Annotated in this window: 111 protein-coding genes, 4 tRNA genes and 1 pseudogene (1 of these 116 only partly in view); 59 read left to right on the top strand and 57 right to left on the bottom strand. The window is 71.0% G+C overall.

Annotation, left to right across the window (positions count from 1 at the left end; genetic code table 11):
* The first annotated feature begins 538 nt into the window (after nt 1-538).
* From AC1DE0_RS18250 to AC1DE0_RS18240, 3 genes are all read left to right on the top strand, one after another.
* Nucleotides 539-613: transfer RNA gene (locus tag AC1DE0_RS18250), tRNA-Lys, on the top strand.
* 369 nt (nt 614-982) lie between these two features.
* Complete coding sequence (locus AC1DE0_RS18245) at nt 983-1966, top strand: plastocyanin/azurin family copper-binding protein (protein ID WP_478103546.1); 984 nt, start codon at nt 983-985, stop codon at nt 1964-1966.
* 159 nt (nt 1967-2125) lie between these two features.
* The gene (locus AC1DE0_RS18240; RefSeq protein ID WP_478103542.1) at nt 2126-2443 is read left to right on the top strand and encodes a hypothetical protein; all 318 of its coding nucleotides are present in this window, start codon (nt 2126-2128) and stop codon (nt 2441-2443) included.
* Here AC1DE0_RS18240 and AC1DE0_RS18235 read toward each other — a convergent pair.
* From AC1DE0_RS18235 to AC1DE0_RS18195, 9 genes are read right to left on the bottom strand one after another with little or no spacing between them, the layout of a single operon-like run.
* Nucleotides 2404-3147 (bottom strand): SDR family NAD(P)-dependent oxidoreductase, encoded by a 744-nt coding sequence (locus AC1DE0_RS18235; protein WP_478103539.1) that lies wholly within the window; start codon nt 3145-3147, stop codon nt 2404-2406. The genes AC1DE0_RS18240 and AC1DE0_RS18235 overlap by 40 nt on opposite strands.
* Nucleotides 3144-4376 carry a sialidase family protein gene (locus AC1DE0_RS18230; protein ID WP_478103535.1) on the bottom strand — a complete coding sequence of 411 codons (1233 nt, stop codon included), beginning with the start codon at nt 4374-4376 and terminating at the stop codon, nt 3144-3146. The genes AC1DE0_RS18235 and AC1DE0_RS18230 overlap by 4 nt, the downstream gene beginning before the upstream one ends.
* Nucleotides 4373-5188 carry an HpcH/HpaI aldolase family protein gene (locus tag AC1DE0_RS18225; RefSeq protein ID WP_478103531.1) on the bottom strand — a complete coding sequence of 272 codons (816 nt, stop codon included), beginning with the start codon at nt 5186-5188 and terminating at the stop codon, nt 4373-4375. The genes AC1DE0_RS18230 and AC1DE0_RS18225 overlap by 4 nt, the downstream gene beginning before the upstream one ends.
* Complete coding sequence (locus AC1DE0_RS18220; RefSeq protein WP_478103529.1) at nt 5185-6177, bottom strand: aldo/keto reductase; 993 nt, start codon at nt 6175-6177, stop codon at nt 5185-5187. Before AC1DE0_RS18220 ends, AC1DE0_RS18225 begins: the two co-directional genes overlap by 4 nt.
* A complete protein-coding gene (locus tag AC1DE0_RS18215) occupies nt 6174-7022 on the bottom strand; it encodes an ATP-binding cassette domain-containing protein (RefSeq protein ID WP_478103525.1) in 849 nt (282 codons plus the stop codon). The genes AC1DE0_RS18220 and AC1DE0_RS18215 overlap by 4 nt, the downstream gene beginning before the upstream one ends.
* The gene (locus AC1DE0_RS18210; protein WP_478103522.1) at nt 7015-7857 is read right to left on the bottom strand and encodes an ABC transporter ATP-binding protein; all 843 of its coding nucleotides are present in this window, start codon (nt 7855-7857) and stop codon (nt 7015-7017) included. Before AC1DE0_RS18210 ends, AC1DE0_RS18215 begins: the two co-directional genes overlap by 8 nt.
* Nucleotides 7854-8810, bottom strand: coding sequence for an ABC transporter permease (locus AC1DE0_RS18205; RefSeq protein ID WP_478103519.1), 957 nt, complete (start codon nt 8808-8810; stop codon nt 7854-7856). Before AC1DE0_RS18205 ends, AC1DE0_RS18210 begins: the two co-directional genes overlap by 4 nt.
* Nucleotides 8807-9739: an ABC transporter permease gene (locus tag AC1DE0_RS18200; protein WP_478103516.1), complete on the bottom strand. Its 933-nt coding sequence runs from the start codon at nt 9737-9739 to the stop codon at nt 8807-8809. Before AC1DE0_RS18200 ends, AC1DE0_RS18205 begins: the two co-directional genes overlap by 4 nt.
* Nucleotides 9740-9777: 38 nt before the next feature.
* A complete protein-coding gene (locus tag AC1DE0_RS18195; protein WP_478103512.1) occupies nt 9778-11406 on the bottom strand; it encodes an ABC transporter substrate-binding protein in 1629 nt (542 codons plus the stop codon).
* Between the two features lie 249 nt (nt 11407-11655).
* Here AC1DE0_RS18195 and AC1DE0_RS18190 point away from each other — a divergent pair, with 249 nt between their 5' ends.
* Genes AC1DE0_RS18190 through AC1DE0_RS18180 form a run of 3 tightly spaced genes read left to right on the top strand, consistent with a single transcriptional unit; the run spans nt 11656 to nt 14820 of the window.
* Nucleotides 11656-13017, top strand: a complete 1362-nt coding sequence (locus tag AC1DE0_RS18190; RefSeq protein WP_478103508.1) for a four-carbon acid sugar kinase family protein — start codon at nt 11656-11658, stop codon at nt 13015-13017.
* Entirely contained in the window at nt 13014-14021 is a 1008-nt protein-coding gene (gene pdxA / locus AC1DE0_RS18185; RefSeq protein ID WP_478103504.1) for a 4-hydroxythreonine-4-phosphate dehydrogenase PdxA, read from the top strand. Before AC1DE0_RS18190 ends, pdxA begins: the two co-directional genes overlap by 4 nt.
* Before the next feature lie 10 nt (nt 14022-14031).
* Nucleotides 14032-14820, top strand: coding sequence for a DeoR/GlpR family DNA-binding transcription regulator (locus tag AC1DE0_RS18180; RefSeq protein ID WP_478103502.1), 789 nt, complete (start codon nt 14032-14034; stop codon nt 14818-14820).
* Nucleotides 14821-14876: 56 nt separating this feature from the next.
* Here AC1DE0_RS18180 and AC1DE0_RS18175 read toward each other — a convergent pair whose 3' ends face one another.
* Entirely contained in the window at nt 14877-17282 is a 2406-nt protein-coding gene (locus AC1DE0_RS18175; RefSeq protein ID WP_478103499.1) for a phosphoketolase family protein, read from the bottom strand.
* A gap of 196 nt (nt 17283-17478) precedes the next feature.
* Nucleotides 17479-17673, bottom strand: a complete 195-nt coding sequence (locus tag AC1DE0_RS18170) for a CsbD family protein (protein WP_386052260.1) — start codon at nt 17671-17673, stop codon at nt 17479-17481.
* A gap of 138 nt (nt 17674-17811) precedes the next feature.
* On the opposite strand from AC1DE0_RS18170, the gene AC1DE0_RS18165 reads away from it, so the two are divergent.
* The 11 genes from AC1DE0_RS18165 (at nt 17812) to AC1DE0_RS18115 (ending at nt 24994) form a co-directional block, all read left to right on the top strand.
* The gene (locus AC1DE0_RS18165) at nt 17812-18807 is read left to right on the top strand and encodes a cation diffusion facilitator family transporter (protein ID WP_478103551.1); all 996 of its coding nucleotides are present in this window, start codon (nt 17812-17814) and stop codon (nt 18805-18807) included.
* The gene (locus AC1DE0_RS18160) at nt 18804-19316 is read left to right on the top strand and encodes a methylated-DNA--[protein]-cysteine S-methyltransferase (protein ID WP_478103493.1); all 513 of its coding nucleotides are present in this window, start codon (nt 18804-18806) and stop codon (nt 19314-19316) included. The genes AC1DE0_RS18165 and AC1DE0_RS18160 overlap by 4 nt, the downstream gene beginning before the upstream one ends.
* A gap of 64 nt (nt 19317-19380) precedes the next feature.
* Entirely contained in the window at nt 19381-19881 is a 501-nt protein-coding gene (locus AC1DE0_RS18155) for an RNA polymerase sigma factor (protein WP_478103490.1), read from the top strand.
* Nucleotides 19874-20482, top strand: coding sequence for a methylated-DNA--[protein]-cysteine S-methyltransferase (locus AC1DE0_RS18150; RefSeq protein WP_478103486.1), 609 nt, complete (start codon nt 19874-19876; stop codon nt 20480-20482). Before AC1DE0_RS18155 ends, AC1DE0_RS18150 begins: the two co-directional genes overlap by 8 nt.
* 32 nt (nt 20483-20514) lie before the next feature.
* Nucleotides 20515-21078, top strand: coding sequence for an NUDIX domain-containing protein (locus AC1DE0_RS18145; RefSeq protein WP_478103481.1), 564 nt, complete (start codon nt 20515-20517; stop codon nt 21076-21078).
* Between the two features lie 120 nt (nt 21079-21198).
* On the top strand, nt 21199-21702 hold the full coding sequence (locus AC1DE0_RS18140) for a SigE family RNA polymerase sigma factor (RefSeq protein ID WP_478103477.1): 504 nt from the start codon (nt 21199-21201) through the stop codon (nt 21700-21702).
* Nucleotides 21699-22577, top strand: coding sequence for a hypothetical protein (locus AC1DE0_RS18135; RefSeq protein ID WP_478103473.1), 879 nt, complete (start codon nt 21699-21701; stop codon nt 22575-22577). Before AC1DE0_RS18140 ends, AC1DE0_RS18135 begins: the two co-directional genes overlap by 4 nt.
* A 48-nt stretch (nt 22578-22625) precedes the next feature.
* Complete coding sequence (locus AC1DE0_RS18130; protein ID WP_478103469.1) at nt 22626-23672, top strand: PHP domain-containing protein; 1047 nt, start codon at nt 22626-22628, stop codon at nt 23670-23672.
* Between the two features lie 92 nt (nt 23673-23764).
* A tRNA-Glu gene (locus AC1DE0_RS18125) sits at nt 23765-23837 on the top strand.
* Between the two features lie 32 nt (nt 23838-23869).
* Nucleotides 23870-23943: transfer RNA gene (locus AC1DE0_RS18120), tRNA-Asp, on the top strand.
* A 94-nt stretch (nt 23944-24037) separates the two neighbouring features.
* Nucleotides 24038-24994, top strand: a complete 957-nt coding sequence (locus tag AC1DE0_RS18115) for a D-2-hydroxyacid dehydrogenase family protein (RefSeq protein WP_478103465.1) — start codon at nt 24038-24040, stop codon at nt 24992-24994.
* 15 nt (nt 24995-25009) lie between these two features.
* Here the strand turns inward: AC1DE0_RS18115 and AC1DE0_RS18110 are convergent, their stop codons facing one another.
* Nucleotides 25010-26200 (bottom strand): PucR family transcriptional regulator, encoded by a 1191-nt coding sequence (locus tag AC1DE0_RS18110; RefSeq protein WP_478103461.1) that lies wholly within the window; start codon nt 26198-26200, stop codon nt 25010-25012.
* Between the two features lie 99 nt (nt 26201-26299).
* On the opposite strand from AC1DE0_RS18110, the gene AC1DE0_RS18105 reads away from it, so the two are divergent.
* From AC1DE0_RS18105 to AC1DE0_RS18095, 3 genes are read left to right on the top strand one after another with little or no spacing between them, the layout of a single operon-like run.
* Nucleotides 26300-27370 carry a ferredoxin reductase gene (locus tag AC1DE0_RS18105; RefSeq protein WP_478103456.1) on the top strand — a complete coding sequence of 357 codons (1071 nt, stop codon included), beginning with the start codon at nt 26300-26302 and terminating at the stop codon, nt 27368-27370.
* A 12-nt stretch (nt 27371-27382) separates the two neighbouring features.
* Entirely contained in the window at nt 27383-28648 is a 1266-nt protein-coding gene (locus AC1DE0_RS18100; protein ID WP_478103453.1) for a fatty acid desaturase family protein, read from the top strand.
* A complete protein-coding gene (locus AC1DE0_RS18095) occupies nt 28638-29339 on the top strand; it encodes an HAD family hydrolase (protein WP_478103448.1) in 702 nt (233 codons plus the stop codon). Before AC1DE0_RS18100 ends, AC1DE0_RS18095 begins: the two co-directional genes overlap by 11 nt.
* A 518-nt stretch (nt 29340-29857) precedes the next feature.
* Here the strand turns inward: AC1DE0_RS18095 and AC1DE0_RS18090 are convergent.
* Nucleotides 29858-31294, bottom strand: a complete 1437-nt coding sequence (locus AC1DE0_RS18090; RefSeq protein WP_478103443.1) for a GuaB1 family IMP dehydrogenase-related protein — start codon at nt 31292-31294, stop codon at nt 29858-29860.
* A gap of 184 nt (nt 31295-31478) precedes the next feature.
* Between AC1DE0_RS18090 and AC1DE0_RS18085 the strand changes: the two genes are divergently transcribed.
* Both AC1DE0_RS18085 and AC1DE0_RS18080 read left to right on the top strand, forming a co-directional pair.
* Nucleotides 31479-33629, top strand: coding sequence for an MMPL family transporter (locus tag AC1DE0_RS18085; protein WP_478103439.1), 2151 nt, complete (start codon nt 31479-31481; stop codon nt 33627-33629).
* 125 nt (nt 33630-33754) lie between these two features.
* Nucleotides 33755-34276: a hypothetical protein gene (locus AC1DE0_RS18080; RefSeq protein ID WP_478103434.1), complete on the top strand. Its 522-nt coding sequence runs from the start codon at nt 33755-33757 to the stop codon at nt 34274-34276.
* A gap of 74 nt (nt 34277-34350) precedes the next feature.
* On the opposite strand, the gene AC1DE0_RS18075 is transcribed toward AC1DE0_RS18080, so the two are convergent.
* Nucleotides 34351-34917, bottom strand: a complete 567-nt coding sequence (locus AC1DE0_RS18075) for a YceI family protein (protein WP_478103430.1) — start codon at nt 34915-34917, stop codon at nt 34351-34353.
* A gap of 257 nt (nt 34918-35174) precedes the next feature.
* Here AC1DE0_RS18075 and AC1DE0_RS18070 point away from each other — a divergent pair.
* Both AC1DE0_RS18070 and AC1DE0_RS18065 read left to right on the top strand, forming a co-directional pair.
* Nucleotides 35175-35248 (top strand) — tRNA-Phe (locus AC1DE0_RS18070).
* Between the two features lie 220 nt (nt 35249-35468).
* The gene (locus tag AC1DE0_RS18065) at nt 35469-35837 is read left to right on the top strand and encodes a DUF1622 domain-containing protein (protein ID WP_478103427.1); all 369 of its coding nucleotides are present in this window, start codon (nt 35469-35471) and stop codon (nt 35835-35837) included.
* A gap of 178 nt (nt 35838-36015) precedes the next feature.
* Here the strand turns inward: AC1DE0_RS18065 and AC1DE0_RS18060 are convergent, their stop codons facing one another.
* Nucleotides 36016-36381: a dihydrofolate reductase family protein gene (locus AC1DE0_RS18060; protein WP_478103423.1), complete on the bottom strand. Its 366-nt coding sequence runs from the start codon at nt 36379-36381 to the stop codon at nt 36016-36018.
* Nucleotides 36382-37233: 852 nt separating this feature from the next.
* Between AC1DE0_RS18060 and AC1DE0_RS18055 the strand changes: the two genes are divergently transcribed.
* Nucleotides 37234-37422, top strand: a complete 189-nt coding sequence (locus tag AC1DE0_RS18055; RefSeq protein ID WP_478103419.1) for a hypothetical protein — start codon at nt 37234-37236, stop codon at nt 37420-37422.
* An 886-nt stretch (nt 37423-38308) separates the two neighbouring features.
* On the opposite strand, the gene AC1DE0_RS18050 is transcribed toward AC1DE0_RS18055, so the two are convergent.
* Nucleotides 38309-38683 (bottom strand): hypothetical protein, encoded by a 375-nt coding sequence (locus AC1DE0_RS18050; RefSeq protein WP_478103557.1) that lies wholly within the window; start codon nt 38681-38683, stop codon nt 38309-38311.
* On the opposite strand from AC1DE0_RS18050, the gene AC1DE0_RS18045 reads away from it, so the two are divergent.
* Nucleotides 38570-39073: a tyrosine-type recombinase/integrase gene (locus AC1DE0_RS18045; RefSeq protein ID WP_478103548.1), complete on the top strand. Its 504-nt coding sequence runs from the start codon at nt 38570-38572 to the stop codon at nt 39071-39073. The two genes, AC1DE0_RS18050 and AC1DE0_RS18045, sit on opposite strands and share 114 nt — an antisense overlap.
* An 804-nt stretch (nt 39074-39877) precedes the next feature.
* Here AC1DE0_RS18045 and AC1DE0_RS18040 read toward each other — a convergent pair.
* Nucleotides 39878-40120 (bottom strand): hypothetical protein, encoded by a 243-nt coding sequence (locus AC1DE0_RS18040; RefSeq protein ID WP_478103418.1) that lies wholly within the window; start codon nt 40118-40120, stop codon nt 39878-39880.
* 38 nt (nt 40121-40158) lie between these two features.
* Here AC1DE0_RS18040 and AC1DE0_RS18035 point away from each other — a divergent pair.
* The 6 genes and pseudogenes from AC1DE0_RS18035 to AC1DE0_RS18010 form a co-directional block, all read left to right on the top strand.
* Nucleotides 40159-40260: pseudogene (locus AC1DE0_RS18035) on the top strand (hypothetical protein); the annotation flags it as partial.
* A 603-nt stretch (nt 40261-40863) separates the two neighbouring features.
* Nucleotides 40864-42450 carry a ribonuclease J gene (locus AC1DE0_RS18030; protein ID WP_478103417.1) on the top strand — a complete coding sequence of 529 codons (1587 nt, stop codon included), beginning with the start codon at nt 40864-40866 and terminating at the stop codon, nt 42448-42450.
* 311 nt (nt 42451-42761) lie between these two features.
* Nucleotides 42762-43118 carry a hypothetical protein gene (locus AC1DE0_RS18025; RefSeq protein WP_478103413.1) on the top strand — a complete coding sequence of 119 codons (357 nt, stop codon included), beginning with the start codon at nt 42762-42764 and terminating at the stop codon, nt 43116-43118.
* Entirely contained in the window at nt 43115-43543 is a 429-nt protein-coding gene (locus AC1DE0_RS18020) for a MerR family transcriptional regulator (RefSeq protein WP_478103409.1), read from the top strand. The genes AC1DE0_RS18025 and AC1DE0_RS18020 overlap by 4 nt, the downstream gene beginning before the upstream one ends.
* Nucleotides 43540-43809: a hypothetical protein gene (locus tag AC1DE0_RS18015; protein WP_478103405.1), complete on the top strand. Its 270-nt coding sequence runs from the start codon at nt 43540-43542 to the stop codon at nt 43807-43809. Before AC1DE0_RS18020 ends, AC1DE0_RS18015 begins: the two co-directional genes overlap by 4 nt.
* A gap of 97 nt (nt 43810-43906) precedes the next feature.
* A complete protein-coding gene (locus AC1DE0_RS18010) occupies nt 43907-44188 on the top strand; it encodes a hypothetical protein (protein WP_478103401.1) in 282 nt (93 codons plus the stop codon).
* Between the two features lie 334 nt (nt 44189-44522).
* Here the strand turns inward: AC1DE0_RS18010 and AC1DE0_RS18005 are convergent, their stop codons facing one another.
* The 4 genes from AC1DE0_RS18005 to AC1DE0_RS17990 all read right to left on the bottom strand — a co-directional run bounded on the left by AC1DE0_RS18005 (nt 44523) and on the right by AC1DE0_RS17990 (nt 49934).
* Nucleotides 44523-45926 carry an NTP transferase domain-containing protein gene (locus AC1DE0_RS18005; RefSeq protein ID WP_478103397.1) on the bottom strand — a complete coding sequence of 468 codons (1404 nt, stop codon included), beginning with the start codon at nt 45924-45926 and terminating at the stop codon, nt 44523-44525.
* Between the two features lie 455 nt (nt 45927-46381).
* Nucleotides 46382-46825: a hypothetical protein gene (locus AC1DE0_RS18000; protein ID WP_478103393.1), complete on the bottom strand. Its 444-nt coding sequence runs from the start codon at nt 46823-46825 to the stop codon at nt 46382-46384.
* 952 nt (nt 46826-47777) lie between these two features.
* Nucleotides 47778-49181 (bottom strand): 2-oxoadipate dioxygenase/decarboxylase, encoded by a 1404-nt coding sequence (hglS, locus tag AC1DE0_RS17995; protein WP_478103390.1) that lies wholly within the window; start codon nt 49179-49181, stop codon nt 47778-47780.
* Nucleotides 49182-49301: 120 nt separating this feature from the next.
* Nucleotides 49302-49934 carry a nucleotidyltransferase family protein gene (locus AC1DE0_RS17990; RefSeq protein WP_478103388.1) on the bottom strand — a complete coding sequence of 211 codons (633 nt, stop codon included), beginning with the start codon at nt 49932-49934 and terminating at the stop codon, nt 49302-49304.
* 129 nt (nt 49935-50063) lie between these two features.
* Between AC1DE0_RS17990 and AC1DE0_RS17985 the strand changes: the two genes are divergently transcribed.
* A complete protein-coding gene (locus AC1DE0_RS17985) occupies nt 50064-50840 on the top strand; it encodes an endonuclease/exonuclease/phosphatase family protein (RefSeq protein ID WP_478103385.1) in 777 nt (258 codons plus the stop codon).
* Between the two features lie 33 nt (nt 50841-50873).
* Here AC1DE0_RS17985 and AC1DE0_RS17980 read toward each other — a convergent pair whose 3' ends face one another.
* The 6 genes from AC1DE0_RS17980 to AC1DE0_RS17955 all read right to left on the bottom strand — a co-directional run bounded on the left by AC1DE0_RS17980 (nt 50874) and on the right by AC1DE0_RS17955 (nt 55835).
* Nucleotides 50874-51569 (bottom strand): GTP cyclohydrolase II, encoded by a 696-nt coding sequence (locus tag AC1DE0_RS17980; protein WP_478103381.1) that lies wholly within the window; start codon nt 51567-51569, stop codon nt 50874-50876.
* On the bottom strand, nt 51562-52281 hold the full coding sequence (locus AC1DE0_RS17975; protein WP_478103378.1) for a RibD family protein: 720 nt from the start codon (nt 52279-52281) through the stop codon (nt 51562-51564). Before AC1DE0_RS17975 ends, AC1DE0_RS17980 begins: the two co-directional genes overlap by 8 nt.
* Nucleotides 52274-53293, bottom strand: a complete 1020-nt coding sequence (locus AC1DE0_RS17970; RefSeq protein ID WP_478103375.1) for a lysylphosphatidylglycerol synthase transmembrane domain-containing protein — start codon at nt 53291-53293, stop codon at nt 52274-52276. The genes AC1DE0_RS17975 and AC1DE0_RS17970 overlap by 8 nt, the downstream gene beginning before the upstream one ends.
* A gap of 73 nt (nt 53294-53366) precedes the next feature.
* A complete protein-coding gene (locus AC1DE0_RS17965) occupies nt 53367-54419 on the bottom strand; it encodes a glycosyltransferase family 4 protein (RefSeq protein ID WP_478103371.1) in 1053 nt (350 codons plus the stop codon).
* On the bottom strand, nt 54416-54814 hold the full coding sequence (locus tag AC1DE0_RS17960) for a 6-pyruvoyl trahydropterin synthase family protein (protein WP_478103367.1): 399 nt from the start codon (nt 54812-54814) through the stop codon (nt 54416-54418). The genes AC1DE0_RS17965 and AC1DE0_RS17960 overlap by 4 nt, the downstream gene beginning before the upstream one ends.
* A 28-nt stretch (nt 54815-54842) precedes the next feature.
* Nucleotides 54843-55835, bottom strand: a complete 993-nt coding sequence (locus AC1DE0_RS17955) for a zinc-dependent alcohol dehydrogenase (RefSeq protein ID WP_478103363.1) — start codon at nt 55833-55835, stop codon at nt 54843-54845.
* A gap of 83 nt (nt 55836-55918) precedes the next feature.
* Between AC1DE0_RS17955 and AC1DE0_RS17950 the strand changes: the two genes are divergently transcribed.
* The 3 genes from AC1DE0_RS17950 (at nt 55919) to AC1DE0_RS17940 (ending at nt 58897) form a co-directional block, all read left to right on the top strand.
* Nucleotides 55919-56695: a CDP-alcohol phosphatidyltransferase family protein gene (locus tag AC1DE0_RS17950; RefSeq protein ID WP_478103360.1), complete on the top strand. Its 777-nt coding sequence runs from the start codon at nt 55919-55921 to the stop codon at nt 56693-56695.
* Complete coding sequence (locus AC1DE0_RS17945; protein ID WP_478103358.1) at nt 56692-58338, top strand: LTA synthase family protein; 1647 nt, start codon at nt 56692-56694, stop codon at nt 58336-58338. Before AC1DE0_RS17950 ends, AC1DE0_RS17945 begins: the two co-directional genes overlap by 4 nt.
* A gap of 148 nt (nt 58339-58486) precedes the next feature.
* Nucleotides 58487-58897, top strand: a complete 411-nt coding sequence (locus AC1DE0_RS17940) for a hypothetical protein (protein ID WP_478103353.1) — start codon at nt 58487-58489, stop codon at nt 58895-58897.
* 30 nt (nt 58898-58927) lie between these two features.
* On the opposite strand, the gene AC1DE0_RS17935 is transcribed toward AC1DE0_RS17940, so the two are convergent.
* The 9 genes from AC1DE0_RS17935 to AC1DE0_RS17895 form a co-directional block, all read right to left on the bottom strand.
* Nucleotides 58928-60733: an ATP-binding protein gene (locus AC1DE0_RS17935; protein WP_478103350.1), complete on the bottom strand. Its 1806-nt coding sequence runs from the start codon at nt 60731-60733 to the stop codon at nt 58928-58930.
* A 46-nt stretch (nt 60734-60779) separates the two neighbouring features.
* Nucleotides 60780-63266 carry a sensor histidine kinase gene (locus AC1DE0_RS17930; RefSeq protein ID WP_478103346.1) on the bottom strand — a complete coding sequence of 829 codons (2487 nt, stop codon included), beginning with the start codon at nt 63264-63266 and terminating at the stop codon, nt 60780-60782.
* Nucleotides 63267-63407: 141 nt separating this feature from the next.
* A complete protein-coding gene (locus AC1DE0_RS17925; protein ID WP_478103341.1) occupies nt 63408-63821 on the bottom strand; it encodes a nitroreductase family deazaflavin-dependent oxidoreductase in 414 nt (137 codons plus the stop codon).
* A gap of 37 nt (nt 63822-63858) precedes the next feature.
* A complete protein-coding gene (locus tag AC1DE0_RS17920) occupies nt 63859-65028 on the bottom strand; it encodes an acyl-CoA dehydrogenase family protein (protein WP_478103337.1) in 1170 nt (389 codons plus the stop codon).
* Nucleotides 65028-66242, bottom strand: a complete 1215-nt coding sequence (locus AC1DE0_RS17915; RefSeq protein ID WP_478103333.1) for an acyl-CoA dehydrogenase family protein — start codon at nt 66240-66242, stop codon at nt 65028-65030. The genes AC1DE0_RS17920 and AC1DE0_RS17915 overlap by 1 nt, the downstream gene beginning before the upstream one ends.
* A gap of 6 nt (nt 66243-66248) precedes the next feature.
* Nucleotides 66249-67322 (bottom strand): phosphotransferase family protein, encoded by a 1074-nt coding sequence (locus AC1DE0_RS17910; RefSeq protein WP_478103329.1) that lies wholly within the window; start codon nt 67320-67322, stop codon nt 66249-66251.
* Nucleotide 67323: 1 nt separating this feature from the next.
* The gene (gene fabG / locus AC1DE0_RS17905; protein WP_478103325.1) at nt 67324-68106 is read right to left on the bottom strand and encodes a 3-oxoacyl-ACP reductase FabG; all 783 of its coding nucleotides are present in this window, start codon (nt 68104-68106) and stop codon (nt 67324-67326) included.
* Nucleotides 68103-68912, bottom strand: a complete 810-nt coding sequence (locus AC1DE0_RS17900) for an SDR family NAD(P)-dependent oxidoreductase (RefSeq protein WP_478103322.1) — start codon at nt 68910-68912, stop codon at nt 68103-68105. The genes fabG and AC1DE0_RS17900 overlap by 4 nt, the downstream gene beginning before the upstream one ends.
* Nucleotides 68913-69110: 198 nt before the next feature.
* The gene (locus AC1DE0_RS17895; protein WP_478103318.1) at nt 69111-70118 is read right to left on the bottom strand and encodes an alpha/beta hydrolase; all 1008 of its coding nucleotides are present in this window, start codon (nt 70116-70118) and stop codon (nt 69111-69113) included.
* Nucleotides 70119-70302: 184 nt separating this feature from the next.
* Between AC1DE0_RS17895 and AC1DE0_RS17890 the strand changes: the two genes are divergently transcribed.
* The 10 genes from AC1DE0_RS17890 (at nt 70303) to AC1DE0_RS17845 (ending at nt 83284) form a co-directional block, all read left to right on the top strand.
* Nucleotides 70303-71880 carry an ATP-dependent DNA ligase gene (locus AC1DE0_RS17890; protein WP_478103315.1) on the top strand — a complete coding sequence of 526 codons (1578 nt, stop codon included), beginning with the start codon at nt 70303-70305 and terminating at the stop codon, nt 71878-71880.
* A 125-nt stretch (nt 71881-72005) separates the two neighbouring features.
* On the top strand, nt 72006-73832 hold the full coding sequence (locus AC1DE0_RS17885; protein ID WP_478103312.1) for a glycoside hydrolase family 3 protein: 1827 nt from the start codon (nt 72006-72008) through the stop codon (nt 73830-73832).
* 54 nt (nt 73833-73886) lie between these two features.
* Nucleotides 73887-75209 (top strand): exo-beta-N-acetylmuramidase NamZ family protein, encoded by a 1323-nt coding sequence (locus tag AC1DE0_RS17880; protein WP_478103307.1) that lies wholly within the window; start codon nt 73887-73889, stop codon nt 75207-75209.
* A gap of 37 nt (nt 75210-75246) precedes the next feature.
* Nucleotides 75247-76989, top strand: coding sequence for a serine hydrolase domain-containing protein (locus AC1DE0_RS17875; RefSeq protein WP_478103303.1), 1743 nt, complete (start codon nt 75247-75249; stop codon nt 76987-76989).
* Between the two features lie 4 nt (nt 76990-76993).
* The gene (locus AC1DE0_RS17870; protein WP_478103298.1) at nt 76994-77893 is read left to right on the top strand and encodes a MurR/RpiR family transcriptional regulator; all 900 of its coding nucleotides are present in this window, start codon (nt 76994-76996) and stop codon (nt 77891-77893) included.
* 275 nt (nt 77894-78168) lie between these two features.
* Nucleotides 78169-79110 carry an N-acetylmuramic acid 6-phosphate etherase gene (locus AC1DE0_RS17865; RefSeq protein WP_478103293.1) on the top strand — a complete coding sequence of 314 codons (942 nt, stop codon included), beginning with the start codon at nt 78169-78171 and terminating at the stop codon, nt 79108-79110.
* A gap of 83 nt (nt 79111-79193) precedes the next feature.
* Entirely contained in the window at nt 79194-80519 is a 1326-nt protein-coding gene (locus AC1DE0_RS17860; RefSeq protein ID WP_478103291.1) for an ABC transporter substrate-binding protein, read from the top strand.
* A gap of 22 nt (nt 80520-80541) precedes the next feature.
* A complete protein-coding gene (locus AC1DE0_RS17855; RefSeq protein WP_478103287.1) occupies nt 80542-81441 on the top strand; it encodes a carbohydrate ABC transporter permease in 900 nt (299 codons plus the stop codon).
* On the top strand, nt 81438-82346 hold the full coding sequence (locus AC1DE0_RS17850) for a carbohydrate ABC transporter permease (RefSeq protein WP_478103283.1): 909 nt from the start codon (nt 81438-81440) through the stop codon (nt 82344-82346). The genes AC1DE0_RS17855 and AC1DE0_RS17850 overlap by 4 nt, the downstream gene beginning before the upstream one ends.
* Nucleotides 82343-83284, top strand: coding sequence for an N-acetylglucosamine kinase (locus AC1DE0_RS17845; RefSeq protein WP_478103279.1), 942 nt, complete (start codon nt 82343-82345; stop codon nt 83282-83284). Before AC1DE0_RS17850 ends, AC1DE0_RS17845 begins: the two co-directional genes overlap by 4 nt.
* A gap of 70 nt (nt 83285-83354) precedes the next feature.
* Here AC1DE0_RS17845 and AC1DE0_RS17840 read toward each other — a convergent pair whose 3' ends face one another.
* Nucleotides 83355-83807: a hypothetical protein gene (locus tag AC1DE0_RS17840; protein WP_478103555.1), complete on the bottom strand. Its 453-nt coding sequence runs from the start codon at nt 83805-83807 to the stop codon at nt 83355-83357.
* On the opposite strand from AC1DE0_RS17840, the gene AC1DE0_RS17835 reads away from it, so the two are divergent.
* Together AC1DE0_RS17835 and AC1DE0_RS17830 are read left to right on the top strand one after the other, a co-directional pair.
* Nucleotides 83749-84492 (top strand): sigma-70 family RNA polymerase sigma factor, encoded by a 744-nt coding sequence (locus AC1DE0_RS17835; protein WP_478103275.1) that lies wholly within the window; start codon nt 83749-83751, stop codon nt 84490-84492. The two genes, AC1DE0_RS17840 and AC1DE0_RS17835, sit on opposite strands and share 59 nt — an antisense overlap.
* A complete protein-coding gene (locus tag AC1DE0_RS17830; RefSeq protein WP_478103270.1) occupies nt 84489-85253 on the top strand; it encodes a hypothetical protein in 765 nt (254 codons plus the stop codon). Before AC1DE0_RS17835 ends, AC1DE0_RS17830 begins: the two co-directional genes overlap by 4 nt.
* 218 nt (nt 85254-85471) lie before the next feature.
* Here the strand turns inward: AC1DE0_RS17830 and AC1DE0_RS17825 are convergent, their stop codons facing one another.
* On the bottom strand, nt 85472-86740 hold the full coding sequence (locus AC1DE0_RS17825; protein ID WP_478103268.1) for an NAD(P)/FAD-dependent oxidoreductase: 1269 nt from the start codon (nt 86738-86740) through the stop codon (nt 85472-85474).
* 137 nt (nt 86741-86877) lie between these two features.
* Between AC1DE0_RS17825 and AC1DE0_RS17820 the strand changes: the two genes are divergently transcribed.
* On the top strand, nt 86878-88560 hold the full coding sequence (locus AC1DE0_RS17820; RefSeq protein ID WP_478103265.1) for a PucR family transcriptional regulator: 1683 nt from the start codon (nt 86878-86880) through the stop codon (nt 88558-88560).
* A gap of 48 nt (nt 88561-88608) precedes the next feature.
* Nucleotides 88609-89277 carry a nucleotidyltransferase domain-containing protein gene (locus tag AC1DE0_RS17815; protein WP_478103260.1) on the top strand — a complete coding sequence of 223 codons (669 nt, stop codon included), beginning with the start codon at nt 88609-88611 and terminating at the stop codon, nt 89275-89277.
* Nucleotides 89278-89312: 35 nt separating this feature from the next.
* Here the strand turns inward: AC1DE0_RS17815 and AC1DE0_RS17810 are convergent, their stop codons facing one another.
* Nucleotides 89313-89753 (bottom strand): VOC family protein, encoded by a 441-nt coding sequence (locus AC1DE0_RS17810; protein ID WP_478103256.1) that lies wholly within the window; start codon nt 89751-89753, stop codon nt 89313-89315.
* Nucleotides 89754-89848: 95 nt separating this feature from the next.
* On the bottom strand, nt 89849-90040 hold the full coding sequence (locus tag AC1DE0_RS17805; RefSeq protein WP_045191048.1) for a BldC family transcriptional regulator: 192 nt from the start codon (nt 90038-90040) through the stop codon (nt 89849-89851).
* A 418-nt stretch (nt 90041-90458) separates the two neighbouring features.
* On the opposite strand from AC1DE0_RS17805, the gene AC1DE0_RS17800 reads away from it, so the two are divergent.
* A complete protein-coding gene (locus AC1DE0_RS17800; RefSeq protein ID WP_442277260.1) occupies nt 90459-90653 on the top strand; it encodes a DUF3073 domain-containing protein in 195 nt (64 codons plus the stop codon).
* Between the two features lie 231 nt (nt 90654-90884).
* Here AC1DE0_RS17800 and purM read toward each other — a convergent pair whose 3' ends face one another.
* From purM to AC1DE0_RS17760, 8 genes are all read right to left on the bottom strand, one after another.
* Nucleotides 90885-92015 (bottom strand): phosphoribosylformylglycinamidine cyclo-ligase, encoded by a 1131-nt coding sequence (purM, locus tag AC1DE0_RS17795; RefSeq protein WP_478103248.1) that lies wholly within the window; start codon nt 92013-92015, stop codon nt 90885-90887.
* Between the two features lie 204 nt (nt 92016-92219).
* On the bottom strand, nt 92220-93128 hold the full coding sequence (locus AC1DE0_RS17790) for a hypothetical protein (protein ID WP_478103244.1): 909 nt from the start codon (nt 93126-93128) through the stop codon (nt 92220-92222).
* 222 nt (nt 93129-93350) lie between these two features.
* Nucleotides 93351-94913, bottom strand: a complete 1563-nt coding sequence (purF, locus tag AC1DE0_RS17785) for an amidophosphoribosyltransferase (protein WP_478103241.1) — start codon at nt 94911-94913, stop codon at nt 93351-93353.
* Nucleotides 94914-94939: 26 nt separating this feature from the next.
* Nucleotides 94940-95527 carry an RNA 2',3'-cyclic phosphodiesterase gene (gene thpR, locus AC1DE0_RS17780; RefSeq protein WP_478103238.1) on the bottom strand — a complete coding sequence of 196 codons (588 nt, stop codon included), beginning with the start codon at nt 95525-95527 and terminating at the stop codon, nt 94940-94942.
* A complete protein-coding gene (locus AC1DE0_RS17775; protein ID WP_478103234.1) occupies nt 95524-96708 on the bottom strand; it encodes a CaiB/BaiF CoA transferase family protein in 1185 nt (394 codons plus the stop codon). Before AC1DE0_RS17775 ends, thpR begins: the two co-directional genes overlap by 4 nt.
* Complete coding sequence (locus AC1DE0_RS17770) at nt 96705-96953, bottom strand: hypothetical protein (RefSeq protein ID WP_478103229.1); 249 nt, start codon at nt 96951-96953, stop codon at nt 96705-96707. The genes AC1DE0_RS17775 and AC1DE0_RS17770 overlap by 4 nt, the downstream gene beginning before the upstream one ends.
* Complete coding sequence (locus tag AC1DE0_RS17765; protein WP_478103225.1) at nt 96950-97330, bottom strand: sterol carrier family protein; 381 nt, start codon at nt 97328-97330, stop codon at nt 96950-96952. Before AC1DE0_RS17765 ends, AC1DE0_RS17770 begins: the two co-directional genes overlap by 4 nt.
* A gap of 50 nt (nt 97331-97380) precedes the next feature.
* On the bottom strand, nt 97381-98262 hold the full coding sequence (locus tag AC1DE0_RS17760; RefSeq protein WP_478103220.1) for an LLM class flavin-dependent oxidoreductase: 882 nt from the start codon (nt 98260-98262) through the stop codon (nt 97381-97383).
* A 103-nt stretch (nt 98263-98365) separates the two neighbouring features.
* Here AC1DE0_RS17760 and AC1DE0_RS17755 point away from each other — a divergent pair, with 103 nt between their 5' ends.
* From AC1DE0_RS17755 to AC1DE0_RS17745, 3 genes are read left to right on the top strand one after another with little or no spacing between them, the layout of a single operon-like run.
* On the top strand, nt 98366-98791 hold the full coding sequence (locus AC1DE0_RS17755; protein WP_478103216.1) for a VOC family protein: 426 nt from the start codon (nt 98366-98368) through the stop codon (nt 98789-98791).
* A gap of 4 nt (nt 98792-98795) precedes the next feature.
* Nucleotides 98796-99605, top strand: a complete 810-nt coding sequence (locus AC1DE0_RS17750) for a GNAT family N-acetyltransferase (protein ID WP_478103213.1) — start codon at nt 98796-98798, stop codon at nt 99603-99605.
* A gap of 14 nt (nt 99606-99619) precedes the next feature.
* Nucleotides 99620-100420, top strand: coding sequence for a spermidine synthase (locus AC1DE0_RS17745; RefSeq protein ID WP_478103210.1), 801 nt, complete (start codon nt 99620-99622; stop codon nt 100418-100420).
* Nucleotides 100421-100429: 9 nt separating this feature from the next.
* On the opposite strand, the gene AC1DE0_RS17740 is transcribed toward AC1DE0_RS17745, so the two are convergent.
* The gene (locus tag AC1DE0_RS17740) at nt 100430-100807 is read right to left on the bottom strand and encodes a MarR family winged helix-turn-helix transcriptional regulator (protein ID WP_478103206.1); all 378 of its coding nucleotides are present in this window, start codon (nt 100805-100807) and stop codon (nt 100430-100432) included.
* A 116-nt stretch (nt 100808-100923) separates the two neighbouring features.
* On the opposite strand from AC1DE0_RS17740, the gene AC1DE0_RS17735 reads away from it, so the two are divergent.
* From AC1DE0_RS17735 to AC1DE0_RS17725, 3 genes are read left to right on the top strand one after another with little or no spacing between them, the layout of a single operon-like run.
* Nucleotides 100924-101091, top strand: a complete 168-nt coding sequence (locus tag AC1DE0_RS17735) for a hypothetical protein (RefSeq protein ID WP_478103202.1) — start codon at nt 100924-100926, stop codon at nt 101089-101091.
* 12 nt (nt 101092-101103) lie between these two features.
* The gene (locus AC1DE0_RS17730) at nt 101104-102156 is read left to right on the top strand and encodes a phosphotransferase (protein WP_478103200.1); all 1053 of its coding nucleotides are present in this window, start codon (nt 101104-101106) and stop codon (nt 102154-102156) included.
* A gap of 35 nt (nt 102157-102191) precedes the next feature.
* Nucleotides 102192-103208 carry an LLM class flavin-dependent oxidoreductase gene (locus tag AC1DE0_RS17725; protein ID WP_478103196.1) on the top strand — a complete coding sequence of 339 codons (1017 nt, stop codon included), beginning with the start codon at nt 102192-102194 and terminating at the stop codon, nt 103206-103208.
* Between the two features lie 59 nt (nt 103209-103267).
* On the opposite strand, the gene purL is transcribed toward AC1DE0_RS17725, so the two are convergent.
* The 4 genes from purL to AC1DE0_RS17705 form a co-directional block, all read right to left on the bottom strand.
* A complete protein-coding gene (purL, locus tag AC1DE0_RS17720) occupies nt 103268-105586 on the bottom strand; it encodes a phosphoribosylformylglycinamidine synthase subunit PurL (protein WP_478103193.1) in 2319 nt (772 codons plus the stop codon).
* On the bottom strand, nt 105583-106278 hold the full coding sequence (gene purQ / locus AC1DE0_RS17715; protein ID WP_478103189.1) for a phosphoribosylformylglycinamidine synthase subunit PurQ: 696 nt from the start codon (nt 106276-106278) through the stop codon (nt 105583-105585). Before purQ ends, purL begins: the two co-directional genes overlap by 4 nt.
* Nucleotides 106275-106562, bottom strand: a complete 288-nt coding sequence (gene purS, locus AC1DE0_RS17710; protein ID WP_478103186.1) for a phosphoribosylformylglycinamidine synthase subunit PurS — start codon at nt 106560-106562, stop codon at nt 106275-106277. Before purS ends, purQ begins: the two co-directional genes overlap by 4 nt.
* A 103-nt stretch (nt 106563-106665) precedes the next feature.
* A complete protein-coding gene (locus tag AC1DE0_RS17705) occupies nt 106666-107292 on the bottom strand; it encodes an LURP-one-related family protein (RefSeq protein ID WP_478103183.1) in 627 nt (208 codons plus the stop codon).
* Nucleotides 107293-107327: 35 nt separating this feature from the next.
* Here AC1DE0_RS17705 and AC1DE0_RS17700 point away from each other — a divergent pair, with 35 nt between their 5' ends.
* A complete protein-coding gene (locus tag AC1DE0_RS17700) occupies nt 107328-107876 on the top strand; it encodes a GNAT family N-acetyltransferase (protein ID WP_478103180.1) in 549 nt (182 codons plus the stop codon).
* A 23-nt stretch (nt 107877-107899) separates the two neighbouring features.
* On the opposite strand, the gene AC1DE0_RS17695 is transcribed toward AC1DE0_RS17700, so the two are convergent.
* Nucleotides 107900-108478 carry a GNAT family N-acetyltransferase gene (locus AC1DE0_RS17695; RefSeq protein WP_478103176.1) on the bottom strand — a complete coding sequence of 193 codons (579 nt, stop codon included), beginning with the start codon at nt 108476-108478 and terminating at the stop codon, nt 107900-107902.
* A gap of 121 nt (nt 108479-108599) precedes the next feature.
* On the opposite strand from AC1DE0_RS17695, the gene AC1DE0_RS17690 reads away from it, so the two are divergent.
* Nucleotides 108600-108896 carry a hypothetical protein gene (locus AC1DE0_RS17690; protein WP_478103172.1) on the top strand — a complete coding sequence of 99 codons (297 nt, stop codon included), beginning with the start codon at nt 108600-108602 and terminating at the stop codon, nt 108894-108896.
* Here the strand turns inward: AC1DE0_RS17690 and AC1DE0_RS17685 are convergent.
* The 3 genes in view from AC1DE0_RS17685 to purD are tightly spaced (at most 56 nt apart) and all read right to left on the bottom strand, a layout consistent with a single transcriptional unit that may run on beyond the window.
* Nucleotides 108866-109771: a phosphoribosylaminoimidazolesuccinocarboxamide synthase gene (locus AC1DE0_RS17685; protein WP_478103168.1), complete on the bottom strand. Its 906-nt coding sequence runs from the start codon at nt 109769-109771 to the stop codon at nt 108866-108868. The two genes, AC1DE0_RS17690 and AC1DE0_RS17685, sit on opposite strands and share 31 nt — an antisense overlap.
* Before the next feature lie 56 nt (nt 109772-109827).
* Nucleotides 109828-110463: an RNA polymerase sigma factor gene (locus tag AC1DE0_RS17680; RefSeq protein ID WP_478103165.1), complete on the bottom strand. Its 636-nt coding sequence runs from the start codon at nt 110461-110463 to the stop codon at nt 109828-109830.
* A 36-nt stretch (nt 110464-110499) separates the two neighbouring features.
* On the bottom strand, nt 110500-111167 hold the 3' portion of the coding sequence (gene purD / locus AC1DE0_RS17675) for a phosphoribosylamine--glycine ligase (protein WP_478103162.1). Its footprint extends 610 nt past the window's final position; only the last 668 of its 1278 coding nucleotides appear in the window; the start codon falls outside the window, past its right edge; the stop codon is at nt 110500-110502.

Here is a 111167-nt window from a genome sequence, read left to right as displayed (position 1 = left end):
CGGCGCTGGCGCGCCGTCCTCGCGCACCCCGCCGCCCCCACGCTTCCACGAGACTCATGGCGGAGCCCGACCAGCTGACGCCACTCGCAGTCGCCGGCTCGCCGACCCGCTCGGACTCAGGCGCCCGGACGAGGGAGGCCCCAGCCGTCGTGCTCCGCGTCGGCTCCCATGGAGGACCACTGCCCACCTCGAGAGACCGGCGGTGTCAAAGGCCCGCGCGGCCGGCTCCCGCAAGCGCCTTCTGCGCGGCACCACCCAGCCCAGCTCGTCCAAGTCACTGCGCAGACCCGCGCGGTGCATTCCTGGGGCATGCCTCCGGAAGGGTCGCCCTTGATACCGGAACTACAGCAGGCGATCACCCACGCGAGCACCCACGCCAGGACCGCGGACGCGATGGCGCATTCGGCGGCAAACGCTGATGCAATGCGCGTGCTCACGTCGCGCAGTTGCCTGGGGGCGCAAAAGGGGCACGTCGGCTCGAGATGCCACGGCAGCCGGCGGCAACCAACCGTCACCACCCATGCTCGGAAGTCCTCACGGGCCCAAGGCAATACACCCGCCGGACCGACTTTTAATCCGCCGGTCGTCGGTTCGAGCCCGACGGGGCCCACCACCACGGTGTGCATGACGTCGCCCGATTCTGGTCGTCTGGGCATCGGCTGATCCTGACGCTCTCCTGATGAGGCAGCTGGGCCTCGCGGAGCAGCGGTCCGAGGAGGGCTGGCGTCGACCTTCCGTGAGGCGACCATCGGGACATGTCGCACTTGGCGGGCTGTACTGCGACACAGAGGATTTCGGCAGATCGGATGGCTAAAGGCCGACATCCGATGATGTTCCGCCGCTCCCCGTTGGACGCCCGGTGGGGGGTCACTGGGATGTTCCTGTTCCGACGTGGCGACGGCTGGAACTCCCTAGCGTGGACACGCCCTTCGGGCGCCGGAGGGCAAGTTTCGTGCCTTTGGAGGACCCAATGAAGATCCACGTGCCCAAGAGAATGCGGATGCTGGTGGCGGCCGCCGGGGCGGTGCTGCTGGGGACGCTCTTCCTGTCCCCCGCCGCGACAGCGGGAACGGAGAGGGCTGCGGGACCGACCACCTGGAGAGTCCACGTCGGCGACCAGTCGAGGAACGGCGCGATCCAGGGCATGCAGTTCCTGCCGGGCGACATCTGGATCGACGTGGGCGACACCGTCCGCTGGACCGCCGCCTCGATGGAGCCGCACACCGTGACCTTCCTGCCGGTCGGGCAGCTGCCTGCCCCGTTCGACCCGAGCAACCCGGCCCAGACCACCCAGTCGGCGAACCACCGGATCAACACGCCGGGTGACGTGCGCAACTCCGGAATTCTCTCGACGATGCAGTTCTCCGAGCTGCCACCGACGATCACCTCCTACCGCCTGACCTTCACCGGACGGGGTGACTTCGTCTACTACTGCCTCATCCACGGCCAGGCGATGAAGGGCACGGTCCACGTGGCCGCTGCCGGCACCCCGTACCCGCACTCGCAGCCCTTCTACGACAACCAGTACCGGGCGGGCCGGGCATCCACCGTCCGCCACGGCTTCCACCTGGTCTCGGAGATCAGGGAGAAGGCGAGCAACCACCACGTCTACGTCGGAGCGGTCGACGAGAAGCACATGCTCATGGTGATGCGCTTCATCCGGCAGAGAGTGACCGTGCACGTCGGTGACACCGTCGACTTCGACTGGTCGCTCAACAACGGCGATCCGGTGCCGCACACGGTGACGTTCGGCAGCGAGCCCCCGGCGCCGATCCCGGTCGGTGACCCGAGGCACTTCACCGGCGGCTCACTCAGCTCGGGCGTCCTGCCGACCGCAGGGCCGGGCACGCACTTCCGCGTGACGTTCGAGAAGGCGGGGACCTACCACTACATCTGCCAGTTCCACGACGGGATGGGGATGGTCGGCACGGTCGTCGTCAAGAGCCACAAGACCGACGACGACTGACGCGTCCGCCCGCCGATCGAAGGGTGCGGTGGACGGGGCGCCGACATCGTCCACCGCACCCCGGGTCGGTCCTCGGGATATCTACTGCTGGGCACGTCCCGCAGCGGGCCGACTCCGTTGCCGCGGAGGGCTGTCGGTGCCGGTGGTCACCATGGGGAGATGACCGCCACCCGCTCCATCTCCACCCGCGGGCCCTTCTCGCTCGAGGAGCTCGCCCTCTTCGGTTTCGGCTACCGCAGCGAGACGTCGTTCGACGGTGTCATGCGGCTCGGGTTCGGGGTCGACGACGACCTCGAGACGGCCGCGGGGGTCGAGGTACGCCAGCGGGGCGAGCATCAGGGGCCGGATGATCGGCCGCGTCGCCGGGCTCTCCATCGTGACCTTCGCGGTCGACGCCGTCGACGCTGTCGACTGAGCGACGCTCCACGTCTGGAGACTCAGGGGAGGGACGCGCCGCCGCAGATGACGATGGTCTGACCGGTCACCATCGCGCCAGACGGCTCCAACAGGAAACGCGTCAGAGCCGCGACCTCCGAAGGCTCGACGAGCCGCCCGAGGGGTGGCACGACCGGAGGCACCGACGACCTGTTGGGGTCATCGAGCATCGCCGTACGCGTGGGGCCGGGGGCGACGACGTTGACGGTGATGCTCCGGGGTGCGAGCTCACTGGCCCACGAGCGCGCCATCGCCGCCAGCGCGGCCTTCGTCGCGGCGTACTGGCTCTTGCCCGGAACGCCAGTCATGGTGCGGCTGCCGACGAGCACGATGCGACCGCCGTCGACGAGCGAGCCGAGAAGGCCGCTGACGACAAGCTCGGCACCGCGCACGTGCACCGCCCACATCCGCTCGCCCTGCTCGGGCTCGAGGTCGCCGACCCGGGCGGAGTACTGCAGGCCGGCGGCGTGGACGATCGCGTCAACGCCGCCGGCCGTGGCTTCGCGAACCGCACTCACGGCCTCGTCGGCCGACGTCACGTCGGCCAGGTCGCACGGCACCCACGCGGCGGCGTCCGACAGCCCACCGCGCGAGCGGCTGAGGCCGAGCACGCGCCACCCGGCGCCGAGGAGGTCCTGCGCGATCGCGAGGCCGATGCCCGAGCTGGCTCCCGTGATGACCGCGCTGCGTGTTGCGCGGTCGCCGGTTGCAGTGGGAGCCGGCCCGGTCATCGTCGACGCGGTCACCGGGACAGGGACCGGCGGTACGCGTCGACGAGCTCGGCGGGCAGGTGCACGTGCTTGATGGCGCGACGGTGGTAGGTGTACGCGACGTGCAGGTCGCCGTCCGGGCCGGGCAGGACCGAGGGGTAGGACAGCTCGCGGTTGAGCCCGTCGCGGGAGTTGTTCGACATGCAGTAGCCGTCACCGGTCTCGAGGTCGACGAGCACCGGCCAGGAGCGGCCGTCGTCGGGACTGAGCCCGAGGGTCATCGGCGCACGCGGCGCCCCCCAGAAGGCGGTCCGGCGCCCGGCAGCCTCGGGGGACGGCTCGGCAACGACAGGGCCGTCGAGACCGTCGACCACACCCTCGTCGTCGATCTCGTCGTAGAGCGACACGCGCCGCTCGGTGGCGTCGAGGGCCGAGCTGCGGTTGAGCACGAGCGCGACCTCTCCCCCACCCGTGGCAACGGCCTGGATCGACGAGTTGTTGTTGGGCAGCTCGGTCGGCACGGGGTCGGCCCACGTGAGGCCGTCGTCGGTGGACGTCGTCTCCCAGACGTGGTCGGCCCACCGGCTGCGAAAGCATGCCCAGAGCGAACCATCTTGTCGCACAACGATGTTCATGTGCACACACCCGAGCGATCCCGGCACTGACGTCTCGGTCCAGGTGGTGCCACCGTCGTCGCTCCACCACACGCTCGACGTGTCCTCGTTGCCGACCCACTTCTCACCCGGCACGGTCACGCAGTTGAAGACCGGGAGCAGGATGCGTCCACTCGCGAGCACCACCGGCGGCTGGCGCACGAAGACGCCCCCGGCATCGGTTGCGGGCAGCAGCACCGTCGGCGCCTCCCACGTCTCGCCCCCGTCGCGCGACACCCGGCGTCGCACCTCGGACGTGTCCTGGTTGCCGGCGAGCTGGGCCGTGTAGAGCAGCCACACGTCGCCGTCAGGGGCGGTGAAGAGGACCGGGTTCTGCTCCGACCGCGTCGGGTCGTCGCTGAGCGGCACCGGGTCGAGCCACGTATCGGTGCCCGACGGCATACGGGAGAGGTAGGCGGTGATGTCGCTGACGCCCTCCTGCGTGCCACCGAACCACACGCAGGCGAGGTCGCCGTTCGGCAGCCACGCGAGGTTGGCGGCGTGGCACTGCACGGTCGGGGTCGGGAGGTATGCCGTGCCGCCGCCCCCATCGCGCGGACGCAGTACGCCGTCGGTGGGGAGCGTCTCGGCCGCGGCGTCCGCGACGCTCACGACTCGCTCCGGGCCGCCTTGAGGTGAGCCGTGGAGGCCTGCTCGAGGTGGATGAGGTCGGAGCTGACGGTGGCGAGCGTGAAGCCCTGGCCCAGGCGCTTGGCCGCGACCTCTCCGCTCGGGGTGTGGAAGCCCGCCGCGATTCCGGCGTCCTGCGCTGCCTTGAGGATGCGGTCGACGGCGGCCTCGAAGACGTCGTCGACTGCTGGGTCGACCGAGGTCGCACCGCCGACGGCGAGGCGCAGGTCGGAGGGCCCGATGTAGAGGCCGTCGATTCCCGGCGTCGCCGCGATCTCCTCGACGTTCGCCAGGCCCTGCGGGGTCTCGATCATCGCGAGCACCACGGTCGCCGCGTTGCTGTCGGCCGGGTTGGGCCCGATCCGCAGCTGCGAGCGCATCGGACCGTACGACCGGATGCCCTCGGGGCCGTACTTCGCGTAGGACACGGCGCGCGCGGCGTCCTCGGGGGTGTTGACCAGGGGCACGATGACGCCCGCGGCCCCGGCGTCGAGTGCCTGGCCGATGAGGAAGGGGTCGTTGGCGCCGACCCGGACCATGCCGACGGACTCGCCGCCGGCGTCGACGGCCTGCATGCCGGCCAGGATGCCCTTGTAGTCGAGCAGTCCGTGCTGGGCGTCGAAGCAGACGTAGTCCCAACCGAGCCGGGCGAGCCGCTCGGTCGACACGGGCGAGTCGATGATGACCCAGTAGCCGATGATCTGCTCACGAGACCGCACGCGCCGCGCGTAGTCGAGCACCCGGGCGCGGCTGCGCTCCACGGCCGTCTGGCCGGCGCCCCCCTGCGCGCTCATCGGTTGTACCCCGGCATCGACCCGGCGAGTGCGAGACCCGCCTCGTCGCATGCGGCGATGATCTCGTCGGGGAGCGGACCGGCTTGTGCAGCAGTGATGTTGGCCTCCAGCTGGTGTGGTTTGGATCCCCCGAGGAGCACCGCCGAGACGACCGGCTTGCTCAGCAGCCAGCGCAGTGACAGCTCGGGGAGGGTGATGCCGGCCTGCGACGCGATGGCGGCGAGGGCCTCGATGACCGCGAACGTCTCGGCGTTCCAGTAGCGGTCCTTGTACATGGTGGCGAGCGCCGACGAGCCGAAGCGGCCCTCGCCGGGCGACTCGGTGAACGAGTGACGGCCGGTGAGGAGTCCGCCTCCGAGCGGGTTGTAGACGATAGTCGCCAGGCCCTTGGTCGTCGCGAACTCGGCGTACTCGGCCTCGATGCGCCGGGCGACCAGGTTGTAGAGCTGTTGGGCGAGGATCGGGCGCGGCGTTCCGAGGGCGTCACAGGCGGCGAAGACGTCGCCGATCTGCCACGCCGAGAAGTTCGAGACGCCGATGGCGCGAACCTTGCCCTCCTCGACCAGCTCGCCCAGTGCGGCGACGGTCTCCTCGACCGGGACCGACCGGTCGGGCTGGTGGAGGTAGTAGACGTCGACGTGGTCGGTGCGCAGGCGGCGCAGGCTCGCCTCGAGGGACGAGCGCAGCCCAGCGGCGGACAGCAGCGGCGCACCCCCCGCGTCGCCGGGGAAGATGCCCGCCTTGGTCGCGATCGTCGCGGCATCCCGGCGGCCCTCGAGGATCTCGGCGAGCATCTCCTCGCTGCGCCCGGCGGCATACCCGTTGGCGGTGTCGATGGAGGTGATGCCGGCGTCGAGCGCCGTGTCGACCATCGTGCGCGCCGTGTCGAGGTCGACGGTGTCGCCAAAGGTCATCGTGCCGAGCACGAGCCGCGGCAGGGGCTTGTCGAGTCCCGGCAGCTCGAGGGTGGGCAGGGTGGAGGTGGTCATGAGGCCTTCTCGGTCTCGGCCGCGCGGGAGGCGGCGATGTGGCGGATGAGGTGGCGTGGCTTGATGCCCGTCATGAGGCCGGGCTCCAGGGCCGAGCGGCGCAGGCGCTGGGTGTAGTCCTCCTGCGGTCGCGAGAGCAGGTCGTCGGTGCGCCCGCTCTCGACGATCTGGCCCGCGCGCATGACGATCGTGTCCTGCGAGATGGCGCGCACGACGCCGAGGTTGTGCGAGATGAAGAGGTAGGTCAGGCCCGTGTCGGCCTGCAGGTCGCGCAGCAGCTCGAGCACCTGCGCCTGGACCGAGACGTCGAGCGCGCTCGTCGCCTCGTCGCAGACGAGCAGCTCTGGACCGGAGGCGAGCGCCCGGGCGATACCGATGCGCTGACGCTGCCCACCCGAGAACTCCGGGGGCTTGCGCTCGAGCGCCGTCTTCGGCAGGCCGACCCGGTCGATCAGCTCGGCTGCCTTGTCGCGCTGGACCTTCCGCGACTTCTCACCGCGCACCCGCAGCGGCTCTGCCACAATGTCCTGCGCCGTGAGATGTGGGTCGAGCGAGCCGTACGGGTCCTGGAAGACCATCTGCACGCGGTGCCGCAGGGGCCGCAGCTGCTTCTCGGACAGCTGGGCCAGGTCGGTGCCGTCGAGGTCGATGACGCCCGACGTCGGCTTGAGCAGCCTGACGAGCGCCTTCGCGATGGTGGACTTGCCGCAGCCGGACTCGCCGACGATGGCCAGCGTGCCGCCGCGAGGGACCGAGAACGACACGTCGTCGACGGCGCGGAAGACCTCTTTGCCGGTGCGGTACTCGACGACGAGGTTGCTGACGGTGAGCAGGTCGTCAGCCATGGCTGACCTCCTTGACGAGCGTGGGGGCGTCGAGCGCCGGGTCCTGCCACGGCCCGAGCTCGGGGATCGCGCCGAGCAGCTTCTGGGTGTACGGGTGCTGCGGGTGGTCGACGACGTCGGTGACCGAACCGCCCTCGACGAACGTGCCCGACTTCATCACGTGGATGCGGTCGCTCATGAGGCGCGCGACGCCGAGGTCGTGCGTGATGAGCAGCAACGCGATGCCGGTCTGCTCCTGCAGCTCGAGGAGCAGGTCGAGGATGCCGGCCTGCACCGTCACGTCGAGGGCGCTCGTCGGCTCGTCGGCGACGATGAGGTCGGCGTCGGTCGAGACCGCCATGGCGATGAGGACGCGCTGGAGCATGCCGCCGGAGAGCTGGTGCGGGTAGGCGTCGAACTGCTTGGCGGGGTTGCGGATGTGCACCTGCTCCATGAGCGAGAGCGCCCGCTGCTTCGCCTCCGCCTTGCTCAGCTTGGGGTACTTCACCCGCACGGCCTCGGTCATCTGGCGACCCACGGTGCGGATCGGGTTCAGGGCCGTCATCGGGTCCTGCGGGATGAGCGCCACGGCGCGACCGCGCAGACGGTCGATGGCGTCCCGGCTGCCCGTGACGTCCTGGCCGCCGATGCGCGCCTCGCCCGAGATGACGGCGAGGTCGTCGGGCAGCAGGCGCAGGATCGCCATGGCCGTGGTCGACTTGCCCGAGCCGGACTCGCCGATGATGGTGACGGTCTCGCCCTCGTCGATGTGGAAGCTGACGCCGTCGACTGCCACCACGACAGAGGAGCCGGTCATCAGCTCGACCCGGAGGTCCTTGACCTCGAGAACGCTCATGACTGGTCTCCCTTCGCACGGCGGACCCTGTCGCGCAGACCGTCTCCGACGAGGTTGACCCCGACGACGAGCATGGCGATGACCATGCCGGGGATGGTGACGAGCCACCACTTGCCGGTCACGAACAGCTCGCGCCCGTCGGAGATGATGCCGCCCCACGTCGGGTAGGGGCGCTGCACGCCGGCCCCGAGGAAGCTGAGCGCGCTCTCGAGCAGCACGGCCTGGGCCAGCAACAGCAGGACGACGACGAGCACCTGCTGCAGGACGTTCGGGATGACGTGCCGCGCGATGATCGACACGCGGTGCAGGCCGAGCACGCGGGCCGCTGCGACATAGGGCTTCTCGCGCTCCACCAGCACGAGGGCGCGGGTGATGCGCGCCGGTTCGGGCCACTGGGCGAAGGCGATGACCAGCGTGATGACCGGGATCGATGGGCCGAAGAGGGCGACGACCAGCAGGAGCATGAGCAGCAGCGGCAGCGACATCTGCGCCTCGAGCAGACGCGAGACGATCGTGTCGACCCAGCCGCCGAAGTAGCCGGCCGCCGCACCCGCCACGATGCCGACGAGGCCCGAGACGAAGATCGCGAGCACGCCGATGACGAGTGAGGTCTGGCCGCCGTGCAGGATGCGGCTCAGCAGGTCACGGCCGTTGGGGTCGGTGCCGAAGAGGTGGCCCGCGCTGAAGGGCGGCAGCGACGACTCGGAGAGTGCACCGACGATCGGGTCGGGCAGGGGAAGCACCTGTGCGAGCGCGACCGGCACCACCACGAGCCCGGCGCAGATCGCACCGACCCAGATCTTGATGGTGCTGTAGCGGGCGCGGCGGGCGGCCGCCGAGCGGCGCAGCAGCACCTTGGTGACCGCGGAGTCGCGGCCGAGGATCGAGCCGGGCACCTCGCTGAGGTCGGGCGCGAGCCGCGGGTTGGGCAGGTTCGGCGTGGAGGTGGTCATGCGCTGGCCTCGCCGAGTCGGACGCGCGGGTCCATGAGCGGGTAGAGCAGGTCGACGAGCAGCTGGACGACGAGCGCCAGCACGACCGTGACGAGCACCGTGGCCTGGATGAGCGGGAAGTCGCGCTGCTTGAGGGCGTTGACGACGAGCTCGCCCACCCCGGGCCACTTGAAGACGACCTCGACGATGACCACACCGTTGAGCATCGCGGCGAAACGCGTGCCGAGCGCGGTGACCACGGGGATCGCCGAGTTGCCGAACGCGTACCTCCAGGTCAGGGCCCGCTGCGAGATGCCGCGGGAGCGGGCGACGGTGAGGTAGGGCGCCGCCAGGTTGACGACCATCTCGCGGCGCACGAGCCGCGAGATGAGGGCGATCTGGAGGATGGCGATCGTCACGGTCGGCAGCACGATCGAGCTCGCCGAGTTGAAGCCGGCAGGTGAGAACCAGCCGAGGTTGACGGCGAAGAGGATGAGCAGGACGAAGCCGATCCAGAAGTCCGGCATCGACTGGCCCGCGATCGTGGCGATGTTGGCGCCGAGCTCCTTGGCGGTGTTGGCCCGACGGGCCATCCACACACCGAGCGGGATCGCGACCACCGCCGTGACGACGATCGCGGCCACCGCCAGGGTGACCGTGTAGGGGATGCGTTCCATGATGACCTCGAGCGCCGGGCGCTTGAAGAAGAACGAGGTGCCGACGTCTCCCTGGAAGAGGTGCTGCAGGAAGGTCACGAACTGCACCGGGATCGACTGGTCGAGCCCGAACTGCTCACGGATGGCGGCGAGCTGCTCCGAGGTCGGGTTCGGCGGCGCGTAGTTCGCCGCCGGGTCGCCCGGGGCCATCCGCAGCAGGACGAAGACCGTGGCTGTTGCGAGGAACGCGGTGAGCACGGTCTGCCCGATGCGCTTGAGGACGTAGGTCAACATGGGATCACCTTGGTGCCGTGGAGAGCGCGGCGGGCGGGTCAGGCCGAGACCGTGACCGCGCCGAGGTCGTAGGAGTTGATGGCCCGAAGCTTGAGCGTCGTGACGCGCTTGCGCTTGGCGAGGACGTTGTTCGGCGTCCAGGCCCACAGGGCCGGCCAGGTGGCCCAGATCTTCTCCTGGGCCTGCTTGAGCAGGTCGTTGCGCTTGGCCTCGTCGGCCTCGGCGCCGGCCTTGTCGAGGAGCGCGACGATGTCAGGGAACACGTACCCCTGGTAGGTGTCCTTGGTCTTCTCCTTGGCGGGCGTGCCGCCGTACTGGCCCACGAGGTTGGTCAGCGCGAGGCCGGTCTGGTTGCCGTAGCCGTTTGCGAGCACGTCCCAGTCACCCGCCTCGCCGCGGCGCCAGGCGTTGATCTCGCCGCCCTTGGGGATCATCTTCAGGGTGGCGGTGACGCCGACGGCGGCCAGCATCTGCGAGATGGCCTCGAGGACGCGTGAGGCGCCCGCGAACTCGGAGTCCTCCCAGATGAAGGTCAGCTTGAGGTCGGAGACACCGGCGGCGGCGAGCAGCTGCTTGGCCTTCGCCTGGTCGTAGACGTAGTCGCCCGTCTTGACGTAGCCCGCGAGGGTCTTGGGCACGACGCCCTCGGCCGAGGAGACCTGGTTGTTCATGAGGGCCTTGATGAGCGAGTCGTGGTCGATCGCGTACGTCAGGGCCTCGCGCACCTTCGGGTCGGCGAGCGGGTGGTCGGCCGGCTTGCGGAAGTTGTAGAAGAGGTGGATGAGGCGCGTGCCGGGGGTCTCGATGACATCGACGTCGGCGTTCGTCTTGAGCGACGCGGCGGACTCGGGCGTGATCGTGTCGATGACGTCGGCCTGGCCGGAGGTGATCGCGATGACGCGCGCGCCCTCCTCCTCCTGGTAGGAGACGTTGACCTCCTGGAGCTTGGCCTTCTCGCCCCAGTAGTTGTCGTTGCGGGTCAGCTTGTAGGTGCCGGTGCCGGTGTCGGCCGTCGTGATGACGAACGGGCCGGTGCCGAGGCCGGTGCTCAGCTCCTCGGCCTTGTTGTCCTTGGCCGGCGTGATGAGGATGTTGGACATCAACGAGTCGAGGGTGACGACGGGGACCTTCGTGGTGAGCGTGAACGTCTTGTCGTCGACCTTGGTGAAGCTCGGCTGCTCCGAGAACTGCGAGGCGACGTAGCCCGCCTTGACCTGGAAGTACAGCTTGAGCGCGGTCTCGACGTCCTCGACGGTGACCGGCGACTTGTCGGAGTAGTGGATGTCGCTGCGGAGCTTGACGGTCCACTCGGTCGGCTTGGTCTGCTCGAACGACTCGGCGAGCACGAGCTCGGGCTTGAGGTCGTCGCCGATCTTGGTGAGGGCCTCTCGCACGGCGCGCTGGACGGTGACGGCGGCGTCGTACTGGTTCAGCTTGTTGTCGAGGCTGACCAGGTTGCGGTTGAGCACGATGCTCAGGCTGCCGCCTGCGGCGCCGGCTCCGGCGGTGCTCGCGCTGTTGGCGGACTTGGGCCCGGCGCAGGCGGCGAGCGCGGGAGCGAAGAGCGCTCCGGCACCGGCCAGCGAGGCGAGCTTGAGGATCGAGCGACGCGAGACCTCACGCGTCGGCTGGTCTGACGTGGGAAGCAGGGCGGGCTGCTGGGGCATCGAAACTCCTCGTTGAGCGGTGGCCTCCCCGTCGGTGGCGCACGCTGCGCCCCTCGGGTCCACCAACCTTGACACCATTGCGTGATTCGCGCAATACCTGTAGCGTTTTTTGTGAAGGAACAGTTCGATACCCGCTGCCGGGACCCATCCGGAACGGCGGAGCAGCTGCCCTTCAGCCCATCGGCAAGGTCGCCAATTCCCTTGCCTTACAAGCACGAAATGCTGTGAGACCGCGGTGAGGAGGTAGAGATGGCAACGCTGGCCCTGGCGGTCGTGGCAGACGACCTGAGCGGTGCTGCCGAGTGCGCAGCACACGCACTCTTGCGCGTTTCGCGCAGTAGTGTCCTGCTGGCCGACTCGTTGCCGCGGGCTGACTCCCCGGCATCACCCGGCCACCACGGCCCCGACGACGCCGCCTCGGCAGCCACCACGGTCGTCGCGATCGACACCGACTCACGGCGCCTGCCGGTCGAGGACGCCGTCCGCGCGGTCCGCGCAGCGGCGCTCCTCGTCGCGCCGGCCGCGGTCGTGGTCAAGAAGGTCGACTCCCTCCTGCGGGGCCACATCGGCACCGAGGTCGCCGCGCTCGCAGACGCGCTGCGACGCGTGCCGGTCGTGGCCGTGGCCAACCCCGCCCTCGGTCGCATCGTGCGCGACGGCGTCCTCCTCGTGGCGGGCACTCCCCTGCACGAGACGGACCTGTGGGCCGTCGAGCCGGGCCCCGCACCGACGACGGTCGCCGACGCCTTCCGGCCGCTGCGCACCATCCTCATCCCACAGGCGACGGTCAGCAGCGGCGTCGACGCCGTCGCCGAGGCCCTGGCCGATGCCCGCGCAGCCGGGCTCGTCGCCGTGTGCGACGCAGAGACCGAAGCCGACCTCGAGGTCGTGCACGCCGCCGCTGCCCGCGCCTCGACGTCGCTGCTGGTGGGTGCGGGCGCCCTCGCGGCCGTCGCCGCGCGCGCCCTCCCCGACGAGCACGCCGACGCGTACGCCGACGGCACGAAACCGGGCCACGGCGCGACCCCAGCGGGTCCCGTCGGGTCGCTGCTGTTCGTGCTCGGCACGCGCGCGCCCGGCATCGACGACCAGGTCGCGCACCTCCGCGCTGCGCGCGATGCGCACATCGTGCTCGTCCAGCCCGACGACCTGCTCACCGACCCCGATGCCGTACGCCGTCACCTCGTGGCCGCGCAGCCGAGCCGTGTCGTCGCGGTGGGCCTCGACCCCGTCGCCCCGGCCGACCCGACCCGCGCCCGCGTCCTCACCGAGCACCTCGCCGACGTGGTCGCCACGGTCGCCGACGCGTACGACGCCCTGTTCCTCTCGGGCGGCGAGACCGCCCGAGCCGTCCTCAACCGTCTCGGCGTCGATGCCCTCGAGGTCGTCGCCGAGATCGAGACGGGAACGGTCGTCAGCACCCGACCCGGCGGCCAGGCCGTCGTCACCCGGCCGGGCAGCTTCGGTCGACCCCGTTCGCTCGCCCGCGTGGTCGACCACCTGTTCGGCGACGACCCGGCCACCGGCCCCCAGACCGCTAGTCCAGCACTCACCGTCAGCCCCCAGAGCGCCAGCGCCCCCAGCAGCGCCACCACCAAGGAGAACCCATGACCGCCGCCCTTCCCCGCATCGCCGTGACCATGGGAGACGGCGCCGGCATCGGCCCCGAGATCATCGTCAAGGCCCTCGCCGACCCCCACGTGGCCACGATGGCGCGCGTCGTCGTCGTCGGTGACGCGCTGCGCCTCAAGCAAGCCGCGGCCGTGGCGGGCGTCCCGGTCGACATCGTCACCATCGACGACGTCGAGGAGGCGCGCGAGATCCCGGGCCGCATCAACGTCATCGACCTGGCCCTGCTGCCGGAGGACCTCCCCTTCGGCGAGCTGTCGGCCGTCGCCGGCGATGCGGCCTTCCACTACATCCGCGTCGCGTCCGAGCTCGCGATGGCGGGCAAGGTGCAGGCCATCTGCACGGCCCCGCTCAACAAGGAGGCGCTGCACGCCGGTGGTCACGTGTTCCCCGGCCACACCGAGCTGCTCGCCCACCTGACCGGCACGCCCGAGGTCTCGATGATGCTCTCCACCGAGAGGGTCAAGGTCATCCACGTGACCACGCACATCGGCCTGATCGACGCCGTCAACCGGATCGAGCCCGGACTCGTCGAGCGGGTCATCCGCCGTGGCCACAGGGCCCTCGTCGACGCCGGCACCCCGAACCCGAAGATCGGCGTCTGCGGCATCAACCCGCACGCGGGCGAGAACGGCCTGTTCGGCTACGGCGAGGAGGAGTCGAAGATCAACCCGGCCATCGAGGTCTGCCGCGCCGACGGCATCGACGTGCACGGCGCCCTGCCGGCCGACACGCTCTTCTTCCTCGCCGGCCGCGGCGACTACGACCTCGTCGTGGCCATGTACCACGACCAGGGCCACGGCCCGGTCAAGGTGCTCGGCCTCGAGGCTGGCGTCAACGTCACCATCGGGCTGCCCGTCATCCGCACATCGGTCGACCACGGCACGGCCTTCGACATCGCCGGCACCGGCATCGCCGACCACCGCTCGATGATCGAGGCACTGCGCCTCGGGGCGGAGATGGCGCCGAAGCCCGTGGACGCCTAGGGTGCCCAGCGTGGCGAAGCACACCGCACAGACGCGTCGGGGCGAGATCGTCCGCCTCGCCACCACCAGTGGGCTCGCGAGCGTGGAGGAGCTCTCCGACCAGCTCGGTGTCACGGCGTCGACGATCCGGCGCGACCTCGCCAAGCTGACCGCCCAGGGCAAGCTGGCCCGCACGTACGGCGGCGTCATGAGCCTGGCCCACCACCCCGAGGCCTCGCTCCGGCAGCGTCTGGGTGAGGCTCACGCTGCCAAGCGCGACATCGCCCGGTGGGCCGCCGACCAGATCGAGCCCGGCGAGACGGTGCTGCTCGATGCCGGCTCGACGATGGGTGCGCTGGCCGACGCTATCAGCAAGACGCCCGAGCTGACCGAGCTGACCGTCGTCACCGCCGGGATCAGCGCGATGGGCACCCTCGCCGACAGCGTCGGCATCGACGTCATCGCCCTCGGGGGTCGACTGCGACCGCTGAGCCAGGCGTTCGTCGGCCCGCTCGCCGAGGCGGCCGTGCAGCGACTCAGCTTCGACCGTGCGTTCATGGGCGCCGACAGCGTGCACGCCGAGCGCGGCATCTGCGAGGCCGACCTCGAGCAGACCCGGCTCAAGGAGCTGATGATGAGCCGGGCCGAGCACACGTACGTGCTGGCGCACGCCGACAAGCTCGGCCAGTCACCCTTCCACGCGTGGGCGGTCATGCCGCGCGCGTGGACGCTCGTCACCGACGCCTCCGCCGATCCCGTTGCGCTGCAGGCGTTCCGCGACAGCGGGGTCGAGGTGGTCGTCGCCCCGCGACGCGACTGACGAGAGCACATATGCCGCCCGGCCGGGCCGGACGGCATACGTCCGCCGGTGCGCGCTCAGTCCTCGGTGACGGTCGTCATCACCCAGTCGCGCACCTCGGGCATGTCCTCGAGGTGGTCGACGATGTAGGCCGCATGCGCGTCGAGCTGGGACTCGCACCACTGCTTGAGCTCGCTCGACCCTCGCACCTGGCGGCCGGCGTTGTTGATGGCGTCCATGACGAGGTGGTAGCGGTCGACCCCGTTGCGCACCACCATGTCGAACGGCGTCGTCGTCGTGCCCTCCTCGCTGAAACCGCGAACGTGGAAGCGGTCGGCGTCGGGACGGCCGTGCACGAGCTGGTGGATCGCGCCGTGGTAGCCGTGGAACGCGAAGACGACGTCGACGTGGTCGGTGAACAGCTCGCCGAACCGGACGTCGTCCATGCCGTGCGGGTGGCTGCGTGGGCGGGAGAGGCTCATCAGGTCGACGACGTTGACGACGCGAACCCTCAGCTGCGGCAGGCGTTCTCGCAGGATCTGCGCGGCCGCGACGACCTCCATCGTCACGACGTCGCCGGCGCAGGCGAGCACGATGTCGGGGTCGCGGTCGCCGTCGTCGTTGCCCGCCCAGTCCCACACTCCGGCGCCCCGGGCGCAGTGCTCGACCGCCTGGTCGATGGTGAGCCACTGCGGCTGTGGCTGCTTGTCGATGACGATGAGGTTGACGTAGTTCTTCGACCTGAAGCAATGATCTGCCACGGAGAGCAGGCAGTTCGCGTCCGGCGGGAGATAGATGCGTGACACGTCGCCCTTGGCGTTGAGCACGGTCTGGATGAGACCGGGACCCTGGTGGGAGAAGCCGTTGTGGTCGTTGCGCCAGGCCGTCGAGGTCAGCAGGATGTTGAGGCTGGGCACCTTCGCCCGCCAGTCGAGCCGGTTGGCCTCCTGGAGCCACTTGCAGTGTTGCACCGTCATCGAGGCGCTCACCATCGCGAACGCCTCGTACGTCGCGAAGAGCCCGTGCCGGCCGGTCAGGTTGTAGCCCTCGAGCCAGCCGTGGCAGTTGTGCTCGGACAGCACCTCCATGACCCGGCCCTCGTGCGAGAGCTTGACGTCGTCGTCGGTGACGCGTTCGGCAGTCATGCGCTCGGAGACGTCGAAGACCGCGCCGACCCGGTTGCTGTTCGTCTCGTCTGGACTGAAGAGGCGGAAGGTCGTCGGGTTGCGCACGTACAGCTCGCGCATGAGCTCGCCGACGGCCCGCGTCGACTCCTCGCGCACCGTCGCCGGCGCCGGCACGTCGCGCGCGAAGTCGCGGAAGTCAGGCAGGTCGAGGTCCTTCGTCAGCACCCCGCCGTTCGCGTGAGGTGATGCGCTCATGCGCAGGTCACCCTCTGGGTTCGCCTGCAGCACAACGTCGTTCGGGGCACCCGATTCGTCGAAGAGCTCCTCGGGCTTGTAGGACCGCATCCACGACTCGAGCTGGGCCAGGTGCTCCGGGTTGTCCTTGACGCCCGACAGGGGCACCTGGTGCGAACGCCAGGTGCCGGTCACCTTGACGCCGTCGACCTCGGCCGGGCCCGTCCACCCCTTCGGGGTGCGCAGGACGATGAGCGGCCACCGCGGTCGCTGCGCCATCACCCACCCGTCGGCCCTCGCCCCGGCCTGGATGTCCGCGATCCGGCCGTATGCCGTCGCCAGCGTCTCCGCGAAGCGCTCGTGCATGCCGGGCAGGTCGTCACCCTCGACCTCGAACACCTCGTAGCCATGGCCCTCGAGGAGGCTGCGCACCTCGGCCGGGTCCTTGCGTCCGAGCACGGTGGGCCCGGCGATCTTGGCGCCGTTGAGGTGCAGCACCGGGAGCACGGCTCCGTCACGGCGGGGGTTGAGGAACGAGATGCCCTTCCACGAGCCCTCGAGCGGGCCCGTCTCGGCCTCGCCGTCGCCGACGACGGCGAGCGCGAGCAGGTCGGGGTTGTCCATGACGGCACCGAACGCGTGCATGAGGACGTAGCCCAGCTCGCCGCCCTCGTGGATCGAGCCGGGAGTGGTCACCGAGACGTGGCTCGGGATGCCTCCGGGCGCGGAGAACTGGCGGAACAGGCGCCCCACCCCGGCCGCGTCGCACGTCACCTTCGGGTAGGTCTCGGAGTAGGTGCCCTCGAGGTAGCCGGCCGCGACGAGCGCCGGACCGCCGTGGCCGGGGCCGGTGAGGTAGATCGTCTGCTGCCCGGTGTGCCGGATGACCCGCGACATGTGCGTGTAGACGAAAGACAGGCCGGGGCTCGTGCCCCAGTGGCCGAGCAGCCGAGGCTTGATGTGCTCGGGTTTCAGGGGCTCGCGCAGCAGGGCGTTGTCCTGCAGGTAGATCTGGCCGATCGTCAGGTAGTTGTTGGCCCGCCACCAGGCGTCCATGGACGCGATCTCGTCGGCGGTGGGAGCAGGGACGGTCGTGTGGCTCTTCTGGCTCGTCTGGGTCACGGGTGGCGCCTCTCGGAGGGAGCGGAACGTTCGTCCCGTCGAGCCTCACGGAACCGACGCCACGCTGGCAAGGGGACGAACGTCCCCTACCCAGCACGGCGGCATACGCCCCCGGAAGAGGCAGGAACCCGCCGACGTCCGACGGGACGGCAGTGGGCCGGTCCCCGTCGGGACCGGCCCACCCCACTCCGGAAGATCAGCGGTCGAAGGCGTCCTTGACGTCCTCGCCCGCGTCCTTGAGCTGCTCGCCCCGCTGCTTGAGGTCCGCCGAGGCCTGGTCACGCTCGCCCTCGGCCTCGAGTCGCTCGTTGTCGGTGACCTTTCCGGCGGCTTCCTTGGCCTTGCCCTTGAGGTCTTCGCCCATGTTCCTGGCCTTGTCCTCGGTTCCCATGTCGGGCTCCTTTCGCCAACGATCGGATACCTGTGCCCCTACCCGGTCCGGCGGCATCGTCACCAGCCGTCCACGAACGGGTCCGCGCCGGTCGCCGTCGGTGCGCTTTGCGACACTGGAGTCGTGTCGACTTCCCCCATGCCCGTGACCGAGGGCGGCAACCGCATGCAGCAGACGCGCGACCTGAGCCGCTTCGCCTACCTCTCGATCGCGGCCGCGGTCGTGACGATCACCCTGAAGTTCGTCGCCTGGCGCATCACGGGCTCTGTGGGCCTTCTCTCCGACGCCGCCGAGTCGGTGGTCAACCTCGTCGCGGCGGTCGCGGTCCTCATCGCACTCAAGGTCGCCGCCATGCCGGCGGACAAGAACCACCACTTCGGCCACACCAAGGCCGAGTACTTCTCGGCGGCCGTCGAGGGGATGATGATCTTCGTCGCCGCCGTGGTCATCGTCGTCACCGCCGTCGAGCGCTTCATGAGGCCACAGCCCATCGAGAACATCGGCCTGGGCCTTGCCATCTCGGTGGTCGCGTCGCTGGTCAACGGCGGTGTGGCGGTGGTCCTGCTGCGTGCCGGGCGGCAGCACCGCTCCCTCACGCTCACGGCCGACGGCAAGCACCTCATGACCGACGTCTGGACGTCGGCGGGCGTCGTCGTGGGCGTTCTCGTCGTCGCCCTCACCGGCATCGAGCGCCTCGACCCCGTCGTCGCCTTCCTCGTCGGCCTCAACATCATCTGGACCGGGTGGAAGCTCATCCGCGAATCCACCGAGGGCCTGATGGACATCGCGATGCCGAAGGAGGACAACGCGGCCATCGCCGAGATCCTCGCGCGCTTCGTCACCCGCGAGGTGCACTTCCACGGCCTGCGCACCCGGCTCTCCGGCCACCACAGGTTCGCCGAGGTGCACGTGCTCGTGCCGGGGGCCTGGACCGTCCAGCGGGGCCACGACCTCATGGAGGAGGTCGAGGACGCCGTGCACCGCGAGTTCGGCGAGGTCGCCCTGACCTGCCACCTCGAGCCCTCCGAGGACCCCCGTGCCTACGGCGACTACGCCGCCGAGTTCCCCGTGCCGACGCACGCCGACATCCTGGCGGCGCACGGCGGGCCCGAGAAGGGCGACGACGACGCATGAGCCGCGCGCACGTCGTGCTGCCCTCGCCGATCGGTGACCTCACCGTCGTCGCCGAGGACGGGGCGATCACGCACGTGCTCATGGATGCCGCCAAGTACCGCCCCGACGACCCCGAGGTGTTCGGCGAGCCCGGCGACGTCAGCGACGCCCCGTTCGCCCAGGCGTCGGTGCAGCTGGCCGCCTACTTCACCGGCGCCCTGACCGACTTCGAGCTGCCATTGGCACCCCGCGGTGACGACTTCCACCAGAGGGTCTGGGCGCTGCTGCGCGAGATCCCCTACGGCGAGACCCGCAGCTACGGCGACCTCGCCCGGGCGCTCGGCGACCGCAACCTCGCGCAGGCCGTGGGCACCGCCAACGGGCGCAACCCGATCGCCGTCGTCGTCCCGTGCCACCGCGTCGTCGGGGCCGACGGCTCCCTGGTCGGGTATGCCGGTGGGCTCGACCGCAAGCGCTTCCTCCTCGCGCTCGAGGAGCCTGCTGCCGCCGACGTCGGCCGGCTCTTCTGAGGGCCCGTCGCCCGTCCGCCACACTGGAACCTCACACTTCCGCGGGCCGGAGCGTCTACAGGGTATGAAGCGACCGTTCGAGCAGGCCGTCACCGAGCACGGGGCCGTGGTGCTGCGCGTGTGCCGCGCCGTGCTGGGCCCCGACGAGGCCGACGACGCGTGGTCCGAGACCTTCCTCTCGGCCCTGCGGGCCTGGCCCGACCTGCCCGACGACGCGAACGTCCGGGCGTGGCTCGTCACCGTCGCGCACCGCAAGGCCGTCGACGTCGCCCGTGCGGGCGCACGCCACGCCGTGCCCGTGGCTGCGGTTCCCGATGCCGCCGCCCCACACCGCGACCAGCCCGAGCAGGCCCTGCCCGACGGCGACCTCTGGTCCGCACTGGCCGCCCTCCCCGAGAAACAGCGCCTCTGCGTGGCCTACCACCACGTGGCCGGCCTGCCCCACCCCGAGGTCGCCCGAATCCTCGGCGGCACGCCCGCGGCTGCACGCCGCGCAGCCGCCGACGGCATCGCACGGCTCCGATCCACCTACGCATCCGACGGAAGGGTGACCACCCATGTCTGACCACACGATCCAGCTCCTCACGACCACGACCAGCGGTGACGACAAGCACCTCGCCGCACTTCACGCAGCACTCGTCGAGCGCGCCACGACGGAGTCGGCCGTCGACGCGACCTACCGCGTCGTCGACTCCCCCGTCGGCGCCCTCCTGCTCGCCGCCACCGAGGCCGGGGTCGTCCGGGTGGCCTTCGACGTCGAGGACCACGACCGGGTGCTCGAGTCGCTCGGCACCTCGGTCGGCTCGCGGATCCTGCGCGGCGGCAACCGGCTCGACCCGTTGGCCCGTGAGCTCGACGACTACTTCGCCGGTGGTCGGCGCAGCTTCGACGTGCCGATCGACCTCCGGCTGGCTCGCGGCTTCCGGCTCTCGGTGCTCCACCACCTGCAGGAGATCCCCTACGGCTCCACCGAGAGCTACGGCCAGGTGGCGGTGGCGACCGGCAGCCCCCGCGCTGTCCGCGCCGTCGGGTCGGCGTGCGCCACGAACCCGCTGCCGATCGTCGTGCCCTGTCACCGGGTCGTCCGCTCGGACGGCTCGCTCGGCGGCTACCTCGGCGGCCTCGAGGCCAAGGAGCGCCTCCTCGCCCTCGAGCACGCCGCCTGACACGATCGAGCGGTGGCGACGGACGAGAGAACATGACCTGGCCGGTGCGGGCCTCACGCGTCGTCTACGAGAACCCGTGGATCCGGGTGAGCGAGGACGCCGTGACCCGTCCCGACGGCACGGACGGCATCTACGGCGTCGTCGAGCTGCAGCAGCCCGCTGTCTTCGTCGTCGCCCTCACCGACGCCGACGAGGTCGTCCTCCTCACCGTCGACCGGCACACCGTCGGCAGCTCGGTCGAGGTGCCGGCCGGCGGCACGGACGGCGAGGACCCGCTCGTCGCGGCCCGGCGTGAGCTGGCCGAGGAGACGGGGCTCGCTGCGCGCGAATGGACGCAGGTCGGCGCGATGAACGCGCTCAACGGGGTCTGTCGTGCGCCCGAGGTCGTCTTCCTCGCGACCGGACTCGAGCCGGCCCCTGGCTATCACGGCGACGGCGGTCACAGCGTGCGGGAGCGCGCCGCCGAGGGCATCGGTGGCGTACGCCTGGTGCCCGTCCCCGAGGTCCTCGACCTCGTGCGCGACGGCACGATCACCGACGGGGAGACCATCGCCGCCCTCATGCTGGCGCTCCTCGACCTCGGCCGGGTGTCCTGACCCAGGGCCCGAAACCTCGCATGCAACGGTTCGAGGGGCCGGTGTGTCCAAGGGGGTGTACGAAACCAGTGACGACCTGACGGGCCGACCGGACCGACCGATCCGAACGAGCGGGAGCACATGAGACGGAGGGACGAGGCGGCATTTCGCGCCTTCGTGGAGGAGCGGCAGACGATGCTGCGCCGGCGCGCCTACCTGCTCTGCGGCAACTGGGCCGACGGCGACGAGCTCGTCCAGGAGGCGCTGGCCCGGGTCTACGTCGCGTGGCCCCGCATCACCTCCGGCGCCGAGACCGCCTACACGAGACGCACCATGATGAACCTCTACCTCAACGACCAGCGCAAACGGCGTCGCGAGGTGCTCACCGACGAAGCACCCGAGCCGACCACGACCGACCACGACCGCGAGCTCGCCATGACCCTGACCGACCTGCTGCGCGACCTGCCCGAGAAACAGCGCGCCGTCCTCGTCCTCCGCTTCTGGGAGGACCTCACGGTGCCCCAGATCGCCGAGTGCACCGGCGTCGCCGAGGGCACCATCAAGAGCCAGATCTCGCGCGGGCTCGCCGCCCTGCGCGACCGGCTCGCCGAACCACCACTGACCGGGGCAGGAGCCGTCTCATGAGCGCCACCGACGACGAGTTCGGCCCCGACACCCCGGAGCAGCACTCCGCCCCCGAGGCGGGCGAGCTGCAGCTGCGAAAGGCGCTGTCGATGATGAACGACCTCGAGCCTCCGCGCGACGACCTCTTCGTGCAGCGCGCCGTCATCCGCGGGCGGGCCCGCACGTCCCGGCGCCGCTCCGCGGTGTTCGGCGCCGCGGCCGCGCTCCTCGTCGTCGGCGGGGTCGGCACCGCCTGGGTGGCCGGCCACTCCGCCTCACAGACCACCGCGAGCGCCGGCTCCGCGGCCGAGGCGCCCAAGGCGGTCTCGGGCGCCGACGGCGGCTCCGGCGACAGCCCCCAGTCACTGCGTGGCACCGACAGTGCGGGCGGGTCCGAGGTGGCTCCCGCCCGTGAGGCGTCGACGTGGTTCGGCACCGTCACGAGCCCCCAGACCGCCGCGTTCGAGACCGTGGCCGAGACTCTCGTCACGCGCTGGCCCGACACCTTCTCCGGGGCGTATGCCGCCGATGCCGCTGGGTCGCACATCGTGGTCACCGTGACCCGGCACGATCCCACACTGGAGGCCCTCGTCAAGGGCGCCATGCCCTCAGCGGGCGACGTCGAGTTCGCGGTCGTGAAGCACTCCTACGCCGAGAAGTCCCGCGTGCTGCAGGAGATCGGCAACGAGCGAGAGACCTGGCGCACCAAGGGAGTCCAGATAGTCGGCCTCTCGATGGACGCGCGCACCGACACCGTGACCGTCCTCGCCGACGAGGGCGCCTCGCACGGACTGGTGGCACAGCGCTACGGCGACCTCGTCCGGGTCGTCCCGTCCACGCCGGTCCCGGCCGGCAAGCTGCCCGACGGGTCCACGCTGCCGACGCTGCAGCGCTAGCGGTCCGACCCGCTGCCGGCGTCCCCGCGCCCGGTTAGGCTGCACGCCATGGAGCAGCCGACCCCTCCGCAGGCACCCGTCAGCCCGCTCGACGCCCTGCGGCGCATCTGCTTCCTGCTCGAGCGGGGGCGCGAGAGCAGCTACCGCGTCGATGCGTTCCGCAAGACCATCGAGGCCATCACCCTCATCTCCGACGACGAGCTGCGCGAGCGCGTCGAGGCGGGAACCCTCAAGCAGATCAAGGGAATCGGCGACTCGAGCGCCGCCATCATCGGGCAGGCGGTGCGTGGTGTGCTGCCGGCATACCTCGTCTCGGCCGAGGAGAAGCACGGCGAGCCGCTGACCACCGGCGGGGCCGAGCTGTATGCCGCCCTGCGCGGTGACCTGCACGCCCACTCCAACTGGAGCGACGGCGGCAGCCCGATCGAGGAGATGGTGCTGGCCGCGGTGCAGCTCGGGCAGGAGTGGATGGCCCTGACCGACCACTCCCCACGGCTGACCGTCGCCAACGGCCTGAGCCGCGAGCGGCTGGCCGACCAGCTGAAGCGCGTCGAGGCGATCAACGCGAGCCTCGGCGACGCCTTCACCCTGCTCAAGGGCATCGAGGTCGACATCCACCTCGACGGCACGCTCGACCAGGACGACGACATGCTCGACCAGCTCGACGTCGTCACGGCCTCGATCCACTCCAAGCTGCGCCAGCCGTCGTTCGAGATGACGCCGCGCATGGTCGCCGCCGTGCGCAACCCCCGCACCAACGTCCTCGCCCACTGCACCGGGCAGCTCGTCACCGGCAACCGCGGCAAGCGACCTCCGTCGGCCTTCGACGCCGAGAAGGTCTTCCGGGCCTGCCTCGAGCACGACGTCGCCGTGGAGATCAACTCCCGTCCCGAGCGGTGCGACCCGCCCGACGAGCTCATCGAGCTGGCGCGCGACCTCGGCTGCCTCTTCACCATCGACTCCGACGCCCACGCGCCGGGCCAGCTCGACATGAAGTCGCTCGGTTGCGAGCGCGCCGAGCGCCTCGGCATCCCGGCCGAGCGCATCGTGACCACGTGGCCGGTCGACGACGTTCGCGCGTGGGCGAAGGGCTGATTCACCGGCCTTCCGGCGGGGGCTCCGGGCGGATTTGGCGGGTGCCGGAAACTCCCATATAGTTTCGACGTCCCAACGGATAGGTCGGGCAGGTCCCCATCGTCTAGCGGCCTAGGACTCCGCCCTTTCACGGCGGCAGCACGGGTTCGAATCCCGTTGGGGATACGCAGTAGAGTTCCACCCGCACTACCCAGTAAGGCCCCGTAGCGCAGTTGGTTAGCGCGCCGCCCTGTCACGGCGGAGGTCGCCGGTTCGAGCCCGGTCGGGGTCGCAGCACACGAAGCGCCGCTCTCATCAGAGAGCGGCGCTTCGCGCATTCCGGGCCGACTCCCGACCACCCGACACGTCGCACCTAGGCTGGCCGCGTGCGCATCGCGGTGCTCGACGACTACCAGGGCGTGGCCCTGACCAGCGCGGACTGGTCGCCGGTCATAGACCACCCGACCCACCCGTGCACGGTCGACGTGTTCCGCGACCACGTGAGCGAGGCCGCGGGCCTCGTCTCCCGGCTCGAGCCGTTCGACGCCGTCGTCGTCATGCGCGAGCGGACGCGGCTCCCCCGTGAGGTGCTGACCGCCTTGCCACGGCTCCGCCTCGTCGTCACCACCGGCCGCCGCAACCCGAGCATCGACACGGCGGCCGCCGAGGCCGCCGGCATCACCGTCTGCGGCACGGAGAGCCTCGCCGCCGCACCCGCCGAGCTGACCTGGGCGCTCGTGCTGGGCCTCGCCCGCAACCTCGTCCCCGAGGCGACCGCGATGCGCGACGGTGGCTGGCAGACGACCGTGGGCCGCGACCTGGCCGGTCACACGCTGGGCCTGCTCGGCCTGGGGCGCATCGGGAGCCAGGTGGCCGCCGTCGGGCGCGCCTTCCGCATGGAGGTCGTCGGCTGGAGCCGCAACCTGACCGCCGAGCGCGCGAGCGCGGCGGGAGCACGGGCGGCCGCCCTGGACGAGGTGCTCGCCGTCTCCGACGTCGTCTCGGTGCACCTCCCGCTGGCCGCCGAGACCCGTGGCCTCGTCGCCGACCGCGAGCTGGCCCTGATGCGTCCCGACGCGCTGCTCGTCAACACCTCCCGCGGCCCGATCGTCGACGAAGCCGCGCTTCTCGCCGCTCTCGACCGCGGCCACCTCGGCGGCGTCGGCCTCGACGTCTTCGACGAGKAGCCGCTGCCGACGGCCCATCCGCTCCGAACCGCACCGCGCACCCTCCTCACGCCCCACCTCGGCTACGTCACGGGTGACGTCTACGCGACGTTCTTTGCGGGCGTCGTCGAGGACGTGACGGCATACCTCGATGGGAACCCCATCCGCCTGCTCTGACCTCTGGTCCTGCCGTCAGCGGTGGCCGGCGCGCAGCACGAGCTCGAGCTCGAACCGCACCTCGGGGTCATCGAGCGCATGGCCGAAGAGCTCCTTGAGCTGCGCGACGCGGTAGCCGACGGTCTGCTGGTGCACGAACAGCTCCTCGGCGATGGGGGCGCGCTGTCCCTGGTGCCGCAGCCACGACAGCAGGGTCTCGGTGAGGCGTTCGCGCACCGCCGGCCGCAGCTCGTCGAGCGGAGCGAGGCGGGTGCGGGCGAGGTCGGCCGTCGCGAGGGGCTCGGCCTGAACGACGAGCTCGGCGAGGTGGTCCTCCACCCAGACCGGGGCGGTGTCGCGGTGCGGCTGGTCGGGGCCGGGCGCGACGCCGTGGGCTCCGGCGGCCGTGGCGAGGTGGAGCGACTCGCTCGCCTGCTGCCACGGACGAGCGGGTCCGACGATCGCTCGGCGACCCCGCAGGGCCCGCTCGAGGTCGCGCCGACGTGGCTTGCGGCTGACGAACGGGAAGACGATGACCACGTCGGTGCCACGCTCGGCCGCCAGCCCGTCCGGGCCGAGCGAGGCCCGCAGCCCGTCGACGTGCGGGAAGGGCACGAGCGCCACGACGACGACCTCGGGGAGGGTCCACCCGACGGCCGCCGCGAGACGGGCCACGCCGCCGTCGCTGGAGTCGCCGCGCAGGATCATCTCGAGCAGCTCGCCGCGCAGCCGCAGCTGCTCGCCGGCACGCTCGGACTGCTCCTGCGCGTAGCCCTGCGCGCTCGCGGCCGACAGCTCGTCGATGTAGGCGAAGAGCGACTCGCCGAGGGCGAGCAGCGTCTCGGGCGGCAGCTGCGAGACGTCGATCGTGCGCGAGATCGCGCGGAACGTGACGCGCGCGCCGTAGCGGTAGGCCGCGAGGAGCGACTCGAGGCTGCGGCCCGACCGCACCTCGCCGCGGCCGAGGCTCTCGTAGACCCACTTGCCGTCATCGGAGAGGGCCTGCAGACGGGTGCCGGGCAGGTCGAGGAAGCGGTTCAGCGCCACCGTGACGCCCTGCCGAACGCCCTGGCCGAAGCGGCCCTCCATCGGCATCGCGTACACCGGGACGTCACGGGGTATGCCATCGATGATCGCCTCGACGATGTCCCCGACAACCGGCCGAAGGACCGTGCTCACTTCGGCTGGGAGAAACAACCACGGTGGGTCAGACGTGTTCTGCGCCACTCCAGCCACCTGCCTTTTGTCGCGAGACGACAGTTTCTTCCCGCAAACCCTACGCGCAGCCCCAAGATCCCGACACCCTCGGGAGGGCAGGATTGGTACATGGCCCAGATCAGAGCTCTCCGGCGTATGGCGTCGATCCTGACGACCCCGCTCGCGCCCGAGGACATCATCGGCCTGGTCAACCCGCTCTCGTCCTCGCGGCAGCTGCGCGGAGTCGTCACCAAGGTGACCCGTGAGACCCCCGAGTCGACCACGATCCACTTCCGCCCCGGCCGCGGCTGGAACCCCCACGCCGCCGGCCAGTGGGCCCGCATCGGCGTCGAGATCGACGGGGTGCGCCAGTGGCGCAGCTACTCGCTGTCTGCCGCCGTCGGTCACGACCCGGCCATCACCGTCACCGCGATCGGCTTCGTCTCGACCGCCCTGGCCCGCGACACCCGGGTCGGCGACATCCTCTTCCTCGACACCCCGCAGGGCGACTTCGTGCTCCCCGAGCACCCGCGCCCGCTGCTCATGCTGACCGCGGGCAGCGGCCTCACGCCGGTGATGTCGATGATCCGCACGCTCGTGCCCCGCCGCCCCGACGCCGACGTCGTGCTCGTGCACTCGGCGCGCACGCGCGAGGACGCCCTCTTCCACGACGAGCTGCTCGAGCTCGCCGACCAGTTTCCCGGCCTCACGGTCCGCCACTGGTACACCCGCGAGGGGGGCGGCCGCCGCCTCGACCTCAGCGACGTCACCGACCTCGAGACGCTGTGTCCCGACTGGCGCGAGCGGGCGGCATACGCCTGCGGCCCCGCCGACTTCCTCGACGCGGCCACCGAGCTGTGGCTGCGCGACGGCGACGACGAGACCCACAAGAACCTGACCATCGAGCGATTCGCACCGGTGCTCCTCGAGGGCGCCGGCGGCGAAGGCGGCCTCGTCACGTTCGAGAAGTCCGACAAGGAGCTCGAGGTGGGCGGCGACGTCCCCCTGCTCGAAGCAGGTGAGGAGTGCGGCGTCGTCATGCCCAGCGGCTGCCGCATGGGCATCTGCCGCAGCTGCCTCACGCCGCTCGTTGCCGGCAAGGTGCGCGACCTGCGCACCGGCGAGGTGCACGGCGAAGAGGGCGAGCTCATCCAGACCTGCGTCAACGCGGCCGCCGGACCCGTCCACCTGGACATCTGAGAAGGGAACACCATGACCGCCACCACGAACCGACCGACGACGACGCTCACCAGCGCCGCCTCGGGCACCGCCTCGACCGTCCGGCCCAAGAAGCCGGTCCTCGCAGCGTCCGGCGGGCCCGTCAAGCGCCCGAGCGCAGCGGCGCACCTCTCCGAGGCCGACGTCGAGCGCCTCGGCCAGGAGCTCGACGCCGTGCGCGACCGCATCATCGCCTCGCGCGGCGCCAAGGACGCGGCCTACATCCGCCGTGTCATCCGCATCCAGCGCACCCTCGAGGTCGCCGGCCGCGCAACGCTGCTCCTCTCGAAGAAGAAGTCGGCCTTCGTCGCCGGCACCGCGATGCTCTCGGTCGCGAAGATCCTCGAGAACATGGAGATCGGCCACAACGTCCTCCACGGCCAGTGGGACTGGATGCGCGACCCCGACATCCACTCGACCACGTGGGAGTGGGACTTCGTGACGCCTGCCGCCGCGTGGAAGCACACCCACAACGACCTGCACCACACCTGGACCAACGTCCTGGGCAAGGACAAGGACGTGGGCTACTCCACCCTCCGCATGGCCGATGACCAGCCATGGCGCCCGTTCAACATCCTCAACCCGGCCATCAACGCGGTGCTCGCGCCGTTCTTCGAGTGGGGTATCGCCATCTACGACCTCGAGCTCGAGGCCGTGCAGAACGGCGAGAAGTCGAAGGATGACCTCCAGAAGGACCTCAAGGCCCTGGGCCGCAAGGTGGCCCGCCAGTTCACCAAGGACTACGCCGCGACACCGCTCGCCGCCGTCCCCTTCGGTTCGGGCAAGCAGGCCCTCCTCGGCACCTTCACCGCAAACGCCATCCGCAACGTCTGGGCCCACTCGGTCATCTTCTGCGGCCACTTCCCCGACGGCGTCGACACCTTCAGCGAGGAGGAGATCGAGGGCGAGACCCGCGGCGACTGGTACATCCGCCAGATGCTCGGCTCGGCCAACATCTCCGGGTCGAAGCTCATGCACCTCATGACCGGCAACCTCAGCCACCAGATCGAGCACCACTGCTTCCCCGACCTGCCGAGCAACCGCTACCACGAGGTCGCCGTCGAGGTGCGCGAGATCTGCCAGCGCTACGGCCTGCCCTACACCACTGGCCCGATCCACCGTCAGGTCGGTCAGGCGTGGGCCAAGGTCTTCCGTCTGGCGCTGCCGCCTCGCACGCCTCGCGCGCTGCCCAAGAACGTCGTCAACGCACCGGTGCCGCCGAGCCGGGCGAGTCTCCCCATGGTGGCGCATGTCGGGTGACGCCGCGGCGCTCCCCGTGCCGACGGCCGCGTTCTTCGACCTCGACCGCACGCTGATCCGCGGGTCGGCGAACTACCCGCTCGCCATCGCCGCCTTCCGTGGCGGCCACGTGCCGTGGCGCGACCTCGTCACGGACACCGTCAACGCGGTCTCCTTCCACCGCAAGGGATCCACCGACGCCGGCTCGGAGGCGCTGCGCGAGCGCATCCTCCGGGCCGTCGCCGGCATCCGGCAGTCCGACATCATCCACCTCACCGACGCGATCGTCCCCGGCATCGTGCGCAAGGCGATCCCGGCGTCGATGACGCTGCTGTCCGACGCGAAGGCTCTCGGCCAGGACCGCATCGTCGTGTCGGCCTCACCCATCGAGCTCGTGAGCCGCATCGCCACGGCGCTCGGGCTCGAGGGCGCTGTCGCCACGCGCAGCGAGCTCGACGACGAAGGCCGCTACACCGGCCACCTCACGGGCGAGTTCTGTTACGGCGCAGGCAAGGTCATCGAGATCGAGAAGCTCGCGGCCGAGCGCGGCTACGACCTCTCGCGCTGCACCGCCTACAGCGACTCGATCAGTGACCTGCCGATGATGGAGCGCGTCGGTGAGGCCGTGGCCGTCAACCCCGACCGTGAGCTGCGCGAGCTCGCCCACGAGCGCGGCTGGCGCGTCGTCGAGGTCGGCCGCAAGCGTCACTGACCCACAGAGCCCCTGTCGGGAAGTGAGCACTCGACAAGACGGGAACGACCTACCACCAGGCGGGCGTCGCCATACAGTCGAGTGCGCACTTCCCGACGCCCTGACCCAGTCGAGTGCGCACTTCCCGACGCCCTGACCCAGTCGAGTGCGCACTTCCCGACACGAACCGGCGTCGGAAGTTGGGCACTCGACGCGATGCCCCGGTCGAGTGCTCAGTTCCCGACCAAGCCCTTGCGTCGGGGAACGCGCGATGGTCCGGCACCCGGTGGGGTGATCACCCAACGACCGTCGGACCATCAGCTGGTCGGCTCGCCTGACCGGCCGACGAGCTGCTCGCGGCGCAGGTGGAGCGAGACGAGGGTGTCCTCGACCCTCGTGATGGTTCCGCGGACGTCTCGCAGTGCCTTCTTGATGGTGTCGCGGACGGCGAGGTCGCGTCCACAAGCGTCGGAAACTGAGCACTCGACCGGGCGTTGGAGTCGGCGCCCGACCGTCGAGCACTCAGTTCTCGACGGTCGTCACCAGGAGGTGTGGAGGGGGCGGCCCTCGGCGAAGCCTGCCGTGCTCTGGAGGCCGACGACCGCCCGCTCGTGGAACTCCTCGAGACTGCGCGCCCCGGCATACGTGCAGCTGCTTCGCAGTCCGGCGACGATCTGGTCGATGACGTCCTCGACGGACGGGCGGGCCGGGTCGATGTACATCCGCGCGGTGCTGATGCCCTCCTCGAAGAGGGACTTGCGGGCGCGGTCGTAGTCGGAGTCAGTGGCGGTGCGGTTGCGGACGGCGCGTGAGCTGGCCATGCCGAACGACTCCTTGTACTGCCGGCCGTCGTTGTCGGTGTAGAGGTCACCGGGCGACTCGAGCGTGCCGGCGAACCACGAGCCGATCATCACGTTAGAGGCACCGGCCGCGAGCGCGAGGGCGACGTCACGCGGATGGCGCACTCCACCGTCTGCCCACACGTGCTTGCCGAGATCCCTTGCGGCCGTGGCACATTCGAGCACTGCGGAGAACTGCGGACGACCCACAGCCGTCATCATGCGGGTGGTGCACATGGCACCCGGACCCACACCGACCTTGACGATGTCGGCCCCCGCCTCGATGAGCTCACGGGTGCCGGCAGCCGAAACGACGTTGCCTGCGACGACGGGCACACCGGGGTCGAGCGCCCGGACGGCCCGGAGCGCCTCGATCATCTTGTCCTGGTGGCCGTGCGCCGTGTCGATGACGAGGACGTCCGCGCCGGCAGCGAGCACCTCGGACGCCTTGGCGGCGACGTCGCCGTTGATGCCTACGGCAGCAGCGACCCGGAGGCGCCCCTGCGCGTCGACGGCCGGCTGGTAGAGACCGGCGCGCACCGCCCCGCCTCGGGTGAGGATGCCGACGAGCTCACCGTGCTCGGAGACGACGGGCGCGACCTTGCGGCGGGCCACGGAGAGCCGTTCGAACGCCTCCTGCGGGTCGATGCTGTCGGGCAGCACGACCATGTCCTCGTGCATGACGTCGTGCACCTGCGTGTAGCGGTCGACGCCGGTGAGGTCCTTCTCGGTGACGATGCCGACCGGCTTGGGTCCGTCGACGACGACCGCAGCGCCGTGCGCGCGCTTGCCGATCAGGACGAGCGCCTCACCTGCCGTCATGTGCCGTTCGAGCGTGATCGCGGTGTCGTGCACAAGGTCTCGCTGCTTGACCCAGCCCACGACCTCGCGCACGACGTCGACCGGGATGTCCTGCGGGATGACCGCGATCGCGCCGCGACGGGCCACGGTCTCGGCCATGCGACGCCCGGCGATGGCGGTCATGTTGGCCACGACGAGCGGCACCGTCGTGCCCGACCCGTCGACGGACGACAGTTCGACGTCGAGGCGGCTCGTCACCGACGAGCGGCTCGGCACCATGAAGACGTCGTCGTAGGTGAGGTCGAGCTGGGGCTGGAGGCCGTTGAGGAACTGCACGAGCAACCATGCTAGGCGGCGCGCAACACCGGCGGGCCCTCGGCCGCCTGTCAGGGTCTACCCCGAGTCGCCCCTGAGGCTGACCCCCATTCCGCGCGCAACCGCTGTGCGTGTCCGCAGAACCGTCCTAGCGTGGATGCGGGCCGCTGGCGTGCGACCCCACTGCGGCAGAGGGGCAATCACCATGCAAGAGAACAAAACCGGCGAGATCGGACGCTTCGCCAGGATCCCGTCGACGCGGGTGACGAAGTGGCTCGTGGTCGGCTTCTGGATCCTCGTCCTCGGTCTCATGTTCGGCCCGGCCTCGAAGCTCCCCGACGTCCTCAACAACGAGGCCGCGTCATGGCTGCCGCAGGACGCCCAGTCGACCCAGGTGGTCGCACAGATCGCCGACTTCCAGAGCAAGAACGAGTTCCCCGCGGTCGCCGTCTACGAACGCTCCTCGGGCATCACCCAGGCAGACTTCGCGGCGGTGACCGCGCAGGTGGCGAAGTTCAACGTGATCGACACGGTCCGGCGGGACGCCATCGGCCCGATCCCGTCCGCAGACAAGCAGGCGTTGCAGGTCATCGTGCCCGTCGACGCCGGCGACGCCGGGTGGGACTCCCTCGGCGTCACCGTGACGAAGATGCGTGACGCCGCGAAGGACACCCCGGCCGGCCTCTCGATGCACATCACCGGCCCGGTCGGCTACGCAGCGGACTCGTCGGAGGCCTTCTCCGGCATCGACGGCAAGTTGCTCTACAGCGCAATGGCGGTCGTCATCCTCATCCTGCTCGTCACCTACCGCAGCCCCGTCCTGTGGCTCGTCCCCGTCCTGTCGGCAGGCACGGCCCTCTTCGTCGCCCAGGGCGTCATCTACTTCCTCGCCGACGGCGACACCCTCACGGTCAACGCGCAGAGCTCGGGCATCCTCACGGTCATCGTCTTCGGCGCCGGCACCGACTACGCGTTGCTCCTCGTCGCGCGCTACCGCGAGGAGCTGCGGCGTCACGAGGACCGCCACGAGGCCATGGCCGTCGCGCTCCACCGGGCCGGTCCCGCGATCCTCGCCTCCGGGGCCACCGTCATCGCCGGCATGCTGTGCCTGCTCTTCGCGACGATGAGCTCGACGAAGGGGCTCGGGCCGGTCGCGGCCATCGGCATCGCCGTGGCCCTGCTCGTGATGGTCACCCTGCTGCCGGCCCTGCTCGTCGTGCTCGGCCGCTGGGTCTTCTGGCCGGTGCGTCCCACCTTCGGCTCCGACGACCACACCCGCGACGGTGTCTGGGCCCGCATCGGCGCCCGCATCGCCCGCGCCCCGCGACGCACCTGGGTCGTCACGTCCCTGCTCCTCGCCATCGCCTCGCTCGGCGTCCTTCAGCTGAACGCATCCGGCCTGTCCAACAAGGACTCGTACTACACGGCGCCGCCCTCGGTGATCGGCGAGCAGATCGCAGCGAGGCACTTCCCTGCCGGAGCGGGTTCCCCGGTGCTCGTGCTCGCCGACGAGGCGAAGGCGGGTGCCGTCGAGACCGCAGTCAAGGGCGTCGCGGGTGTCGACACCGTCACTCCGCCGATCGCGAAGAACGGCCGATCGCTGATCCAGGCGACGCTGACCGCTGCGCCCGACTCCGACGCGGCGACGGCCACCCTGGACCGCATCCGGGCCGCGATCGGGGCCGTGCCCGGTGCGAACGCCATCGCTGGCGGCGACACAGCCACCCGGGCCGACACGCTGCGGGCGAGCGCCGACGACAACGTGCGGATCATCCCCGTGATCCTCGGCGTCGTGCTGCTCATCCTCATCCTGCTGCTGCGGGCAGTCACGGCACCACTGGTGCTCATCGGAACGGTCGTGCTGTCGTTCGGGGCCGCAATCGGCTTGTCCGCGTTGGTGTTCCGGCGCATCCTGGGCTTCGCCGGAGCCGACTCGTCGCTGCCGCTCTTCGTCTTCGTCTTCCTCGTCGCACTGGGCATCGACTACAACATCTTCCTGATGACCAGGGTCCACGAGGAGGCGAAGCGGGTCGGGACGAGGCGCGGCGCGCTCATCGGCCTGGCCGCCACCGGAGGCGTCATCACGTCTGCGGGACTCGTGCTCGCAGGCACGTTCGCCGTGCTCGCGACGATGCCGATCGTCGCCTTCGCCGAGATCGGTTTCGCGGTCGCGCTCGGCGTGCTGCTCGACACCTTGGTCGTCCGGTCGGTGCTCGTGACCGCACTCAACCTCGACATCGGCGGCCGCATGTGGTGGCCCAGCAAGCTCGCCCACGACGACCGCGCCCTCAGCGAACGGGCCGGCTCCGCGGAGCGTTCGGCCGAGTCCGAGCCCGAGCTGGCCCGCACCCCCTGACGGCTGGGCAACCCACCGACAGAGGGCGTATGCCGCCGGGCCGAGCCGGGCGGCATACGTCCTCGGCGCTCTGCCGAAGGCGTATACCCGTTGACCTGCCTTCGTAATGGAGTAATTCTGATTACATGATTACGAACGAAGCACAGGAACGAGTGCGCGGCTGGTTCGTCGGCCGCCTGCCCGAGGAGTGGCGCTCGACGCCACCGGAGATCACCGTCGACCGCGAGGAGATCACGGTCGTCCTCACCATCGACGACGTCGACCTGCCCGACGGGTCGAGCGACGCGGAGCGCGGCGAGGCGCGCGCCGGTCGCACCAAGGCCTTCCGCGAGGACACCCGGGGTCGTCGCATCGAGATCGCCCGCGAGGCCGAGCACCGCTTCGAGCGCAAGGTGTCGTGGGCGGTGCGCGTCGGCGACCGCACCGAGCTGTTCACGCATGTCGCCGCGCCCGCGATGACGCGCCTGCGCCAGCCCGAGCGGCTCGTGCTCGACACGCTCGTCGACGCCGGCGTCGCCCGGTCACGCGCCGAGGCCCTGGCCTGGTGCGTCAAGCTCGTCGCCCAGCACGAGAGCGACTGGCTCGGAGAGCTGCGCGAGGCGATGTCGCACGTCGCGGACGTGCGCACGAAGGGCCCCGCCGCGTAGGCGAGACCCTTCGGAGGTTCCTGGTCCGAGGTGGACCGTCGCGCACGAGCGCGACGCTTCACCTCGAAGCAGCGTCAGCCTTGGTCGCCGTTGGTGCGCTTGACCGCGGAGATCTCGAACTCGAGCGAGATCTTCTCGGAGACGAGCACGCCGCCGGCATCCAGTGGCATGTTCCACTCGAGGCCGAAGTCGCGGCGGTTGATGCGCCGCGAGCCCTCGAAGCCGGCACGCAGCGCGCCGGCCGGGTCGGTCTGCACACCCATCAGCTCGAGCGGGATCGAGACCGGCTTGGTGATGTCGCGGATCGTGAGGTGACCGGCCACCAGATAGGCGTTCTCCTCGATCTCCTCGATCTGCGTGCTCTCGAAGCGGATGTCGGGCCACTTCTCGACGTCGAAGAAGTCGCCGCTGCGCAGGTGGTCGTCGCGCTGCTGGTTGCGGGTGTCGACGCTGGCGGCCTTGAGCGTCACCTCGGCGTAGGACTTCGACATGTCGTCGAGGTCGGCGTAGAAGCGGCCGGTCACGTCGTTGAACGAGCCACGGACCGTCGTCACCATGGCGTGGCGCGCGGAGAACCCGATGCGGGTGTGGGCCGGGTCGAAGTCCCAGTCCCCGCTCAGCGCGGCTGCGTTGTCGGTCATGGTCTCTCCCCAGGGGACGAAGGGCGGGTCGCGAGATGCTCTCACGGCCCCGGGTCATTGAATAGTTCACGATCGCCGCAGTCGACGGCAAACCGTCTCGCCGTCGACCCCCGTGACGGCGTCGGATCCCCGACCTGACGACCTACCGATACCCTCCCCCACGGCCCTGTCTACGCACGGACCGGCGACCACGGTGCCCACCGCGGGCGGTTTGCGAGATGGGGTGAGGGGTCGGCTATAGTTCGTCACGTTGTCCCGGCCAGGTAGCTCAGTTGGTACGAGCGTCCGACTGAAAATCGGAAGGTCGGCGGTTCGACCCCGCCCCTGGCCACACCACCGAAACCGCAGGTTAGTATGCCGCTGACCTGCGGTTTCGTCGTTCCGAGCGGGCAGTTGCCCCGTCAGTTCAGCTGGCAGTTCGCCCCCGTCGGGATCGATTGATAGCAAACGCTGATAGCAACACGCATCAGACGAGGCGTGCGCCTTGCACTACGTCCCGGTGAGCCTCTCCCTGAGCAGGAAGGAAACACCGATGAGCGGAAAGGGACGACGTGGACTTCAGCGAAGCCGTCGAGCTGGCCGGGAAGGGCATGGACACGGCCGGGGTGCTCGTTCTCGTAACGGGCGCGCTTGTCGCGGCCGTGCGAGCGGCCCAGAGCGCCCACCGGCAGCAGCCAGGCACCTACCGCCAGTTCCGCCAGCAACTGGGACGCACGATTCTGCTCGGTCTCGAGCTGCTCGTGGCCGCCGACATCATCCGCACCGTTGCGGTGACCCCGACACTGTCCAGCGTTCTCGTCCTGGCGCTCATCGTGCTGATCCGCACCTTTCTCAGCTTCTCCCTCGAGCTCGAGATCACCGGCCGCTGGCCCTGGCAGAAGGGCCCCACAGGCCCCCCAACCGGTACGACTGCCTCTTGACCGCGTGAACGCCGACCTCGAACAGTTCGTCCGCGCTTATGCCAGGGGTATCCCGCGGCGTGCTGCACTGCCCACGCGCGCGAACCTGGAGGCGCAGACCTCGTACCCGAGGCTCGTGTAAAAGAAGAGCGAACGCTCGAGCTCGGCGACCCTCAGCCCGACTTGCAGGGCCTCATCCTCATCCTCCTCGGGCCGGCTGCTTCGGCACAGGGAACAGGAGGCGCGTGACGCGATCCCCCTGGATGCATTTGATCGGATCGCCCACGGCAGCGTCTTCTGTTGCCAGCCCGCTGAAGAAGGCCCGCCCTTGGCCCATGACCACGGGCACGAGGTCAACGGCGACCGCGTCAAGCAGGCCCACCTCAAGGCACTGACCCGCGATGACGCCGGCTATCACCGCCACGGTTCGTTCCCCGGCTATCTCCTGCGCCTTCGCCACGGCTGGTGCTACCCCGTCGGTGACGAAGTAGAAGGGGGCCTCCGAGTGGGCTTCGACCCACTCAGTCGGGATCTGGTGGGTGACACGACGGACCGGCACGCACATCGTGTGCATCCCGCCTCACCCGTCGGTGACGTCGAACAACGTGCGTCCACACACCAGGGCACCCAGCCCATCCACCCACGCGTGCCAGTACTCGGCGCTGAGCGGGCTCAAGTGGAAGGTGATGCGGTCATCGACAGTGGGAAGCTCGACCTCTCCGTTCTGGAGACAGTCGAAGAGGCTGCCGATCGTGTTGTCATGCTTGGGGATGAGCCGTCCAGCGACATCGACGCCGCGGCGATGGCCTGTCGGGCGTCCTATCGCGTCCGCCGACCTGGTACTTCAGCCTGTGAGTGGCCTCGACGTGAACCGTAGCGGGAACGATCAGGGGAATCAGTTGCGCTCGGTTGACTTCGCCGCTTGGGGCGACTCGCTCCAAGGGTGTGGTGGCGCTGGGTCTCCAGTCTCAACGCGAGTGCGGCGGCTGCGAACCCTTTCGGAGCCCACGGAGGTCCCGCTCCAAGCGCAGGTCGTCACGAAGCCTCCGTGGCAAAGGGTGCCCGCGACTGACCAGCTCCGCGGCATAGCTCTCCATGGCATCGAGCAACACCCCATGGGCAGCCAGCAGCCGGGTCGGATCAACTGGGCTCGCCCGCAAAGTGTCGACGCGGCGCCGAGCGGCGCTGACCAGTGAGACCCAACGCGCCAGCGGCTCCAACGGGGGTCGCGGCGACATCGGTGGACCGCTCGGCACAGTCAACTCCGATCTGGGCGGCATGATGCGGCCAACCCCTGGCCCGAGGCTACCCCGGGCCCTGGCGAAGTAGCTGCGAACGAGCCGCCCAGTTCCCCTCCGCCAAGTCACAATGGTCCGGTGCGATACCCCCGCCCACCGCACAACGGAGCGTGAGAGACATGGAGACGAACTCAAGCCCGGACCCCAGCCAGATTCCTCCTCCGGACTGGGCTCTGGGGCAGGCGATGAACGACCGGGACGACAACGACACGGCAGGCTCGGACCAGCGGGCGTGGGAGCTCGTGCGGGACTTCGAGGACGAACGGCACGACGAGGATGACGACCCTGAGCAGGGTGGCGAAGGTTGATCCCACCGCTTTGTTCGTGGGCGAGATGAGGTGTCTGCCATGGGTCATCGAAGGACCAGCTGACCGTATCGGGCGCCCTTCGTTGCCCGGCTCCGCTTGATGACAGCCGACTGTGGCAGTGAGATGACGGCGGGCAGCGGTGGCATCTTTGCTGGGCTGAGGACCTTGGAGACTTCTGGGGAGCGCTGTCCGCACGCGTCAAGGACGAGAACGACCCGGATGGACGACGTGTGCGTTGCGGCAGAGAAAGAAAGGGATCACGGCCTCCGTCCTGCGGGAGCACCATGGACTGGTGGAGGACTACCGATCCCGGAACGAAGTGGCACGACAACGGGGCCACGATGCCCATATCCGTGGCGCCGCCCTCGCTGCCCGGATCGGGAGCTGATAGACCTTCTGGCGCGGCTAGCCGCTGGTGGACGCCTCACGCACGCAGACTTGGAGCTGGCAAGAGCCGCGGCGACGATGTCGGCTGCTGCCGCAGCGGCAGCTCGAGTGCATGACCGCGAGGGCCACCTGCGGGTTGCTCACGCGCATCGTGCAGCGGCACAGCTCGTTGCCCGGACCGGGGATGCCGTGTGCGCTGAAGCGCACATCAGAGCCGCCGTCGTGGATGAGCGCCAAGCGGCAGCGGTCGTTTTGTGAGTTGATCCCTGTGCCCCGACCGTGCCGGTGTTGCGTGCGAGGACGGCCACACGTGCGACGCCGTTGCGGCGGCTACGTCGTCTGAAGGCCGGGATGGGGGCGACGGCTTGACGCATGGGGGCACGGCACGACGCGCCCGGGTGAACCGCGGTGTGGTGGTCGAGGCGGCTGAGAGTCGCCTCTTGGGTCATCGCCATCCTTCGAGACCGATCGGAGAGAGCTGTGCAAGGGAAACACCCGTTCAGTGGCGTTGCAGATAACCAAGCTGGGTGAGTTCAACGACCCGATGACCGGCCACCGGATCGGCTACAGCGGGAGCGTGAAGATCAACCGCAAGGACTTCGGCCTGACCTTCAACCCCGTCCTCGACGGACGGATTCGTCGTCGGCGACGAGATCAAAATCCGGCTCGAAGGCGAACTGGTCGAAGAATCCAAACAAGCCGAAGAGACCACAGCCGGCTGACGCTCCGGTATCAACCGCAGCACCCGGAACGTGCGTTCATCCACCAGAACCCAACGCAGCCACATGCCGCGATCCGGGGCCCTTCGGAGACGCGCGCCGCCGAAGCGGCCGCGGCGCGCATCGAGCACTACGCCGATACCCTCCGTGGACACCGCGTCCTGCACCTGGTCGGCAAAGGCAACAAGCCCGCGACCATGCCGGTCACCGTCCCCGTGCTTCGAGCGCTCGAGGCCTGCCGCGGCCAACGAACGTCCGGGCCGCTCGTCCTACGGCCGGTCTCCGGCAACCCGATCGACCGACGCGACCTCTACCGGATGGTCGCCCGCATCGCGAAGGCCGCCGGCATCCCGCGGCACATCAGCCCGCACTCGCTACGGCACGCTGCCATCACCAACGCTCTCGATGCCGGCGTCCCTCTGCGCGACGCGCAGATCCTGACCCGGCACGCCGACCCGCGCACCACCGAGCACTACGACCGCGCCCGCGGGAACCTCGACCGACACGGCGTCCACTTCCTCCCCGCCTACGTCGCTGGCGTCTGAACGGCCGCGCAGGCGCTAGCGTCAACAAGCTGTGGCGAAGGCATCCCTGAGACATGCACGCATGGATCTGCTGCGGTGATCCGAGCACTGCTGCCCGCTGTCCGGGCTGAGCAGACAGACTTGGCTCCCAACGCTCAAGGACGGTGCCTCAGCTAGAACAGCGTTTCGGTTCGCACCACCTCGAGGGTGCTTGGACAGGGCCATGGGCGGTCAGATGGGCGGCGTCTGGCAAGCGCACGGGCAGTTGTCGACAGCAGGAGCGCGGGGCGCTTCCGCACTTGGGACGACCGTGCAGTCCCGTGAGCAAGCACACCGTGGCGAACGAGCGCTCCACGCGCGGTTTCGGCAGTGTAGGCAGGAGCACGACCGGACCCATGGTCGCCACCGCCAGGACAGGGACCCCGGAAGCGGCGGCCAAAGGAGTGGGCGTGTGCGAGACTGCCATGGTGTTTGGCCCCGAATCGAGGGTGCCTTGAGTTGGTGCTGCGTCAAACAGAGTGGGCTGCACCGCTGATGGAAGAATCGCCGGTGGAGCCCCGAACGCCATGAGCCCCGCTCACCCTCAGTGGGTGAGCGGGGTCCTCTGGTTCCCGTCTGTGGAGCTCAAGTCGCTCGCCGTGGACCCGGAGCACGGGCGACTTGTCGTTTCTCCAAGCATGCCTGAGACGCCTCGGCGTGAGAACGCAAAACCTCTCGCCGGGCACGTCCTAGAACGTCATCGCGTGCCGCCAAGCAGTCGCGCAGATGGCCGGACAGCGTGTCTCTCGTTCTAGCGCCGGGAGATGGAGGTGCGGACTCGGTAACTCAACCGGCTGGGCAGACACACATGCCAGGTACGTCGACGAACGCCTCGTCGCGGTAGTAAACGATTACGCTGCTCCCATTGGCAGGGATCAGCCGGACGCCAACGCTGACGTTCAGGACCAGATAGACAATCTGCGTGCGCGCGCCGACACGGCCGACCTGCGCGCTTCCGAGAGTGAGGCCCGTGCCGACAAAGCCGAGTTGCGCGCTGATGACAGCGCCGCCCGAGCCGATGTGGCCCAAGGCCGGTCGGACGCGGAAGACGTGCGTGCAAGGCGTTCGAGCTCCTGCAAAAGGCGAGCCAGCACACCAACCGCAAACTGCGGGTCGTGGCCGACGACGTCGTCCGGACGGGCGACGTATCGGTACTTTCCCGGATCTAGTACAGACACGGCGGCGCCCCGAAGGCCTCTGTTCGTGAGCGATTGACGGCCTCGGCGAACTACCTCCCTGCAGGTGCACTAAATCTGGCTCGAAAGTGATCCCAGCCAGACAGGAGGCCGCTCCGGGGGCGCCCGTCCGACGAACGGTGTTCTGCTGTGCACGGCGCGAGCGGGCCCGGAAGCAACCAGCGCCTGGTCGCGGGGTCGGCCTTTGAGGAGAGGAATCGGAGCAGCGAGCCTCATGCAATCATTCTCGCTGCGACATATCTGCCCTGACGGCGGCGGCCCTTAGAGGGTGACCACACGACACCTCGCTTCGTCGCCGCCCAGCCGCTGCCAAAGCACGAGGAGGATGACGATGACATTCCATTTGCACACCCCACCCGGCCGGTCAGCGCCCGAGCGGGCCCCGGGCCGCAGGGAGCACGAGGCCCTCGTCTCCTGTCCCGTAGGAGGTCGCCTGTGAGCGTGGTTACCGGGCGCGGGCAGCGGGCTCGTGGAGGCCGGGGGGGCGGCGCTCGACGGTCTCCGGACCTACCCGCGCTGCCACGTGACGGGCTGCGGATCGTTCCCCTGGGTGGCCTGGGTGAGATCGGCCGCAACATGACGGTCTTCGAGCACGCGGGACGGTTGCTCGTCGTCGACTGCGGCGTCCTGTTCCCCGAGGAGCACCAGCCAGGGGTCGATGTCATCCTGCCCGACTTCTCCTGGATCCGGGACCGCCTCGACACTGTCGAGGCCATCGTGCTCACACACGGCCACGAGGACCACATCGGAGGCGTGCCCTACCTGCTGCGCGAACGACCGGACATCCCGGTCGTCGGCTCCCGCCTCACACTCGCCTTCCTCGAGGCGAAGCTTCAGGAGCACCGCATCACCCCCGTCACCATGCAGGTGAGCGAGGACGACCGCCGCACCTTCGGGCCCTTCGACTGCGAGTTCATCGCCGTCAACCACTCGATCCCCGACGGGCTCGCCGTCGCCGTCCGTACTGCCGCGGGCCTCGTGCTGCACACCGGCGACTTCAAGATGGACCAGTTCCCGCTCGATGGCCGGGTGACCGACCTGCGCGCCTTCGCCCGCCTCGGCGAGGAAGGTGTCGACCTCTTCCTGGTCGACTCGACCAACGCGGAGGTGCCCGGCTTCACCGTGTCCGAGGGCGAGCTGACCCCGGCGATCGACGCCGTGTTCCGGACGACACCCGGCCGGGTCATCGTCTCGAGCTTCGCCAGCCACGTCCACCGCATCCAGCAGGTCCTCGACGCGGCCCGTGACCACGGGCGAAAGGTGGCCTTCGTCGGTCGCTCGATGGTGCGCAACATGGGTATCGCGGCCGAGCTCGGCTACCTGAACATGCCCAAGGGTCTGGTCGTCGACCTGAAGCAGCTCGAGCGCCTGCCCGCCGAACAGATCGCCTTGATCTGCACGGGGTCGCAGGGAGAGCCGCTCGCCGCCCTGTCCCGGATGGCCAACCGAGACCACCCAATCCGTGTCACCGAGGGCGACACGGTGCTGCTCGCCAGCTCCCTGATCCCCGGCAACGAGAACGCCATCTATCGAGTGATCAACGAACTCACCCGCTGGGGTGCCAAGGTCGTGCACAAGGGAAACGCCAAAGTGCACGTCTCCGGCCACGCCAGTGCAGGCGAGCTCGCCTACTGCTACAACATCGTCCAGCCGTCGAACGTCCTGCCGGTCCACGGGGAGTGGCGCCACCTGCGGGCCAACGCCGACATCGCGATCCGCACCGGTGTCGACGCGAAGCGCGCCCTGATCGCCCATGACGGCGCCGTCATCGACCTCGTCGACGGCTCGGCGAGCATCTCCGGCGCCGTCCCCGCCGGGCTCGTCTACGTCGATGCCATGACCGTCGGCGGCGCCACCGAGGCCTCCCTGCACGTACGCCGCACCCTCGCCGAGGAAGGGGTCATCACCATCGTCTGCATCGTCGACCCCGACACCGGCAAGCTCACCGAGGAGCCCGACTACCTAGTCCACGGGTTCGAACACGCACGCGGCGACTTCGCCAAGGCCACCCCCGCCATCCAAAAGGCCCTCACCACCGCCAGCAAAGAGGGCATCGAGGACCTCGAGCAGGTCGAGGAGCTCGTCCGGCAGGCAATGTCCAGGTGGGTGCACCGACAGGCCCGCCGGAGTCCCCTGATCATCCCAGTCATCGTTGACGCGTGAGCGGCCCTCAGGCTCAGACACCCGCAGCGATCATTCCCTGGCCCCGCCGCTGACTAAAGAGGCTCCTCACCGCTGAGTGTGGGGTCATAGGGCCAGTCCGCCAGCACTGCGACCGGGCCGAGGCAACCTAGACCGTCACGGCGTCCACTTCCTCACCGCGTACGTCGCGGGCGTCTATGGGGAAGAGACACAATTCCGCCGCGACGCGGCCGCTACCAGCAGGTCGTCCATTACGGCGCCTGGCTATGGGCGAATACATGGTTGCCCAAGGGGTTGCATCCCGTACCGAGGTGCGGGTTTACCGTCGTCCTATGAGCCGCAACATGATCGATGACAACGTCTGGGTCCCCTCGGCGTGCACGATACCGACCGAGAACCAACCACTTCGCGTCGCCGAGTTCGACGACTTCTTCAGCCATAACGCGCTCGCGCTGAGCCGTCCGACGCCGAACCAGCTGCGCATCGAAATCCAACCTGAGCCGGATGCCGCAAGCCGTGCGGCGGCCCTGGCTGTCAAGGAGACCGGCTGCTGCTCGTTCTTCACGTTCGAGATGACGATCTCCGTGGGCAGTGTCGAGCTGACGGTCAGCACGGCGGAGACCCACGCAGCCGTCCTCGCTGCGCTCGGCGAGCGCGCCGAGCGACTGATCGCGGGAGCCACGACATGAGCGGCCTCCGAGCAGGACAGGTGGCAGGTCTGGTGGGCATCAACGTCGAGACTCTCCGCTACTACGAGCGCCGCGGCATCATCGCCGAACCCGACCGATCCCTCGGCGGGCACAGGATGTACACCGAGGAGAGCGTCACCACGCTCCGCGTGATCAAGGCGGCGCAAAATCTAGGCTTCACCCTCGACGAGGTCGCCGACCTCCTCGAGGCTGGAAGGCACCAGCACGGACAGGGACTCCAGGCCAAGACCGAGGCAAAGCTCGCAGAGGTGGATCGAAAGATCGCAGATCTCGAAGTCATCCGGGACAGCCTGATTGCGGCCCGGGACGCCGGCTGCGACGACCTCGTCGCCTGCGCCGACTCCACATGCTGCCCGATCCCATTCGTGCAGATCGCCTCGCGGCCCGACACGAGGCACCGATGAGACGCTCGGTCAAGGACCGCCACCTCTACGGCGTGGGCGCAGCTGCCTGCGCCGTCTGCTGCACCACACCGCTGGTCGCCGTACTCGGCCTGACCGGGGCAGCCGCCACCGCGGCCACCTTTGCTCTAGCTGGCGTCACCTTCGCGGTCGTCGTGGGAGGCGCTGCCCTGACCCTGACGCTCATACGCCGACGCGCCGAAGGCGCCCAGCACTGCTCCCCCACCCAGAGCGGCCCGATCGACGTGACCATCGGGCCGCCGGGATAGCCGATCCTCACCACCATGCACTCCAGGCTGTACCGGAGGTCACATCGACGCGGCGGCGAAGCCAACACCGCTCTCAACGACGTACTAGCCTCGCTGCGTGTCGACGAAGCCCGAGCGGCGCGCTGCCGCCGAGGCCGTGGCGACATTTCACGCGGCCCAGCTCGCCCAGCTGGTGGGCCACGTCGGCCGGGCGATCGACCGCTACCGCGCCGGCGAACTCGACGCGTTCGAGTTCGATCGCGTCATGTTCCAGTACTCGCGAGCGGCGAAGGAACTGTGGAAGTTCTGCAACCTTGTGAATGTCGAGATCGTGGCCCAGGCTGTGCGGGAGCATCGGCCGACGGACTGGTGGGAGCGTGGCGCTCCACGGGAACGGTGAAGCTCTTGGCGGACCCATGCAGGCGCGGCGCGGCGCCGTGAGCCGCTCGCTCGCAGAGGACCCCGGACGCGTCACATCGCTATTCGCCCGGAGCCTGCAAGGGTGCGTCACATCGGACCGAGTCTGGCCGGATGCCGGCCCTAAGGGAATCGTCTGGTAGCCGCGTCGGGGCGTGCGCTTCACCTACATCTCGATGTTGATTCGTCTCGGCGAGTCACCGGCTTTGGTGGCACGGACGTTTCCGCGACCCCGTCGGACGGGCGGGCGGGGCTGGCGCCCAAACGCGAGGTGCACTCCTGTGGCGGGAGCTGCACATCCGTGAGGCCGCTCTCCATCACTCGGACGCGACCGGAGCTCCCGGTGCCGGTTCGTCCACACCGTTCGCGGACCTGTTCGCTGGCTTGCGGCGGAGGAAAGCGACCCGCAGGCCCAGTGCCAGCGCGGATGTCGCCGTGACCGCAGCCAGAGCGGCGATGGGTGCGCCCACGAGCGCTCCGACGGCCACGAGCAGCAGCCGACCATCCCGGCCACCCAGCAGCCAACCAAGCGCTCGCTCGGGTGCCGGTGGCAGGCCCAGGGCGGCGGCCCGGTCCTTGGTTGCCATTGACAGCAGCGCGCCGGTCGTCGCGGCAACGGTTAGCGCCAGCACCGATCCGGGGTCATGTCCCTCGAGCGCCCACAGGCCCAGGCCGGTCAGGATCGCGGCGTCCCCAACCCGATCGAGCACACCGTCGAGCAGCGCACCCTGGGGTCTGCCGCGCAGCTGAAGCCGGGCGACCTCTCCATCGACACCGTCGACGACGGAGCTGGCATGGACCAAGAGGGCGCCGGCGATACCCTGCCCGACGGCAAGCAACACCGCGCCGGCCAGGCCGAGCACGAAGGCGGCCACGGACACGAGATCGGGATCGGGTCGCAGCGGGACCAGCACCATGGACAGCCGGGTCGACAGCGGCCGATTAAGCCAGCGGCTGGCCGGCCCGTCGGCGTCTTTACCGAGCGAGCCGCGCAGGCCGGCGGCGGCGGCCCGCGCGTCCGCGGGACTGTCCACGTCCTGCCACCAGCAGCCGACGGGCAGCCCGACGGCCCGTAGCGGCCGTTCCTGAGCGAGCCGGGTCACGGCCCCGGCCAGAGTGTGGTCGCCCTCGCCGGCGGCCTGTGCTTGGTAACGGAAGATGTCCCGGGGGAGCAGGAACGCGCCGCAGTCGATGGCCGGCTGGTCCAGGTGCTTACCGAACGCAACCACGGCGCCGTCCACGACCTGCACCCTCGTGCCTTCGTCCCAGGCGGCGCGAACCGGACTCGGGTCGACCAGCACGGCAGGAGCACCGGTCGCCAGCAGCAGGTCGATCGCTCCGTCGCCGAACACGTGGTCGGCGGTGACCAGCACGAACAGCGCCTCGCCGGCCACCGCGTCCTCGACCGCGGCCAGCGACGCGCCGTTACCGTCCTGCCACCGGTCGGCGTAGACGGCCCTGACCCGGCCAGGGCACAACCGGTCGACAACGGCCGCCACCGACTCCGCGTCGTGGCCGACCACCACGACGACGGATTCCACCCCGGCGGCGAGCAAGGTCTTCACCGCCCGCTCGACCAGGCTCAGGCCACCCAGCCGCAGCAGCGCCTTGGAGCCACCTCGGGTGATGGAACTGATCCGCTCTGAGCGGCCCGCGGCCAGCACCACACCCACCCGCGGCAGCGACGTCGGCCGCGAAGTCGGCTCCGGGACCTCAGTCACACGCCACCTCCCATGTGGGCACCACTGGACACTGCGAGCCGCTCACCCTGGGTGAGGTTTCTTGAAAGATAGCCCATGGCATGACCACGTCGCCGATGTCCTACGCCGGCCGCGGCGGTGGACAGCCTGCCGACGGTGGCTCCAAGGCCTCTTCAGCTGGTGCCGCCCCGCGGGGCAGCCGGGGAGAAAGCTCAGCAGGAACGCGCCTTACGGCATAGCTCGGGCACCGTCACGGCAAGCGGCCCCGTGCAGCGTCGCCCTTGGCAGACGGTCGGCTACGCGATCCGGCCATGCCGCTGCCGGCGCGGTGCGACGTCCGGAAAGCCCGCGTCTCTCGCCGCGTACCGGGCGCCTCGCCCTAGCCGTCGCCCTCGCCGCGTACACGGCGGACCGCGGTCGATGCGAGTACACCGCCACCGTCATCCCGGCTGTGGTCCTGTTCGGGGCGCTGGCTGTCACTGCGCCGGTAATGGGATGCGCAGGATGACAGGTTTGTGCGAGCTGACCCAGAGAGATCCGAATGCGATGACGACGCTGCCGGAGGTGAATCCGTCTCCGAGCTTGTAGCGGTTGAGGTAGGAGCCGTCGTCACCGACCTGGACAAGATATCCGGGAGCGTTGGGGGAATAGTCTGGATCGCCGCCGGTGACGAACCACACGGAGTCGCGGTCGCCTGCCATCCAGACGACCCGCCCCCCGGTGTTCATGACTTTTGTTACGGTGTTTGTTCGCGGATCGATGCGTCCGACGTGATTGCCGTCCAAGCACTCGGAGACCCAGATCGCGCGGTCGCTTGCCGCGACCCCGCCGCAAGGCACCATCTGGTCGTGGAATGGGATCGTTGCGAGAACCCTGTTCGATCGGGGCTCGACGCGGACGACGGAGTCGTTGTTGCCCACCCCGACCCAGACGCTGCCGAATCCGGTTGCGGCAAAACTGGGCGCCGTCGCTGCCTGGACTCGTAACGCGGACCCCGGCTCACGACCTTGTTCGTCGCCGGGTCGATCCGGTCAAGGTTGCCGCCATGGTGCGAGGCAACCCAGACCGCCGTGTCGGTGATGGCGATCCCTTCTGGCGTGACATCGGGCAGATGGACCGTCGCGACGAGCTTTCCGGTGTTCGCGTCGTAGCGCCGGACCACTCCATTGCCGTAGTCCGATACCCACAGGTTGCTTCCGGCGGCGCCCATATCGGTCGCGGGCTGAACGGACAACGCCTTGCCAATCGTGTGGTGGCGAGGATCGATCCGGAACGGGCCATCCCCCAACCACACGGCGTCGGGCCCAACGGCCAGCTCTCCGAGTCCTGCGTAGCCCGGCGCGTGGATGGTGATCGTTGCGGGGGGTAGCGGTGAAGCGGCGGGGCCGGGCGGCGTCACCCCGTTGGCTTCGGGGGAGGTGGCGGCCGACGATGAGGCGTTCGGCGACGAGGTATCTGTCGAGGAGGTCTTCGGTGACGAATCCGAAGCCGCGCTGGTGCAAGAGACCACAGTCAGCATGAACCCCGTCAGGGCCGTGAGCGCGACCGCTAGCCGGAATGCTGACCGCACGACGCGCCCCCCTCGATCCAGGTGACGGTTCCAACAACCACGTACGTCAGGCCGGTGGGTTACGACACGAGTCTGATCAGTCATCAACCTGTCGTCAACCTCGCACATCGACCACAAAAAGGACCCGCGAGACGACGTCGTTCGCTCATGAACGGAATGCCCGCGCGGCCTCCGAGTCGGGAGCCACGGTCTAGGCTCAGACCCAACCGAGCAGCGGCAGTCGCGGCAGCTCCAGGGTCACTCCGGCCGCGTTCCGGGCGCCACCGACCTTGGCCTGCTCGGGCGAATGCGGCCCGGTCCACTCACAGGTGCGCCACGACGTCGATGTGGTCGAGGCCCAGGACGTCCCCGACGGTCCGGAGCGACTCGTCCCGCTGGTGCGCATACAGCTCGTCCGGGTCGGTGACCGGCCGCCCGATGGCCTCCGCCAACCAGGCACGGTCGCGTGGCGCGCTGGTGCGCGAGGAGTCGGCAGAGCCCTCGCCGCTGAGGTTCGAGGCGAAGATCCCGGCCGCAGACCGGGGCAGGAAGTCCTCGTAGACGATCGGCGTGGCCTCGACCCAACCCTCGTCAATGAGTGTCACCAGATCACCGGGCGCGGCCCCCTCGGGCCGATCCGGCCGGACGGCGAACGTGTAGTAGGCGAGGTCGCGCCGGGCCAGGTCGAGGTCGGTGCGCGGAAGGTGTTCCTCCCAGACCGCGCGGAGCACCTGGTCGCGGGGCAGGTCGGGTTCGTCGCGGCCGCGAGCGTCTGCCTCGACGAGCATCCGGTCGTAGAGCTGCCGAGCCGCGGGAGTCGGGGCGACGCCTCGGGCCTCGACCTCGCCGAACCTGACGCGCAGGTCACCGCTGACGACCCGGCCGTCCATCTCCCGGAAGAGCCGCGGCTCGGCCAGGGCCCGGAACGAGGTCTGGCGGAGCAGGATGTCGGGCCCCTCCCAGCGCGGTGGGCCCTGGATCTGGTCGATCATCACGATGCCGTGTGCGCCCATGCGGCGGTAGAGCTCGTCGATGTCGAGGACGCGCGGGGTGAGGTGGTTGATGTGCGTGCTCGTGACCCCGCCGATGTCGGCCGCGACGCTGGAGACGCGCTCGAGCTCGTCATACCAGTCGCGGTCGACCGGGTCGGGTGAGAGAGCGAACGCCGCCGTCGCGAGCTCGAGAAACCGGTCGGCCGACGCGGGCTCCAGACCGCCCTGTCGCTCGGCCGTGTCGGCGAGGGAGAGCAGCTCGTCGGGAAAGAGGGTGCGCGAACCGAGGAAGTCGAGCAGCCGGCCGCGGAGGTCTGCGTCGAAGAAGCGCTCGTCCTCGGGCACCAGCATGGAGACGAACACCCGGAACGGGTTGTGCGCCAACTGATCCGGGTCGTGCGGCCGGAACGCGGTGGAGACCACCGGGATCGGCGCAGGGGCTGCGTCGCGCAGGTCGTAGAACCCGGTCGGGTGCATGCCGAAGGCGCCGAAGATGCGTGCCACCTGCGCCAGCTCGCGCGGAGTGCCGACACGGATGGCGCCGTGGCGCTCCGCGGTGACGCGCTCGATGCTGCCGAGCCGTTCGGCGCCGTCACCGAGCCGCGCGAGCACCTCGTCGTTGACCGCCTCGGCCACCTCGAGGAGCGTCGTGTAGGCGGGCACCTCGGTGCCGTAGAGGTCAGACAGGCTGCGGGCGAAGCGGGCCCGAAGCTCCAGCGTCTCCACCAGGGACATCGCCACGGCTCCTCTCGACGAGTGGGTGCGCCCTCGGACGCGCGGTCGCCCGTCCATGATGCCGCGGCCATCCGAGGGAGACACCACCCGGGGGAGACGCCTCCCGTGAAGCACTGCCCTCTAGACGCGGGGCCGTCGCTCGCCGGCCGACGAACGAGCCGCCGTCAAGCCGGCGTCGCTCGCAACCGAACGCTCGCGCCCCGGCGCAGCGATGCCGAGGCGGTCGAGCAGGAAGAGCACCATGGCAGCGAAGTCGTTGTCAGCCGTCTCGCGCCCGACTCGCTCCCAGTCGACCTGCTCGCGCAGCGCCCGGAGCACGGGGAGCACCTTCGCGACGTCGCAGGAATGCTCGTCGAGGGCGTTCAGCTTGTGCACGACGAGCGGGGTCGCCTCGAGCACCGGCATCTCGACGGAGAGGACGTCCATGACGGAGGCTCGCTCGACCTCCGGCCGGTGCACCGCCCCGCCGACCGGCCCGTGGATGATGTCGACCATCGCGCCGTTGCAGTAGACCTTGAAGAGCCAGTCCTCCGGCGGCTGCACAACATCGAGGTCCTGGCCCGCGAGGTACTCCGCGACCTGGTCGGCGTCCTCGTCGGCGACGAGGAAGTCGACATCGTGCTCCGGCTCCGGGCCGCCGCGCGCCCACGCGGCATAGCCGCCCATCAGCGCGAACGGCACGCCGGAACCCTTGAGCGCCACCGCGACCGTCTTGAGCGCCTCACGCAGGTCCGGCTCGTCGTCGACTCCCATGCCCAAGGCATACCCGCCCTGCGCCTCTCCTTGCGTATGCCGTGTGCCCGGCTCCCGGGGAACCCGTGGCCAGCCCCCGCTCGGCCCCACGGACGTGTGCGCGGGCGTCTTCCCGGGTAGGCCCTCGGCATGAGAGTGGCGACGTTCAACATCCTCAACGGACGCGTGCCGACCGACCAGCACGTCGACCTCGACGGGTTCCGATCGGCGATCCGCCACCTCGACGTCGACGTCCTCGCGCTCCAGGAGGTCGACCACAACCAGCACCGCTCCGACAACGCCGACCTCACCGCGATCGCGGCCAAGGCGATGGGCGCCCCGGAGCACCGGTTCGTCGCGGCCTTGTCGGGCAGTCCGGGCGCCACCTGGATCGCGGCCACGGGCGAGGAGCAGCCCGACGCGGCGGCCTACGGAATCGCCCTCCTCTCGCGCTTCCCGGTGCGCGGCTGGCGGGTGGTGCGCCTGGCCCCGGTGCCGGTGCGCGTGCCGATGAAGTTCCGGGGACGCCTGCGACCCGAGCTGGTGCGCGATGAGCCCCGGGTGGCCGTCGTCGCCGAGGTCGAGACTCCCACCGGAGGCGTGACGGTGGTGAACACGCACCTGTCGTTCATCGACTGGTGGAACGGTCACCAGCTGCGCCGCCTGATGGCCGACCTCTCTGACGACAGCCAGCCGCTCGTGCTCATGGGCGACCTCAACATGGGCCCGGCCCGCGCCACGCGCATCACCGGGCTCCGGCCCGCCGCCTCGGAGCCGACCTTCCCGGTCGACGACCCACGGCAGCAGATCGACCACGTGCTCGTGCGCGGTGCCCTGCAGGCCGCAGGTGCGGCGGCGGTGCGGCTGCCCGTCTCGGACCACCGGGCGCTCACCGTCGACCTCAGCGTCGTGGCCGAGTCCCCCTGACACCGTGGGATGCCCGCGGCCGCGTGGCGTGGGTCAGGCCGTGCCACGCCGCCTGTCGCGTCGCAGCTCGAGCTCGGTCTCGAGGTCGGCGCCCAGGTCGATGGTGTGCGCCCCCAGCCTCGCCTTCGTGGACAGGTAGTGCGCATTGGCGTCGGAGAGGTGCACGCCGGTGCGCACCCGACGTGCGACCGTGATCCCGAGGCTGCGCAGCTGGTCGGCCTTGTCGGGGTTGTTGCTCAACAGCGCGACGCGGCTCACACCGAGCGCGCCCAGCATCTGCGCAGCAGCGGTGTAGTCGCGCTCGTCGGCTCCATAGCCGAGGGCCTCGTTGGCCTCGTAGGTGTCGAGGCCGCGGTCCTGGAGGACGTACGCGTCGAGCTTGGCGTAGAGGCCGATGCCGCGGCCCTCCTGGCGCAGGTAGAGCAGGAAGCCCCCCGTGGCCGCGAGGCGCTCCACCGACTCGCGGAGCTGTGGGCCGCAGTCGCAGCGCCGGCTGCCGAACACATCGCCGGTGAGGCACTCGCTGTGCAGGCGGGTCAGGGTGGGGCCGGCGATGACCGTGCCGGCCTCCACGGGGGCGGCGCGGTCGCCGAGCCCCAGCGCGACGTGCTCGAGACCGTCGACGAGGCCGTCGAAGGTGAAGACCCGGGCCGTCGTGGCGTAGCCGTCGCCGAAGGTGAGCGGGACGACCACCTGGGTGCGGATCGAGGCCGCGGCCGGCTCACGCATCACGCCCCCCGACGGCAGCGCCCTCCGCCTCGAAACGCGGCGACAACGCATACCTGAGGAGCACGACGTCGCCGATCTGGCGCACCTCGGCAAGCGTCGCCCGCCGGTCGGGGTTCCACGGGAAGCGGCCGTCGCCGACGAAGCGGCAGGCCGACGAGTCGCCGACGAAGAACGGCGCGACGACGAGCTGGAGCTCGTCGGCCAGGCCGGCGGTGAGCAGCTGGGTGTGCAGGGTGCCGCCACCCTCGACCATCAGGCGGCGCACGCCACGCTCGCCGAGGTCATCGCAGACCCGGCTCATCGTCACGGGTCGTCCGGCGTCGACGACGGACGCGGCCGAACCGATGCGGCCGCGGGCCTCGTCGACCGTGTCGCTCGGGCAGTAGACGAGCTTCTCCGCGCCGTCGGCAGCGAAGAAGCTGGCCTCGCGGTCGAGCTCGGCACGGCGGGTCACGGTCACCTTCGTGGGTGACGGGGCCAGGCCCTTGGCGACGCGGCCGGCGCGCCGGTCGGCCGAGCGCACGAGCAGGCGCGGGTTGTCCTTGCGGATCGTGCCCGCTCCCACGAGGATGGCGTCGCTCGCGGCGCGCTCGCCGTCGACGCGGTCGAAGTCGGCGTCGTTGGACAGCACGAGCCGGGTCGTGGTCCCCGAGCCGAGGTAGCCGTCGATCGACATGCCGCAGCTGAGAAGGGTGTAGGGCCGGTCAGCCACGGGCGGCTCCTTCGACATCCACGTCGACGCGCAGGTCGGCGTCAACAACCGGTTCATCGGGTGCGACCCGTTGCTCACGATGCCCCTCGCCCTGACCGCTGCGGTGGGACACGAGCAGCAACGCCGCCCCCGGGAGGCTGGCCACGAGCACCAGCACCCCGTACACCACTGCCGTACCCATTCCGGCGGCCGTCCCCAGCCCGGCGGCACCGAAGAGCCACGCCGCGGCCCCCTCCCGCGGGCCCCAGCCGGCGACGTTGAGCGGCACGCCCATGGCGACGAGCACGAGCAGCGCGAGCGGCAGCAGGCTCGCCGAGGACGCCGTGACGCCGGCGCTGCGGGCGGCCACGACGAAGGTCCCCACGTGACCCACGACGACGAGCACCGAGGCAGCGACGACACCCGGCCACGTGCGGCGGCCCAGCACCCCGGCGCGGAGGTCGGCGACGACCGCTCCGACCACCCGGGCAAAACGCCCTCGGCCACGGGTGACGACCCATCCGCTGACGCCGACGAACGAGAGGGCCACGAGGACGTCGACGACGACGGTGCCGCCACCCACGGACGCCTGGCCCGCAGACCGGAAAGGCCACGGCAGCAACAGGATCGCCCCGAGGCCGAGCGTCCCGAGGACCACTTGCCCTGCGGTGCGCTCCCACACGACGGCACGCAGCCCACGACCGACGTCACCGGCGGCGCGGCCGTGGCGCACGCCGCGCCGCACGTCTCCGACGACGCCACCGGGGAGGGTCACGTTGAGGAACTGCGACCGGTAGGACTCGGCCACGGCGGAGCGCAGCGACAGGTCGGCGCCCAGGCCCCTGGCCACCAGCACCCACCGCCACGCCCCGCACAGCGTCGTCAGCGCCGCGAGCGCCGTGGCCGCGAGCAGCGCCGACCCGTCGATGCCACGGAGGGCGTCGACGACCGCGCCCGCGCCGAAGCGCCAGAGGGCGATCCCGAGGATCACCACGCCCCCGACGGGCCGCAGCCAGCGCGGGCTCTTCCGCATGGTCCACCGGCCTTTCCGTGACGAGTCCCGCTGCGGGCCTCCCTTCGGACGACGTCGACGGGAGAGAGCGGGTTCAGTCACGGCCCACCCCCTCCAGCACGCGAGCGACGTCGGCGACCGTGCTCGACCACGGGCTCAGCGTGGCACGCCGCCGTGCCGCGCGAGCCCGCAATCGGGATCGGAGGTCGCCCACGCCGATCCACGCACGCAACGCCACGGCCAGAGGCCCGGGCGCCTGCGGCGGCACGAGCAGTCCCGGACGGTCGGACTCAGTTCCGCCCAGGGCCTCAGGCACCCCTCCGACGCGAGTCGCGAGGACGGGCAGTCCGCGCGCCAGCGCCTCGGCCACGACCATTCCGTAGGTCTCCGCGCGGGAAGGGACGACGACGAGGTCGGCGGCGGCATACGCCCGCTCGAGCGACTCCGCCCCCAGCGCCCCGACGAGGGTCACGCGCTCGGCGACCCCGCCTGCGACCAGCGTGCGCCGCACCCCGGCGACGTAGTCGGGGGCGATGTCGAGCGAGCCCGCCAGGACGCAGCGCCACGGCAGGTCGGCCACCCGACCGAGCGCGTCGGCGAGGTCGGCCTGGCCCTTGTGCGGCGCCACCGCAGCGACGCACAGCAGCGAGCCGCCGGTCGGCGTGCCGGGCGCGAGCGGCGCCTCCTCCACTCCCGGGTGGGCGACGTGCACCCTGTCCTCACCGAGCGCGTACGCGTCGACGAGCAGGCGGCGCGTCCAGTCGCTCGTCACCACCACAGCCACGGCCGCCGTCAGGACGTGACCTTCGGGAACCGCGGCTTCAGCGTCGGCGGTCACGAGAGGCATGTGCACGAGGACGACCAGACGCACTCGCGTCGACTCCCTGACGAGAACGTCCGCAGCGCAGGACGCGATGAGCCCGTCGACGAGCAGGACTGCGCCCGTGGGGATTCCGGCAACCACGGCAGCCAGGCCCGCGAGCGCGGACGCGTCCGGATGTGGCCACGCCCCGGCGACAGGGTGCTCGTGCACCGTCCACCCGGCGGCCCGCAGACCGTCCAGCACGCGCCGGTCGTACGCGTTGCCTCCGCTCGGGCGCGCGGCATCGTCGATGCCGGCGGGCACGACGGCGTGGACGTGCGTCACACGTCGCGCTCGTAGGTGGCCCATGCGACGTGCGACTCGTGCAGCGTGACGGCGAGACCCGTCACCTGCTCGGCCGCCGCCCCGAGGCCACCCGAGCGCACCCGCTCGCACACACGGTCGGCGACGGTGCGCGCCAGCACCTCGGTCGACGTGTTGACACCCTCGAAGGCCGGGTCGTCGTCGAGGTTGCGGTAGGTGAGCTCACCGACGACCTCGTGGACGTGCTGCGTGGCAAGCCCGATGTCGACGAGGATGTCGTCGTCGTCGAGGGCCGGCCCCCGGAAGGTCACGTCGACCACGAAGGTCGCACCGTGGAGCTGCTGCGCCGGCCCGAAGACCTCGCCGCGGAAGCTGTGCGCGACCATCATGTGGTCCCGGACGGTGACACTGAACAACGGGCTCCCCGATCAGTAGGTGGCTGGGTCAGTGGGCGGAGTCGTACGCGATGGTGTGGCAGATGGCGGGAAGGCTGCCGTCCGCGAGGCGGGGCAGCACGTCGGGCAGCTCTGTGAACGGCGACTCCCCGGTGAGCAGCACGTCGAAGGCTGGGTCGCGCAGGAGGTCGAGCGCGAGAGCCAGCCGCTGCGCGTACGTGTAGCGCGAGCGCCGCACTGCCGCCACGGAACCCACCTGGCTCGCGCGGATGCCGAGGCGCGACGAGTGGAACGACCCACCGAGGGCGAGCTCGACCCGCGAGTCGCCGTACCAGCTGAGCTCGAGCACCGTGGCCTCTGGCGCGAGCAGGTCGAGCGAGAGCTGGAGGCCGGCGCTGGTCGCGCTCGTGTGGACGACGAGGTCGTGACCGCGGCCGCCCTTCTCGACGTCGTCGGGTCGCGCGAAGGCGACGCCCAGACCCGCCGCGACCTCGGCCCGCGAGCCGTCGACGTCGACGAGCGAGACGTCCGTGCCCGGGATCCGCGCGAGCAGCCGGGCGACGCAGCACCCCACCATGCCGGCCCCCACGACGGCGACTCGGTCACCGACGAGCGGTGCCGCGTCCCAGAGGGCGTTGACCGCGGTCTCGAGGGTGCCCGCGAGCACCGCGCGCCGCGGCGGCACGTCGTCGGGGACGACGACCACCGCCTCCGCGGGCACGACGTATGCCGTCTGGTGCGGGTGCAGGCAGAAGACGGTGCGCCCGAGCAGCGCCGGCGGGCCTTCCTCGACGACGCCGACGTTGAGGTAGCCGTACTTGACCGGCCCGGGGAACTCGCCCTCCTGGTGCGGGGCGCGCATCGCGGCGTACTGGTCGACCGGGACCGCGCCGCGGAAGACGAGCGTCTCGGTGCCGCGGCTGACCCCGGAGTGCAGGGAGCGCACCCGCACCTCGCCGGGCCCGACCGGGGGCAGCCTCACGGGCCGGAGCTCGCCCCGGCCTGGCTCGGCGACCCAAAAGGCCTGCGCGTCGCTGGACACGCGACCAGACTAGAGCCGACCCTGAACTCCATGGGCGGCCACGTCGTCCTTGTGCAAAACCCCTTTCGATGAGGTGGAGGCGCGTGCGTCAGCTGATCCCCCCCGGCCCGGTCATCGGGTTCGTCGGCGTGCTGGGACTGCTCACCACGCTGCACGACGCCGCTGACCTGGGCCGCCGGGGATGGATGGCCGGCCTGGCGAGCGGTGTCGTCCTCGCGACAGCGCTCGCGTACGCCCTCGTGCGCCGCGCGCGACGCTCGCTGCTGCCGGCCGACCGCGTGACCCTCACCAGGGCCGTGCTCGCCTGCGGCGTAGCGGCTCTGGTCGCGGACGCTGACGGCAGTCCGGCGGCAGTCGACCTCCTGGTCGCCGTCTCCGCGGGGGCGCTGCTGCTCGACGCGGTCGACGGCTGGGTGGCGCGCCGCACCGGCACGGCCAGCCCGATGGGTGCCCGGTTCGACATGGAGACCGACGCCTTCCTCATCCTCGTGCTCAGCGTGCAGGTCGCGCGCGACCTCGGCTGGTGGGTGCTCGGCATCGGCGCCGCCCGGTACGTGCTCCTCGCGGTCGGCGTGGCGGGTCGATGGGCCCCGTGGCTGAGGGGCCAGGTGCCGTCGCGTCGCTGGCGCAAGCTCGTGGCGGCATACCAGGGGATCGCGCTGACGGTGGCCGCGGCGCACGTCCTGGCCGGGCCGCTCGTGACGGCGGTCGTCGCAGCGGGACTCGTGCTGCTGCTCATCTCGTTCGGCACGGAGGTGGCCGCACTCCGCCGGCAGTCCGTGCACCCCCCCGACGTGGCGGCCTCGCACTCGGTCGCGTTCGACGCGACCGCGCCCCGGACGGCCCGAGCGGTCCAGTGACCGCCACCGTGCAGAGCTCCCGTACGCGTCGGGTCGCCGGGCACGCGGCGAGCGTCTTCGCGCTCGCCCTGGTGTGGGTCGCCCTCCTCGCACCCGTCCCGGTCCGGTTCTGGTCCCCCACGCACGTCGCGCTGCTCCGCGTGCCGCTCGAGGGGATCGCCCTCGTCCTGGCGCTCCTCATCCTCCGCGGTGCCGTACGCCGGTGGTTCGCTGTCGTCGTCGGCGTCCTCCTCGGGGCCGGACTCGCACTCCGGGCGCTCGACGCCGTCTTCATCGCCGCGCTCTACCGCCCGTTCAACGCCCTGACCGACTGGCGCTACGTCGGGTCCGCCCACGACCTGCTCAGCGACGCTGCCGGTCCGACGGCGGCACTGCTCGCCGTCCTAGGTGCCGCGCTCTTCCTGCTCGGTCTGCTCGTCCTCGTGCCGTGGGCCGTCGTGCGCGTCGGACGGCTCGTGTCCAGACACCGCCCGGCTGCCTGGCGAGTCGCCCTCGCCGGCGCTGTCCTGTGGCTCGTCTGCGCGCCCCTCGGGGTCACCGTCGGCCCCGACCTCCCGGTGGCCTCCACGACCACAGCCACCCTCGCCCGGGACGAGGTGACGACCCTGGCGGCCGGGATTCGTGACCGGGACGCGTTCGCCGCCCAGATCACCATCGACGCCTTCGCCGACGCGCAGCCGGACCAACTGCTCACGGCGTTGCGAGGCAAGGACGTCGTCGTCGTCTTCGTCGAGAGCTACGGCCGGGTCGCCGTCGAGCGGAGTCCCGACGTCGCGAGGGCACTCGCCGCGGGGACGGCGGGCCTGCACGCGGCCGGCTGGTCGACCCGCAGCGGGTGGCTCACCTCCCCCACCTTCGGTGGCATCAGCTGGCTTGCGCACTCGACGCTGCAGTCCGGCCTGTGGATCAACAGCGAGCAGCGTTACGACCAGCTGCTCGACACCCGCCGCCTCACCCTCGCCGAGGCGTTCTCTCGAGCCGGCTGGCGCACCGTCGACGTGGTGCCCGCGAACTCGCGCGACTGGCCCCAGGGTCGGGCGTTCTACGGCTACGACCGCATATACGACGCGCGCACCCTCGGGTATGCCGGCCCCGGCTACGGCTACGCGCCCATGCCCGACCAGTTCACGCTGTCGGCCTTCGACCGACTCGAGCTCGGCCGCGCCGACCGGCCGCGGGTCATGGCCGAGATCGACCTCGTCACGAGCCACGTGCCGTTCGCTCCCCTTCCGCGCCTCGTCGACTGGTCGGCGCTGGGCGACGGCTCGGTATTCCTCGCGGACGCGGGGAAGGCGGCCACGGGCGACGAGGTGTGGCGCAGCACCGACAGCATCCGGACGGCATACGGCCGGACCGTCGCCTACTCCCTCGACAGCGTCGTGTCGTTCGTGAAGGGCGCGAAGGACGACAACCTCGTCGTGCTCGTGCTCGGAGACCACCAGCCCGTCAGCGTCGTCTCCGGTGAGAACGCGAGCCACGACGTGCCCGTCAGTCTCGTCACGCGCGACAAGGTGGTGCTCGAGCGCATCCACACCTGGGGCTGGCAGGACGGGCTGCGACCGGCGACGGACGCGCCCGTCTGGCCGATGGACCGCTTCCGCGACCGGTTCCTCACCGCCTACAGCCCCGGGCACGACCGCTGACCGACGGTCGTCGTGGGGCCCGCCCCGGGCATCTCGCGGCGGTCCCGGGTGAACCGCGGTCCGCGCCCGTTCGTCTTCGGGGGCAAGAGTCCAACACCACGACGCCAACCGGACGCCGCGGCGCGACACCGGCGACAGGAGTGACCTGATGAGACTCCGGATCTTGGGTGCGGTGGCGTTGATCGTCTCCGCCGCGGTGCACGGCTACCTGTGGTTCGACGGCGTGCGCAACCAGTCGGTGGGGCCGATGTTCCTCGTCAACGTCGTGGCGGGGGTGGTCATCGCGGTCATGCTGCTGCGCTGGGAGCACTGGGTGCCGGCGTTCCTCACCCTCGGCTTCGGCGGTGCGACGCTCGGCGCGTTCATCATCTCCACCACCGTGGGCCTGCTCGGCATCAAGAGCCAGTGGTCGGGGCTCGCCGTCTTCCTGGCGGCCGCAGCCGAGATCGTCTGCATCGTCGTGGGCGCCACCCTGCTGCTGCGGGCCCGGTCGTTGTCGACCAGCATGGCGCCGACCCAGGCGCAGCAGGCGACGACACGCGGTCGCCACGCGTCCTGACGGGCGGACTCCCGACGGCTGCTGACCGGGTCAGAGAGCGGGCAGCAGCAGCCGGACGCTCGTGCCGCGACCCAGCTCGGAGTCGACGTGGATGCGGCCACCGTGCCGTGTCACCACCCGCTGGGCGATGCTGAGGCCGAGGCCGGTGCCCGGGACCTTGAGGCTGGCGGGGTTGGTGCCGCGGAAGAACTCGGTGAACAGGCCCGCCTGGTCCTCCGGCGAGATGCCGAGCCCGTCATCGGCGCACTCGAGCACCACGCGGTCGCGGCGGCTGGCGACCGACACGGCCACCGAGCCACCCGCCGGCGTGAACTTCACGGCGTTGCTCACGAGGTTCTGAACCACCCGTTCGAGGTCGCCGGCGCTGCCGCGCACGAGGGGCAGCTCGGGCTCGAGGTCGAAGGTGAGCGTCACGTCCTGGTGGTCGGCCCGCGGGCGGAACATGTCGACGACCTCGCGCGACACGGTGCCCAGGTCGACGTCGGCCTCGGGCATCGCCCGGTCGGGGTCGCTGACCCGCGACAGGGTCAGCAGGTCGTCGACGAGGCTCTGCAGCCTCTCGGTGTTGCGCTCGATGACCCCCAGCGACCAGTCCGGGTTGCTGTCGGGCTCGTGCCGCAACAGCTCGACGTGCCCCACGATCGAGGCGAGGGGGTTCTTCAGCTCGTGCGACACGGTCGAGAAGAGCTGGGTCTTGCTGCGGTCGGACTCGCGCAGCTCGGCAGCGACCCGTCGCTCGGCGGCATACAGGCGGGCATTGCGGATGGCGCGACCGAGGTCACGGCCGATCTCGAGCGCGGCGGCTGCCTCGGCCTCGGTCCACACGGGGTCGGCGGGGCCGCGCGTGCAGGCGATGTAGCCGAAGCAGGCCGACCCCGACCCGATCGGCGCGACGAGGATCGAGCGCGCCCGGGCGTCGCCGAGGAACTGCTGCACCTCGGCGAGCTCCTCGGCCCGCCACGTCAGGTCGGCGTCGCCGCCGCGCTCCTGGTCGACGACGGCAACCCCACCCGTACGCCAGCGGCGCGTCGCGATGTCACGGGCGATCGCGACGAGCGAGACGGGCGTGCGCACGGGGCCGCCGCTGCGGGCCGCCACGCTCTCGCGCTCGTCGTCGTCCTCACCCGCGAAGGCGCGCATCCACAGGCCCGAGGTGGCCAGTCCGGCCGCGATCGGCTCGGAGGCGACGTCGAGCACCTTCGCCGGGTCGAGGTCCTCCTGCGCGATGCGCGCGACGGTCTGCACCGCCTCGACGAGGCGGACCCGCTCGGAGAGCGCCTTGCGCTGGCGCGCCGCGGAGATCGCGATGCCGGTCTGGTGGGCGAAGAGCTCGAGCACGGCGCGCTGGGTGAGGTCGGGGCGGCGGCCGGTCAGCGGCAGGTCGACCGACAGGATGCCCAGCAGGTTGCCGACGGCGTCGAAGAACGGCGCGATGAGGGTGTCCTCAGGGTTCCACGCGTCGGGGTCGTCGGCCGGGGCCGTCCAGTCGGAGGCCACCCAGCCGTCCTCGGAACCGGCGGGCAGCTGACCCGCCGGCACGAAGCGCAGACTGCCCCATCGCTCGGCCACGGCGAACTCGGCTTCGAGGCTGATCCGGGGAGTGTGCCGCCCCATCAGCTCGCTGCGCGCGTCGTCGTCGCCCGCGACGGCGACGACCTCCACGTCGCCCGACGGGATGACGAGGCTGATGGCGGCGACCTTGAAGCCCACGACGTCGGCCGCACCGTCGACGACCATCTCGAAGAGGCTCTCGAGGTCGTCCTGTGCGCTGACCCGGTTCATCAGCTCGGTGAGGCGCCCGAGCGCCCGCACCTCCCACGTCACGCCGTCGCGCACCCCTGCTCCCCTGACCTCTCGCTCGTGTCGGCGCTCCCGCACCGAGCTACGAATCGTCCTTCTGGTCACGATATGTCCGACCAGCGCGCAAGAGGGCCGGTCCGTCGGAATTGGCCTCCGCGAGCGCCCGGGGCAGTGACACCGTGAACGTCGCACCGCGCTCGGGCTCGGAGTCGACCGAGACGGTGCCGCCGTGGCCCTCGGCGATGGCCCGCACGATCGACAGGCCGAGCCCCGAGCCCTGGATCGCCCTCTCGTTGGCCGCGTGGGACCGGAAGAACCGCGCGAAGACCCGCTCGTGGTCGGCGGCCGGGATGCCCATGCCGGAGTCGGCGACGACGAGGTGCACCGTGCTCGGCTCCTGCTCGTCGGCCCGCAGGTCGAGGCTGACCCAGCCCCCGTCGGGTGTGAACTTCACGGCGTTGGTCAGCAGGTTGGTCACCATCCGCTCGAGCGCCACGGGGTCGCCCTCGACCCACAGGGGACGCTCCGCGACCTCCACCCGGCGGTCGAGGTCGCGCTGGGCCGTCACGGTGTTCACCGACGACCACGCGCTCGCGACGACATCGGTCAGGTCGCACCGCCGCAGGTCGAGCTGGAGGCGGCCGGCCTCGATGCGCGAGTTGAGCAGCAGGTCCTCGATGAGCGAGAGCAGCCGCCGCCCGTTGCGGTCGACGCGTGAGACGAGCTCGAGCTGACGGTCGGTCAGCGGACCGGCGGCGCCGTCCTCGAGCATCTCGGCATAGCCGAGGACGCTGGCCAGCGGCGTACGCAGCTCGTGGCTGACGGCCGAGACGAAGTCGGACTTCGTGCGGTCGAGCGCGGTGAGCTCCTCGACGGCCTGCCGCTCACGGTCGAGGGCGACCTGGAGCGCGACCTCGGCCTGCCGGCGCCGGGTCACGTCCTCGGCGACGGCGAGGTAGCCGGTGAGGCTTCCGGCCTGGTCGCGAATGCCGCTCATCGTCAGCGACACGGTGCGCCGCGTGCCGTCCTTGCGCACACACGTCCAGTCGCGCGTCTCGGCGGGCGCGCCTTGCCTGACCGGGTGGACGAGCACGTCGAAGCCCGGCTCGACCCCGAGCTCGGCAGCCCGGGTGGCGATCTCGGCGGGGTCGTGGAGTAGCGGCCAGTCGTGCCGTCCCACGACGTCGGACGCGCGCCACCCGAGGACGTTCTCGGCCCCGCGGTTGAAGAGGGTGACGACGCCCTCGAGGTCCATGCCGATGATGGCCGTGGCGGTCGCCGCCTCGAGCACCGCCTCGACGAAGGTGCGGGCGGCGCGTTCGTCGGTCACGTCGACACCGGTCTTGACGAGGTGCGTGCGGCGCCCCGTGTCGTCGGTGAGGTAGGCGTTGGTCCACACCAGCCGGCGCACGCCCAGACCCGTCACGTGCCAGTCGTGCTCCTCGGTGAGCGGGGAGGTTCCCGAGGTGATCCCGGCCATCGTCGCGACCACGCGCTCGCGGTCGGCTACAGGGAAGGCGTCGGCGGCGAGCCGTCCGACGATGGCCGCCTCCGTGTCGCCGATGAGCCGGGCGGCGGTGGCGTTGATCCGTGCGATCGTGCCGTTGCGGTCGACCACGACGATGGCGCTGGCGGCGGTGTCGAGCACGACACCGCTCAGTTCCACCTCGTCGCGCAACTCGGCCAGCGCGTTCCGGCGCTGGGTCGAGGCCACGGCGAGCGACAGGGCGGTGACAGCCGCCGTGGCGAGGAAGGCCTGCGTCAGGGCTCCGACGGTCTCGGGCCGGATGCCACCGGTGAGGGCCGCCGACGCGAACGGGCCACCGCCGAGGCTCGTCATCACGACGGCGGTGACGCCGACCACGAGCAACTGGACGGCGACGGTGCGCTGGCCGAGGCGGAGCGCTCCCCAGACGAGCACCGGGATGGGCAGGAAGGCGAGGGGTAGCGGCTGGCCGGCGTGGAAGACCCAGACCGTCACCCCCACCACTGCGACCCACTGGACGAGGTCCTCGAACCCGAGCGGCTGGGCGCGCCGCGCCCTCGCGGCGAGGCCCATCGGGGCAAGGACCAGCACCGCGGCGGCGTGCGACGCGGTCACGGCTGACATCGTCGCGAGGAACGGCCCGTCCAGTCCGAAGCGCACGGTGATCCCGGCGAGCACTCCGAACACGAGAGCCCCGGCGAGGGTGGCCGCGAGCAGTCGCCAGAGGTCCTCCATCGTCGCCAGGGTGGGGCGGCGGACGCCGCGCGTGAGCAGGCCGTGGACGACGGCCGCCTCCGCCGCGTTCGCGACCCCGAAGCACAGGGCGACGACAGGCGGTCGTCCCCCGTAGTAGTTGGCGGCCCCGCTGAAGAGGAGCACCCCGACGAGGAAGACGTAGGCACGCCGGTCACGGCCGGTGGCGAGCAGGAAAGAGACGGCGAGCCCGGCAGCCGGCCACCAGACCGCCACCGTCGACCCGGGCGGGGCGAACCGCACCGCGGTGACGCCGAGCACGAAGACGCCGGCCAGGGCGAGCAGGGCCCAGACCCACCAGTTCCAGCGGGCGAACACCCGCCGCGTCACTCGGCGGCCCCTGACGGGGCCAGCCGCGGCGTGGAGCCGGCCGCGGCTCTCTGCGCGCACGTCATCGACCCATGATGTCGCAGACGGGCTGCCAATCCGACAAAAGGGACGTATGCCGTACCGTGTCGTCAGGGCGCGGCGTCACCAGCCCGACTGCATCGCGGAGCGCTGCGGCGCCGGTTCACGGGTCAGCTGCAGGAAGCCGTGCGGCAGGTCCTGCCGCTGGATGCCGCGTCGGAGCAGGCCGGTGGCCGCCTCGAGGGCGACCTCCTTGCCGACGAAGGTCGGCTCGGTGCAGACGAACTCCCGGCCCTTCCAGCGGATGGTGCAGCCGCCGGCGTGCCGCACGTTGCGAGCCCAGTCGGTGCCCCGCCCCCACGGCAGCGCGATGAGGAACGTCGTGGGCGTCGGCACGACGGCGACCGGGGTCGCATAGGGCCGCCCGCTCGTGCGCCCGGTGTGTCGGAGCACGGCCCACAGCGGGAGGAACCGGTGCCCCGCGAGGCGCACCGCGACCTTGTTGAACTGCTTGGCACTTGCGGGAGGGCCTGCCATGCGTCCAGCATGCCTCGGCCCGCAGCAGGGTGGAAGGTCAGCCCAGGTGCCCGCGCACCGAGGCGTGGCCACGCAGCAGGTTGCGGGCGATGGTTCGTCGCTGGATCTCGTCGGTGCCCTCGTAGATCCGCAGCAGGCGCAGCTCGCGGTACCAGCGCTCGACGGGCAGCTCGCGGGTGTAGCCCATGCCGCCGTGCATCTGGAGCACGCGGTCGACGATCTCGTTGGCTTTCACCCCGCCGAAGAGCTTGGCGATCGACTGCGACTGGCGCGAGTCGATGCCACGGTCGACCTGCCAGGCGGCCGTGAGCACGAGCCAACGCAGCGCCTCGATCTCGACGGCCGAGTCGGCGACCATCCACTGGATGGCCTGCCGGCTGGCGATCGGCTCGCCGAACGTCACGCGGTTGCGGGCGTGCTCCATCCCCATCTCGACGAGCCGCTCGCAGGCACCGAGCGCGCGGGCCGGCAGCATGTAGCGGCCCTTGCCGATCCACCGCATGGCGAGCTCGAAACCCTTGCCCTCCTCGCCGAGGATGGCCGAGTGCGGCACCCGGACGTCCTCGAAGACGAGGGCGGCCGGGCCCCACTCACCCATCGTGTCGATGGGCTCGCTGCGCCAGCCGAGCTCGCGGTCGACGAGGAAGCACGTGACGCCACCGTCGGCGCCCTTCTCCTTGTCGGTGACGGCGAAGACCATGACGAAGTCGGCCTCGTTGCCGCCGGTGATGAACGTCTTCTCGCCGTTGATGACCCACTCGTCGCCGTCGCGGCGGGCGCTCGTGCGGATGGCGCGGGCGTCGGAGCCGGCGCCGGGCTCGGTGATCGCGAAGCACGACTTGCGGGTGCCCTCGATCGTCGGCACGAGGTAGCGCTCCTGCTGCTCCTCGGTGGCGCTGAAGAGGATGTTGTCGGCCTCACCGGCGAACGTGAACTGGACGAACGAGCGGCCGAGCTCGATCTCGATGAGCGCGGCGACCACCGCGCCCTGCCCCATGCCGCCGTGGCTCTCGGGCGTCTGCACGCCGAAGAACCCTGACGCCTTCGCCTTGTCCTGCAACGCTTTCAGCTCGTCGGCCGTGATGCCGCGCTCGTACCTCCGCTCGCGCTCGAGCACCTGCGGCTCGAGCGGCATGATCTCCTTGCGCACGAAGGTGCGCACCCAGTCGCGGATCTCGCGCTCCTCGGCGCTGAGGTCGAAGTCCATCAGGTGTGCCTCCTCAGCTCGGCCTTGGCGAGGGCGTTCTTGTGCACCTCGTCGGGTCCGTCGGCGAAGCGCAGTGTACGGATGCCGGCGAACGCGGCGGCGAGCTCGGTGTCCTGGCTCAGGCCGGCCGCGCCGTGGGCCTGGATGGCCTTGTCGAGGATCCACTCGACCGTCCTGGGTGTGGCGATCTTGATCGCCTGGATCTCGGTGTGGGCGCCCTTGTTGCCGACCGTGTCCATGAGCCACGCGGTCTTGAGCACGAGGAGGCGCAGCTGCTCGATGCGCACCCGCGACTCGGCGATCCAGTCGCGGACCACGCCCTGCTCGGCGATCGGCCGGCCGAACGCGACGCGCTCGGACGCGCGCCGGCACATCGCCTCGATGGCGACCTCGGCGAGGCCGATCGAGCGCATGCAGTGGTGGATGCGGCCCGGACCGAGCCGGGCCTGGGCGATGGCGAAACCGGTGCCCTCGTCACCGATGAGGTTGGAGGCGGGAACGCGGACGTCGGTGAAGCGCAGCTCGGCGTGGCCACCGTGGTCGTGGTCGTCGTAGCCGAAGACCTCCATGCCGCGCACGACCTCGAGCCCGGGGGTGTCGCGCGGGACGAGGACCATCGACTGCTGCCGGTGCCGGTCGGCGGTGGGGTCGGTCTTGCCCATGACGATGAAGATCTGGCACTCGGGGTTCATCGCGCCCGTGATCCACCACTTGCGGCCGTTGATGACGTAGTCGTCGCCGTCACGGCGGATCGACAGCTCGATGTTGGTGGCGTCGCTGCTCGCGACGTCGGGCTCGGTCATGGCGAAGGCCGAGCGGATCTCCCCACGCAGCAAGGGTTCCAGCCATTCGGACTGCTGGGCATCGGTGCCGAACTGCGTCAGGACCTCCATGTTGCCGGTGTCGGGGGCGGCGCAGTTGAGCACGGCCGGCGCGAGCCGGATGCAGCGCCCGGTGATCTCGGCGAGCGGGGCGTACTGGAGGTTGGTCAGCCCTGCGCCGCGGTCTCCGGGGAGGAAGACGTTCCAGAGGCCGAGGTCGCGCGCCTCGGTGCGAAGCGTCTGGAGCACCGGTGCCGTGCTCCACGCCCAGCGATCGTCGAGGGCGGCGACCTGTTCGTCGAAGAGCGGCAGCGACGGCACGATGCGCTCGTCCATGAAGCCGAGCAGCTCCTGGCGCAGCTCCTCCGTCTTGGCGTCGAATCCGAAGTCCATGGTGGCTCAGTCCTCCTCGGTGCCGACTGCACGGAGCCCCGCTGCGACGAGAGGGCCGGTGGCCTCCCCGATGCGCGCGAAGCCCGAGCCGACGGTCTGGCCCTGGGTGTAGCGGTAGTGGATGCCCTCCAGGATCACCGCGAGCTTGAAGTAGGCGAGCCCGAGGTGGAACGAGAGGTGCGTGAGGTCTCGCCCGCTCGCGGCGGCATACCTCTGGCGCAGCTCGGGTCCGGAGATGAAGCCGGGCGTGCGTGACACGTCGGACACGGCGACGCTGTCCATCATGCGCGGGAGCGTCTGGTAGGCCTCGAGCAGCGCGACGTCGGTGAGCGGGTCGCCGATGGTGGCCATCTCCCAGTCGAGCACGGCCGAGACCTGGTCCTCGTCGGTGACGAGCAGGTTGTCGAGCCGGAAGTCGCCGTGCACGATGGCCGGGTCGCCTTGTGCCGGCACCGTCTTCGCGAGGCGCTCGTGCAGCTCGTCGATGCCCGGCAGGTCGCGGCTGCGCGAGGCGTCGAGCTGCTGCTTCCACCGCCGCACCTGCCGCTCGAGGAACCCCTCGGGGCGCCCGAAGTCGCCCAGCCCGACCTCGTGCGGGTCGACGGCGTGCAGGCCGACGAGGGTGTCGACCATGCGCTCGCTGATGGCGCGCACCCGCTCGGGACCGATCGGGCCCAGCTGCGCGGCAAAGCGGTAGGGCGTGCCCGCGACGCGCTCCATGACGTAGAACGGCGCGCCGATGACGTCGGGGTCGTCGCACACGGCATACGTCGTCGGGACCGGCACGGCGGTGTCGCGCAGCGCGGTGATGACCCGGTGCTCGCGCCCCATGTCGTGCGCGGTGGCCAGCACGTGCCCGAGCGGCGGCCGCCGCACGATGATCGTCGTGCTGCCGTCACCGACCTCGTAGGTGAGGTTGGACTTGCCGCCCGCCACGACCCGCCCGGTGAGTGGACCGTCCAGCAGTCCGGGTGCGGCGCTGCCGAGCCAGTCCGCCAGACGTGCGAGGGGCAGTCCGGGCGGATCCTCGAGCGGTCGCTCGGGCCCGTCGGTGCGGCCGTGCTGATCGGGTTCGGTCACGTCAGTCCTTCGGGCCGCCGGCCACGTAGATGACCTGGCCCGAGACGAACCCGGCCCCCTCGCTGACGAGGAACGACGCCGTGGCGGCGATGTCCTCGGGCTGGCCGACGCGGCCGACGGGGATCTCCTTGGCCGCGCCCTCGAGGAACTGCTCGAAGGTGATGCCCATGCGCTCGGCCGTCTGGCGCGTCATGTCGGTGGCGATGAAGCCCGGGGCGATGGCGTTGGCCGTGACGCCGAACTTGCCGAGCTCGATGGCGAGCGTCTTCGTGAAGCCCTGCAGGCCGGCCTTGGCGGCGGAGTAGTTGGCCTGGCCGCGGTTGCCGAGGGCGGAGGTCGAGCTGAGGTTGACGACGCGGCCCCACTTGGCGTCGATCATGTGCTTCTGGGCGGCGCGCGTCATGAGGAAGGAGCCGCGGAGGTGGACGTTCATGACGGCGTCCCAGTCGCCCGCGGTCATCTTGAAGAGCATGTTGTCGCGGATGATGCCTGCGTTGTTGACGAGCACCGTCGGTGCGCCGAGCTCGGCAGCGACGCGGTCGACGGCAGCCTGCACGCCCTCCTCGTCGGACACGTCGACCCCGATAGCCAGCCCCTTGCCTCCGGCCGCCTCGATCTGCGAAACCACTGCAGCGCAGGCGGACTCGTCGAGGTCGAGCACTGCGACGGCGAACCCGTCGGCGGCGAGGCGCTGGGCGACGGCCGCGCCGATGCCGCGGGCGGCGCCCGTGACGATGGCGGTGCGCTGGGTGGTCGTGTCGGCCGTGGTGGGCTGGTCGGTCATACGTGCTCCTGGGTGGGGGTGGTGGAGGTCTGGGTCTGCGTCTGTGTCTGGTGGTCGAGCTTCTGCTGGAGCCGGTTCATGCCGGCGAGCCAGGCGTCGGGGTGGGCGGCGCGCTGTGCGTAGTAGTCACGCACCTCAGGGTGGGGCAGTACGTAGAAGTCGTCGGTGGCGAGCGCCTGCCAGGCCGCCTCGGCGACCTCGTCGGCCGTCAGGGTCGCGTCGAGGGTGAGCAGGTCCTTGAGCGGACCGGAGCCGTCGAGCATCCGCGTCTGCACGCCCTGCGGGCAGATCGCCTGCACGACGATGCCGCGGTGGCGATAGGTCGCGCTCAGCCACTCCGCGAAGGAGACGGCGGCGTGCTTGCTGACGGAGTAGGGCGCATCGCCGAGCATCGTGAGCAGCCCTGCGGCAGAGGCGGTCACGACGAGGCGGCCGCCGCCTGCCTCGAGCCAGCGGGGCACGAGAAGGCGCGCCGCGCGCACGTGGGCGAGCACGTTGGTCTCGAGGGTGCGGGCCCACTCGGCGTCCGAGGCGTCGAGCCCCTTCAGCGTGCCGATGCCGGCGTTGGCGAAGTAGACGTCGACGTGCCCGAGGTGCCCGTATGCCGTGTCGACGAGGTGGCGTACGCCCGCGTCGGTCGAGGTGTCGCCGGGAACGGCGAGCGCTCCGGTCTCGGTGGCGACCGCGGCGAGCTCGTCGGCGTCGAGGTCGGCGACGACGACCTGCCACCCCTCACGCGCGAGGCGGGTGGCGATGGCTCGCCCGATGCCCCGGGCGGCTCCGGTGACGACGGCGGTGTCGGGCATGCTGCTCCTCGCGAGTGGACTAAGCGCTTGCTTACCTTGACGACAACAGCCCCTCCCCGTCAAGTGACCCTCAACCGTCGAGAGGCCAAAGTTCGCGGCCTCCCACCCGTCGAGAGGCCAAAGTTCGCGGCCCCTCAACCGTCGAGAGGCCAAAGTTCGCGGCCTCCCACCGGTCGAGGGGCCAAACTCGGCGACCCCTCAGGACGTGACGCGTTGGATGAACGCGACAGCGCGGTCCAGCGCCTCGCGTCCCGCGGCCGTGTCGAGGTCGAGCTGGAACTCGTGCCCGAGCCGAGGCTCGTGGTCGTCGGCGAAGAGAAGGGTTTCGTGGTCGATGCCATGAGACTCCAGCGACCGGACCAGCCCCAGCGTGTGCGGTAGGAGGGGGTCGCCGTTTCCGGCCGACACGAACGTCGGCGGGAAGGCGGGCGTCAGGTTCGGCGGGATCGACCCCTCCCCCGTGACCCTTACGTCCCGCCGCTGCGGACCGAGGTACGACCAGATCGCCGTGTCGACGAGCCAGCTTCCGAGCCGTGTCGACCCTCGAGCCAACGTGAAGTCGTACGCGCCACAGAAGAGCACGACACCTCGCACCGTGACCGGTGCCAGGTCGACCGCGATGCCCACACCACGCGCATACGCCTCGTCCGTGGCGAGCAGTGCCACCTGTGCCGCGATCTGGGCTCCAGCGGAGTCGCCGGCCAGGATGATCCGCGTGGGGTCGATACCGAGGCGGTCGGCGTGGTCGACGAGGTGGTCGAGAGCGGAGGCCACCTGCCGCACCGGCGTGGGGTAGCGCGCCCCGGGCGCGATCGAGTAGTCGACCCCCACCGACGCGAGGCCTCTGCCGGCGAGCACGCGCAGGTAGTTCGCGACGTCACCCTTGGAGCCGGAGACGAAGGCCCCTCCGTGCACCCAGACGACGGTCGGTAGGGGCTCGGCCCGCTCGGGCCGGAACACATCGAGCCGCCCGTCCGGTGAGGAGATGTCGTACGCCTCGTCGAGGTCCTCGACGAGCCCGCCGGGAACGTGGCGCTCGAGAGACGCACTCGCCCGCGCCGCGCCGCGGTCGAAGATCGCCCGGATGGCCAGGGCGGACGGCCACGGCGTCACCCGACTCGCGACGGCGAGCAGGCCAGCGGCTGCAGCCGCGCCCTGTGCGGTGGTCCGCGCCAGGGCGCGAGCCCGGAGCCCGGTTCCGCGCATGAGTCGAATCTAGACCTGACGCCTACGTGCTGGCCTCTCGATGTTCGGGAGGCAGCGAACTCTGGCCTTTCGACGGTTGGGGGGCAGCGAACTTTGGCCTTTCGACGGTTGGGGGGCAACGAACTTTGGCCTTTCGACGGTTGAGAGGGGTCTGGGTGTGGGTGGGAGCGGGCAGGATCGGGACATGCAGCTCTCCGACGTCGTCGCCACCTCCCACGCCGTCGCCGCGACGTCGTCGCGCACCGCCAAGGTCGAGGCCCTCGCCGCCTGTCTCTCCAGCGCAGCCGCTGACGGCCCGGCCACGGTCGAGGTCGTCACCGCGCACCTGTCGGGCGCACTGCCGCAGCGGCGCATCGGCGTGAGCTGGCGCGGCCTGCAGGGTCTGCCCGAGCCGGCAGCCACGAGCACCCTCACGGTGCAGGAGGTCGACGCTGCCGCGACCGCGATCGCCGCCATCGGGGGCTCGGGCTCCGCCGCGGCGCGCACCGCCGCCGTCCGCGACCTCTTCGGTCGCGCGACCGCCGACGAGCAGCATTGGCTCCGCGGCCTCATCACGGGCGAGACGAGGCAGGGTGCCGGCGACGGCGTCATGCTCCAGGCCGTGGCCAAGGCAGCGGGCGTGCCCGACGCTGCCGTCCGTCGAGCCGTCATGCTCGCCGGGTTCGCCGGCCCGGTCGCGAGCGCCGCCCTCACCGGTGGTGTCGAGGCGCTCGAGGCGCTCACGCTCGAGGTCGGCCGCCCGCTGCGGCCCATGCTCGCCGGCTCGGCGCCCGACGTCGCCGCGGCCCTCACCACGCTGGGGGGCGAGGTCGTGGTCGAGACCAAGCTCGACGGCATACGGCTGCAGGCGCACGTCGACAACCGCACCAGCCCTGGTTCCGTACGCCTCTTCACCCGCACGCTCGACGAGGTGACCGACCGCATGCCCGAGATCACCGAGGCATTGGCCGCGCTCGACGTCGAGACCCTCGTGCTCGACGGCGAGGTCATCGCGCTCGCCGAGGGTGGCCGCCCTCAGCCGTTCCAGGTCACCGGCGCGCGCACGGCGAGCACCGCCGACGTCGCGCGGCTGCGCGAGGAGGTGCCGCTCACGCCGTTCTTCTTCGACCTGCTCCACCTCGACGGCGACGACCTGCTCGACCAGCCGGCAGCCACGCGCTGGGCGAGGCTCGCCGACACCGTGCCGCCGGCGTGGCTCGTGCCGCGCGAGACGACCGCTGACCCGGAGCGCGCGCAGGAGTTCTTCGCCGATCTCGTCTCGGCCGGTCACGAGGGCGTCGTCGTCAAGGACCCCGCCCTGCCGTATGCCGCGGGCAGGCGCGGTCCCGGGTGGGTGAAGGTCAAGCCGCGCCACACCCTCGACCTCGTCGTGCTCGGCGTCGAGTGGGGCAGCGGTCGCCGCCGCGGATGGCTGTCCAACATCCACCTCGGCGCGCGCGACGCCGAGAGCGGCGAGCTCGTCATGCTCGGCAAGACCTTCAAGGGCATGACCGACGAGATGCTGGCCTGGCAGACCCAGCGGTTCGGCGAGCTCGCGGTCGACCCGGCCGATGTCGAGGCCGGCCGTTCCGGGCAGCAGTGGGGTGTCGTGCCGCTGCGACCCGAGCAGGTCGTCGAGATCGCCTTCGACGGCGTGCAGCGGTCGAGCCGCTACCCCGGCGGCATGGCGCTCCGCTTCGCCCGGGTGCTGCGCTACCGCGACGACAAGCCGGTCTCCGAGATCGACACGGTGCAGACGGTGAGGTCGCTCGCCGGCTGGTGAGCCGCACGCCCGAGCGGCGCGTCCCGTGAGGACGCGCCGCTACCTGTTGCCGACCTCACCCTCCGTAGGTAAGTTCCGAGGGGTCGGCAGAATGCGTCAATTGTTCACATTCCATCGGAGGACCCATGTCCACGTCAGACCTGCCCCGTCGATCGGTGCTCGCGGGCGGACTCGCCACGACCGCCCTGGGAGTGGCCGCCGGCCGAGCCGCCGCGGCCGGAACGCCAGCAGCCGCCGCCCCGGCCCGCGTCACCGGCGAGGACGGCTGGGTCACCTCGACGCTGAGCCGGATGACGTTGGAGGAGAAGGTCGGTCAGCTCTTCATCCAGAACGTCTACGGCAAGGGCGCGACGACGCCCGACAGCCGAAACCTGCCCCTCTACGGCGTCGCGAGCCCGGCCGAGGTCGTTCAGAAGTACCACCTCGGTGGCGTCATCTACTTCGCGTGGACCGACAGCGTGCAGAACCCCGACCAGATCGTCGGCCTGTCCAACGGCCTCCAGAAGGCGGCCCTGGGCGAGAGCACCAAGGCGAAGGTCCCACTGCAGATCGCCATCGACCAGGAGCAGGGCGTGGTGACGCGCATCGGCCCACCTGCCACGCAGTTCCCCGGTTCGATGGCCCTCGGAGCCGGCGACAGCGCCCCCGATGCGCGCACGGCTGCGGCGATCACCGGCCGCGAGCTGCTCGCGATGGGCGTCAACACGAACTTCGCCCCCGTCTGCGACGTCAACGTCAACGCCCTCAACCCCGTCATCGGCACGCGCTCTTTCAGCTCACACCCCGACCTGGCCGCCGAGCTGGTCGCGGCCCAGGTCGCCGGCTACCAACGCGACGGCGGCGTCTCGTCGTCGGCCAAGCACTTCCCCGGCCACGGCGACACCGCGACCGACAGCCACCTCGCCTTCCCGATCATCACCCACACGCGCGAGCAGTGGCAGACGATCGACGCGCCGCCCTTCAAGGCCGCCATCCGCGAGGGCATCGACATGATCATGACCGCGCACCTCGCGTTCCCGGCCTTCGACGACTCGGGCGACCCGGCGACGCTGAGCCACCCGATCCTCACCGGGGTGCTGCGCGAGGAGCTGGGCTACGACGGCGTCATCGTCACCGACTCGCTCGCCATGCAGGGCGTCCGCGACAGGTACGGCGACGCCGAGGTGCCGGTCCGCGCCCTCCTCGCCGGCGTCGACCAGCTGCTCATGAGCCCTGCCATGGACGAGGCGTATGCCGCCGTGCTGGCCGCCGTGCGCAGCCACCGCATCCGCCCCAACGAGCTCGACGCCAAGGTGCGCCGCGTGCTGCGCCTCAAGTACCGCCGGGGTGTCGTGGCCCAGCCGTACGCCGACCCGGCACGCGTCGGGGCTGTCGTCGGCACCTCGGCCCACCTGGCTGCGGCGAGCGCGGTCACCGACCGCACGACGACCCTCGTGAAGAACGACACGGGCGCGCTGCCGCTCGCCGCCGGCGGCAAGAAGGTCCTCGTCACCGGCTACGGCGTCTCGACGACCGCGACCCTCGCCGCCGGCCTGACGGCCAGGGGCGCGACCGTGCAGACCCTCGAGACGGGAACATCGCCCACCGATGCCAAGGTCGCGGCAGCCGTGGCCGCGGCGGCCGACAAGGACGCCGTGGTCGTCACGACGATGAAGGCGTGGGACACGTCGGTCACCGACGCCCGTGGGGGCCAGCAGAAGCTCGTCAAGCAGCTGCTCGCCACCGGCAAGACCGTGGTCGTCGTCGCGGTGCGCGACCCCTACGACATCGCCTACTTCGCCTCCGCCCCCACCTACCTGGCGACCTACTCCTACAGCCCGGTCGCGATCGAGGCGGTGGCGCGGGTCATCACGGGCGAGGTGACCCCGACGGCGTCGCTGCCCGTCGACATCCCCGTCGCGGGCGACCCGGCGACGGTGCTCTACCCGTTCGGCCACGGCCTCACCTACTGACATGCGCACCGTCTCCGCGACCGTGCTTCTCGACCAACGATCGGAAAGCTCCAGATGACCAACCTCAACCGCCGGCAGCTGCTCGCCGCAGGCGCCCTCGGTGCCGTCGCCCTCCCCGCCACCGCCGCGGGTTCCGTTGCAGCTCAAGCCGGCCCGACGGCATACTCAAGCAGCTACCCGAGCAACCCCGTCACGACCGGCGCCCAGAGCGCTGCCGCGGCGAACTGGTCGGCGCTCGCGGGGCAGAAGGTCGGCGTCATCACCAACCCGACCGGCATCCTCACCAACCTGCGAACCATCGTCGATGAGATGCACGAGTCCGGGGCCGTCGACATCGTCGGCGTCTTCGGGCCCGAGCACGGCTTCCGGGGCACCGCGCAGGCCGGCGACTCCGAGGGCAACCACACCGACCCGCGCACCGGCCTCATGGTCTACGACGCCTACGGCGCCAACGCGGCCAAGATGACGACGCTCTTCCGCACGGCCGGCGTCGAGACGGTCGTCTTCGACATCCAGGACGTCGCCTCGCGCTTCTACACCTACATCTGGACGATGTACACGGCGATGCGCGCAGCCGTGGCGGTCGGTGCCCGCTTCATCGTGCTCGACCGACCGAACCCCATCGGCGGCAGGGCGATCGGCCCGATGATGACCACGCCGTGGACCTCTGGTGTCGGCGCCAAGGAGATCGTCCAGGCGCACGGGATGACCGTCGGTGAGCTCGCCCGCTACTTCGACGCAGAGTTCCTGCCCGCCGACGCAGGAGGTCGCCTGGCAGAGCTGTCCGTGATCCAGGTGAAGGGGTGGCGCCGCGACGTGCCGTATGCCGTCACCGGGCTCCCGTGGGTGATGCCGAGTCCCAACATGCCGACTCCCGACACCGCGCTCGTCTACCCGGGCACCGGCATGTTCGAGGGCACGAACCTCTCCGAGGGCCGCGGCACGACCCGCCCCTTCGAGCTCATCGGTGCGCCCTACGTCGACTACCGGTGGGCCGAACGCCTTGCGGCGCTTGACCTTCCGGGAGTCGGCTTCCGCGAGGCCTACTTCACGCCGACCTTCAACAAGCACGTCGGCGTCGTCTGCGGCGGCGTGCAGGTCCACGTCACCGACCCCGCGCGGTTCGACCCGATCCGCTCGACGGTCGAGATGCTCGTCGCGGCGAAGGCTCTCTACAGCGACTTCGCTTGGCGCTACGACTCCTACGACCCGGCGCGGCCCTACTGGATCGACAAGCTGACCGGGTCGCAGAGGCTGCGCACCCAGGTCTCCGCGGGCGCACCCGCCGCCGAGGTCGTGGGTGCGTGGCGCGACGAGCTGGCTGCGTTCGACGCGAGGCGCCGGCAGTACCTCCTCTACACCGGCCCGGCGAACTGACCCGGCCGTCCCGACTGCTGCACGATCAAGGAGTGACATGCGCCTGCGCACCCTCGTACCGGCCGCCCTCGGGAGTCTCGCCCTGGCGGGCAGTCTCGTGATCGCGGGACCCGCCGGGTCGGCCACGGCAGACGACTTCAGCAAGCCCGACGGTGGCTTCGCCCCGCCCAACACCGTGCTCTCCGACGCCAGCCCGGGCTCGCTCGGGCTCGACCCGGCCCCCATGGCCGAGTCGGTCGACCAGATCCACGCCCACGAGCAGGTCGACTCCTCCGGGCACCCCTTGTTCGCGGGCGCCGTCGGGATCATGGGCCACGAGGGCCACGTCGTCGAGCGCGACGCGAGCGGCTGGGCCCTGCGCTACGCCGACACGACGACCGAGCTCCCGCGCGACCAGTGGGAGCCGATGCGCACCGACACGATCTTCGACCTGGCCTCGGTGTCGAAGCTCTTCACCTCGATCGCCGTCGTGCAGCTCATCGAAGAAGGTCGCGTGAGGCTCGAGAGCCCGGTGGCGGCATACCTCCCGGAGTTTGCCGCCAACGGCAAGGGCGCGGTGACGGTGCGCCACCTGCTCACCTACACCTCGGGCTTCACGTCCTGGCTGCCGCTGTGGAGCAAGTACCCCGACAAGGCCTCGCGCATCAAGGCCGTCATGGACCAGCCGCTCACCAACCCGGCCGGGTCGACCTACCTCTACAGCGACCTCAACCTCATCACCTTGGGCGTCATGGTCGAGAAGCTGCGGGGCGCCTCGCTCGACACCGTCGTGCACGACCGGATCACCACGCGCATCGGCATGAAGGACACCGGCTACAACCCGACCGACAAGGCCCGCACGGCAGCGACAGAGTTCCAGACCGTCCCGCCGCGCGGGATGGTTCGTGGCGAGGTGCACGACGAGAACGCGTGGTCGCTGGGCGGGGTGGCCGGCCACGCGGGGGTCTTCTCGACCGCCGACGACCTCGCCGTCCTCTCCCAGGCGCTGCTCAACGGCGGCACCTACCGGGGCCATCGCATCCTCAGCCGCAAGAGCGTCGAGCAGCTCATCACGAACTTCAACGGCGACTTCCCCGGCGACAGCCACGGGCTCGGCTTCGAGCTCGACCAGCGCTGGTACATGGATGCCCTGTCCGGGCCGCGCACTGCCGGCCACACGGGCTACACCGGCACGTCGATCGTCATCGACTTCACCTCGCGCTCGTTCGCGATCCTGCTCACCAACCGCGTCCACCCTTCGCGCAACTGGGGCTCGATCAACCTCGCCCGGCGCGAGTGGGCGCACGGTCTCGCCGCGTCGATGGGCATCCGGCCCCGCCATGGCGACTCGGCCTGGTTCACCGGCTCCGACAACGCGGCGACGACGACGCTCACGACGCCCGCGCTCGCCGTCGACCCGCGCGGCGCCCGGCTCGGCTTCGACCTCTTCCTCGACACCGAGGAGACCGATCTGCTGCACCTCGAGCGCTCGACCGACGGCGGGGCCACGTGGACGGCGCTGCCGTTCGAGGTCGCAGACCGCGGGGAGGCCGAGGTCGCAGACGGCGTCGTCTCGGGCTCGGGCACCCGACGCTGGGTGCAGGTCCGCGCCGACCTGCCGGCCGGCTCGCAGCAGCTGCGCTGGCGGCACACCACCGACGGCGGCTACCTCGGGCGCGGCGTCGCGGTCGACGACATCCTCGTCAACGGGCCCGGCGGCATCCTGCTCGACGGCGAGAAGACACCTGACGCGTTCACGGCCGATGGGTGGCGGCTGCAGGGCCGCGACGCCGTAGCGTAGGCCCATGCCCAGGACCGACGACGGGACCTCGTCCCCCGCAGGTGCGACGAGCGCATCGCTGCTCATCCGCCTGCGGGGGATCAAGCCGTCCCTCTCGCCCGCCGAGGACCGCGTGGCCGACATCGTGCTGGCCGACGCCCGGCGCGCGGCCGGGCTCACCATCAGCGAGCTGGCCACAGCAGCGCGCACATCCGAGACGACGGTGCTCCGGTTCTGCCGCAGGCTCGGCCTGCCCGGCTACCCGCAGCTGCGCCTGACCCTTGCCGAGGAGTCCGCCCAGCCGCGAACGATGAGCAACAACGGCACCGACATCAGCGCCAAGGACTCCATCAACGACATCATCGCCAAGGTCGCGTTCACCGATGCGAGCGCCGTCGAGGAGACGGCCCAGCAGCTCGACCGTGAGGCGATGGCAGCCGCGGCGGCCGCCATCGCCAAGGCGGGGCGCGTCGACATCTACGGCATCGGCGCCAGCTCGATCGTCGGCACCGACCTGCAGCAGAAGCTCCACCGCATCGGCATCGTGGCGTTCTCGTGGAACGACCCGCACATCGCCCTGACGAGCGCCACGCTGCTGGGGCCCGGCGACGTCGCCGTCGGCATCTCGCACTCGGGCACCACCACCGAGACGGTCGAGGCGCTCGCAGCGGCACGCTCCACCGGGGCCAAGACCGTCGCGATCACGAACTTCCCACTCTCGCGGCTCGCCTCGGGCGTCGACTTCCTGCTCACCACGGCGGCGCGCGAGACCAGCCTGCGTTCGGGCGCGACCGCGAGCCGCATCGCAGCCCTGACCGTGGTCGACTGCCTCTACATCGCGGTCGCACAGCGCAACCTGCGCCGGGCCCGCAAGGCCGTCGTCGACACGCGCGAGGCCGTCGCCGGCCACCACGTGTCCGACTAGGCCGAAGGCGCTCCCTTCCCCGCCGCATCGAGTGCCCACTTCCCGACCCATCGAGTGCCCACTTCCCCACACTCGACCGGACCCGGCCGTCGGGAAGTGAGCACTCGACCGGATCGGGCCGTCGGGAACTGAGCACTCGACCGGACCGGGCCGTCGGGAACTGAGCACTCGACGCGCGTGACCTCGTGACGCCGTGGGAGTCTGGAGGGTCTTGACGCGAACGTTACTCATTTACGGCATTGACGGCATGCGCGTAGGAAACTAACCTCCAACGAGTGAGCAGCGAGGTGACCGTGGACGCCCCCACCGAGGAGCGCCATCCGGGGACGACGTCCATCGACACCCACACCTCCCTCGACATCCTGCGCACGCTCAACGCCGAGGACGCGACCGTGGCCGCTGCCGTGGGTGAGGTGCTGCCCGAGCTGGCTCGCCTCGTCGACCGGGCCGTGGACTCGCTGCGCTCCGGCGGCGCCGTCCACTACTTCGGTGCCGGCACCTCCGGGCGCCTGGCCGTGCTCGACGCCGCCGAGCTGCTCCCGACGTTCAACGTCCCCGCCGGCCTGTTCGTCGCCCACCACGCGGGCGGACCCCAGGCGCTCCTACGCGCCGTCGAGAACGTCGAGGACGACGCTGACCTCGGCCGCTCCGAGGCTGACTCGCTGCGTCCGGGCGACATCGCGATCGGCCTCACGGCCTCAGGTCGTACGCCATTCGTGGCCGGAGCGCTCGAACGTGCCCGCGAGCGCGGGGCCGTCACCGCCCTCGTCACGGCCAACCCGCACGCCGAGATCGCCGAGCATGCCGACCACCTCCTCGCCGCCCGCACCGGCCCCGAGGCGCTGACCGGGTCGACCAGGCTCAAGGCCGGCACCGCGCAGAAGCTGGTCCTCAACTCGTTCTCGACGGCGGTGATGATCCGGCTCGGCCGCACGTGGAGCAACCTCATGGTCGACGTCGTCGCCACCAACGCGAAGCTGCGCGGCCGGGTGCTCCGCATCCTGCAGGAGGCCACCGGCGCCGATGCCGCCCAGGCCCGCACCGCCCTCGACGGCGCCGACGGCGAGCTGAAGCCGGCGCTGCTGTCGATGCTCGCGGGCGTCGACGCCGCCACCGCCCGCCGCGCCATCGCCGAGCACGAGGGGTCGGTCGCGAGGGCCCTGGTCGCGCTCGGCGGTCCGCCTCAGGGCACCATGCGCACCACACCCGAGCACTGACCTCCTCCACCGCACTCCCGCACCGCCCTCCCCCCACCAGAACGGTGCCCCGGCACCACGCAGAACCTGACAGGAGCACAACAATGACGTTCGCCCCACGCCTCGCCGGCTCGTCGCGGGCCCGCCGCACCATCCTCACGGTCGCCGCCCTCTCTGGAGCCCTCGTCGTGACGGCCTGCTCGCCGTCCTCGTCGGGCGGGTCGGGCTCGACCGGCGCCGGCGCCGACGGCAAGACCACCCTCACGGTGTGGTCGTGGCGCGTGGAGGACGAGGCGGCGTACAACAAGATCTTCGACGCGTACGAGAAGTCCCACCCGAACGTGAACATCGAGTTCAAGGCGTTCAAGGCGACGGAGTACAACAAGATCCTTGCGACCGGGCTCGCCGGTGCCAACGGACCCGACGTGCCGCAGGTCCGCTCCTACGGCCAGCTGCAGGGCACCGTCGCGAGCAAGTCGCTGCTGCCCCTCGACGGCAAGATCGACCTGTCCGGCTGGGACGCGAACGTCGTGGCGAGCACCAAGGGCAAGGAGGACGGCAAGACCTACTCCGTCCCGCTCGCGCGCCAGACGGTCCAGATGTTCTACAACCAGGGCCTTTTCGAGAAGAACGGCATCGCGGCACCCACCACGTGGGACGAGTTCGTCGCCGCCAACGACAAGCTGATGGCCGCGGGGGTCACGCCGATCGCTGTCGGTGCCAAGGACGACTGGACGCTGCCCATCGTGCACGAGGTCCTCGCCGGCGCCCGCTTCGGCGGCAAGGCCTTCCAGGGCGAGGTGCAGTCGGGCAAGAAGTCCTTCACCGACCCCGACTGGGTGGGCTCCGTGAAGGTCGTCGCCGACCTCGCCAAGTACATGCCGAAGAACGTCACGGGTGTCGCCCAGACCGACGCGCAGACCCTGTTCTCGGCCGAGAAGGCGGCGATGATCCCCGGCGGCAGCTTCGACCTGTCCGTCTTCCAGAAGGCCAACCCGGCCATGAAGATCGGCATCTTCCAGGTGCCGCCGGCCCCCGGCTCGCCGAGCGGTTCCCTCGCGACGACGGCAGGATGGTCCGATGGCAACTTCGCCGTGTCCGCCCGGTCGAAGCACCCTGCCGAGGCCACCGCGCTCGTCACGTGGATGACCTCCAAGGAGTTCGGCCAGATGGTCAACGACGACATCAAGCAGCTGTCGGCCGTGCCCGGCGTCGAGCCGACCGATCCGCTGCTCAAGCAGATGAGCGACAACTACGCGAAGTCGGGATCGCCCTACCTGCTGCTCACCGACTTCCGCTACGGCGCCCCCTCGGGCACCGAGCTGCTCGGCAAGGGCATCCAGGAGATGCTGCTCGGGTCCAAGGACGCCGCCACGGTGAGCAAGGAGCTCGACACCGGCGTCAAGACCTGGTTCAAGCCGAGCGCGTGACGCTCGACCCGAAAGGCATGGCATGAGGCGCCGCACCGGCCTGCTCTTCGTCGCCCCGGCGCTCGGGCTCTTCGCGGTGTTCGTGCTCTACCCGATGGTGACGGCGTTCTCGTACGCCTTCTTCCACTGGCAGGGCACGAGCCGCGGGGAGTTCGCCGGGGTCGCGAACTTCACGACACTCTTCACGAGGGCACCGTTCACGACCGACCTGCCGCAGGCGCTGCTGCACAACGTGCTCTTCTTCGTCGGCACGATGCTCATCCAGAACACCATCGGGCTCACGATCGCGTACCTGCTCCACAGCCGCCCGCGCACCCGCCGGGCGCTCCAGACGCTGTACGCGATGCCCTACCTCGTGAGCCCGATCGTCATCGGCTACCTGTGGACGCTGCTGCTCTCGCCGACCTTCGGGCCGCTCAACACGCTGCTGACGAAGATCGGCCTCGAGTCGTGGGCCCTGCCGTGGCTCGGCGACCCCAAGACCGCCTTGTGGGTCGTCATCCTCGTCAGCGTGTGGCAGTGGATCGGCTTCCCGGTGCTCCTCTACGGCGCGGCGCTGGGCGGCGTGCCCGAGGAGCTCACCGAGGCGGCCCGGGTCGACGGCGCGAGCAACCGCCAGGCGTTCTTCCGCATCACCCTGCCGCTGCTGGTCCCGGCCATCGGCACCGTGTCGGTGCTGACGTTCATCTTCGCCATGGAGGCCTTCGCCCTGCCGTACGCGTTCGGCGGGTCGACCGGAAACCCTGCCGGCGCAACGGACTTCGTCTCGCTGCTCTTCTATCGCACCGCCTTCGACTCGGGAGCGACCGACGCCATCGGCAGCTCGTCGGCCCTGGCGACCGTGCTCTTCCTGATCATCTTCGGCGGGGCCTACACAGCCACCGCCGTGCTGCGCCGACACGAGCGGAGGATCACCGCATGACCACCGCCGTCGTCACGACAGAGGCGCCGCAGCAGCAGGCCACCACGTCGCCCGCACAGCGCAGCCGGCGCCGGCCGCCGCGGCCCAACCGTCCCGTCGGCGGAGCGGGTGCCGGTGTGCTGCTCTGGGGGTATGCCGCCCTGGCGCTCGTGCCGCTGCTGCTCATGGTCAGCAACAGCTTCCGCAGCAACGCCGACCTCATCACCGAACCGCTCGGCCTGCCCTCCCCTCCGACGACGGCGAGCTACGTCGAGGCGTGGACGACCGGTAGCTTCGCGACGTACTTCGGCAACTCGCTGGCCGTCACCGTCGGAGCGGTGGCGATCTCGACGTCGGTGGCGACGATGGCCGCCTACGCCCTCGCTCGGGGCCGCTCCAGGATCTTCCGCTGGCTCGAGTCGCTCTTCCTCTCGGGCCTGATGCTGCCGATCCACCTCGCGATCCTGCCGATCTTCTACCTCTTCGACGGGCTCGGGCTGGTCGACTCCCGACTGGGCCTCATGCTCATGTATGCCGCGTCAGGCATCCCGTTCTCGATCTTCGTGCTCACGACGTTCTTCCGGCAGCTGCCCGAGGAGCTGGAGGAGGCAGCGGCCCTCGACGGTGCGACGAGCTGGCAGACGTTCTGGCGCATCATGGTGCCGCTCGTGCGCCCAGCCCTCGCCACCGTGGCCGTCTTCCGCTTCGTTCCGATCTGGAACGACTTCCTCTTCCCGCTCGTGCTCCTGCGTCGCGAGGAGAAGTACACCCTCCCCGTCGGCCTCACCACCTTCTTCGGGGAGAACGCGACGAACTACTCGGCCGTCTTCGCCGGCCTCGTCATCACCACCGTCCCGCTCATCGTGCTGTTCCTCGTCGCGACGAAGCAGATCGTCGCGGGGCTCACCGCAGGCATGGCGAAGTGACGAGCCTGCTCGTCGCCGTCGATGTCGGCGGGTCGGGGCTTCGCCTGCAGACGTATGCCGGCTCGCCCGGTCCCGTGCGCACCGCACCGGGCGTGCGCGTCGGCGCCGGCGGCATCGACGTGGCGGCCCTCGTCGCCGATGCGCGGCGGCTGCTCGACGACCACGAGCCGGCCTCTGCCGCAACGCAGCCCGCGGCGGTTGTGTGGTCGATGCGCGGCCTCCTCTTCCTCGCCGACCGGGCCGAGGTGCTCCGCACGGTCGTCCAGGGCCTCGGCGCCCGGCGCACCGTCGTCGCCAGCGATGCGGTCGCCAACCTCGTCGGCGCCACCGGACGCGTCGGGCCCGGTGCCGTCGTCGCGGCCGGCACCGGGGCCGTCGCCTTCGGCACCGACTTCGACCGGCTGTGGCGGCGCGTCGACGGCTGGGGCCACGTCCTCGGCGACGATGGGTCCGCTGCGGTGCTCGGGATGGGCGGCCTGCGCGCTGCGCTCCGAGCCCACGACGGCCTGCCTGACGGGTCGCCCGCCCTCCTCGAGGCGGCGACGGCACTGCTCGGACCACCCGAGACGTGGCCGCGCCAGGTCATGACGACCCCTGACGCGCCCGAACGACTCGCCGCCATGGCCCCGCTCGTGACGGCTGCCGCGTCCGACGACCCGGTCGCCCAGCAGCTCTGTGAGCGCACGGGGACGGCACTCGCGCAGGCCCTCCTTCGTGCCTCCGACGGCCTCGCCGCGCCAACGCTCACGGCGACCGGCGGCCTGCTGGCCTCGGCGCCGGTCACCGCAGCGCTCGACGACGCCCTGGCTCGGGCCGGCGCCGGCCGCTCTGCTGCACTCGGCGGCGCACTCGACGGCGCACTGCTGCTCGCCCGGCACCTGCTCGAGACGGGCAGCTTGCCCGAGCACCCGGCATACCTGGTCGTCGACGGCCCCTGAGCGCCGCGCCCGGGCCCGCGCGCCGATGGTGCGCTCACGCCTCCGCCGGCACTCAGCCGCCGGAACCGGATCAGTCCTGGCCCTCGCCCTGCTCGGCGGGTTCGCCGGCCTCGGTGGCTACCGGCGCGTCAGCCTTCGACTCGTCCTTGACCTCGGCGCCCTCGCCCGCCTCACCGGGCTCGGTGGCTTCCGGCGCGTCAGCCTTCGACTGGTCGTTGACCTCGGCGCCCTCGCTGGCCTCACCGGTGTCCGGCGGATCGGCCTTCGACTGGTCCTCGACCTCGCCGGGCTCGTCGGGCCCGTCGGTGGTGGTCGGCGCGCCCGAAGACACCGTCTTCGAGGGGGATGGCTCGCCGGCCTCGGGCGTCGCGACCCCGGGGGCTCCGGTCCTTGGCGACGCGCTGGAGGTGCCCACCACCGACGGCGGGAGGGACGGCTGACCGGGCGACGCGACGGCGACGCCGATGCCGGCGGCTGCCACCGCAACCGCTGCGCCGACGGTGAACGCGACGCTACGATTCACGGGCTTGAGACTCATCTGGAGGTCCCCTTCCGATGGATGCCGGCCTGCCGCACCTACGACCGTGGATTGCCTCAGCCACACGGTCCGTTACACGCGCGACCCACCGCGTAACGCGAGAACCTCCCACGGTGATTCACCCGTGATGGACGAATCGCAGCTGCGCGACGTCGTTCGCCGGAGCCGAGCCGGTGACGCCGCAGCGATCGAGTCGCTCATGAGGGAGTTTCGCCCCCGGATCCGCAGGTACTGCGTGACCCGGCTCGGCCAGGAGGTGGCAGAGGACGTGACCCAGGAGACCTGCGTGGCGCTGGCGGCCGCGATGCCCCGCTACGAGGACCGCGGCGTGCCCTTCACGAGCTTCGTCTTCGGCATCACCGCCAACAAGGTGGCGATGGCGAGGCGGTCGCTCGCGCGGTCCCGCGAGGTCCACGGCGTCCCCGAGCGGGAGTCCCTCGAACCGACGCCCGAGGAGCGCGCCGTGAGCGGCGACGGCCTGCGACGGCTGCTCGCGCCCCTGGCCACCCTCCCGGAGCGCCAGCGCGAGATCCTCCTGCTGCGCGTGGTCGACCAGCTGTCGGCCGACGAGGTCGCAGCGGTGCTCGGCATGACCCCGGGCGCCGTGCGCGTCGCCCAACACCGGGCCCTGCGCGCCCTGCGGCGCACCATGGGGGTGAGCGGCGCATGACCCGCTTCGGCCCGACCGCGCGCGGTGTCCGCGTCGACGACGCCCTCCTCGACTCGCTCGCCCGACGCGAGGAGCCCGCCATCGGCTCGGACGCCGCCGTACGCCTGCTCGCCGACCTCGCCGTCGCCGCCGACGCCTGCTCGCCCGGACTGGGGCAGCAGCGGGGTGCCGGCTCCCGCTTCGAGGTCGGCGTCGCCCCCGAGCGCGGCAGTCGGTCGTCGCTCGCCTGGGTGGCCGCAGCCGCGGCCGCCGCCGTCGTCGCCGTGGCCCTCAGCACGGTCGCACCGCAGTCGACCCCGCGCCCGGGCACCACCGTGCAGGTCTCGCCGGTCTCGCTGACGCGCGCGCGCACCCTGATCGCCGAGGCCGGGGGCATCCTCGGCCCGGCAGGGTCGCTCGTCACCCCAGCCGTCCGGGGCCGGGCCCGAGAGCTGCTCACCCAGGCTCGGACCGAGCTGGACCGGGCCCGGCAGAACCAGGAGGGTCAGCCGGCGGAGCGCGACGAGGTCGAGCAGTCCCTCGTGGCCGCCGAGACCGTCCTCACCGAGTCGGGCCGGGGACTCGGCGGCCGGGACGACGAGACCAGCACCCCGAGCCCCACCCCCACCAGCACCGACGACGACGCGACGAAGTCCGAGACGGACGACGAGACGTCGGTCGGCGAGACCCCGGGCAGTGAGAGCTCCAAGGACGGCACGCCGTCTCCGGCGAGCGCCGACGAGGCCCCGCGAGCCGAGGAGCCGTCGGGCGACGACGGCTGAGGTCGCAGCTCTCACCCCTCCTCAACGTCCCGCGGAGGTCCCATCCGAACGCGGGACGGCGCCGAACACCTGGGGACGGCTGTCGCCGCACTGAGGGGTCGGCGACAGCCGTCATGAGGGTCGGGCCGACTTCGAGCGGCCGGGCTGCACTGGGGACAGCACGAAAGGGCCCGTCCAACCCCTGTTGGACGGGCCCTTTCCGGGCGTTGCGGTGCCGGTCAGCGCAGCGGGTCGAACGGGCTGAGCTGGGCCGGCGCGGTGCCGGTGACGATCTGCTCGGCGAGCAGACGGCCGGTGACGGGGCCGAGGGTGATGCCCCACATGCCGTGGCCGCCGGCGACGAACACCTTGGGGTTCGTCGAGGCACCGATGAGCGGCAGACCGTCGATCGTGCAGGGGCGCGAGCCGACCCACTCGTCCTGGCGGTGGTCGAGGTCAGCACCCTTGAGCAGCGGGCGTGCCGACTCGACGATGGCCTTGATGCGACGGCGGTCGAGAGCGGCCTCGGGCTGACGGAACTCCATCATGCCGGCGACGCGGAGGCGGTCACCGACGGGCGTGCACGCGACGCGGGCGGCCGGGAAGTAGACCGGGCCGTTGGGCAGGTCCTCGACCTCGACCGAGAAGGAGTAGCCGCGGCCGGCCTGGACGACGCGCTTCACGCCGAAGTCGCGCGCCAGCTTGCCGAGCCAGGCGCCGGTCGCGACCACGACGGCGTCGTAGTGCTCGGCCTGGCCGAAGTCGTTGGTCACGAGCACGCCGGTCGGGGTGTCGGTGATGCGGGAGACGGCGCTGCCGGTGACGATCTTGCCGCCGCGGGCGGTGACCGAGTCGGCGAGCGCGGCGACGTAGGCGCCCGGGTTGATGAAGCGCTGGCCGTGCAGCACGATCGCGGCGCCGATCTCGTCGGACAGGGCCGGCTCGATGGCGCGGGCGTCGTCACCGGAGAGGACGTCGAAGGTGATGTCGCCGCCCGATGCGCGGATGTGCTCGATCTCCTCGAGCAGCGTCGTCCGCTCCTCGGCGGTGCGGTAGGCGGCCGTGAACGACTTGGCCTCGTAGGTGTCGGCGTCGACGCCGCCGGCCTTGAGCAGGTCGAAGCTCTGCAGCGACAGGTCGTTGACGGGCACGAGCGACTCCATCGCCTTCTTCCACGCCTTCATCGTGCTGTGGCGGGTGAAGCCGGTGACGAAACGGAGGAAGTCGGGGCGGGTGCTCGGCGGCACGTAGACGGGCGAGCTCGGGCTGAGCACGGCGCGCAGGCCGTACTTCAGCACGGCCGGCTCGGGCAGCGGCGTGGCGATGCCCGGCGTGAGCCAGCCCGCGTTGCCCCACGACGCTCCGGCGGCGACGCCGTCGCGGTCGATGACGGTCACCTCGACGCCACGCTCCTGGAGGAACCAGGCGGTCGCGAGACCGACCATGCCCGCTCCGATGACGGCAATGCGCTCGGGGACCGGGGTACCAGCGGTGTTCACGGCAGGCATGCGGATCGACTCCTGTGGGTGGGTGGGTGCCTTCCGTCCATGGTGGCGGCCAGGGAGCAGGACCCTTTGGTGCTACAGCGACAGAGTTGTCGGCCCTGATTGTGCGTGCAGCACAGCCGCGTGGGTCATGATGAGGTATGCCGTCAGCCACCCGACGCTCCCGCGCCAGCGCCACGCGTACGTCCTCCACGACACCCGTCGGCCTCCCGGTCGCCCGGCTCGTGGGGGCCCTCGGCGGCGGCCTGCTGACCGTCGTCGTCGACGCCGGGGGGCCACCCGTCGACGACGTGACCCTGGCCGAGCCGGCCTCCGGGGTCTTCGGACAGGCGGGCGACCTGCTGCTCGGGGTGGGCGTCGAGCGGCCCGCCGAGGCCTCGGCGCTGCTCGAGGGCGCCGCTGCCGTCGACACCGGCGCGGTGGTGCTGCGCCGGGCGGCCGCCCGACACCAGCAGGTCAGGGCCGCGGCTGCCCGCCTCGGCGTCAGCCTCGTCGAGCTGGCCGACCACGCCTCGTGGGCCCACGTCGTCTGGCTCCTTCGGGGCGTGCTCGACCGCGCCGCGAGTGGGCCGGCCGTCCGCGCCGAGGGCCCCGTGCTCGACGAGCTCTTCGCCCTCGCCGACGCCTGCGCCGCCCTCGTCGACGCCCCGATCACCATCGAGGACACCCAGTCCCGGGTGCTCGCCTACTCCTCCACCCAGGACGTCGCCGACCCCGCGCGCGTGTCGACCATCGTCGGGCGGCGGGTGCCCGACGAGGTCATCGCCAACCTCCGCGGGCGCGGCGTCTTCCGGCGGCTGGCCCGGTCCGACGAGCCGTTCTTCGTGCCGGCCGGCCGGGGGCTGCGGGCCCGCGTCGTCGTGCCGGTGCGGGCCGGCACCGAGTGGCTCGGCTCGATCTGGGCCGTCGTCGACGAGGAGCCGGAGGAGCGGGTCATGGGCTCGCTGGCGCAGACGGCCTCGGTCGTCGCCCTCCACCTGCTCCGCATGAGGTCGCAGGCCGACCTGGCTCGCCGGGTCTCCGCCGACCGGCTCCGCGCCCTGCTGAGCGGCGACACCCTCGACGCGGAGGGCTGGCTCCCCGCCGCCCCGTGGCGCGTCGTGGTGCTCTCCGGGGCCTACCGTGACGACGGTGACACAGGTGCTGTGCGTCGATCGGCGTCGTCACGCGAGTCCGGCGGAGGCCGCGCCCGCGATGCCGCAGCGCCCCGTGACGCCGAGCGCGAGCTCGACGTGTGGGAGTCGGTCGCGCGCCGCCGCTCGTGGCGGCAGCCGCTGCTCGCCATCTTCGACGGAGTCGCCCTCGCCCTGGTGCGCGACGCCATGGGCGATGCCTCACCCGGCACGTGGGAGTGGCTGCACGGTGTCGTCGAAGAGGTCGCGGGCGTGACGTCGAGCGCCACCGCCAGCGCGGGCGGGCGCGTCTCTCGCGCAGTCGATCTCGACCGCTCGCGGCGCGAGGCGACCGAGGTGCAGCGCCTGCGCGACATCGGGCGCGTCACCGGCACGACGACCACCGTCGAGGAGGCCTGGGCAGCCGTCACCAACGCCCGCGCCCTCGGCGGCATCTGGACCGAGGAGCTGCTCGGTCCGGTGGGCACGATCCGCGACCACGACGAGTCGCACCAGACGGCATACCTCGAGACCGTGGCCGCCTGGCTCGACCACCCGGGCGACCCCCGCGAAGCGGCGGCTCGGCTGCACGTGCACCCCAACACCCTGCGCTACCGCATGCAACGCCTCTCCGACGTCGTCGACCTCGACCTGCACGACCCGGAGACCCGGCTGGCCCTGAGACTCCAGCTCCGTGCCCTCGGGCACTGAGGCAAAACGGCCAGTGGGCAGCTGTGGGACCTCGATAGCGTGGCTGACATGGGCGACGCGGCCGCGGAACAGCACGACCGGACAGGCGATCAGACCTGGATCACGCACTCGGAGTTCGAGCGGATCTATGGCCCGATCCAGCCCTGGACGCCGGCGGAGGCCGCAGAGGTCCTCGCCGGTCTCGACGTGCCGTGGTGGGTGGCCGGGGGCTGGGCCATCGAGGCGTTCACCGGTGTGACCCGGCCGCACGAGGACATCGACCTGTCCGTCTTCCGCCGCGACCTGCCGGTCCTGCGCACCTTCCTCGAGCCGCGCTTCCACCTCTGGGCCGCCGGCGGCGAGGGCCTGCTCCACCTCGCACCCGGGCGCGCCATGCCCGACAGCGCCGAGCAGGTGTGGGTGCGCGAGCACGCCCTCGCCCCGTGGTCGTGCGAGTTCCTGCTCAACCGTGACGTCGACGGCCGCTGGCAGTCCAAGCGCGACCCGTCCTTCAGCGCACCGCTGGAGACGGTGACCTGGGAGCGCGACGGCGTGCGCTACCTCGCACCAGAGCTCGTGCTGAGCCACAAGGTCAAGACCGGGCGACCCAAGGACGACGACGACCTGGCCGCCGCCCTTCCGCTGCTCACGGCGGGCCAGCGCGGCTTCGTGGCCGACTTCGTGCGCGTCCATGCGCCTGAGCACCCCTGGCGGGCCCGGCTCGAGGCCGCGACCTGAAGCTGGAGCGGCGGGTCGTCGGCAACAGACCTCGGTCAGGCCTCGCCGAGGTGCACGGTGCCGTCGGCGTCGACGCGGAAGTTCGGGTTGTGCACGAAGTCCCATCGGAAGCCGTCGGGGTCGGCCACGCAGGCACTCGAGCCGCCCCACTCGCGTACGGCAGGGGCTGTGACCGACGTCGCCCCGGAAGCGAGCGCGGCGGCATACAGCTGCTCGACCTGCTCGGCGCGCTCGACGTTGTGACCCAGCGACATCGGCGGAGCGGCCGCTCCGTGCGCGACGTCGCCGTACTCGCTCGGCATCTGGGTCACGTCCCAGAGGGCCAGCAGGAGTCCCGGGCCGGCCTGGACGAAGCTGATGTCACCGGGCAGGTGCAGCACCTGGCGGAAGCCGAGGCCGTCGACGTAGAAGGCGCGTGACACCTCGACGTCGCGGACGCCGAGCGTGACGGCGGACAGGTCTGGTCGGATCGTCATGCCCGTCACGATATGAGGTGGAAATGATCAGGGGAGGGACACCGTGGTGTCCCTCCCCTGCCTGTGGCGCTGGATGCCCCCAACCAGCGTCTGAGTCAGTGGCCGCCACCCAGAAGGTCGCGCACCTCCGACTCGCGGTATCTCCGGTGCCCGCCAAGGGTCCGGATCGAAGTCAGCTTTCCCGCCTTGGCCCAGCGAGTGACCGTCTTGGGGTCCACTCGGAAGAGGGCCGCCACCTCGGCAGGCGTCAGCAGCTTCTCGGTCTCGTGTCGATCCTGAGTCGTCATTGTCATATCCCCACCACCCTGTCGCTAGGTGCAGCGACACGCATCGCCCCAAGCGGGGCTCGGTAAAGCAAGAGTAAAGTCTGGACCCGGTCAATGGCGGTTAATCACAGAAAAGAGTCAAATCGTCCCCCTTTCGCACCCCGGGGTGTAATGGGGTCCGACCGACATCTCGGGATCTCGTGGCGGTCCCGATGGGGGCTCGCAGCACGTCGGCAGGGCACTTGGCGGGCGCGCCCCCCGGCGGCCCACGACGCGACGCCGTCGAGGGGGTGCGGCGGGCGCAGGATTTGCCTCACTCATGTAGCGTTAGCCCCACGAGAACACACACATTCCCGGGACCGCTACGCAGACATCGAAGAGCCATCTGGCTCTTCGAGGGGCGATGCCGTCCCGGCACGACGCACGAGGGGGTCACGCCATGGGGCGCGGCCGAGCCAAAGCCAAGCAGACCAAGGTCGCACGGCAGCTCAAGTACTACACACCTGACACGGACTTGAGCGCGCTGGAGCGTGAGCTGCACGGGCCGTCGCAACGCGACGTCTCCAACCAGCCACAGTCCGTCGACGACGACGAGTACGACGAATACGGGAAGTGGGTCTCAGGCGAGCGCTGAGCTCGTCCCCCCTCTTCCGTCTGCACCTCGTGCGTCGGGTGTTCCCACCCGGCGCGCGATCGGTGCTGCCCTGGCACGGTAGAGCCCGCACACCGTCGTGGTGGGCGGGCCCAGCCATGCCCGGCACCGATCGAGCCGGTGCCCGCGAGCGTCGTTGGCGCCCAAGGCAGTTCGGCCCCGAGTTCGGGGCGGAGTTCGGCTCCTAGTTCGGCTCCGAGCCGGGCCCGAGGGTCAGGCGGTGGGGTGCTCTCCCACGACCTGCACGGCGCCACCGTCGACGCCCTTGGCTCCGCGCACGACCTCGGCGTCGGCTGCGACGAGTCCGTCCGCCTGCGCCCGCTCCTCGGTGGCAACCTCTCCGAGGCGCCACGCGCGTATGCCGCGTGCCTCGGTCAGCTCGATCGCGCGGTCGGCGTGTGCCTCGGGCAGGACCGCCACGAAGCCGATGCCCTGGTTCAGGGTGCGTTCGATGTCGGCGTGCGGCACGCGGCCGAGGTCCTGGACGGTGCGGAAGACGGCCGGTGGCGTCCACGTGGAGCGGTCGACGCGGGCGAAGGTGCCCGTCGGCAGCACACGGGCCAGGTTGGCCGCGAGCCCTCCGCCGGTCACGTGGCTGAGGGCGTGCACGTCGAGGCCGTCGTCGGCGATGAGCTCGAGCAGCGGCTTGGTGTAGATGCGGGTCGGCTCGAGCAGCTCCTCGCCGAGGGTGCGGCCGAAGTCGTCGACGTGTCGGTCGAGGCTCCAGCCGGCGCTCTCGATGACCCGGCGAACCAGGCTGTAGCCGTTGCTGTGCAGGCCACTGCTCGCGAGGGCCACCACGACGTCACCGTCGGCGACGCGCTGCGGACCCAGCACGGCGGCATACTCCACGACGCCGGTGGCGGCGCCGGCGACGTCGTACTCGTCGGGCTCGAGCAGGCCCGGGTGCTCTGCGGTCTCGCCGCCGACGAGCGCGACCCCCGCCTCCTCGCACGCGCGGGCGATGCCGCCGACGATGGCAGCGATGCGCTCGGGCACGACCTTGCCGGTCGCGATGTAGTCGGTCATGAAGAGCGGCTCGGCGCCGCAGACGACGATGTCGTCGACGACCATGCCGACGAGGTCGAAGCCGATCGTGTCGTGCACGCCGAGGGCTTGGGCGATGGCGACCTTGGTGCCGACGCCGTCGGTGCTCGTCGCGAGGATCGGCCGGGTCATGCKGGCGATGGCGCTCGCGTCGAACATGCCGGCGAAGCCGCCTAGGCCACCGACGACCTCGGGCCGGGTCGCGCGGCGCACCGACGCCTTCATCAGCTCGACGGCCTTGTCACCTGCCTCGACGTCGACTCCGGCCGAGGCATACGTGATGGGGGCGTCGCTCACGCGCCCCAGCCTACCGGCGACGCGCACCCCCTCTCCCCCGCGTCCACCCTTGCCCCTCCCCGCCGCCACCTCCTCGCCATTCGAGGTGATTTCTCGTGGTGGAGCGCGAGCATCCACCTCGATCCTGCAGCCCTCCGGTCGGTTCGAGGTGATCCGTCGCGGCCGAGCGCGAGCATCCACCTCGAGCTGGGCAGGCTTCGCCGCTCAGGTGGTGGCGAGTCCCAAGGCGATCTGGTCCATGAAGGCCGGCTCGTGCAGGCGCAGACCGATCCGGTCGATACGCAGCACCCGGTCACCTGACAGCACGACGGCGTTGCGCGTGAGGTTGTCGACGCTGACGGCGAGACCCTCGCGGTGCTGCGCACCGTCGATCTCGACGACGAGTCCGTGCCGGTCCCATCGCACGTCCAGGTAGACCCGACCCCGCGGCCCCTCGCGCAGCACCTGCCTCGACGGCTCGGGGAGACCCCGCGCCCGGCACAACCTCGCGAAGTCGAGCTCGGCGAGGGACTGCACACCGAGGGCCACGTCGCCGATGACGCCCTTGATGAAGGCGCGTCGCCGCCGACCCAGGCAGATGCGTGATGCCTCGAGCAGGGCGGACGGGGTGGTGAGCCTCTGCTGAACGGGCATCAGCAGGAGCAGCGCCGCCTGCCTGTCGCTGACCGCCCAGCCGGCCGCGCGAACGGCCGCCACATCGGGTTTGGTGCGCGGGACGCCGACGGTGAGGAGCTCGCCATCGACGCGGCGGATGACCTTGTGGATCCTGACGCCAGGCAGTGCCCTGGTGTCGTGCGAGTGGCGAACCGAGACATGGATGCAGTCCTCCTCGAAGCCCGTGAGGCCGGCAGCATGGAGCGCGGTGACGCCGTCGAGTGCGGCGATCCGCTCCCCCAGCTCCCAGACGGCTGTCCAGGCCCGGGCCTGGATCGACAGCGGACCGAGGTGGACCGCCACGGTCTGACGCCCGAGCCGCACCCACCGCTCGGCCGCCACCTCGTTGCGGATGTGGTCGTGGGTGATGCCGAGGGCCGCGAGCTGCCGCCTCGAGAGGACGCCGCCCTGTGGCTCGGCCGCGGCCCGCACCAGGGATCGTCGCGCGGCACTGGTCATGGTCCGAGCGTCGAGGCAGGTCCACGGCCGCGCGAGTGGTGGAGCCGAGCCTGTGGACGACGAGACGCTTGGGCGATCGCCTGTGGACGACGCAACGAGGTTCCTGCGATTCGAGGTGATGCATCGCAGCCCAGCGCGACCAGACACCTCCACTCGCAGCGGCGTCGTCCGGTTCGAGGTGATGCGTCGCGGCCGAGCGCGACCCGATACCTCGAAGCGGGGTCAGGGGTGCTGGAGGGCGCTCTCGCCGCCGACCCCGACACCGAGGCTGACGCCCTCGACGTCGACCGAGCGGTCGTGGCCGGTGCGCACCGACAGCGGCAGCGTCTCGAGGACGTGCTTGCCGATGCGGCCGTCCTCCGGCAGCTCGATGGGGTACTTGCCGGTGAAGCAGGCCGAGCACAGCTCGTCGGCGGGCTGGTTGGTCGCGCCGATCATCCCCTCCTCGGAGATGTAGCCGAGCGAGTCGGCGCCGATCGAGGCGCGGATCTCCTCGACCCCGAGCCCGGTCGCGATGAGCTCGGCCCGCGTCGCGAAGTCGATGCCGTAGAAGCACGGCCACTGCACGGGCGGCGAGCTGATGCGCACGTGCACCTCGAGCGCACCCGCCTCGCGCAGCATGCGGATCTGCGCGCGCTGGGTGTTGCCGCGCACGATGGAGTCGTCGACGACGACGAGGCGCTTGCCGCGGATGGTGTGCTCGAGCGGGTTGAGCTTGAGCCGGATGCCGAGCTGGCGCAGCGTCTGCGAGGGCTGGATGAAGGTGCGCCCGACGTAGGCGTTCTTCACGAAGCCCTGGCCGAACGGGATGCCCGACTCCTGCGAATAGCCAACAGCCGCAGGCACGCCCGACTCGGGCACGCCGATGACGAGGTCAGCGTCGACGGCATGCTCGCGGGCCAGGACCCGGCCCATCTCGACGCGAGCCTCGTGCACCACCCGGCCGCGGATGACGGCGTCGGGGCGGGCGAGGTAGACGTACTCGAACACGCAGCCTTTCGGCTGGGGCTCGGCGAACTTGTGCGAGCGCAGGCCGTCCTCGTCGATGACGATGAGCTCGCCGGGCTCGACCTCGCGGATGACGGCCGCACCGATGGTCTGGAGCGCCGCGGTCTCGGACGCGACGACCCAGCCGCGCTCGAGTCGGCCGAGGGCCAGGGGACGCACGCCCCAGGGGTCGCGGGCGGCATACAGCGTGGTCTCGTCCATGAAGACGAACGAGAAGGCACCGCGCAGCTTGGGCAGCAGCTCGAGCGCGGCCTGCTCGGGCGTCTTGTCCTCGTCGGCCGACAGGAGCGTCGTCACGAGGGCGGTGTCGGAGGTGTTGCCGCGGGCGAGCTCGCCGGTGACGCGGGCGCCGCCGAAGTGCTCGTCGACGAGGGCCTTGAGCTCGACCGTGTTGATCAGGTTTCCGTTGTGGGCGAGGGCCAGCGTGCTGTGGCCGGTGCCGCCGAGCGTCGGCTGGGCGTTCTCCCACGTGGAGCCGCCAGTCGTCGAGTAGCGCGTGTGCCCGATCGCGATGTGGCCGCGCAAGGACGACAGCGCGGTCTCGTCGAAGACCTGCGACACGAGGCCCATGTCCTTGTAGACGAGGATCTTCTCGCCGTCACCGGTGGCGATGCCGGCCGACTCCTGCCCGCGGTGCTGCAGTGCATAGAGCCCGAAGTACGTCAGCTTCGCGACGTCCTCTCCGGGGGCCCAGACGCCGAAGACCCCACAGGCGTCCTGCGGGCCCTTCTCGCCGGGGATGAGGTCATGACCTAGTCGACCGTCGCCACGTGCCACTGCGCCAGTGTCCCACAGCGACGCGCTCAGTCCGACCGCGGTCCAGCCCCCGGCAGCGCCCGCAGCGGCAGCTCGGCCACCACCTCGTAGCGCGGCCGCCGCCCGCGCCCCTCCCCCAGGTGCGACTCGACGAGGGCGAGCGCGGTGGCCCGCCACGCCGGCCCCTCCCACGGGTCCAGCGCACGGATCCAGCGGGTGGCCTCGGTCGGCCGGTGGAAGCGCCCGAGCGTGAGGTGCGGGTGGAAGCGCGTGCCGTCGGGCGTGGCACCGGCCGAGCCGGCCGCATTGCGTATGCCGTGTGCGACCGCCCCGAGGTCACCGCGCGCCTGCTCGACGCCGGCCCACAGGACGCGGGCGGCATACGGGTTGGGGAAGGCGCCGGCGCCCGCGAGCTGCAGCACCAGGGGGTCGCGCCGGCCGGCCGAGCGGGCCAACGCGTCGGTGAGGTCGTCGAGCCGGGCCTCGGGCACGGCACCGAGGAACGCCAGTGTGACGTGCCACTGGTGGCGGTCGGTCCAGCGGATCTCGGGACTGGCCTCACGCCTGGGTGCGACGTGGTCCTCGAGGTCGTCGAGGACCTCGTCGGGCGGCACGACGGCGACGAACAGCCTCATGGCTGCGCTGCGACACCTGATGCGATCAGGTTATCCACGTCGTCGATTCCCCACGCGGACAGGGCTGCCCGCGTGTCAGCCCCGGGAGTGGACGGCGGCGTCGACAGTGCGACCGGCGTGCGCGAGAAGCGCGGCGCCGGCGCGGGCTGCACGACGCCGTGGTGCTCGACGTAGGTGCCACGCGCCGCCAGGTGCGGGTGGTCGGGCGCCTCGGCGTAGGACAGCACCGGCTCGACGCAGGCGTCGGTGCCCTCGAAGAGTGCCACCCACTCGTCGCGGGTGCGGGCACGGAAGGTGTCGCAGAGCAGCGCCCGCAGGGCCGGCCACCGCCCGGGGTCGAGGCGGTCGGGTGCCGCTTCGGTGAGGTCGAGCAGGCGCAGGAACTCGGCGTAGAAGGCCGGCTCGAGCGGGCCGACAGCCATCCAGCCGCCGTCGCGCGTCTCGTAGACGTCGTAGAAGGGGGCGCCCGAGTCGAGCAGGTTGGTGCCGCGCCGGTCGGACCACAGCCCGGCCGACACGAGGCTGACGACGAGGGACGAGAGGTGGGCCGTGCCGTCGACGATGGCGGCGTCGACGACCTGCCCGCGACCACTGGTGCGGGCCTCGAGCAGCGCCGCGAGGACTCCGACGACGAGGTAGAGCGCACCGCCGCCGAAGTCGCCGACGAGGTTGACCGGCACCTGGGGCGGTCCCCCGGCACGGCCGATGGCGTGCAGGGCGCCGGTGATGGCGACGTAGCCGATGTCGTGCCCGGCGGTCTGGGCGAGCGGGCCGTCCTGGCCCCAGCCGGTCATCCGGCCGTAGACGAGCGCCGGGTTGCGCTCGAGGCACACGTCGGGGCCGAGCCCGAGCCGCTCGGCGACCCCGGGCCGGTAGCCCTCGACGAGGACGTCGGCCCTCTCGACGAGCGCGAGGGCGGTGGCGAGGCCGTCGGGGTGCTTGAGATCCAGCAGGACGGACGGGCGCCCGCGCCGCAGCACGTCGGCTTCGGGCGCGAGGGGGACGGGCAGCGAGGGGCCGCCGGGTCGGTCGACGCGGATCACGTCGGCCCCGAGGTCGGCGAGCAGCATCGCCGCGAACGGTGAGGGGCCGATGCCGGCCAGCTCGACGACCCGCACCCCGGCGAGCGGGCCCGTGCGCCGCGTGTCGTTCGGGGCGCGGTCACCGGCCGGGTCGGTCACGACCGGTCGCGACCTGACCGGTCGAGCAGGATGCCGAGGACGCCGGCCAGGCCGGTGCCGAGGAGCGCCCCGAGGGAGCCGATGTAGAGGGCGCCGGTGGTCTCGGAGTAGCCCTGGACCCCCTCGCCCCGCAGCGAGACGAGGGCGCCGATGACGAAACCGAGGACTGCACCCGTGATGAGGAACCGCTTGAAGTTCGGGATGCGGGAACGTTCGGGGCGGGCGGGGGGCGGGGTCTGGCTCACGCGCCCACCCTAAGCGAGGAGATCGGCAGCAGACCCTCGAGGTGGGCGCGCTGTCCGCTCGCCCGGACGAGCGCCCCGTTGAGCGCGTCGTCCCAGGAGAGCTCTCCGACGGCCAGCCGCAGCCAGGTGGCGGCGTCGGTCTCGATGACGTTGGGCGGGGTGCCTCGGGTGTGCACCGGGCCCTCGATGCACTGGACCGCGCCGTGCGGCGGCACGCGCACCTCGACGGTGCGGCCGGGCGCGATGGTCGCGAGCTCCTCGAGGGTGTAGCGCACCGCGGTCGCCGTGGTGCCCCGGTCAGCCACCCAGCCGGCCGCGCGGCACGCCTCGAGCGCGGCGTGACCGGCGGCGATCGGGGTGCGTCGGCGTGGCGGCATACGGGAAGGCTATCGACGGGTGGTGTCAGCGACCCGAGCGGTGCCCGGGCTCAGCGCAGGCGTGGCAGCACGTCGGAGACGACCTCGTGGAGGACGTCGCGGGTGCCTCGGTAAGGATCGCTCGGACGCGGCCAGTGGGTGATGACGTCGGTGAAGCCGAGCTCGGCCGCCCGCCCGACGGCGTCCTCGAAACACGCAGCGCTCGAGAGCGTGAACGTCGGCGCCGAGTCGAGGTTGAGGTAGCGGTCGAGGTCGCCGGAGGCGCGACCGGCGTCGGCCAGCGCCTCGTCGACCCGCGTGCCGAGCGAGGCGACCAGCCCCCACCACTCGTCGTCGGTGTCGACGGTGCCGCCGTAGGTCATCCAGCCGTCGCCGCGCTCGACGGCGAGGCCGATCGCCTTGGGGCCGTTGGCCGCCACGACGAGGGGCACGCGGTTGCCGGTGTCGCCCCCACGGACCGGCCCGGGCAGGGTGCGCACGTCGCGGGCGCCGTAGAACCGGCCCTCGGCGTCGACGTGGTCCTCCGAGAGGAGCCGGTCGAGCAGGCCGGTGAACTCGTGGAACCGCGCCGTGCGGTCACGCAGCGGCAGGTCCTCGCCCATGATGCGCGAGTCGACGTCGCCGCCCGCACCGATGCCGAGCAGGAAGCGCCCGCCCGAGATGTCGTCGAGCGCGAGCACCTCGCGCATGAACTGCACGGGGTGGTGGTTGTTGGGAGACGACACGAACGTGCCGAGGCCGATGCGGTCGGTCACAGCGGCCGCGGCAGCCAGCGTGGGCACGGCGCCGAACCACGGGGAGTCGGGCAGTCCGCCCCACGTGACGTGGTCGAACGTCCACGCGTGGTCGAAGCCCATCTGCTCGGCCTCTCGCCACATCGGCTCGGCCACGGACCAGGCGTGCTCGGGGAGGATCGTGAGACCGAAGCGCATGCCCCGACGCTAGCGCGCGGGTCGGACGGGCACCTCCGTTGTGCCTGTCGGCGCCGGGCAATAGCGTCGGACCATCCCAGAAGCGCAGGAGAAGGAGCGCCCCATGTCCAACCTCGTCGTCCACTTCGAGATCCACGGCTCGGACCCCGAGCGCCTCGCGGACTTCTACTCCTCCCTCCTCGGCTGGTCCTTCCAGCAGTTCGGCGACATGCCCTACTGGGCGATCACCACGGGTGAGGAGGCGATCAGCCAGGGCGGGGCCGGCCACGGCATCAACGGCGGCCTGACCCAGCGCCAGGGCCCGGCCCCCGAGATCGGCGGCCCCGTCGCCGGCGCCAACATCGTCGTCGCGGTCGACGACGTCGACGGCCTCTTCGCCAAGGGACTCGAGCTCGGCGGGTCCGAAGCCCTCGCACCCAACGACATGCCGGGCGTCGGTCGCCTCGCCTACCTGCACGACCCCGACGGCAACATCTTCGGGCTCATCTCCGCCGTGATGTCCGACGGCACGGTCGCGATGGGCTCCTGACCCCGTGGGGCGAGGGACCAGCCGGGTCTGGGACGCCGCCGCGGTGCTCGGGGCCTCGAACGAGTGGGGCTGGGTGCCCGAAGGCGCACCGCACGTCCGCACCGACGAGTACCTCGTCGTCGCCTACCCCCACCACTTCCTCACGCCCACGTCGGCGCGCGTCTTCGGCTCCGACCGCGACGCCGCCGAGCTCATCGGCGAGATCTGCGACATCGCGCGCGGGTGGGGCCGCGACCGCCTGTGGTGGCGAGTGTCCGACGTCTCTCGGCCGACGGGTCTCGAGCCCGGGCTGATGTCGCGCGGAGCCCGCGTCGTCGACCGCATGGACGTGCTCGCCCTCCCCCTGGATGACGACCTGCCCGACCTCGCGATCCCCCGCGATGTCGAGACCCGCCGCGTCACCGACGAGCAGACGGTGCGCGACGCGATCGCCGTGGGCAACGATGCATTCGGCGGGACCGACCCCACTGACGACCAGGTCGCGTCCGCCCTGCTCGAGGTCGAGCGGGGGCTGGGTGACGACTCCGGCGGACGCTGGGTCGCCTACGTCGACGGCAGGCCGGCGGGCACGGGCGGCTACACCCTCGCCGACGACGTATGCCGTCTGTGGGGTGGCGGCACGCACAGCTCCCTTCGGGGCCGCGGGGCCTACCGCGCCGTCCTCGACGCCCGGCTGAGAGCAGCGCGCGCCGCGGGCGCGACCCTGGGCCTGACGCACGGCGTTGTCGACACGTCGTCGCCGATCCTGCGCCGCATCGGGTTCACCCGCTACGGCGAGGAACGCACGCTGGTGCTCGACCTCACACCGCCGTGACCGCGGAACCGCCTGTGGCAGAGCGTGTCTCGCTCGAATGGGACGAACGCGGCGGAGTCACCGTGCACATGGACGGCTCGCCGCAGTCGCACGTCCAGCTCGACGACCCCACCCTGCTCGTCTTCGAGTACGTCCAGCACCTGGCCCTCGCCATCGACGCCCTGCCGCCCGGCCCGCTGAGGGTGACCCACGTCGGCGGCGCGGGCCTCACGCTCCCGCGATGGGTCGAGGCGACGCGCCCGGGTTCGCCCCAGATCGTCCTCGAGCCCGACGCTGGTCTCACCGACCTCGTCCGTCGCGAGATCCCGCTCCCCCGCCGCCACCGCATCCGGGTGCGGCCCGTCGACGGACTGACCGGCATCCGGGCGCTCAAGGCCGGCTCGGCCGACGTCGTGGTGACCGACGCCTACGCGGGAGGCAGGGTGCCTGCTGAGCTGGCCGGCACGGCATACGCCCACGAGGTCGCGCGTGTGCTGCGCGCCGATGGCGTGGCCCTCTGGAACCTCGCCGACGAGCCCGGGATGCGCTGGGTCGCCCGACTCGTGGCCACCGTGGCGACCACGTTGCCGCACCTCGCACTCATCGCCACCCACGAGGTGCTCAAGGGTCGCCGCTTCGGCAACTCGGTGCTCGTGGCCGGCGCGTCGCCCCTGCCGGTCGAGACGCTGCGGCGCGACGTCGCCCGGGCCAACCTGCCGCCGGGGCTCCGGGAGGGCACGGCCCTGACCCGCCTCGTGGCGGGTGCGCGGCCGTTCGGCGAGACCGGAGAGCCGAGCCCGCCGCCTCCCGACGCCGGCCGGTGGAGGGTCCGCTGAGGCCGGCCGTCACCGGCCGGCGAGCTCGGCGAGGGTGGCGCGGAACTCGGCGTAGCGCTCCTGCCCGACCTGCCGCGCCCAGTGGGCCTCGATCTCCGCGATCCGCGCCGCGACCCTGCGGGTCAGGCGGGTGCCCTTCGCCGTCCGTCTCACGATCCGCGACCGGCGGTCGGCCGGGTCGGGCACGGTGCGCAGGTGACCCGACTCGCCGAGCTGCGCGACGAACTGGCCGCACCCCTGCTTGGTCATGCGCAGCCGCGACGCGAGCTCGGTGATGGTGATCCCGTCGGGCGGCACCAGCTCGAGCAGCCGGAAGTGGGACATGCGCAGGCCCTGCCAGTCCTCGTTCGCGAAGACGGTGCGCACCTGCTCGAAGAGGGTTCCCATGAGACGCGGGGCATGCTCCTCCGTGACAACACCGTTGACCAAAGTCATAAAGTGACTTTACCATCTGAGTTGGGAAAGTCACTTTCTCACCTCGTTGCACGCGGGAGGGGCACACGATGGGCGACCGCACGATCCTCGGCAGCGCTGACGTGACCGATGACGAGCTCCTGGCGTATGCCGCCACAGCCTTGGGGCTCGACGCCACCCGCTGTCGGCTGGCCGGGTCGCAGGCGGAGGTCGTGGACTACGACCTCCCCGCCATCACGACCGGTGGCCGCTGGTAGGTCACCGCCGACGTGGCCACGCCCGACGGTCCGGCGTCGGTGCGGTTCTTCGTCAAGCTCGTGCAGTCGTGGAGCAGGTCCTCGTTCTTCGCGTTCGTTCCGCCCGCGTTTCGCGAGATGGCCGAGCTGGGCGTGCCCTGGCGTACCGAGCCGCTCGTCTACGAGTCCGACCTCGCCGACCGCCTGCCCCCGGGCCTGAGCATGGCCGCGGCGGTGGACGTCAGGCCCGTCGACGAGCTGTCCACCGTGATCTGGCTGCGCGAGGTCGCCGTCGTCGGCTCGGACTGGCCCGTCGACGAGCTCGCTCGCGCGGCACGTCTGCTCGGCCGGCTGGCGGCGAGCCACCGCGTCAGGCCGCTCGCGGCGATCGGCGAGGCCGACGGCCGTCGGGGGGTCCGGTCGTACGCCGAGGGCCGGCTCCCAGCCCAGGTGGCGCCGTTGCTCCGGGCCGACGAGGTCTGGCACCACCCGGTCCTCGCCGCGACGTTCCGCGCCCCTCTGCGCAGCCGCCTGCTCGCCCACCTCGACCGGGTCGACGAGTACGTCGACTGGCTCGAGACGGTGCCCGAGGGCACGGCGCACGGTGACGCCTGCACCAACAACCTGCTCGTGCAGGACGGCAGCGACCACCTCGTGCTCATCGACTTCGGCTTCTGGAGCACCCAGCCCCTCGGCTTCGACCTCGGTCAGCTGCTCCTCGGCGACGTGCAGATCGGACGGCGGGCGGCCGCGACACTGGCTGACGTCGAGCGGGCCTGCGTGCCCGCCTACGTCGACGGGCTGCACGACGAGGGCTGCGACCTGCCCCTCGACGTCGTCCGCCGCGCGCACGCGCTGCAGATGCTGATCTTCTCCGGCTTCTCCTCGTTCATGCTCGAGGGCCTGCTCGACCCGTCTAGTGGCGGCGAGGGCACCACCGGGACCGGGCCGGACGCCGCCCTCCTCGAGCAGGCGACCGAGCGCGCGCGCATCACCGAGTTCGTGCTCGACCTCGTCGACGACACGGAGACGCACGCGAACGCGCAGCCGGCCCACCCAGCACGACCGACCCTCCGACCTGCCTGAGGAAGGGTTCTGGGCCGCGAGACGTTGCACGCCGTGTGAAGAACATCGGGTTTCTCTCGTTCGGACACTGGACGCCGTCGCCCCACTCGCAGACCCGATCTGCGTCGGACGCGTTGCTGCAGTCCATCGACCTCGCAGTGGCCGCCGAGGAGCTCGGTGCCGACGGCGCCTACTTCCGGGTGCACCACTTCGCGCGTCAGCTCGCCTCACCCTTCCCCCTGCTCGCCGCGGTCGGGGCACGCACGAGCCGCATCGAGATCGGCACCGGGGTGATCGACATGCGCTACGAGAACCCCCTCTACATGGCCGAGGACGCCGGGGCCGCCGACCTCATCTCGGGCGGTCGGCTGCAGCTCGGCATCAGCCGGGGGTCACCCGAGCAGGTCATCGACGGATTCCGCTACTTCGGCTACCAGCCCGAGGGCGACGACCACGCGTCGATGGCACGCGACCACACGCGCACCTTCCTCGACGTCATCGGCGGCGAGGGGTTCGCGCAGCCGAACCCGCGCCCGATGTTCCCCAACCCGCCCGGCCTCCTGCCGATCGAGCCCCAGTCCCCCGGCCTGCGCGACCGCATCTGGTGGGGTGCCGGCTCGCGCGCGACGGCCGAGTGGACGGCCGAGCAGGGCCTGAACCTGATGAGCTCGACGCTGCTCACCGAGGACACCGGCGTGCCCTTCCACGAGCTGCAGGCCCAGCAGATCCAGATGTTCCGCGACGCCTGGAAGGCCGCCGGCCATGAGCGTGAGGCACGGGTCTCGGTGAGCCGCAGCGTCTTCCCGATCGTCAGCGACCTCGACCGCCAGTACTTCTTCCGCGAGACGGCGAGCCAGGACCAGGTCGGACACCTCGAGGGCGGTCTTGCGCGTTTCGGCAAGACGTATGCCGGTGAGCCCGACCAGCTGGTGCGTGACCTCGCCGGAGACTCGGCGATCGCGGCGGCCGACACGCTGCTGCTCACGGTGCCCAACCAGCTCGGCGTCGACTACAACGCGCACGTCATCGAGAGCGTCCTCACCCACCTCGCGCCCGAGCTCGGCTGGCGCTGAGGACAGACGACGAACGGCGAGCACCAGCAGGTGCTCGCCGTTCGCGCGGAACCGGGCGGTCAGACCCCGAAGACCGCCGGGAGCGTGAACTCGTGCGCCGACTTCAGCTCGGCCACAGAGGCCGAGAGGACACCGGTGATGTCGAGGTCGCGACCACCGGTCGCCCCGATGCGCGCGTGCGGCAGGTCGCCGAGCAGCGCCTCGAACTCGGCGGCGTGACCGGCCGGCACCGCGACGAGCGCGCGGGCGCTCGACTCGGAGAAGAGCGCGGTGAACGCGTCGAGGGGGTTGCCGTCGTCGTCGACGCCGACCCGGTCGAGACCGTCGATGGTGACCCCGACGCCGTGGCGCATGCACGCCTCGGCGAGCGCGATGGCGAGCCCGCCCTCGGAGAGGTCGTGGGCCGCCTCGACGATGCCGCTGCGGGCTGCCTCGACGAGGACGCGACCCAGGGCCTGCTCTGCCGCGAGGTCGACCCGCGGCGGGTGCCCACCGAGGTGCTTGTGGATCACGTGCGCCCACTCCGACCCGTCGAGCTCGTCGCGGGTGGTGCCGAGCAGGTAGACGTGGGCGTCCTCGCTGCGGAAGCCGGAGCCCGAGCGCTTGGAGACGTCGTCCATGACGCCGAGCACGCCGATGACAGGCGTCGGGTGGATGGCGACGTCACCGGTCTGGTTGTAGAACGACACGTTGCCGCCCGTGACCGGGATGCCGAGGAACTTGCAGCCCTCGGCGATGCCGCGGATCGCCTCGCGGAACTGCCACATGACGCCCGGATCCTCGGGCGAGCCGAAGTTGAGGCAGTCGGTGACCGCGAGCGGTGCCGCACCTGCGGTGGCGACGTTGCGGTAGGCCTCGGCGAGCGCGAGCTGCGCGCCGGCATACGGGTCGAGCTTGGCGAAGCGGCCGTTGCAGTCGGTGGAGATCGCGACGCCGCGCCCGGTCTCCTCGTCGACGCGCACGACGCCGGAGTCGTCGGGCTGCGAGAGCGCCGTGTTGCCGAGGACGTAGCGGTCGTACTGGTCGGTGATCCACGACTTGTCGCAGAGGTTCGGCGACCCGAGCAGCGTCAGCAGCTGGGCGCGGATCTCGTCGCCGGTCTCGGGCTTGGCGAGCGCCCCTGCGCCCGAGGCGTTCAGCTCGTCGAGGTATGCCGGCCGGGCCAGCGGCCGGTCGTAGGTCGGGCCCTCGTGGGCGACCGAGCGCGGCGGCACGTCGACGATGGTCTCGCCGTGCCAGGTGATGACGAGGTGGCCGCCATCGGTGACCTCGCCGATGACGGTGGCCTCGACGTCCCACTTGTCGGTGATGGCCATGAACTGCTCGAGGTGCTTCGGCTCGACGACCGCCATCATGCGTTCCTGCGACTCCGACATGAGGATCTCCTGCGGCTGCAGGCTCGCGTCGCGCAGGGGCACCAGGCTTAGCTCGACCTGCATGCCGCCGTCACCGTTGGAGGCGAGCTCACTTGTCGCACAAGAGAGCCCGGCGCCACCGAGGTCCTGGATGCCGTCGACGACGCCCGCCTTGTAGAGGTCGAGGCAGCACTCGATGAGCACCTTCTCGGCGAAGGGGTCGCCGACCTGCACGGCCGGGCGCTTCGTCGGGCCGCCCTCGTCGAACGTCTCGGACGCGAGCACCGAGACGCCGCCGATGCCGTCGCCGCCGGTCTTGGCGCCGAAGAGGATCACCTTGTTGCCGACGCCGGACGCCTTGGCGAGGTGGATGTCCTCGACGCGCATCGCGCCGACGCAGAGCGCGTTGACGAGCGGGTTGCCCTGGTAGCAGTCGTCGAAGACGACCTCGCCGCCGATGTTGGGCAGACCGATGCAGTTGCCGTAGCCGCCGACTCCGGCGACGACACCCGGCAGCACGCGCTGGGTGTCGGGGTGGTGCAGGTTGCCGAAGCGAAGGGGGTCCATGACGGCGATCGGGCGGGCACCCATCGACATGATGTCGCGGATGATGCCGCCGACGCCGGTCGCGGCGCCCTGGTAGGGCTCGACGTAGGACGGGTGGTTGTGCGACTCGACCTTGAAGGTGACCGCCCAGCCGTCGCCGATGTCGACGACGCCGGCGTTCTCACCGATGCCGACGAGGAGCTTCTCGCGCATCTCGTCGGTGGTGTTCTCGCCCCACAGCTTGAAGTGGATCTTGCTCGACTTGTAGGAGCAGTGCTCGCTCCACATGACGGAGTACATCGCGAGCTCGGCGATGGTCGGGCGGCGCCCGATGATCTCGCGGATGTTGGCGTACTCGTCAGGCTTGAGCCCGAGCTCGGCCCACGGCTGCTCGACGTCGGGCGTGCCGGCCGCGTGCTCGACGGTGTCGAGGACCGGCTCCGCGGACGCCTGCTGGACGGTCTGGGTGTCGCTCATGCGTTGGCCGCGCTCTCGAGGGTCTTCGTGATGATCGAGGTGAAGAAGGCGCGCCCGTCGAGGCTCGGGCCGTAGCCGGCCTCGACGGCGTGCTCGGGGTGCGGCATGAGACCGACGACGTTGCCGCGCTTGTTGGTGATGCCGGCGATGTTGCGGTAGGAGCCGTTCGGGTTGCGGCCCTGGGCATCGGGCACGTAGCGGAACACGACGCGCCCATCGCCCTCGAGCTTGTCGAGGGTCTTGTCGTCGGCCACGAAGCCACCCTCGCCGTTCTTGAGGACGATCGTGATCTCCTGGCCGGCCTCGAAGTCGGAGGTCCAGGCGGTCGAGGCGTTCTCGACGACGAGCCGCTGGTCGACGCAGTTGAACTTGCGGTGGTCGTTGCGGATCAACGCCCCGGGCAGCAGGTGGCTCTCGGTGAGCACCTGGAAGCCGTTGCAGATGCCGAGCACCGGCAGGCCACCCTTGGCGGCCGGGACGAGGGCGTCCATGACGGGCGCGAACCGGGCGATGGCCCCGCAGCGGAGGTAGTCGCCGTAGGAGAAGCCGCCGGGGAGGATGACCGCATCGACGCCTCGAAGGTCGGCGTCTCCGTGCCAGAGCGCGACGGCCTCGCCGCCACACTCCCGCACGGCCCGCGCCGCGTCTCGGTCGTCGAGGGAACCGGGGAACGTGACGACGCCGATCCTCACTGCTCGCCGTCCTCCGACTCGCCCTTGCCCTCGGAACCGTCGAGCACGCGTACGGAAACGACGTCCTCGATGACCGGGTTCGACAGGAGGGTCTCGGCTGCCTCACGGGCGGCCGTCAGGTGCTCGTCCGTGACGTCGCCGTCGACGGTGAGCACGAAGCGCTTGCCCTGGCGGACGTCGGTGAACCCGTCGAACCCGAGCCGCGGCAGGGCGCCGCCAACGGCCTGTCCCTGGGGATCGAGGATCTCTGGCTTGAGCATGACGTCGACGACGATGCTTCCCATCAGTGGTGCTTCTCCCTGCGCTGGATGGGCGATGGTGGCGTCCCTAGGGTCCCTCGGGACGGGCCCGAGTCTATCGGGCGACACGCACGCGCCCGACCACGTCTCAGCGCGACTGGAGCGCGTCGAGAGCGACCGCCATCGACATGCCGACCCGCCAGTCCATCGCGCGCCCGTCGCCGAGCACCGGCAGGGACACGTGGTAGACGTCCTTGACCGACGCCTTCTTCGTCGAGCTGAGCGCGAGCGAGCCGTCGGGAGCGACGAAGTCGAAGTGGAAGAGGAACGGCACCGCGATCTCGCCGATCACCGGGATGAGATCCCAGACCCGGCGTGCGACAGCGACCTTCTGGTTGCGCTCACGACCGACGAACTCGCGCCCGTCAGGAAGCCCGAGGGTCCACGTCGAGTTCACGAGCGAAGCCTTGAACTGCTTCTTGAACCAGCCGATCGGCTGCCCCTGGCTGTCGGTGACGTCGTAGCCCGATCCGAGGTCGATGCGCTTGCGCGCCTTGAAACCGAAGAGCGGTTGCGTCTTGGCGGAGTCGGTGAAGAAGGTGACCTGCTCCTTGGCGGCCATGCGCTTCTGCTCGGCGAAGCAGAGCAGCCCGAGCTCGGTGCCGTTCGCATCGGCCCGGAAAATCTCATAGCGGTTGACCATCAGGGTCAGCTTCTGGCGGAGGACGTAGCGCTCGGCCTCGATGGGCGCGCGGTCGGCGACGGGCTCGGTCATGCCGTCAGCGTATGCCGGATGGCAGGGTGGGCCGGATGACCCACCTCGTGCGCCCCGCCCGACCGGAGGACCTGGCGGCGATCCCGGCGATCGAGGCCGAGGCGGACCAGGTGTTCGCCGAGTGCGGCATCGGCCCGCTCCCGCCCGGGGTGGCCGACCTCGACGAGCTCGGAAGGGCGGCATACGTTCTCGTGGCTGGTGACCCGGTGGTGGGGTTCGCGCGGGTCGACGTCGTGGACGGCGAGGCGCACCTCGAGCAGGTGTCGGTGCTACCGGCCGCGGCTCGGCGCGGCGTGGGTGGCGCGCTCGTGGAGGCGGCCGCGGAATGGGCTGCGATGAGCGGGCACGAGTGGCTGACGCTGTGCACGTTCGCCGACGTGCCGTGGAACGCGCCGTTCTACGCGAGACACGGCTTCGCGGTGTTCGACGGCCTCGGTCCCGGGCTGCGCGCACTGCGCGAGACCGAGCGCCGCGTCGGGCTGGACGACCTCGGACGACGAGTAGTGATGCGACGCGGCGTCGGGCCGCGGGCGTTCGTGGATCGCACGAGCCGGGAGAGCCTCGAGCGCGGCGACGCGTCCTGAGCGAGGCGGCCGGGATGGGCGACTCAGCTCGGGCTCGGGGCGATGCGGGCGTGGGCGTGCATGTCGTGCCAGCCGTCTGGGTGGAGCAGGGCTGAACGACGGATGCCCTCGAGCTCGAAACCGTTCTTCGTCGCGACACGGCACGAGGGCTCGTTGTGGACCGAGTGCATGAGCTCGACGCGGTGCAGCCCCAGCGCGAAGAGCCATTCGGTCATCGCCGTCAGGGCGCGTCCGGCCACGCCCTGCCCCCGCCCCTCGGGCAGCACCCAGTAGCCGACCTCGGCGATCCCCTCGTCGAGGTGCAGCACGGGCAGGCCCACCCGGCCGACGAGGCTGCCGGTGCCCTCGACGACGGCCCACTCGGCGCCGGTCTCGGCCTGCCAGCGCGCGCCCGCGCGGCCTCGGACCCACTCGAGCGCCTCGTCGTGGGTGAGGGTGCGGCGGTGCCACCGCTCGATGTCGGGGTCGGCGTAGGCGCGCACGAGCGCGTCGGCATCGTCATCTGTGAACGGCCGGAGCGTGAGCCCAGCGCCGGCCTCGATCACCGGCTGAGTGCGGCTGCAGACCGAACCGGCGGGCACGGCGATGGGAAGGGCAGACATGCACGCATCCTCGCATCCACCACTGACAGTCGATCAGAATCTTCAAATCCGTTGCGCATCAGATGAATTCGCTGTGCACAAGTCGTTGAGCGCCAGGTCGACATCGCCCAGAATGGAACACATGTTCGAGGATGTGGTCAGGGCGGCCGGAGGCATCAGGGCGAGTTGCCCCGATGCCCAAGACACCCACCCGTTCGAAGACGCCTCGGCCATCACCGCGATCGACGAGCTGGAGCGGGTCAAGGCAGCATGCGCCGCAGCTGGGGCGAGACTCACCGAGCGGTTCGTCGCATCACAGGCCGACGGGTCTTCACCCGTGGCCGAAGGCCGCGGCTCGAGGTCTTCGAACGTGACGACGTGGTGGTCGAGCTCGCCGAAGCCGGCTGATCAGAAGGTCTCGCCGGTGAGGCGCTCGTAGGCCTCGACGTACTTGGCCCGCGTCTGCTCGACGATCCGGGAGGGAAGCTCGGGAGGGGCCTCACCGCTCTTGCGCTCCCAGCCCGACTCGGCCGAGGTCAGCCAGTCGCGCACGAACTGCTTGTCGAACGACTGCTGCGAGTGCCCCGGCTCCCACAGGTCGGCCGGCCAGAACCGCGAGGAGTCGGGCGTCAGCACCTCGTCGGCGAGCACGAGCCCTCCTGACCCGTCGGGCGACACCCCGAACTCGACCTTGGTGTCGGCGATGAGGATGCCTCGGGCAGACGCGATCTCGTTGCCCCTGGCGAGGATGGCCCGAGTTAGCCGCGACACCTCGGCGGCCACCTCGGCACCCACCTCGGCGTCGACCTCGGCGGGCGTCATCGGCAGGTCGTGCTCCCCCACCGGCGCCTTCGTCGTCGGCGTGAACACCGGCTCAGGCAGCTTCGAGCCGTCGACGAGGCCCTCGGGCAGCTCGACACCGGAGACCGAGCCCTTCTCGCGGTACTCCTCGAGTCCGCCACCCGTGAGGTACGCGCGAGCGATGGCCTCCACCTTGAGCATCTCGAGCTTGCGCACGAGCACCGCCCGGCCCGAGACGGCCTCGGGCACGTCGGTGGAGATGACGTGGTTGGGCACGAGGTCGGCCAGCTGGTCGAACCACCAGAGCGAGAGGCGGGTCAGCACTGCGCCCTTGTCGGGGATCTCGGGCGACATCATCCAGTCGTACGCCGAGAGCCGGTTCGAGGCGACGAGCAGCAGCTGGTCGGGCACGACCTCGCCGGCGTCGTCGAGCGGCGCGTAGAGGTCGCGCACCTTGCCGGAGTAGATGTGCTCGTAGCCCGGCAGGTCAAGGGGTAGGTCGGTCACGCGCACAGCCTGCCACCTGCTCAGGCGATCCGGCACAGCGCGTTCAGGGGGAATGGGCAGGTTCATGACAGTGCCTCCTTGAGGGCGTCGACCGTGATCACGTGGGAGAGGCGCTGCCGAGCCCGGTGCAGGCGGGACTTGACGGTCCCCTCCGAGACGTCGAGCGCGCACGCTGCTTCGGCCACGGAGCAGCCGGACCAGACAACCAGCTCGATCGCCTCGCGCTGGACCGCCGGGATGCGCTTCAGGGCGCGGCGCGCCTCGCTCATCTGCCGCTCGTCGTCGACCCGAGCCGCAGTGGTGGCGGCGTGGTCGGCCGAGACGGCGCCGCCGGCGTCGGCCTCGATGCGCCCGTGGAGCAGCCGAAGGCGCCGGGCAGAGCGCGTGACGTTCGCACACTCCTGTCCCGCCATGACGAGCAGCACCGCGCGTGCCGTGTCGGCTCGGAGCGGGTCCACGGTGCCGTCGCAGGCACGCCTCCACACCGCGGTGAAGGTCGCCTGCACGATGTCCTCGGCGGTCGCCCAGGATGCCGTGCGCCGGAACGCGAAGTTGTAGACGGCATCACAGTGCCGCCGGTAGAGCTGCGTCAGCGCTGCGCCGTCGGCTGCCGCCAGACGGGACCAGAGCTCCCGTTCGTCCGGCGCGGGAGCGGCCCCGAGCAGGGGCCGTCCTCGGGTCGCAGTCTCGGGGCTCATGCCAAGAAGAGTCCGGCTCGGCCCCGTGGGTTCGCCTCAGCCGACCGCAATCTCGCCGCGTTCGGCCCGCAGCGCGATGTCGGTGCGATGGTGCGAGCCGTCGAGCTCGATGACATCCACGGCCTCGTATGCCGCCCGCCGGGCCTTCGCGAGTGACCCGCCCACTGCCACGACGTCGAGCACGCGGCCGCCCGACGACACCAGGGTGCCGTTCTCGTCGAGGCGCGTGCCGGCGTGGAGCACGACGACGCCGGGCACCTCGGCCGCAGCGTCGAGGCCCGTGATCGGGTCACCCGTGCGGGGCGACTCGGGGTAGCCGGCCGAGGCCACCACGACGACGACGGCGTGGTCGGCCGACCAGCGCAGTCGGCCGAACTCCCGGAGCCCCCCGGTGGCGGCGGCCAGGAGCAGCTGGGCGAAGGGCGTCTCCAGGCGGGCGAGCGACGCCTGTCCGTCGGGGTCGCCGAAGCGCGCGTTGAACTCGATGACCCTGGGGCCGCGCGAGGTCAGTGCAAGGCCGACGTAGAGAGCCCCGACGAAAGGCGTCCCGCGGCGGCGCATCTCGTCGATGGTCGGTTGGGCCACCCGGGTGACGACATCGTCGGCAAGACCGTCGGGGGCCCACTCGAGCGGGGAGTACGCGCCCATGCCGCCCGTGTTGAGGCCTGCGTCGTCGTCGCCGACGCGCTTGAAGTCCTGGGCGG

This window comes from Terrabacter sp. 05T424 (assembly GCF_056396225.1).
The sequence above is the reverse complement of the archived record's forward strand: the minus strand, read 5'-3'. Positions and strand labels throughout refer to the sequence as shown.

What these genes read in the sequence shown, in the direction of transcription:
- AC1DE0_RS18240 (WP_478103542.1), top strand. Translation starts at nt 2,126, where the DNA reads ATGACCGCCACCCGCTCCATCTCCACCCGCGGGCCCTTCTCGCTCGAG.
- AC1DE0_RS18225 (WP_478103531.1), bottom strand. Translation starts at nt 5,188, where the DNA reads ATGAGCGCGCAGGGGGGCGCCGGCCAGACGGCCGTGGAGCGCAGCCGC.
- AC1DE0_RS18220 (WP_478103529.1), bottom strand. Translation starts at nt 6,177, where the DNA reads ATGACCACCTCCACCCTGCCCACCCTCGAGCTGCCGGGACTCGACAAG.
- AC1DE0_RS18215 (WP_478103525.1), bottom strand. Translation starts at nt 7,022, where the DNA reads ATGGCTGACGACCTGCTCACCGTCAGCAACCTCGTCGTCGAGTACCGC.
- AC1DE0_RS18210 (WP_478103522.1), bottom strand. Translation starts at nt 7,857, where the DNA reads ATGAGCGTTCTCGAGGTCAAGGACCTCCGGGTCGAGCTGATGACCGGC.
- AC1DE0_RS18205 (WP_478103519.1), bottom strand. Translation starts at nt 8,810, where the DNA reads ATGACCACCTCCACGCCGAACCTGCCCAACCCGCGGCTCGCGCCCGAC.
- AC1DE0_RS18200 (WP_478103516.1), bottom strand. Translation starts at nt 9,739, where the DNA reads ATGTTGACCTACGTCCTCAAGCGCATCGGGCAGACCGTGCTCACCGCG.
- AC1DE0_RS18195 (WP_478103512.1), bottom strand. Translation starts at nt 11,406, where the DNA reads ATGCCCCAGCAGCCCGCCCTGCTTCCCACGTCAGACCAGCCGACGCGT.
- AC1DE0_RS18190 (WP_478103508.1), top strand. Translation starts at nt 11,656, where the DNA reads ATGGCAACGCTGGCCCTGGCGGTCGTGGCAGACGACCTGAGCGGTGCT.
- pdxA (WP_478103504.1), top strand. Translation starts at nt 13,014, where the DNA reads ATGACCGCCGCCCTTCCCCGCATCGCCGTGACCATGGGAGACGGCGCC.
- AC1DE0_RS18170 (WP_386052260.1), bottom strand. Translation starts at nt 17,673, where the DNA reads ATGGGAACCGAGGACAAGGCCAGGAACATGGGCGAAGACCTCAAGGGC.
- AC1DE0_RS18165 (WP_478103551.1), top strand. Translation starts at nt 17,812, where the DNA reads ATGCCCGTGACCGAGGGCGGCAACCGCATGCAGCAGACGCGCGACCTG.
- AC1DE0_RS18160 (WP_478103493.1), top strand. Translation starts at nt 18,804, where the DNA reads ATGAGCCGCGCGCACGTCGTGCTGCCCTCGCCGATCGGTGACCTCACC.
- AC1DE0_RS18155 (WP_478103490.1), top strand. Translation starts at nt 19,381, where the DNA reads ATGAAGCGACCGTTCGAGCAGGCCGTCACCGAGCACGGGGCCGTGGTG.
- AC1DE0_RS18150 (WP_478103486.1), top strand. Translation starts at nt 19,874, where the DNA reads ATGTCTGACCACACGATCCAGCTCCTCACGACCACGACCAGCGGTGAC.
- AC1DE0_RS18145 (WP_478103481.1), top strand. Translation starts at nt 20,515, where the DNA reads ATGACCTGGCCGGTGCGGGCCTCACGCGTCGTCTACGAGAACCCGTGG.
- AC1DE0_RS18140 (WP_478103477.1), top strand. Translation starts at nt 21,199, where the DNA reads ATGAGACGGAGGGACGAGGCGGCATTTCGCGCCTTCGTGGAGGAGCGG.
- AC1DE0_RS18135 (WP_478103473.1), top strand. Translation starts at nt 21,699, where the DNA reads ATGAGCGCCACCGACGACGAGTTCGGCCCCGACACCCCGGAGCAGCAC.
- AC1DE0_RS18130 (WP_478103469.1), top strand. Translation starts at nt 22,626, where the DNA reads ATGGAGCAGCCGACCCCTCCGCAGGCACCCGTCAGCCCGCTCGACGCC.
- AC1DE0_RS18105 (WP_478103456.1), top strand. Translation starts at nt 26,300, where the DNA reads ATGGCCCAGATCAGAGCTCTCCGGCGTATGGCGTCGATCCTGACGACC.
- AC1DE0_RS18100 (WP_478103453.1), top strand. Translation starts at nt 27,383, where the DNA reads ATGACCGCCACCACGAACCGACCGACGACGACGCTCACCAGCGCCGCC.
- AC1DE0_RS18095 (WP_478103448.1), top strand. Translation starts at nt 28,638, where the DNA reads ATGTCGGGTGACGCCGCGGCGCTCCCCGTGCCGACGGCCGCGTTCTTC.
- AC1DE0_RS18085 (WP_478103439.1), top strand. Translation starts at nt 31,479, where the DNA reads ATGCAAGAGAACAAAACCGGCGAGATCGGACGCTTCGCCAGGATCCCG.
- AC1DE0_RS18080 (WP_478103434.1), top strand. Translation starts at nt 33,755, where the DNA reads ATGATTACGAACGAAGCACAGGAACGAGTGCGCGGCTGGTTCGTCGGC.
- AC1DE0_RS18075 (WP_478103430.1), bottom strand. Translation starts at nt 34,917, where the DNA reads ATGACCGACAACGCAGCCGCGCTGAGCGGGGACTGGGACTTCGACCCG.
- AC1DE0_RS18060 (WP_478103423.1), bottom strand. Translation starts at nt 36,381, where the DNA reads ATGTGCGTGCCGGTCCGTCGTGTCACCCACCAGATCCCGACTGAGTGG.
- AC1DE0_RS18055 (WP_478103419.1), top strand. Translation starts at nt 37,234, where the DNA reads ATGGAGACGAACTCAAGCCCGGACCCCAGCCAGATTCCTCCTCCGGAC.
- AC1DE0_RS18030 (WP_478103417.1), top strand. Translation starts at nt 40,864, where the DNA reads ATGACGGTCTTCGAGCACGCGGGACGGTTGCTCGTCGTCGACTGCGGC.
- AC1DE0_RS18025 (WP_478103413.1), top strand. Translation starts at nt 42,762, where the DNA reads ATGAGCCGCAACATGATCGATGACAACGTCTGGGTCCCCTCGGCGTGC.
- AC1DE0_RS18020 (WP_478103409.1), top strand. Translation starts at nt 43,115, where the DNA reads ATGAGCGGCCTCCGAGCAGGACAGGTGGCAGGTCTGGTGGGCATCAAC.
- AC1DE0_RS18015 (WP_478103405.1), top strand. Translation starts at nt 43,540, where the DNA reads ATGAGACGCTCGGTCAAGGACCGCCACCTCTACGGCGTGGGCGCAGCT.
- hglS (WP_478103390.1), bottom strand. Translation starts at nt 49,181, where the DNA reads ATGTCCCTGGTGGAGACGCTGGAGCTTCGGGCCCGCTTCGCCCGCAGC.
- AC1DE0_RS17990 (WP_478103388.1), bottom strand. Translation starts at nt 49,934, where the DNA reads ATGGGAGTCGACGACGAGCCGGACCTGCGTGAGGCGCTCAAGACGGTC.
- AC1DE0_RS17985 (WP_478103385.1), top strand. Translation starts at nt 50,064, where the DNA reads ATGAGAGTGGCGACGTTCAACATCCTCAACGGACGCGTGCCGACCGAC.
- AC1DE0_RS17980 (WP_478103381.1), bottom strand. Translation starts at nt 51,569, where the DNA reads ATGCGTGAGCCGGCCGCGGCCTCGATCCGCACCCAGGTGGTCGTCCCG.
- AC1DE0_RS17970 (WP_478103375.1), bottom strand. Translation starts at nt 53,293, where the DNA reads ATGCGGAAGAGCCCGCGCTGGCTGCGGCCCGTCGGGGGCGTGGTGATC.
- AC1DE0_RS17940 (WP_478103353.1), top strand. Translation starts at nt 58,487, where the DNA reads ATGAGACTCCGGATCTTGGGTGCGGTGGCGTTGATCGTCTCCGCCGCG.
- AC1DE0_RS17925 (WP_478103341.1), bottom strand. Translation starts at nt 63,821, where the DNA reads ATGGCAGGCCCTCCCGCAAGTGCCAAGCAGTTCAACAAGGTCGCGGTG.
- AC1DE0_RS17920 (WP_478103337.1), bottom strand. Translation starts at nt 65,028, where the DNA reads ATGGACTTCGACCTCAGCGCCGAGGAGCGCGAGATCCGCGACTGGGTG.
- AC1DE0_RS17915 (WP_478103333.1), bottom strand. Translation starts at nt 66,242, where the DNA reads ATGGACTTCGGATTCGACGCCAAGACGGAGGAGCTGCGCCAGGAGCTG.
- fabG (WP_478103325.1), bottom strand. Translation starts at nt 68,106, where the DNA reads ATGACCGACCAGCCCACCACGGCCGACACGACCACCCAGCGCACCGCC.
- AC1DE0_RS17900 (WP_478103322.1), bottom strand. Translation starts at nt 68,912, where the DNA reads ATGCCCGACACCGCCGTCGTCACCGGAGCCGCCCGGGGCATCGGGCGA.
- AC1DE0_RS17895 (WP_478103318.1), bottom strand. Translation starts at nt 70,118, where the DNA reads ATGCGCGGAACCGGGCTCCGGGCTCGCGCCCTGGCGCGGACCACCGCA.
- AC1DE0_RS17890 (WP_478103315.1), top strand. Translation starts at nt 70,303, where the DNA reads ATGCAGCTCTCCGACGTCGTCGCCACCTCCCACGCCGTCGCCGCGACG.
- AC1DE0_RS17885 (WP_478103312.1), top strand. Translation starts at nt 72,006, where the DNA reads ATGTCCACGTCAGACCTGCCCCGTCGATCGGTGCTCGCGGGCGGACTC.
- AC1DE0_RS17880 (WP_478103307.1), top strand. Translation starts at nt 73,887, where the DNA reads ATGACCAACCTCAACCGCCGGCAGCTGCTCGCCGCAGGCGCCCTCGGT.
- AC1DE0_RS17875 (WP_478103303.1), top strand. Translation starts at nt 75,247, where the DNA reads ATGCGCCTGCGCACCCTCGTACCGGCCGCCCTCGGGAGTCTCGCCCTG.
- AC1DE0_RS17870 (WP_478103298.1), top strand. Translation starts at nt 76,994, where the DNA reads ATGCCCAGGACCGACGACGGGACCTCGTCCCCCGCAGGTGCGACGAGC.
- AC1DE0_RS17860 (WP_478103291.1), top strand. Translation starts at nt 79,194, where the DNA reads ATGACGTTCGCCCCACGCCTCGCCGGCTCGTCGCGGGCCCGCCGCACC.
- AC1DE0_RS17855 (WP_478103287.1), top strand. Translation starts at nt 80,542, where the DNA reads ATGAGGCGCCGCACCGGCCTGCTCTTCGTCGCCCCGGCGCTCGGGCTC.
- AC1DE0_RS17850 (WP_478103283.1), top strand. Translation starts at nt 81,438, where the DNA reads ATGACCACCGCCGTCGTCACGACAGAGGCGCCGCAGCAGCAGGCCACC.
- AC1DE0_RS17835 (WP_478103275.1), top strand. Translation starts at nt 83,749, where the DNA reads ATGCCGGCGGCTGCCACCGCAACCGCTGCGCCGACGGTGAACGCGACG.
- AC1DE0_RS17830 (WP_478103270.1), top strand. Translation starts at nt 84,489, where the DNA reads ATGACCCGCTTCGGCCCGACCGCGCGCGGTGTCCGCGTCGACGACGCC.
- AC1DE0_RS17825 (WP_478103268.1), bottom strand. Translation starts at nt 86,740, where the DNA reads ATGCCTGCCGTGAACACCGCTGGTACCCCGGTCCCCGAGCGCATTGCC.
- AC1DE0_RS17820 (WP_478103265.1), top strand. Translation starts at nt 86,878, where the DNA reads ATGCCGTCAGCCACCCGACGCTCCCGCGCCAGCGCCACGCGTACGTCC.
- AC1DE0_RS17815 (WP_478103260.1), top strand. Translation starts at nt 88,609, where the DNA reads ATGGGCGACGCGGCCGCGGAACAGCACGACCGGACAGGCGATCAGACC.
- AC1DE0_RS17810 (WP_478103256.1), bottom strand. Translation starts at nt 89,753, where the DNA reads ATGACGATCCGACCAGACCTGTCCGCCGTCACGCTCGGCGTCCGCGAC.
- AC1DE0_RS17805 (WP_045191048.1), bottom strand. Translation starts at nt 90,040, where the DNA reads ATGACGACTCAGGATCGACACGAGACCGAGAAGCTGCTGACGCCTGCC.
- AC1DE0_RS17800 (WP_442277260.1), top strand. Translation starts at nt 90,459, where the DNA reads ATGGGGCGCGGCCGAGCCAAAGCCAAGCAGACCAAGGTCGCACGGCAG.
- AC1DE0_RS17790 (WP_478103244.1), bottom strand. Translation starts at nt 93,128, where the DNA reads ATGACCAGTGCCGCGCGACGATCCCTGGTGCGGGCCGCGGCCGAGCCA.
- thpR (WP_478103238.1), bottom strand. Translation starts at nt 95,527, where the DNA reads ATGAGGCTGTTCGTCGCCGTCGTGCCGCCCGACGAGGTCCTCGACGAC.
- AC1DE0_RS17765 (WP_478103225.1), bottom strand. Translation starts at nt 97,330, where the DNA reads ATGCCGCCACGCCGACGCACCCCGATCGCCGCCGGTCACGCCGCGCTC.
- AC1DE0_RS17760 (WP_478103220.1), bottom strand. Translation starts at nt 98,262, where the DNA reads ATGCGCTTCGGTCTCACGATCCTCCCCGAGCACGCCTGGTCCGTGGCC.
- AC1DE0_RS17755 (WP_478103216.1), top strand. Translation starts at nt 98,366, where the DNA reads ATGTCCAACCTCGTCGTCCACTTCGAGATCCACGGCTCGGACCCCGAG.
- AC1DE0_RS17740 (WP_478103206.1), bottom strand. Translation starts at nt 100,807, where the DNA reads ATGGGAACCCTCTTCGAGCAGGTGCGCACCGTCTTCGCGAACGAGGAC.
- AC1DE0_RS17735 (WP_478103202.1), top strand. Translation starts at nt 100,924, where the DNA reads ATGGGCGACCGCACGATCCTCGGCAGCGCTGACGTGACCGATGACGAG.
- purL (WP_478103193.1), bottom strand. Translation starts at nt 105,586, where the DNA reads ATGAGCGACACCCAGACCGTCCAGCAGGCGTCCGCGGAGCCGGTCCTC.
- purS (WP_478103186.1), bottom strand. Translation starts at nt 106,562, where the DNA reads ATGGGAAGCATCGTCGTCGACGTCATGCTCAAGCCAGAGATCCTCGAT.
- AC1DE0_RS17705 (WP_478103183.1), bottom strand. Translation starts at nt 107,292, where the DNA reads ATGACCGAGCCCGTCGCCGACCGCGCGCCCATCGAGGCCGAGCGCTAC.
- AC1DE0_RS17700 (WP_478103180.1), top strand. Translation starts at nt 107,328, where the DNA reads ATGACCCACCTCGTGCGCCCCGCCCGACCGGAGGACCTGGCGGCGATC.
- AC1DE0_RS17695 (WP_478103176.1), bottom strand. Translation starts at nt 108,478, where the DNA reads ATGTCTGCCCTTCCCATCGCCGTGCCCGCCGGTTCGGTCTGCAGCCGC.
- AC1DE0_RS17690 (WP_478103172.1), top strand. Translation starts at nt 108,600, where the DNA reads ATGTTCGAGGATGTGGTCAGGGCGGCCGGAGGCATCAGGGCGAGTTGC.
- AC1DE0_RS17680 (WP_478103165.1), bottom strand. Translation starts at nt 110,463, where the DNA reads ATGAGCCCCGAGACTGCGACCCGAGGACGGCCCCTGCTCGGGGCCGCT.